Genomic DNA, 112,414 nt, shown 5'->3' on the forward strand with positions numbered 1-112,414 from the left:
CGTGCGCACCCGCCTGATGGGCGGCAACCTCGTCATCACGGTCGAGGATACCGGCGTGGGCATGGAGGAGGACCAGGTCGAGCGGCTCGGCGAGCGCTACTACCAGGCCCGCGGCGAGGGCGTCCGCGGCGCGAAGGGCACGGGGCTCGGCCTCGCGCTGAGCTCTGCCTTAGCAAAGGCCCATGGCGGAAGGCTCGACATCCTGTCCCAACCGGGGCGCGGTACGACCGCGTCGCTGACCATCCCGGCGGTCGCCAAGAAGAAGCCACGGCGCTACGAGCCGATCCCCTATCAGGACCAGCGCAGCGCATGAGCCTGCGCCTGCGCTCCGACGTGCAGGTCTCCGCCATGCAGCGCAGCGCCTCCGCGGCGGGGCTGTTCTTCGCCGTGCTCGACAAGGGGCACGAGGAGGGGGGGCTCATCTATGTGCAGTGGCGCGACGGCCGGGAGCTGAGCCTTTTCACAGAGAGGGAGGTGGAGGGCTCGCGGGTCTGGACCTGCGTTCTGGGTAAGGCCGAGGAGATGGCGGTTAGGGAGCGGCTGGCTTCGGAGCGGTCCTTCGATCCCGATCTATGGGTGGTGGAGGTGGAGGGGCCGTTGGCTGACGCCGAGCGGGTGCTCCAGCCCCTTGCGGAGTAAGCTTCGAACCTATCGCCTCCCTCTCCCGCCTGCGGGAGAGGGACCGAGGGTGAGGGGGTTCCGAGCGCAGGTTTCAGAACGAGCGCAGCGGGACGGCTCCGCCGAAGCCCTCACCCGAAATCATGTGGATTTCGACCTCTCCCGTGAATGGGAGAGGCAACCGTTGAGCACGCGCATCAACCGCTCGAAACCTACCGCCCGTCATCCGAAGGACCCACCACCCGGCCCGAGACCTGGGGCGTGCGGTAGGTTCTGACGCCCGAGTTCTGGGGCGGGGCTGCGTACTCGCCTGTGCCTGCCACCCGGCCCGAGACGCCCTCTTGCTGGGACAGGATGCTGCCGATGCCGTCGTAGCGGTAAGGATCGGCATAGGCCTGGGCGCCGTAGACGCGGTCCTGGAGGTCCAGCCTCAGCCCGCGATAGACAGCGCCCGCTTCGGCGAGGTTGTAGTCGTAGGGGTAGCTGTCTTGAGCCTTGAGAGGGATCGGCTCGTAGCCGCCTTCGCGGTGGGCCTCGTCCATGAAGGCCTGCCAGATGCGCACCGGATAGGTGGCGCCTGAGACCTCGTCCATCTCGCGGTTGTCGTCATTGCCCACCCAGACGCCTGCGGTGAGGTGGGCGGAGTAGCCCACGAACCAGGCGTCGCGCCAGCCGTTGGTGGTGCCGGTCTTGCCGGCGATCTCGTGGCCCTCGATCCTCGCGCCCCTGGCCGTACCCAGCTCGCTGACCGAGTGGAGGAGGTCCGTCATGGCCTGCGCCGAGCCCTCGCTCATCACCCGGACGGGGAGCTGCAGGTCGCGGGCATAGACGAGCCTGCCGCCGCGGGTCCTGACCTCACTGATGGTGTGGGGCTCCGTGGCGAAGCCCTGATGGGCGAAGGGGAGATAAGCCGCGGTCAGCCTGTCCAGCGGCACCTCGAACACGCCGAGGGCGAGGGAGGGGTGGGGGGCCATGTCGTTGGCGAGGCCCACGCGGCGGGCGGTGTCGATGACGTTCTCGCGCCCCACCGCCTCGGTGACCTGCACGGTGACGGTGTTGGAGCTGAGGGCCAGCGCCCGGCGCATCCTGACGGGGCCGAGGAAGCGCTCCTTGTAGTTGGACGGCTCCCAGCCATCGACCTGCAGGCGCCGGTCGATGAAGAGGGTGTCGGGGTCGAAACCCTGCTCGATGGCGGCTAGGTAGATGAAGGGCTTGAAAGCCGAGCCCGGCTGCCGCTTCGCCTGGGTCGCGCGGTTGAACTGGCTGTCCCTGTAGCTGCGCCCGCCGATCATGGCCGCGATGCCGCCTTCGGTGTCGTAGGCGACGAGGGCTGCCTCCTCGGCGCCCCGGCGAGCGGCGTCCTCGGTTTCTAGGGAGGTGGCCACGGCGCGCTCGGCGGCCCTCTGCGCGGAGGGCACGAGGGTGCTTCTCACCACTACATCGCCCTGGAGGTCGGGCAGGCGGCGGCTGAGCTCGGCGGCGACGTGGTCGAGGAAGTGCCCGTCCGCCTCCTTGCGGTCGCGGAAGGCGAGCTCGGGCGGGAACATCAGCGCCATGCGCGCGGTGAGCTGGTCGATCTTGCCCGCCTCGAGCAGGTTGCCGACGACCTCGTGGCTGCGTTCCAGCGCGCCCTCATAGTTGGAGTGGGGGGCGAGCTGGGACGGCGCCTTGGGGAGGCCTGCGAGGATCGAGGCCTCGGCCAGGGTCAGCTCGGACGGGTCCTTGGAGAAGTAGGCGTTCGACGCCGCGGACAGACCATAGGTGTTGGCGCCGAGATAGATGCGGTTGAGGTAGAGCTCCAAGATCTCCGCCTTGGTCATGCGCGCTTCGAGCCAGAGGGCTAGGTGCAGCTCCTCGAACTTGCGCTGGAAGGTCTGTTCGCCGTTGAGGAAGAGGTTCTTGACGAGCTGCTGGGTGATCGTGCTGCCGCCCTGCACCACATGGCCTGACTGGTAGTTGCGGAGGCTCGCCCGGAACATGGCGGCGGGGTCGAAGCCGGGATGCTCGAAGAAGCGCCGGTCCTCGGTGGCGAGGAAGCTGTCCACGACGAAGCTCGGCAGCTCGTCGATGCGGACGGGCTCGCCGAGCTCGCTGCCGCGGGTGCCGAGGAGGCTGCCGTCGGCGGCGAGAATGGTGATGCTCGGCTTCCGGCCCGCGGAGGCGAGGTCCATGCCTGGATGGGGGAAGAACTTCTGCGCCACCTGGGCGTTGATCGCCAGCGCGGGGATGGCGAGGGTCAGGACGGTGGAGAGGGCGAAGGCGCTCTGCCTGAGCACGAAGCGCCCAGGCCCGCTGCCGAACACGGCTCCGCCCGCCCGCTTCAGCTTGCCGCCGAAAGCGAGGGTCGCAGCAGCCATGCTGCTAGGGAGCTTCTTGATGGTGCCCAGTGCCGGTTTCTCCGCCTCTTCTTGTTCTTCCTAGCCCAGCTACGGGCCGAAGAGTTGAAATGTTGCGCTGCGTCGGGGTTTGTGACCCGGAGTTCACGTGAAGGTGCTGCCTCGACACGCTCGACGTGTGTTTGAGACGGCTACATCTCCCCGCGCGCGATCCAGGCGGTGTCGCTGGCTTCCTCGAACCAAGGCGCGAAGCCGCCCACATAGACGGCGTTGTCCTTCTCGAAGGGGCTGAGTTCGAAGTCGCGGACCCTGGCCAGCGGCCTCGCATAGGGGTCGTGGCCGGGGATCTTGATCTCTTCCAGGCGGTAGGAGGCGCGGCCCTCGACGACCGTGCGGACGAGATACCAGGCGTCCTTGCCGAAGCCCGTGGGCCAGTAGGGGAAGTTCGGGCGGGCCACCAGGTAGTCGGGGTCGTAATAGACTTCGAGGCCGATCCACTCCTCGGTATCGCGGCCCTTGCGGCGGATCAGCTTGGCATCGAGCGCCCTCACATAGTGCGGCTCACGGCCGAGCTGGGTGCGGACAAGGTTGCCAAGATCCTGCTCGACCACCGGAGCCTCGTCGCCTGGACTGAAGCGGAAGGCGCGGTTGAGGGTGGTGAAGGCGAGGGTGGTCTTGGTGCGCGCCGTGTCGCAGCGGAAGGCGCCGATCTCGTAGTTCTTGTGCCAGAAGATATCGAGGCTCTCGAGATAGGGTCTGGTCGCGACCAGCTCTTCCAAGTCCATCAGCACCTCCCACGAAGCCTCCTCGCCGTCGCGGCGGCGGAGGATCTGCCGGTCGGTGGCGGCGAAAAGGTGCTCACCGCAGGCGGCGAAGCCGACGACCTTCTGCTGGCCCCTGGCCTGATGCTCGGGCTCGGCGTCGAAGCGGATGCCGCCAACCTTGGACGGGTCGAAGACGCCGCGGGTGATGCCGAGGGGGGCGGGGCCTGCCGCGGCGAAGACGAGGTCGAGGCCGGTCTTGGGATCGCGCCAGCCTGCAATGGCCTGAACGCTGGCCTTCTCGGCCCCCGGCGCCTCCCCGATCTCCTGCTTGGTCCAGTTGCCCGAGGGGGTGCGGATGAAGACGCTGGCCGACGCTGCACGCTGCCCCTCGCGGCGGTGGCCCGCGCCAGCGAAGAGGTAGGAGAGGGGCTCGATGGGTCGGCCCTCATGGTCCCGTTCGAAGCTGACGGGGAGGAGCGAGGTCACCTCGCCGTAGCCGCGGGGCATCTGGTGTTCGAGCTGCCAAGCCTCTTCGCGGGCGTCGAGGCGAAGGATCTGACCGCGCGGGGTCGCCTCCGCGCCGTCCGAATGGGCGTTGCCGGCGAAGAGCTTGCCCTCATGGGTGACGAGGCCGGTGATCTCCGCGCCGGTCATGCGGCGACCGGCGACGTCCTCCTCACCTGCCTCGAAGGCGAAGATCCAGGGGATGTCGGGGATCACTTCCTTACGCTTGTCGGAGGAGGCGACGACGATGTTCGACTCCCGCCGGATAAAGTTGATGACCGCGTCGGTTGTGGGATCGCCCGCCGTGCCGAAATAGCGGAACAGGCTCTCCTCCGTCCGTCCGATCGCCTCGAACAGGATCGCCACGCCCCCCGCCTTGCGTAGCTGGGCTGTGAAGGGCTTGGCCTGGCGGTAGGCGTTCTTCTCCCCCGAGGCATAGGCCACCATGAAGGGCGGCAGGGGCTTAGCCCGGTTCGTGAGGTAAGCTGGCGAGGCAAGCGGCCAGGCGGCGCTGTTGCCGGTGAAGACCTGACGCAAGGTGCGCCCTTCGGTAGTGGTGAGGTCGGTGGCGGCGATCTCGCCGGGCACGTCATAGACCTTTCCGGCCAGGGAGATGATGCCTCCAAGGTCGGAGGGCTTCGCGCCGTGCTTCTCCAGGAAGGCCGGGTCGGTACCGACGAGGCTGACGAGGTGCCCCCCCGCCCCGTGGCCGACGAGGTAGATCTGGCGCGGGTCGATGCGGAAGCGGTCGGCGTTCTTGGCCAGCCAGACGGCGGCGCCGGCGACGTCGTCGGCCTGCTCCCGCGGCGTGACCTCTGGGTGGAGACGGTAGTTGAGGGCGGCAACGGCGAAGCCCTCCTGTAGGAAGTACTTCACCTTGGTCGAGGCGGTGCGCTTGTCGCCCGCCTGCCAAGAGCCGCCATGGACGAGGAGGATGGCGGGTTTGAGCTGGTTGAGGGGCCTCGCGCTGACGTCGATGAGCTGGCGCGGGTGGCCGCCGTAAGGCTTGTCCCGCTCCATGATCTCGGCGGGCAGCGGCTCTTCGGCAAAGGCCGAAGCGAAGAGAAGGAGTACGGCGGCGGCGAGCCTCAACAGATGCGCCATGGACGGACCTCAAGCCTTGGTTCGAAGGGCATCGGCCCTTCCCTCGATCCCTTGTCGCTGCCAGACGTTAAGCTGTTGTTGAGGATAAGCCTGCCGGTGACCGAGAAGCCCTATTGGGAGCGCAAAACCCTCGCGGAGATGACCCGCGAGGAGTGGGAGGCGCTGTGCGACGGCTGCGGGCGCTGCTGCATCGTCACGCTGGAGGATGAGGACGAGCCGGACGTCCTGCAGGAGACCTCCATGCGCTGCCGCCTGTTCGACGCGGAGAAGCGGCGCTGCTCTTGCTATGCGAAGCGCACAGAGCTGGTCCCCGAATGCGTCGAGCTGAAGCCGTCGAACGTGGCCAGCCTCTCCTTCATGCCGAAGAGCTGCGCTTACCGGAGGCTCGCCGAGGGGAGGGGGCTCGCCCCCTGGCACCCTCTCATCAGCGGCGATCCGTCCACGGTGGAGAAAGCAGACATCGCCGTGCCGCGCGAGCTGACCGATGAGAGCGACGTGCGCGAGAAAGACTACTGGCGGTACGTGACCGGCGAGCGGAAATTGTAGCTCTCTCCCCTCTCCCGCTTGCGGGAGAGGGGCCGGGGGTGAGGGCTTCAAAGCACCATCCTGGGATCACAGACGCTCGCTGACGGCTTCGCCGATGCCCTCACCCGAAATCAGGGTGATTTCGACCTCTCTCGCGCGCGGGAGAGGTAGTAGCCCCGCCGTCACGCAGTGACTTATCCCCGCTCTTCCGCGGCGGGGTAGAACCTCTCCATGCAGAGCGACATCCCCACCCCTGAACAGGACCTTGCCAGAGGTCTCGAAAAGCTCGTCTGCGACCAGGCTGCGTTTCTGATGGAGATCGACTGGAGCGATCCCGCGGAGGTTGGCCTGGCGGAGAAACGTGGGCGGATCATTCAGGTGCACCGGGGGAATGTCGAGAAGACGATCGGTATGAATGACAAACACTCAGGACCCGGCGGAGACGACGCCCCCCTCTCTCCCGCCGAGCGGACGCAACTCGAGCGAGCACTGGAACGTCGACTCCGCCGCCATGCTGACGCGCTCGGCGATGCGGGACTACGTGAAAGACTTAAGCGACGCGGAGTTGCGCCGCCTGACCCACGACTGGGATTTCCTCTCCCGCCTGGACCAGAGGGCACCGAAGGGTGACTGGCGCACCTGGATCATCATGGGCGGACGCGGTGCGGGCAAGACCCGCGCAGGGGCCGAATGGATCCGTACCAGGATCAAGGAAGGCGCTGAGCGCATCGCCCTCGTCGCGGAAACCTATGCCGATGCGCGAGAGGTCATGCTCGACGGCCCCTCGGGGCTCCTCCATATCGGACGCGAGGACGAGCGCCCCCGTTTCGAGCCGTCGAGGCGGCGCGTGACCTGGGGTTCCGGCGCGGTGGCGCAGCTCTTCTCTGCCGAAGACCCGGAAGGCCTGCGTGGGTATCAGTTCGATACGGCGTGGTCGGACGAGCTTGCCAAGTGGAGCCATGACGAGGAGACCTGGTCGAACCTGCAGTTCGGCCTGCGCCTCGGTGACGACCCGCGCCAGGTGGTGACGACGACGCCCCGGCCCGTGCCGCTCCTGCGTCAGCTTCTGGGCCGTCAGACCACGGTAACGACCAATGCGCCGAGTTCGGAGAACCGCGCCAACCTGGCGGACAGCTTCTTCGACGAGATCGCCGCCGTCTATGAGGGCACGGCGCTGGGGCGGCAGGAGCTTCTGGGTGAGCTGATCGAGGAAGTAGCCGGAGCGCTCTGGACGCGGGAGCTGATCGAGCGCTCGCGCAGCCCCTCGCCCGAGGATTTCAGCCGCATTGTCGTCGCGGTGGACCCGCCCGTGACCTCCGGTGCGGCAGCCGATGCCTGCGGCATCGTTGTGGCTGGTCTCGGTACGGATGGCGAGGCCTACATCCTCGACGACAGGACCGTTTCGGGGCTGAGCCCTTCGGGTTGGGCGGGCAAGGTCGCGGGCGCCTACCGCTACTACGGCGCGGACAGGGTGGTGGCGGAGGTGAACCAGGGCGGCGAGCTGGTGGCGGAGATGCTGCGTCTCGAAGACGCGTCCCTCCCTATCCGCCAGGTTCGCGCTACCAGGGGCAAGCTTCTCCGAGCCGAGCCCGTCGCAGCCCTCTACGAGCAGGGAAGGGTCCACCATACCCGGCCCTTGCCGGAACTCGAAGACCAGATGTGCGCCTATACGGGCAGCGTCTCTCAGAAGAGCCCCGACCGCCTTGACGCGCTGGTCTGGGCACTGACCGAACTCATGCTGACGAAACGCGCGAGCCCACGCCTGCGCACCTTTTGAAGGAGGCTTTATGCTGAAGAGAATGACCGCCAAACGGTCCGTACCGGAGGCGAAATCCACGAGCCTCGCTGCCCTGATCGCAGCCCATGGCGCGGGCGAGCCCGGCGTCTCCGCCAAGCCGCCCGGCTACACCACCAATGTGGTCGCCTATCGCTGTATCCGCATGATCGCGGAGGCCGCTAGCTCCGTCCCCTTACGGACGATGAGTGCGGGCGGCCCGGTGAGCGATGGCGCGCTCGCGAGGCTCCTAGCCCAGCCGAGCCCCGATCAATCGGGACGCGAGCTCTTAGAGGAAGTCTATGCCTACCTTCAGACCCACGGCAACGCCTATGTCGAGCGGCTGGACTACGGAGACGATCCGAGGGCGCTGTTTCTCCTTCATCCCGGCTCCATTGAGCAGGCTGAAGGCGGCTACCGCCACCGGATGAAGCGCGGCGAGCGGCTGTTCCGCCCCGATGCGGCGGGGCGTATGGCGCTGCTGCACCTTTCGCTGTGGCAGCCGGGGGAGGGGAAGAGCGGGCACGCGCCCCTCGCCACCGCCAGCGATGCCATCCGACTGCACAACGCGGCCTGCGCCTGGAATAAGCAGCTCCTCGACAACGCCGCGCGGCCCTCGGGGGCCCTGGTCCATCGCGGGCCGGAGGGTGCGCAGCACTTGACGCCGGAGCAGTTCGACCGCCTACGGAGCGAACTCGACGACAGCTTCACCGGCCTTCGCGGGGCAGGGCGCCCGCTACTTCTCGATGGCGGGCTGGATTGGAAGCCCATGGGGCTGACGCCTGCAGAGATGGACTTTCAGAACCTCAAGGACTCCGCTGCGCGGGACATCGCGCTGGCCTTCGGCGTGCCGCCCATGCTGCTCGGCATCAAGGGCGACAATACCTATGCGAACTACCGCGAGGCCAACCTCGCCTTCTGGCGCCAGACGGTGCTGCCGCTGGTGGCGAAGGTGGCCGGCGCCCTTTCTGGATGGCTCGATCCAGGCCGCAGCACTTGGGCGGAGCCGGATACCGGCGCCGTGGAGGCGCTGGCCCCTGAGCGATCGGCGCGCCTCGACCGTATCGCGAGCGCGGAGTTTCTGACCGACGCCGAGAAGCGCATCGCGCTTGGCTTCTCCGCCCAGCCGGAGGCGTACTGATGACCGCTACCCAGCGCTACGCGGCGGCGGCAGCGGCGGCTGTGACCATCCAGGTGATCGCCGGGCTCCTCTGGGCAGGGGCAGCCGCACAGCGGCTTCAGACGCTTGAAGCGCGCCTTGATCGCCTAAGCGCGTTAGAGGTCCAGGCCGCGCGGCTGGAGGAGCAGAGCACCAGCCTGCGCACCGCCCTCGCCCGCATCGAGGGCAAGCTCGACCGCGTGCTGACCGAAGAGGCCCAGCAGTGAGCGTAGCTGAGATCGAAGGCTATGCCGCCCGCTTCGGCGAGCCCGACCTCACCGGTGACCGCATCCAGCCCGGCGCTTTTTCGAGCAAACTTATCCCCGCCGATCAGGCGCCGGTTAGGATGCTCTACCAACATCAGAGCGAGGCACCCATTGGCCGGTGGACGGACATTCGAGAGGACAAGAGCGGGCTTTTCGTCCGGGGGGAGATTTTCCTCGGCACGAAGCTCGGCCGCGAGACCCACGCCCTCCTCCAAGGGGGCGCTCTCGACGGCCTCTCCATCGGCTTCAAGACCAAGCGCGCCAAGCCCGCGCCCGGCGGCAGGAGCCTTCTCTCCATCGACCTCTGGGAGATCAGTATCGTGACCTTCCCCATGTCGCCGCGGGCAAGGATCACCCGCGTCTCTAAGGCAGGCGAGCGCCTGCCCCGCAACCTTCTGGCCACAGCAAAGGATACGCCATGAGCCTTGAAACCAAGAACCTCACCCTTGACGAGAAGAGCGCCGCGCGCGATCTTCTGCATACCTTCGAGGTGTTCAAATCCGAAAATGACAGCCGTCTCGACGCGCTGGAGAAGCGCGGCTCGGTCGATCCTCTCCAGGACGAGAAACTGCGCCGCCTCGAAGCCTCGATGGCCGAGCAGAAGAACGCCATCGACCGCCTCGCCATCGGTGCGCTGCGCGGCGAGCGGAGCGACGCGCCCGAGCAGAAGCAGAGCTTCGAGCAGTATATGCGCGCCGGTATTCTGACCGCCCCCGAGGCCAAAGGTCTCTCGGGCTCGAACGATGCGGATGGCGGCTACACCGTGCCGACCACGATCGAGGCGACCATCGACCGAGCCCTCTCCGAGGTCTCTCCCCTCCGCAGCTTCTGCCAAATCAGGCAGATCTCCACCTCCAGCTACCGCTTGGCGGTGAACGAAGCTCAGTACGCTTCGGGCTGGGTCGGTGAGACCGATGCGCGGCCCGAGACGGCGACGCCCTCCATCGCCGCCATCGAGTTCAAGACCGGCGAGATCTACGCCATGCCCGCCGCCACCCCGCAGCTCCTCGAAGACAGCGCGGTGGACATCGAAGCCTGGATCGCTTCGGAAGTACGCGGCACCTTCGCCGCCGCCGAGACCGAAGCCTTCGTCTCGGGCGACGGCGTGAACAAGCCGCTCGGCTTCCTGCAGGCACCGAACGCTACCGAAGGCAGCCAGTCGGCCACCGAGATCGGCACGCTCTCAGGCGGCATCGACGGCGACAGCCTGATCGAGCTGGTCTATGCGCTTGGCTCGAAGTACCGCGAGCGTGGCCGCTTCGTCTTCAACCGCCGCACGGCGGAGGCGATCCGCAAGCTGAAGGGTTCGGACGGCAACTACCTCTGGACCCCCGGCATCGCCGCCGGTCAGCCTGCGACGCTTCTCGGCTATCCGGTGAGCGAGGTCGAGGCCATGCCGAATGCCGGGGCTGGCCGTATGGCCGTGGCCTTCGGCGACTTCCAGTCGGGCTACCTCATCGTCGACCGCCAGGGCGTGCAGGTGCTGCGCGATCCGTTCAGCGCCAAGCCCTACGTTCTTTTCTACACCACCAAGCGTGTGGGCGGGGGCGTTCAGGACCACGCCGCCATCAAGCTTCTGGCGACGTCCTAAGGTGCCGGCCGTGACGTTCGAGCTCATCACCCCGCCCGTCTTGGAGCCGTTTTCCCTCCAAGAGCTCAAGACGGCGCTGCGGATCGATCACGATGCGGACGATGCCCTGGTGATGCGGCTCGGCGTCACGGCCCGCCGCTTCGTCGAGAGGCGGCTCTCCGTCGCCATCGCCGAGCAGAGCTGGCGGCTGACGGCGGCAGGGGTGCCGAGCGCGCCCCTTCGCCTCGCGCCGGGGCCGGTCATGTCAGTCGATAGCGCGGTGGTCTTCTACGGCGACAGCGATACCGGCATGCCTGCGGATAGCATCGAGACCCACCGCGCCCAGCCATCGCTCATCTCCGTCACCGCGCCCTCGTCGGTAAACAGCGAGAGAGCCAACCGTACCGAGATCATCTTCCGTGCAGGACGGTCCGACATGACCCTCGTCCCGCCCGACCTCAAGGAAGCCGTCATGCTCCTTACCGCTCACTATTACGACCACCGCAGCACAGTGGAGCGGGGGCGCTACGTCGCCATGCCGCTCACCGTTCAGAGCATCCTCGAAGCTCACCGTGAGGTGCGGCTATGAGTAGCGAGCTGTCCGAGCGCATTGAGATCCTCCGCCCCCAGCGCGTCCCTGATGGCGGCGGCGGCTACGCCATCGACTATGTTGCAGAAGCCGAACTCTATGCCGGAGTGCAGCGCCGGGGCGCTGGACGCGAAAGGCTGGCGGGTAGCGTGCAGCGCCAGCGTGTCCGCTTCAAGCTGCGGACCGAAAGCGAGCTTCTCTACGAGCAGCGCCTTCGCCATCAAGGAACGGACTACCGCATCACGCGGATCAGCGATGAGGGCCGGAATGATGCCTTCGCTCTCGTCGATGCCGAAGAGGTGAGGGCTTGAACGTGGACGCAGCATGGGCGCTCCAAGAGGCGATCTACACCCGTCTGACGGCTGACCAGAGCCTTCGTGCGCTGCTCGGCGATCCGCCGCGCATCTTCGACCAGCCGCCCCCTGAGGCGACCTTCCCCATGCTGATCTTGGGGGCGGGCGAGCTGAAACCCTATGCGGGGATCGAAGGCGCGTTCGAGCATCTCTTCCGCTTCACCGCCTATTCGAGGTGGGGCGGCAGGCGCGAGTGCAAACTGATCGCCGGGGGCGTCAGGCTGTCGCTCCAGGATGCAGCGTTGACCCTCGACGGACACCGGCTGATCCAGTCGCGCCTCGTCTTCGAAGACCAGCTCAAGCTGCGCGAGCCGGACATCTATCAGGGGGTGATGCGCTACCGCTTCGTCACCGTGCCCGAAGCCCAGGTGGCGGCATGAGCCTGATCGCAGCAGATAAGGTTGTGCTGAGCGTGAGAGAAGAAGGTGGAGCTACGAGGCCGCTGGCCGGTCTTCGGCGCCACGCCCTCCACTTGACCCAGCCGACCACGGAGCATGGCGGGACGGGCCAATGGGCGAGGCGCTCCGCCAGCCAGAGCCACGCCAGCGCGGCGGTTCGGGCCGAGGGAGTCTTTGTCTCCAGCGAAGCCCAGGCGCTGGTCCGCACCGCCTTTCTAAGCGGCGATACGCCTGTCCTCGAGCTGTCCCAGCCGGGCGAGGGCGTCTGGGTGGCAGCCTTTCTTATCCGCCAACTGACCTTCTGGGGGGAGAGCGAAGGCGAGCTGAGTTTCAGTCTACGCCTCGCCTCCACCGGACCGGTACGCTTCACGCCTGTCTGAACAGGGAGCCCGACATGACCACTGAAAACGAGCCGAGCGACCTGACCAGCGCCGCCGAAGCGCAACTGGCGCCGGTCGCCGAGATCATCGAGACCACCTTTTCCTCCCTGGCCAGGAACCTCAGCGAAGAGCTGGCCAGGGCGTCGAGCGACGGCAGAGCCTCGATCGCCGAGCTCGCCGACGGCATCGTCGACGACCTGGCACGCATCGCCGCCGAGCGTCTGGTGCGCGAGCCGCTGCGGAACGTCTTCGGCACCGCCGGGGCAGAGGCCTCAGGTCGCCTGACCGAGACCCTCTTCAAGCGGAGCGTGCGCAATGGGTAGAGAGAGTTTCCGCGACGTCGCCTTTCCCGAGGAGATCGCCATCGGTGCCCGCGGCGGACCGAGCAGGCACACGGACATCGCCTCGCTCGCCTCCGGCGCCGAGGTGCGCCGTGCCCGGTGGACCGGCAGCAGGAGAAGCTGGCAGATCGCACTGCCGAGCCTCGAAGCGGCGGAAGCGGCGCGCCTCACGGCCTTCTTTGAGGCCTGCGGTGGGCGCAGGCTCAGCTTTCCCTTCCGCGACCCCTTCGACCATGCCACGGCTGAGGGCGGCGCAGACATCTCTGCGAACGATGTGTCGCTGGGTGTGGGTGATGGCAGCCGGACCGTCTTTCCACTGATCAAGACCTATGACGAGTATGAGAGGCCTATCGGCCTATGCGTCGAGGGCAGTCTTCGCATAGCCGTTGACGGGGGTGAGCTGAGCACCGGCTTCGCGCTGTCGACCGAACGGGACGCAGTCATCTTCGATACGCCGCCTACGGATGGTGTGGCGGTGACCGGAGGCTTTCTCTTCGACACACCGGCTCGTTTCGCCAGCGACGACCTCGTGCTGCAGCTTGGGGCGAGAGGCGCCAGCGTGCCTAGCCTGGAGCTTGTGGAGGTGCTGCTGTGAGGCGACTGACCGAGGTGACTGCGCAGCAGTTCGGCCGAGACGGAGCGGCGCTGGTCTACGCCGTGCTGATTCTTCGTAGCGATGGCAGAGCGCTGGGCCTCACCGACCACGACAGGGACCTAGCCTTCACGGGACAGACCTTCGCCGCCTCGCCGGGCATGAGCTTCGACGGGCTGGAGCAGAGCGCCGATCTCGCCCCCGACCATGCGGGCGTCAGGACCGCGCTCCACCCCGACGGCATCACAGCAGGGGACATCGACGCAGGCCGCTACGCTGAGGCGCAGGTGGAGCTCTGGCAGGTCGATGCCGACAATACCGACGCGCGGCTTCTGCTTCTGGCGGGTACCCTCGGTGAGATCGAGCGTGACGGGGCTGAGGTGAACCTCGAGCTTCGCGCGGCATCGGAGCGGCTGAACGCTCCCATAGGTCGCCTCTATCAGCGTAGTTGCAGCGTGCAGCTTGGCGACGACGCCTGCGGGGTCGATCTCAGCGCATTGGGCCGCTCCGTAGAGGGAACAGTCGAGCAGGAGAGCACACAGAGCATCGGGATTCTGTGCAGCACCGCGCGCGCGCCGCTCGATTTTGCTGGAGGCGTCCTCCGTATTCGCACCGGAGAGCTGGGCGGGCTCGAGCGTCCCATCCGCACCGCCCGCACTCAGACCGGCGGCTATGTCGTCAGCCTTTGGGAGGCGCTGCCACGCGCGCTCATTTCGGGTGACGAAGTCACCCTCGTCATGGGCTGCGACAAGACCTTCGCCGCCTGCCGCGACCTCTTCGCCAATGCCGAGCGGTTCAGGGGCTTTCCCCATATCCCGGGGCTCGCCGCCTTGGCAGTGCAGCGTTCCTCATGACCGCCGTTCAGCGCTGCGAGGAAGCGGCCCTTCTTCGTGCCCGGATCATTGCCGAGGCGATCTCCTGGATCGGCACCCCCTACCGCCATCAAGCCTCGCAGAAGGGGCACGGTACGGACTGCCTAGGCCTCGTGCGCGGGGTCTATCGCCATATCCATGGCCATGAGCCGGAAGTGCCTACGCCCTATGGCCGCCGGGGCGGGCGGGACGAGGTTCTCCTCGAAGCCGCCAAACGCCATCTCCGCCGCGTCGCCGAGCCGCAACCGGGCGACGTTCTTCTCTTCCGTATGCGCAGGACCCAGGCTGTGCGCCATTGCGGCATCCTCATCGCGCCGGACCGCTTCGTCCATGCCCATGACGGCCAGTCGGTGACCGGCGCACCGCTCATCGGCTTCTGGGCGTCCCGCGTAGCTGCCGCCTTCTCGTTTCCGGAGACCCCATGACCCAGTCCGTCACCGATTTCGCCCGCAGCGCAGGCAGCGCTGCGCTTCAAGAGCTGCCTGACATCGCAGCCGACTACGCCGCCGCTCAGGCTGGTACGCTCGCGACCAACCTCCTCTTCGGCCCGAAAAAGCGCCTACGCGAGGGCCGCACCCTGGACGAGATCCGCCTGATGCGAGCCAGCGAGGGCGGCGGCATTCCGAGGGTCTACGGACGAGCTCGGGTCGGCGGGCAGCTCATTTGGACCGCCCCCGTCGAGGAAGAGACCACCACCATCACCACCGTCACCGGCTCGAAGGGCCTTTCGCGCTCCTCGGAGAGTAGCGAGCGCCAGAGCCGCTACTTCCTCTCCTTTGCCGTCGCTCTATGTGAGGGCAGGGTCGCAAGGCTAGGCCGCGTCTGGGCGGACGGCAGGCTCATCTCCCTCGCCGACATCGACTACCGCCTCTATCACGGCACGGAAGAGCAGCAGCCCGACGATCTCATCACCCTGACCGAGGGAACGGCACCTGCCTATAAGGGCATCGCCTATATCGTGTTCGAGCGGCTGGACCTCGCGCCCTTCGGCAACCGGGTGCCGCAGCTCAATTTCGAGGTGGTCTGCCCGTTGGAGACGGATGACCCCGCCTCGATGGAGAATGCCATCCGTGCGGTGACGATCATCCCAGGCTCCGGCGAGGGCGCCCTGTCCCAGGAGCCCCTGTTCGATGAAACCGACGAGGGTTTTCCCAAGCCCCTCAACATGAATAACGGCCTCGGCGTCACCGATGCCGAGGCGAGCTTCGACGAGCTGCAGGACGTGTTGCCGAACCTCGAAGCGGCCTCGCTCGTGGTGAGTTGGTTCGGCGACGATCTGCGTGCGGGCCATGCCAGCGTCCTCCCCGGTATCGAGCTGGCCGAGCGCGTGACCGAGCCCAATACTTGGGGCGTGGCGGGTTTCACGCGCAAAACGGCGAGGCTCCTCAGCCAGGGCCAGGGCAGGCCCTCCTATGGCGGCACCCCCTCGGATAAGAGCGTCACCGACACGATCTTGACGCTGAAGGACAGGGGGCTGGAGGTGGCGTTCCACCCTTTCATTCTGATGGATGTTCCGAACGGCAACGGACTGCCTGACCCGTACGGCAGTACGGAGCAGGCCCCTTTCCCTTGGCGCGGGCGCATCACGGCGGACAGCCCCTCCGACGACGGAACGAGCGCGGCTGCTGCGCAGGTGCACCGCTTTTTCGACAGCTACCAAGTGATGATCAGGCACTACGCCCAGCTCTGCGCCGCGGCGGGGGGAGTGGATACTTTCCTCATCGGCTCCGAGCTGCGCGGGCTGACCACGGTGCGGGATCAGAATGGCGGTTTCCCGGCAGTGCACCGCCTCCGGCAACTGGCGGCGGAGGTGAAGGCGATCCTTCCGCAGACCGTGGTCACCTACGGCGCGGACTGGACGGAGTATGGCGGCTATGTTCCGCCGGGCTCGGACGACCTAGCCTATCCGCTCGACCCCCTCTGGGCCGATGTGAATATCGACGCCGTCGGCATTGACAACTACTTTCCGCTCACGGACTGGCGCGAGGGGGAGGGGCACCTGGATGAAGAGGTCGCCACCGGACCCTACGACCCAGACTACCTTGCCGAAGGTATCGAGCGGGGCGAAGGTTATGACTGGTTCTACGCCAGCACCGAGGACAGGCTGGCCCAGACCCGCAGCGTCATTACCGATGGTGCTTACGGCGAGCCGTGGGTGTTCCGCCAGAAGGACCTCTGGTCCTGGTGGTCGAACCAGCATGAGCCCCGCTCGGGCGGCATCAAGACAGCTCCCACCCAGTGGGTGCCGCAATCCAAGCCGATCCTCTTTACCGAGATCGGCTGCGCCGCCATCGACAAGGGGCCGAACCAGCCCAATGTCTTCGTCGATCCCAAATCATCGGAGAGCGCGCCGCCCTACCACTCCACCGGCATCCGCGACGACCGCGCCCAGCGCTCCTATCTCGAGGCGCAGCATGCCTTCTGGTCGGACCCGGACAAGAACCCGGTGAGCCCGCTCTATGGGGGCCCCATGGTCGATGCGGGGCGCATGTATGTCTACGCTTGGGATGCCCGTCCGTTCCCTGAGTTTCCTTCCCGCACCGATGTCTGGGCCGATGCCGAGAACTGGGTCACCGGCCACTGGCTCAACGGCAGGGCGGGGCGGGTGAGGCTATCCGCCCTTCTTGAGGAGCTGGCGCGAGAGGCTGGAGTGCACGCCGTGGACGCCTCGGCCTGTGATCAGCTCCTCAGCGGGTTCGTCCGTACCGGCACGGGGTCGGCGAGGGCGGCCATGGAGGAGCTGCTCGATCTCTACCAGCTCGACGCGGTGCAGCGAGGCGGGCTTCTGGTCATCCGCCCCCGGAACGGGCGCGTGGACCTCGCCCTGACTGAAGGCGAGCTGCTCCTCTCGGAGGGGCAGGCCGATCCGGTCGCCATCACTCACGCCCAGGACAGCGAGCTTCCCGCCGGTCTCTCGATCAGCTTCGCCGACGAGCTCTCCGGCTTCGAGACCAAGACCGTCGCCGCGAAGGACGACAGCCTCCCCGAAGGCAGAACCGCCAGGACCAGCACCTCGGTCATTTTCGACCAGAGCGAGGCTTCGGCGAGAGCATCAGCCATCCTGGCGGAAGCTCGCGCCATGCGAACCAGCCTCCGCTTCGGCCTGCCGCGGCTGGGCGAGGGGATCGAGCCCGGCACCGTCCTCAAGCTGGAGCTGCCTGACAGCGCCCTGACCTGCCGCATCATGCGGATCGACATCGGCGACGTCCGCGCCTTCTCTGGCGTCAGCACCGATGCCAGCGTGTTCAGCGGCGTGCCTAGCCGCTTCACCGCCGACCCCCCGCCGCTACCTACGACGCCGGGCGGGGTGCTGTTCGTGCCCCTGGACGTGCCGCTTCTGACGGATGACGAGAAACCGGCCCTGCACCTCGCAGCCTTCTCCGAGCCCTGGCCGGGCAGCGTGTCGGTCTACGACGCTTCGGAGGCGCTGGTCGCCAGTGTCGATCGTCAGTCCTTGATGGGGCGGCTCACTGCGCCGCTGGCTCCGGGGGTTGGGGGAAGGATCGACCGGAGCGCCGGCCTCCGGGTCAGGCTCTTCGGCGGCGGGCTTGAGAGCGTGACCAGGGACAGGCTGCTGTCCGGCGCCAACCTGGCGGCAGTAGAGACGGCCAGCGGTTTCGAGCTTCTTCAGTTCGAGAGGGCGGCGCTGAGCCCGGAGGGCGACTGGGTCCTGAGCGGTCTTCTGAGGGCACGCCGGGGCACGGACCTCGAAGCCGCTTCGGGAGCGGAGGAGGGCGCCCGGTTCATCCTGCTCGGCGATGCGTCTCCCATGGCCCTGCCCGAGGAGCGCTGGGGGACGCGCTTCGCCTACGAGGCAGGCCCCGCAGGAGCGCTGCCGGGCGGCTACCCGTTCAGGGCGGGAGGGGTGGAGGTCATCGCCACCGGCGCCAGACCGCTATCGCCGGTTCATCTCCGGGCGCAGGCCGAGCCGAACGGCACGCTCCTCACCTGGACCAGGCGCAGCAGGATAGGCGGCGACCGCTGGAACGGCGGCGAGATCGCGCTCGGTGAGGAAGCCGAAGCCTACCAGGTCGAAATTATCGCTACCGATGGCACCGTGCTGGAGACGACGGATGTCGGCGAGCCGCAATACCTCGTCACCACGCCTGGTGCCGCAGGGGCTCGTATTGCGCAGCTATCGGCGAGTTTCGGTTCAGGGAGAGCTGCGACCGTTGGTTTCTAGGCGCTGCCGCTGTCCCCTCCGCCCTTCGGGCACCTCCCCCACCCGTGGGGGAGGGAAGCAGAACCAGTGCCGGCTCTCTTGTTCGCTCCCCCTCTAGAGGGGGAGCTGCCGGCAGGCTGAGGGGGAGGGGCACAGCAGACCAAAGCGAAAATTCACGACCCTAGTCATCCCTGCCGCAAACCGCTCTAAGACCCTCACAACTTGAAAACGGAGCCGGAACACTCAACATCCGGCCTGTTTCCGAGCAGGCATGGAGAGCGGTTTGGCGAAAGACCCGTATACGGTTCTGGGTGTGGGCAGGCAGGCCTCCCACGACGAGATCAGGAGCGCCTACAGGAAGCTCGCCAAGCAGTACCATCCCGACCGCAACCAGGGCGACAAGAAGGCCGAAGACCGCTTCAAGGCCGTCACCGCCGCCTTCGAGATCATCGGCGACGAGGCCAAGCGCGCCCGCTTCGACCGTGGCGAGATCGACGCCGACGGCAATGAGCGCTCGGTCTTCGGCCAGGGCGGCCCCTTTGGCGGGGTGGACCCGGCCGAGGCTGCCGCCCGCTTCCGCCGCAGGGCGCGCCCGAACCAGCAGGGCGGCGGGTTCGAGGACTTCTCGGACATCTTCTCCGACTTCTTCGGGCGCGGCGAACCTGGCGGCAGGCAGGCGCCCCGCGCCCAGAAGGGCCGCGATGTCCGCACCCGCCTTGGGGTCAGCTTCCTCGATGCTGCCAAGGGCAGCCGCAAGCGGGTCACCCTTCCGGGCGGCGATACGGTGGACGTGACCATCCCCGAGGGCCTGCGCGACGGCCAGACCCTACGCCTCAAGGGCAAGGGTCATCCCGGCACCCATGGCGGACCCGACGGCGATCTCTTCGTCGAGGTAGACGTCACCCCCGACAAGCGATTCGAGGTCAAGGGCGACGATGTGACCGTGGAGGTGCCGCTTCCGCTCAAGGAGGCCGTCCTGGGCGGCAAGATCGAAGTGCCGACCATCGGCGGCAAGGCGACGATCAAGATCCCGCCCAACACCAGCTCGGGCCGGTCTTTCCGCCTTCGCGGCAAGGGTTTGAAGAAGAGCCAGGGCAGCACCTATGGCGATCTCTTCGCCAAGGTCCGCATCACATTGCCGAAAACAGCAGACACCGAACTTGAAGCGTTCATGAAACGTTGGTCTCCCCGTAATGAGGAGACCGAAACCGATGGGCTGGCCGCCGCCGAGTGACCTCACGGGCTTGCGAACCCGTAAGTTCCATCACCAGTTTAGGGTTCCTACCTGACCAGGGTATGCACCTTTATGCTGGAGATGACGCCTCTCATGAAACGATCCGCCCAAAAACTCCTCGTAGCTGCGGCTTCGATGGTCGCAATGAACGCTGCCTACCCAGCGCTCGCCCAGGAGAGCGTGGATATGGAAGCGTTCCAGGCCAAGAACGCTGATCTATATCAACGGCTTAGCTTTGCCGACCTTGTGGAGCGGGTGAGCCCCGCTGTGGTCTCGATCAGGACCGAGCGCGAGGTCTCCGGCCCCTCCCTCTCCGACGTTCCGCCTGAGCTGGAGCGGCTCCTGCCAGGCCTGCGCGACCGTTTCGGCGGCAGCCGCGAAGGCGAGACCCGCCGGGCCTTTGGCGAGGGTTCGGGCTTCTTCATCGACTCCAACGGCCACATCGTCACCAACAACCATGTGGTCGAGGACGCTGCTGCGATCACCGTGGTGCTCAATTCCGGCGAGGAGCTCGAGGCGGAGCTAGTGGGCACCGACCCGGAGACGGACCTCGCCGTCCTTAAGGTCGAACCCTCCGCCAAGCAGCGCTACGTCAACTTCGAGACCGAGACCGAGCTGCGCGTCGGCGACTACGTCCTGGCTGTCGGCAACCCGTTCGGCCTAGGCGGCACGGTGACTTCGGGCATTATCTCCGCGCTGGAGCGGGAGAGCGGCCCGTCGCTTCCCTATTCGAACTTCATCCAGATCGACGCCTCCATCAACAGGGGCAACTCCGGCGGGCCGACCTTCGACGTGCGCGGCAACGTCATTGGCGTGAACACGGCGATCATCTCGCCCACTGGGGTGAACGCGGGCATCGGCCTCGCCATCCCCGCCGATGTGGCCGATGAGGTCGTCAAGCAGATCATCGAGAACGGCAGCGTCTCGCGCGGCTTCCTCGGCGTCTCCATCCGCGATGCCGAGCCGCAGATCCTTGAAGCCGTCGGGCTCGAAGGCCGCCAGGGCGCCCTGATCGCCAATGTCAATGAAGGCTCACCGGCCGAGAAAGCAGGCCTTCAGGCAGGCGACGTGGTCATCGAGCTCGAAGGCGAGCCCATCATCGGCCGCGACGACCTCACCCGCAAAGTCGGTAGCTACCAGCCTGGCAAGCGGGTCAAGGTGAAAGCCTTCCGCGACGGCCGCGAGCGGACCTTCACGGTCAAGCTCGAGCGCCGCGATCTGACGCAGATGGCGGAAGTAACGTCCGGCGGCGGCGCGCCGAACAATGAAAGAATGGAAGAGACCGAGCGCCTCGGCGTCAGCTTCCGCAGCCTTGACGACAACACCCGCCGCCGTTTGGGCGTGGACGAGGATGTCGATGGGGTGGTGGTCTTCGACGTCGAGCGCGACAGCGAAGCCTTCGCCGCCGGGATCGTGCCGGGCATGATCGTCATGGAGGCGGACAACAAGAAAGTCTCCAGCCCGCGCGACATCGAACAGGCTGTCGAGGCGGCCAAGAAACGCGACCGGGGGGCCATCCTCCTCCGTGTCCAGACGAGGCAGGGGCTCGATTTCAGGGCTTTGCCCATCAACTCTTAGAGCTCAAAAACGGAACGAGGTGAACTATGCGGATACTGGTGATCGAGGACGACGCGGATGCAGCGACCTTCATGGTCAAGGGCCTGCGTCAGGCGGGCCACGCCGTCGACCACGCCCTTGACGGGCAGGTCGGCAAGGACATGGCCACCTCCGGCGGCTACGACGCCTATGTGATCGACCGGATGCTTCCGCAGAAGGACGGCCTCAGCCTGCTCGAAGAGCGCCGCACCGAGGGTGATCAGACCCCGGCGCTCTTCCTCTCCGCCCTCGGCGAGGTGGACGACCGGGTAGCAGGGCTTCAGTCAGGCGGCGACGACTACCTCGTCAAACCCTATGAGCTTCAGGAGCTGATCGCGCGGGTCGAGGCGCTCGGGCGCCGTAGAGGCCCCACCAATATCCAGACCACCTTCTCGGTTGCCGACCTCGAGATGGACATCCTGGCACGGACGGTCCGCCGGGGCGGCCAGAAGATCGACCTTCAGCCTCGTGAGTTCCGGCTGCTCGAGTACCTCCTGCGTCATGCCGGCCAGGTCGTCACCCGGACCATGCTGCTGGAGAACGTCTGGGAGTACCATTTCGACCCCCAGACCAACGTCATCGACGTGCATATCAGCCGCCTTCGCGCCAAGATCGACAAGGGCTTCGATAGGCAGCTCCTCAAGACCGTGCGCGGGGCGGGCTACACCCTGACCGACGAGCACTGAGGCCGCGTGCACGGGTTCTACACCGTCCTGGTCACGGCTGAAGGCAGACGATGTTAGGAAGGACGACGAAGGACATGCCGGCATATTCGAGGAGTTCGAGCCGGTCTGCGCCAGCAGACAGCATGGTCCGGGGGACCATGCTGAGGCGAAGAACGGACGCGGCAGCGGCGGTCTTCAGCCGTGACCCCTTCGGGGTTCGGCCAAAACGGCTCATGGCTTCGTTGCGAAGCCAGACAAGGGGATGGCCCTTCCTGCGGCTCCGCGCCTTGCCAGCAGCCGTTTTGGGCACGAACCAGGACGGTGTAGAACCCGTCCATACGGCCTAGCATGTCGTTCGGGGGCGGGGGCCAAGCCAGGGTCTTGAGCCCTGACCCGATGCTGGACGACGAAGAACCGGCGCTGGCGAAGCTTCGCAAGCGCTCGTTCTTCCGCGTCCTGCGGACCAGTGCGTTTCGCTACATCATCTTCGCAGCGGCCCTGTTCTTCGTCAGCGTGACGATCCTCGGCTTCGTGGTCTATGAGAGCACCATCGGCCGCGCCTACGACCTCGTCGAGCAGGAGCTGACCGAGGAGCTCGACCGCCTTGAACGGGTCAGCGAGAACAACGGTGCGCCGGATTGGGGGGCGCTCAACCCGGTGGTGCTGGAGCTCGAAAGCAACAAGCTTCCCGCCAACTCTACCTACATGATCTGGCTCGACGACGGGACTTTCGCGGGCCGTTATTTCGGCAATCTGGAGGGAATTCCAGTCCCCTTCCTGTCCGCTGACGGATCGTTCGAGTTCTTCTGGGCACCGGAGAAGCCCGATTTCGCCCAAGAACAACCTCGCAAGCGCCGCTATCTGGGCCTCACCCGTGTCCTCACCTATGAGAGGGGCACCAACCGTCCGCCCGTTCGCGCGACGCTTCTTCTGGCGCGGGACATCGACGCGCTCTACCAGCTCCGGCAGACCCGCCACGACATCGTCGTCCGTGTGCTGGGCGTCACGCTTCTCCTCGCGCTCATTCTCGGCGGCCTCTTGGGCACCGCCCTCGTTAGGCGGCTCGACGCTATCAACCGCTCGGTGACGGCCATCACCGAGGGCGACCTGACCCGGCGCCTGCCCGTCACAGGCTCGGGCGACGAGTTCGATGTCCTGGCACGGAACATCAACCTGATGCTCGACCGGATCGAGCAGCTTATGACCGGTATGCGCCAGGTCTCCGACAACATCGCCCACGACCTCCGCTCACCTCTCACCCGCATCAAGGCGCGCCTGGACTCCGTCCTGCGAGAGGAGGAGGGCGGCACGCCGGAGGAGCAGACCGGGGTTCTTTCCAAGACCCGCGACGAGGTCGAGCAGCTCCTGAAGACCTTCAACGCGCTCCTTTCCATCACCCGCATCGAGGCAGGCACGAACGTCATGCAGGGTACGGTGGATGTCGCCGCCGTGGCCGAGGAGATGCTGGAGCTCTACGTTCCTGCAGGCGAGGATGAGGGCGTCATCATCTCCAGCGAGATCGAGGAGGGGCCGCCCGTTCCCGGCAGCCGCGAGCTCGTCAGTCAGGCCATCGCCAACCTTCTCGACAACGCGCTGAAATACGCACGCCACCCGGCAGGCAAGGACATCCAGCCGCGCATCCTCCTCACCGTCACCCCCCGCCCCCAGGGCGGCACGCTTCTGACCATCATGGATAACGGACCCGGCGTTGCCGAGATGGACCGTGAGCGGATCACCCAGCGTTTCGTCCGTCTGGAGCGCTCCCGCTCGACCCAGGGCAACGGGCTCGGCCTCTCGCTCGTATCGGCCATCGTGCGGCGCCACGGGGGTAAGATGGTCATCGGCAGGGGCCTCCCCCACGAGGAGCGCAGCCGCAGCCTGCACATGCCCGGCGCCTACGGGTTAGGCATCAGGATTGCCTTGCCGGGCGAGAAGAAGGACTGGGCGGGGAAGACGGGAACCGGCACGGGCAAGCCGTTGATGATGGCCCGGAAGGACTGAACTGACGAGAGCATCAATGGCGTGGGTGCCCGCTCTCTGACATGCCCGAACAGGACGACTTCTACTCAGCGGCGAGCACAGCAGGGTCGAGGGCTTCCTCCCCCTGCTGCGCTTTCGTCAGCACATGGACCTTGCCTTTGAGCATGTCGGGAAGCTGCACATAGACACCGCGGCGGCGAGGCATGGTGAAGGCGGCGACGGTGCCGCGACCCTCCTCGCTGGCCATGGCCAAGATACCGTCCTGCGCCTCGACCAGGGATTTAGAGAGGGCCAGCCCGAGGCCGGTGCCCCTTTTGTCGCTCTCGTGGGAGCTGGTGAAGTTGACGAAGGGCGTGCCCAGACGTTTGAGGTTCTCGTCCTTCATGCCAGCGCCCGTATCGGCGATCAGGATCGACACGCTGTCGAGATCGGCGACGGCAGTGACCGTGATGCGGCCGCCGGCTTCGGTGAACTTCCCGGCGTTGGAGAGAAGGTTCAGAAGCACCTGCTTCACCGCACGCGCATCGCCGTAGATCGTAGGCAGATGATCGACCGCGGCGTGAAGGGCCACGCCGCTCTGCCTCGTTTGGTTCTCGATGACGCGCAGGGACTCCTCCAGCACTTTCTCCAGATCGAACTGGTTGAGGCGCAGCTCCATCTTACCGGCCTCGACCTTGCTGAGGTCGAGGATGTCGTCGATCAGCGCGAGGAGGTGTCTGCCGCTATCATGGATATCGGCGACATACTCCTGGTACTTCTCATGACCTAGCGAGCCGTAGAGTTCGGACTGCATGAGGGCGGAGAAGCCGTTGATAGCGTTCAGCGGTGTGCGGAGCTCGTGGCTGATATTGGCGAGGAACTCGGTCTTGGCCCGGTTCGCATCCTCGGCCCGCTGTTTGGCAAGGATGTACTGATCGTTGAGGTCGGAGAGGTCGCGGCGGGACTGCTCCAGGATATCCACGGTCATCTGAAGCTCGCGCTCCTTGCGGGCGCGTGCCTCGCTTTCGGCCCTAGCATCGGTGACATCGTGCCCGATACAGACCCAACCATCACCGATCGTCCGGTGACGGATGATGCGGAGGAAGCGGTCGTCCGGGAACGCTGCCTCCACCTCTGCCCGCGCGGAGAGGGGGGGAGCGAAGTACTCGCGGAGGTACTTCTGGTCGATCCCGCAAACGGCGGCGAGGTCGTCGACCCCCATCCCCGCGCGCAGATCCTCCGAGGAGACATCGAAAATGATGCGGAACTGGTCGTTCCAGGCCACCAGCTTGCCGAAAGGGTCCCAGTGAAGGAAGGCCTGGGGCAGGGCTTCCAGCGTCTCGTGCAGGCGCTGGATAAGCTGGAGCGACTTGGTATCGTCCGCCCGCGTCTCACCGACGGCGATCACCACCCCGGTGAGCTGCGGGCTGGTCTGGGAGACCTTGAAGTAGACCGGGCGCTTGGATTTCGCCGCGTCGATGAAGGTGAGGTGCACCTCGCTCATGCCGCCGCCGCCGGTGAAGAACTTGCGGGCGCGCTCCTGATCGAGGGGGTCGATCATCGCTTCGATCTCACCGAGCGCCACGCGGACATCCTTGGCGGCAAAGCCGAGAGCTGACCTCAGGCACGAAGGAATGCATACGGACTGCTCGTTGGCGGACCAGGTGCCCATGCCTGCGCGCTCGGCATGGGTGTTCTCCCGTCTCAGCCGCTCACGCTCGCCGTCGGTCGCCTTGAGCTGGTCGGCAAAGAGCTGAAGCCTAGTAAAGGCGAGATAACCCCCCGCCACCACCAGGAGCGAGGTCAGGATGTAGGGCAGCACCGCCGAAACGGGGAGGCTGGTCCGCGCCGCCGTGATGACGACGGCATCGTTGGGAAGGGTGCGGATGGCGATACGGTGCCCTGCCGACGCGGCGCCTTCGAGCCACATCCGGTCGAACTCGAGAGGAGAGCCGCCGCTCAGAACTGGCAGGCCCGGCCCCCGGTAGAGGAAGGCGGCGCCGCCCGCGGGCGCGAAGCTTTTCAGGACCGCTTCTGCCTCGGTGACTTTCGCATCACCGGGCTGAAGGTCCTCCGTGCCCAGATCGAGCATCATCTCGCTGAGGCGGTAGGCGGAGCTTCTCGCCGCCTCGCCCGCTGCCGTGCGGTAGTATCCGATCTGAGAGGCCATGCCGAAGATCATGACGGCGATGGCCGCCACGAGGACGAGGACGAAAGAGAGCGCCAAGCGGGACTGGGGCTTGGACCGCCCGCCCATGCGCCGCACGCGCCGCTGCTGCTTCAATCTGCCCAAGGTCGATCCGCCCGATCAATCGTGACGGTATGGTTAAGCACATTTGAATCCGCCGTCACCTGTTTTTGCGTAACGAAACTCATCGTTGGAAGGCGTAGAGTCCGGGTGCGTCGATCATCCCGGTCAGCGCGTCCAGAGCTTTCCGATTCTCTTCAAGGAGTTGCGGGTCGAGAAGGTCACTCTCGCTCAGCCGGTCACGATAGTGTTCCCGTACCCATTTTTCCAAGGCATCGATCTTTTCTTCGTCCAGAAGGAAGCCATTGTGCAATGCAGCAAGCTCCTCCCCGGTTGCTGCGACCCTCAGGCGAAGGCAGGCGGGGCCGCCGCCGTTCCGCATGGACTGGCGCAGATCCATGAAGATCGTCTCCTGGATCGGGCCGTTGCCGGCAACCGCTGCCTCGCACCAGGCCTTGGTTCTCGGGTTCTCCTCCGCCTCTACCGGAAGGAGCAGCTTCATCGTGCCGTCCGGTGCGGTGAGGAGCTGGCTGTTGAAGAGGTAGGAGGTGATGGCGTCCTGTAGCGTGACCTCCGAGGCGGGCACTTCGATGAAGACCGGTTCGAAGCCCAGAGGCTCGGCCTTGCGGCGCATCTCCTCGAAGGCCTCGTCCTTGTCCTCATAGGCCAGCTCGTGGAACAGGAGCGCGGGACCGTTGGCGACACCCACCACGTCGTTGTGGAAGGCGCCCGCGTCGATGGCCTTGGCCGACTGCTTAAAAAAGACCGAACGCTCCGCGCTGACGCCGTGCTGGTTGGCAACGGCGCGGCTGGCCTCCAGTGCCTGTCGGGCCGGGAACTTGGTGGCCTGGTTCTTGTCGAAGGCTTCGCGGCCATAGGTGTAGAGGTGCAGGCCGGGCGCGCCGTGCTCCTTGCACAAACGGCCATGATTGGCCGCGCCCTCGTCCCCCATCTCGCCGCCACCGGGGATGGCTTCGTGGACGGCGAAGCGGTCGCCGTCGAAGATGGTGCTCAAAAAGCGGTAGGTCTGCTCGTGCTCAATGGAGCGGTGAAACATGGCGCGCAGGTTCGCGGGCGTCAGGTGCAGCCTGCCGTCGCCGCTATCCACGGAAGGCGTGACGGTGGCGGCGTTGGCCGTCCACATGGCGGAGGCCGAGGAGACGTTGCGCAGGAGGAGGGGGGCGTCCTTTGCGGCCTTCGCGACGACCTCCGCGTCGGTCCCAGTGAAGCCGAAGCGGCGCAAGGTCTCCGTATGGGGACGGTCATGGGGCGGCAGGAAGCCCTGTTTGAACCCCATGCGCAGCATGGTGCGCATCTTGGCTAGGCCCTGCAGCGCCGCCTCACGCGGGTTGGAGGAGGTCTCGCTGCTCTTCATCGAGGCGACATTGCCGAGCGACAGGCCGCCATAATTGTGGGTCGGGCCGACCAGGCCGTCGAAATTGATCTCGTGGGCGGTCACTTTTTCACCCCCGGCACGGCCTGGTCGTCCTTGAGCGGACCTTCGGCGATCATGCTGGCCATAGGCCAGGCGACGAAGTCGGCGGCATAGGCGCCGGCGGGGCGGTGGTTGCCGGACAGCCCCGGCCCGCCAAAGGGCATGGCGCCTGAAGCGCCGGTGGTCTGGCGGTTCCAGTTAACGATGCCCGCCTCGATCTCCACCGCGAAGCGCTGCCAAAGGGACGCGTCGTCGGAGAGGAGAGCGGCGGCGAGGCCGAACTTGGTATCGTTGGCGCGCTCGATCGCCTCGTCGAAGCTTGCTACACGGATCACCTTGAGAAGAGGTGCGAAGACCTCCTCGTCCGGGTCGCTCTTCATCTTCGTCACGTCCAGAAGGCCAGGCCGTACATAGGCCGGGCCGGGGCCGTCATCGGTCATCAGGACGAGCGGCTCGGCGCCGTCGGCCATGAGCTGGTCCTGGGCGGCAAGAGCCTTCTGCACCGCCCCTTCATTGATGAGCGGCCCCATGAAGGGCTGGTCCTCGGCCAGAGGGTCACCGACGGTCAGCCTGCCGATCAGTGCGGCGACGGCGGCGACGATCCGGTCGCCTCCCTCGCCCTCCTGCACGATCAGGCGGCGGGCGCAGGTGCAGCGCTGACCGGAGGTGATGTAGGCCGAGCGCACGATGATCTGAGCCGCGTCCTCGGCGTCTTTCACGTCCCATACGATCAGCGGGTTGTTGCCCCCTAGCTCCAGCGCCAGCATAACATCGGGGCGCCCCGCGAGCTGCTTGTGGATCGCCCGGCCCGCTTCGACACCGCCGGTGAAGAGGACGCCTGCGATGCGTTCGTCCGCGATCAGCGCTTCGGCTGGCTCGCGGCCGCCATGAACAAGGTTGAGGCAGCCCTCCGGCAGCCCCGCCTCCTGCCACCACTCGGCCATGAGCTGGCCCACCGCAGGGGTCTGTTCAGAGGGTTTGAAGACCACCGTATTGCCCGCCAGCAGCGAGGGGATGATCTGGCCGTTAGGCAGATGGCCTGGAAAGTTGAACGGGCCGATCACCACCATGACCCCGTGGGGTTTGTGGGTAATGCGGAGGGTCAGGGCGCCCTGATCCTTCTCCTTGGTCGGTGTACGTTCTTCGTAGCTCTGCAGCGCCAGGGCGGCCTTGCCCCCTATGGCGCCCGCTTCGGTCGTGGCGTCCCAAAGCGCCTTGCCGGTCTCACGGGCGATGAGGCGCGCCATCTCGTCACGGCGGTCCTTGGCGATGCCAGCGAAGCGCTCGATTACCTCGCGGCGCTCTTCAAAGCTCTTGCGCTTCCAGGAGGCGAAGGCCTCATGCGCCGCAGCGACGGCGGCAACGGCCTGCGCCTCCGAAGCCGCCTTACCCTCGGCCACGGTCTCGCCGTTCGCGGGCGAGGTGGAGGTCAGCGCCTCGGCCTCGCCCACCTGCCAGGTGCCGCCGATCAGGTTTCTCAGCTCGCTCATCAGCGTCGTCCTTTCTTGAGGGGGGAGATCATGACCTTCTCGCCTGAGATGACGCCGAGGCTCTGCGCCTCGGCTGCAGTGACGAAAAGGCTGCCGTCGGAGGGTTTGCGGCGGAGGATGGTGGCGCGGAAACGCTCCGCCTCCGGCACGGCAACGAGGCCCGGCTCTTCCTGACCTTCGGGTAGGTCCGCAAGGATGCGCACCGTCACCATCTCGGCCTCACGCACGGTACGTATACGGCCCAGCTCGGCCTCGAGGCTCGGTCCGGCGTCGAAAATGTCGACACAGCGGGCGTAGTGGAAGCCCTCCTTCATCAGCATGTTCATCGCCGCCGCCGAAAGATGGTGGGGCTGGCCGAGCACCTCTCTAGCATCGTCAGGTAGAAGCTCCGTATAGATAGGAAACTTCGGCATGAGGTCGGCGATGAAGCGGAAGTCGTGGGCGGAGCGTGTGTCCGCTTCCTCGAAGCTCATATGGAAGAACTTGGAGGCGACGGCGTTCCAGAACGGGCTCTCGCCGTCTTCCGTGAACTTGCCCCTGATCTCGGCCATGATCTGGTTCGAGATGCGGTCCTCCACCGTCTTCATGAAGAGGAACCGGCTGAGGGAGAGGAGCCGCCCCGCGCCCGTGCCGCGGACCTTGTCCGAGGTGAGCAGCGTGCCGATCTCCGTATAGCCGTGGTAGTCGTTACACAGATAGAGAAGCTCCGAGGACGCCGAGATGCCGAGCTCCGGCGCGGCGGCCGCGACATTGCTGATACGGTAGGAATAGAAGGGTCGGTCCTCGCCCAGCGCCGGGAAAATCGAAGACATGCCCTCGATGCCGCCTTCATGCTCCAGCACGAAGAAGAAGACGTCCTTGGGTCCGGCGCGCTCTTTCGAGGCGATGGCGCCCATGGACTGGGCCACGCGCTCGGCGATGGCCTCGCGGCTGTTCGGCACGGTGGTCATGCCGGTGCCGGCCTTCTTGGCGAGCTCGAAGAGGCCGTCGATATCGGCTTCGGTTGCGGGTCTGACGACAGGGGACATGGGATCAGACCTTCAGACGCTCAGGCCACGGCGCTTTACCCGAGGCCAGCAGCAGCATGATGAGGAGGGAGAGTTTCGCGCGGGGCTCGAAGCTGTCGGGGAGGGCGTATTCCTGGTCCGAATGGATCTTGCCGCCGACCACGCCGAGGGTGTCCACATTGGGCAGGCCCGCATCGGCGAGGTTGTTGCCGTCGCAGCAGCCCCCCGTCGGCGCCCAGTCGATGCCGATGCCGAGGTCGGCGCCCGCGCTCCTGACCAGGTTGAAGAGCGCCTCGGTGCCGCCTTTCATCTCCTTGACCGGGCGGTGGATGCCGCCGTGAAGCTCCGCCTCGATGCCCTCGCCGATCTTTGCCTCTAGGTGCACACGGCGGATCTCTTCATCGACCCACCGCAAGTCCTCGGTGCGCCGGGCACGGACATTGATGCGCACGATGCAGGTGTCGGGCACCACATTGGTGGCGATGCCCCCCTCGATTACCCCCATATTGATGGTGGCGCCGTCCCTCACGCCGTTGAGCTCATCGACGGCCAGCATCAGACGGGCGGCACCGAGGATGGCATTCCTACCCTTGTCGAACTCGCGGCCCGCATGGGCGGCAAGGCCCCGCACGGTGAAGGTGTAGTGGCCCGAGCCTGCCCTCGCGCCTGCCAGCGTGCCGTCCGGCAGGGCAGGCTCGTAGACGAGGCCGATATCGGCCTTCCTTGCCTGGCTCGCCAGGAGGTCGGCGGAGGCATGGCTGCCGGTCTCCTCATCGGCGTTAAGGATCACGTCGATACCGACGCTCTCGCCATAGTCCGAGCGCAGGAACGCCCGCGCCGCCTCCAGCATGACGCAGATGCCGCCCTTCATGTCAGCGACGCCTGGTCCGTGCAGGCTGCCATCGCCCCGTGTCACCGGCTTCTGGAAGTGCGACGAGGCAGGGAACACCGTGTCCAGGTGCCCGGTCATCAGAATACGGCGGTTGGCGCCGGGATTCGCGCTCATCAGCAGCGATTCGGCCCGCTCGACGGGCGTCTCGTCACCCTTCGAATTGACGAGGGTCACGGGGGAGGGGGGCACGCGCTCAGTCTTGAAGCCAGCCTCGGTGAAGGCCACCTCTGCTTCGCCTACCATGCGGCGCACCCCTTCGGTGTTGGAGGTGCCCGAGTTGATGGCGGACCAGGCAAGGGTCCGCTCGGTCATCGCGCCCTGCCGCCCGTCGAGGGAGGAGAGCGCGCTTTGAAATTCTGTTGGAAGCATGGGAGCCTCTAACGCCGAGGCTCCCATGGGTCAAAATATGTTGGCGGTTAGGCTACTCAACCCTCTGCGTTCAGCTCCATAAGGACCTTGTCGGCACAACGCTCGGCGAGTCCATCTAAACGTTCGCGCAAAACGATCCCACCATCGGCAACAAGGTCGCCAAGCTTGTCCCCCTCGGAGGGTTTATCAGCCGAGAACATCAGACCGCATTTGACGACGTCGATCGGTTTTCCAGTAGACCCATCCATCACATAGACATTCATGATGGTCGATACCCGGAAACGTGTCCAATTGAACGGCCAGTAGCTGTATCCCCACCCTCGAAGCTGAGCATCGAGATAGATGGTGTTGTGCACTTCGGGGAGTTTCCGAGGCTTGCGAGACTGCGAGTAGTCCAGATTCTCATCGGCGGGCACCGCGCCGTACTTCGCGGCTAGCGGTTCCTGCAGCAGATCTTCGACCAGAGCCCCCGCATGGATAATGCCGTTCTCCCGCGTTTCGGCGTCACGAGAAGCTGAAATGTTACTGCCGATCGATCCGCCCTGAAAGGCAACGGCCGCCGGGGTCCTCTCGTCGAACATGGGTGCGCGTTCCCGTACGAGGACGAGTTGCTTCTGGCCGGAAGCTGGTGCCGCAACCTCCGTCCGGCCGGTGTCTGCCGCGGACGTGACGTCCATGCTTTCATCGGGAATTGTTTCACAGGAAGTGACGGCCAGCGCTGCCACGCTGGCTAGGATAAGATGACGTTTCATGATGCCCCAAGATACTACTCTGCCTACAGGGCGTAACAACGCATGAAGATCAAACGCCTGTCAACGGCGTCTAAAGAAAGCTCTCCGCAGGAGCATATTCAAGGCTCAGATCCCTGGCCACCGCCTCATAGGTGATCTTGCCCTCCATCACGTTGAGGCCGTTGAGGAGGTGCGGGTTCCGGCGCATGGCCTCGACCGCGCCGTGATTGGCGATGCTGAGGGTGTGGGGCAGGGTCACGTTGTTCAGGGCGAAGGTCGACGTCCTTGGCACCGCGCCCGGCATGTTGGCGACGCAGTAGTGGACGATGCCGTCGACCTCGTAGATCGGCTCGTCATGGGTGGTGGGGCGGGAGGTCTCGAAGCAGCCGCCCTGGTCGATGGCGATGTCGACGAGCACCGCGCCCTTCTTCATGTCCTTGAGCATGTCATGGGTGACGAGCTTGGGCGCTGCCGCCCCCGGCACCAGCACCGCGCCGATGACGAGGTCGGCGCGGCTGACGGCCTCGTGCACGGCGGTCGGGTTCGAGAACACCGTCTGCACCTGGTTTTTGAACAGGGCGTCGAGCTCCTCGAGGCGGGGCAGATTGACGTCGAAGAGCTCCACATCGGCGTGAGCGCCTACCGCCATCTGCGCCGCGTTGAAGCCCGAGACGCCGCCGCCGAGAATGACGACATTGGCCGCCGAAACCCCCGGCACGCCGCCAAGAAGCACGCCGCGTCCGCCTTGTGAGGCTTCGAGCGCCCAGGCGCCGACTTGCACCGACATGCGGCCCGCCACTTCCGACATGGGCCGCAGGAGGGGGAGGCCGCCCAGATCACCGGTCACGGTCTCGTAGGCGATGGCGGTGCAGCCGGAGCGCATCAGCGCCTCGGCTTGAGGCTTGTCGGCGGCGAGGTGGAGATAGGTGAAGAGGGTCTGGCCCTTCGCCAGGCGCTCGCATTCGGGGAGCTGCGGCTCCTTCACCTTGACCACCAGGTCGGCTTCGAAGGCCTCCTCGGCGCTCTGCACGATGGCGGCACCGGCCGCTTCGTAGTCGGCGTCGGTCAGGTCGATGCCGATCCCCGCATTCGTCTCCACCACGACCTCGTGACCCAAGCGAACCGCCTCGCGCACGCTGGAAGGCACCATGCCGACGCGGAACTCGCGCTTCTTGATCTCCTTCGGGACACCGATCTTCATGGCGCTTCTCCTGGGCCGTCCTGTGAGTTGGGGGCGCTGGAACCTTGCCGCGCCGATGGGCTCGGCTCTCTGCGAAGGCGGCTTTCTTGTAAAGCGCAAATGACGGGAGGGGAGCCCGAAGTTTGTAACGCTCCTCGCGACTGAGCGAAAAAAGTTTCGGAGCCGCGGAACGGTTTGAAGTCTTACGGGTTTGTGAATCACGCGGCCGGGAAGTCGCAGAGTCCGATCAGGCAGGCGCGAAGGGAACACCTCGATGCAGAGCGACCAGCAGACCCGCGATTTCGTCAGGGACACCATTCGCAAGGCCATGTCGGCCCCCATTCTCACCATCGAGCGGGAGCGGGAGCTGACCAAGGCCTGGTGCGAGGACGGCGACGAGGAGGCCCTGGCTGAGCTGACCCACTGTCACATGCGCATGGCCGTCTCCACCGCCATCAAGTTCCGCGGCTACGGCCTCCCGCTCGCCGATCTCATCCAGGAGGGGGCCATCGGGCTCCTTGAAGCGGCCAAGCGGTTCGATTGCGAGCGTGAGGTTCGTTTCTGCACCTATGCGGGCTGGTGGATCAGGGCCTCGATGCAGGACTATGTCCTGCGCAACTGGTCGATCGTGCGGATCGGCTCCAAATCGGCGCACAAGACCATCTTCTTCAACCTTTCTCGCATTCGCGCGATGATTGAGGAGGTCGACAGCGCCGGCCCCATCGCCCGCGAGAAGGTGGCCAAGAAGTTCAACGTCACCGGCGACGACATCGAGTTCATGACGGCCAGGCTCGGCCGCCGCGACATGTCCCTCAATGCGACACTCAACGAGGACGGCGACACCGAGCGTCAGGAAATGATTCCCGACGACCGCGACCTTCCCGACCAGACCGCCGAGGCCGAGATCGACTTAGAGAAAAGGCGCTCCTGGCTCGGCAACGCCATGCAGGACCTGACGTCCAGGGAGCGGACGATCATCGACCAGCGCTTCTTCGGCGATGACAAGGTCACGCTCTCGCAGCTCGGTGTCGACCTCGGACTGTCGAAAGAGCGGGTTCGTCAGATCGAGAAGCAGGCCATTGGCAAGCTTCGTGCATCGCTCAGCAGGTCACAGCCGACCGTGGACGTCCTGTCCTTGCGGTAGGTCGGTGGTGCAGTTTAGCCACACCGCGCGTGCAGAATGCGAAGTTGCTGCCGTTAACCCTTGGATAACGGAACCTTCCCTCGCAGTTCATGTTCTGCGCATCATTCATACCGGTCGTCACTCAGGGCCGGATCCTTGGAGGGGAAGAGTATGAGTTACCGTATCGCATTGCTGGTTGCAGCCGGCACCATGGCTCTGGGCACTGCAAGCGCCCAGGATGCCAAAGAAGGTTTCTACGCCACTGCAGGCGCAAGCTACGCCTTTGATGCAGGCGAAAACGATTTTCAGAGCGAGACCCGTTCGGGCGGCTTCGATGCCCAGGAGTTCGACACCGAGCTCGACCTGAGCAACGGTTTCGGTGCCTATGGCGCACTCGGCAAGTATTTCAGCCGCGGCTTCCGGGCCGAAGTCGAGCTGTCCTGGCGCATCCAGGACGTCGAGGAGCTGCCCGGTGACGGTGCCGCCTTCGCCGGTTTCCCGACGGGCGCCAACGGCCAGAACATCGGCGGCGGCGCATCCCTCGGCGACAACCGTGACCTCGGCGAAGTCGCCGTCGGCGCGCTGATGCTGAACGGCTACAAGGACTTCAACCTCGACGTTGCAGGCCGCTTCCAGCCCTATATCGGCGCCGGTATCGGTATCGCCCGCGTTCGCGCCGACTTCGACAATGTCGACGACCAGCCGGTCGTGTTCGACAGTGACGATCTCGAGGACCTGCCGATCGGCTTCCAGATCTCCACGCGCAACGACGACTACGTCCCCGCCGTGCAGGGTCTTGCAGGCTTCAACATCGGCATGACCGACAGCCTCTCGCTGAACGTCGGCTACCGCTACCTGCGCACTGCCGAGTACGACTTCGAATCCTTCGTCAACGCCGAAGTCGTCGACGTCGAAGGCCGCTACAACGTGCACGAAGCCACCGTCGGCCTGCGTTGGGACTTCGGCGCCAGCGCCGCTCCGGTCCAGACCGTGGCGCCGCAGCCGCAGCCCCAGACCAAGACCTGCCTCGACGGCACTGTGGTTCCAATGAACCAGCCCTGCCCCGATGTGGACGAGGGCCTGACGCCTGCCGACCTCGCCACCGTGGTCTATTTCGAGTTCGACCGTTCGGATCTCAGCCCGGCTGCCCGTCAGCTCCTGCAGCGCCGTGCCGGTGAAGCTTCCGACCTCGACATCATCGAAGTGCTCGTCTCGGGCAACACCGACACCTCGGGTTCGGCTTCCTACAACGAGCAGCTCTCGGCCCGCCGCGCCCGCGTCGTCCGCGACGCCCTGGTCTCCTACGGCATCGACGCCAGCAAGATCCAGATCCGCGCTCTTGGCGAAACCAACCTCGCCAAGCCGACCCAGGACGGCGTCAAAGAGCCCCTGAACCGCCGCACGGAAGTCGAGTTCGACTTCTAAGCAGCGCTTCAGCAGCACCTTCCGAGGAAGGGCCGGCCCCGCGCCGGCCCTTTTTCGTATCTACCGCCGGGTGGTGCGGCCATAGGCGAAGAGCTCCCGCCCGTGCTCGGTCAGCCATCGGTCAAGCTCGGCATAGTCGGGGTCGAGGCGTTCGCAGACCTGCCAGAAGCGAGCAGAGTGATTCGCCTCGATCCGGTGGGCTGCTTCGTGGGCCGCCACGTAGCGCAGCACTTCCCTGGGGGCGAAGGCGAGCCGCCAGTTGATCGACGTCTGGCCCTGCGGCCCGCAGCTTCCCCACCGCCCCTTCATGCCCCTGATCGTCAGCCTGCCGGGCGCCACGCCGAGCTGGGACCAGAACGCTGTCAGGTCCTCAAGGACCGCCTGCTTCACGGCGTGCCTGATGGCGCGCTCGAAGCTCGGTCCGGGGTCCTGAGCCGCTCGCAGGGGCGCGCGCACTTCACCGCCGAGAACCTCCGCCAGCCCCCGCCCACCGACGACGAACCGTCGCTCCTGTCCGAGGACCGGATAGGACGCCCCCGCCTCAAAGGGCTTGGGGAAGGGCGCCCTGGCGAGCTCCGCCTCGACGAAATCGGCCTTGGTCTGCGCCCATAAGAGCGCGCGGCGGGCGCTGCCCCTTGTGGGAATCGTCAGCTTTATGGTCTCCCCCGAAACCCTTAGGATGAAGCGCCGCGCCTGCCGGTGGCGGCGGATCACCGCGCGCACTTTCCTGCCGCATCGCAGCGTGATGGCGGGCTCTTCGCCGGCGAGAGGACGGAGTAAGGATGACGAAACCAACCGAGCACCCTCCCAAGATCGCCGGCAAGCTGACACCGATGATGGCGCAGTACGCCCGCATCAAGTCCGAAGCGGGCGACGCCCTCCTTTTCTACCGGATGGGCGATTTCTACGAGCTGTTTTTTTCCGACGCGGAGAAAGCCGCCGAGGCGCTCTCGATCACCCTGACCAAGCGCGGCCACCACGAGGGCGAGGCGATCCCCATGTGCGGCGTACCGGTCCACGCCCGCGACGGCTATCTCGAGAAGCTCGTCAGGGGAGGCTTCACCGTCGCCATCGCGGAGCAGACCGAGGACCCCGCCGAAGCCAAGAAGCGCGGGGCCAAGTCCGTGGTGGAGCGGCAGATCGTCCGTATCGTGACCCCCGGCACGGTGACGGAGGAGAACCTTCTCGACCCTAAAAGCCCAGCGCGCCTGGCGGCCCTCTCGGTCGTGGACGGCAAGGCGTTTATCGCTGCCGCCGACCTCTCCACCGGCGAGGTCCTGGTCGAGGAGGGACCCGAAGGGCGTTTGGGAGACATGCTGCCGCCGCTTCAGATTAGGGAGCTGATCGCCGCCGAAGGGGAGAGGCTGCTCCAAGGTGCGTTCGCTGCCACCGAAGCCGATCCGCGTAGCTTCTCGGTAGAGGCGGCGAAGGGGCGGATCGAGGCCTTCTGGGGGGTGAACGAGCCCTCCGGCCTCGGGCTGACCGAAGGCGGAGCGCTGAGGGCCATCGGCGGGCTTCTCTCCTATATCGAGCTCACCCACGCAGGGGAGAGCATTCCCCTCCGCATGCCCCGTATCGGCGGTCAGTCCGACAAATTGGCGATCGACGAGGCCACTAGGCGTTCGCTGGAGCTGACCGAGACGGGGGAGGGTAGCTACAAGGGCTCGCTCCTTCACACGATCGACCGTACCCGGACGGCGGCGGGCGGCAGGATGCTGAGAGGCTGGCTCGCCGCGCCGCTGACCGACCGGCGCGCTATCGAAGAGCGCCATGACGGCGTGGCCTACCTTCTCAGCGACCACACTTTGCGAGACGAATTGATCTCTCTCTTGAAAGGAAGCCCCGACCTCGAGCGCGCCCTCGCCAGGCTGCGTCTGGAGCGGGGCGGGCCTTCCGATCTGGGCTTGGTGCAGCGCGCCGTCGCGACCGGCGAAGCGCTGCAGGCGAGGCTGCGCCTCGAGCACACCGTGCCGGACCTTCTCGCCGGACTGAATGTCGGCGACCGGCTCCAGGGCCTCGCCGCCACCCTCCTCAGCGCCCTGACCGATGAGTTGCCTCTACGGGTCAGCGACGGAGGGTTTCTCCGCGCAGGCTTCGACGCCGCTCTCGACGAAGCCGTCAGCCTCCAGAAGAACGCAAGGCAGCACCTGGCCGCGGAGGAGGCGCGGCTGCGCGAGGCAACGGGTATCAAATCCCTCCGTGTCAAGCACGACAAGACCCTCGGCTACTGTGTCGAGGTGGGCAAGGCGCACGCGGACAGGCTCGCCTCGCAAGAGGGCTTCACCCAGAGGCGCACCATGACCACCGCCGCGCGGTTCGTGACCGACGATCTGACGGCGCTGTCCCAGCGCATCGCCGATGCCGAAGGGGAAGCAGCCGCAAGAGAAGCCGCTGTCTTCCGTGAGCTGAAGGAGGCTGTCACCGATGCCGCCGAGGAGCTGCTCGATCTCGCAGGTCACATCGCCCGCACGGATACGCTGACATCGCTAGCCGAGCTGGCCGCGGAGGAGGACTTCGCGCGTCCGGCGCTGACGGACGGCACCGAGTTTGCGGTCGAGGGCGGGAGGCACCCCGTCGTCGAGGCGGCCCTGCGGCGCGAGGGTAAGGCTTTCGTACCGAACGGTTGCTCCCTTTTCGACGGCGAGGACGCCGAGCTGCAGCTCGTCACCGGGCCGAACATGGCCGGCAAGTCCACCTATTTGAGGCAGAACGCGATCCTCGTCGTTCTGGCGCAGGCGGGCAGTTTCGTTCCAGCCTCGTCGTTCCGTCTGGGGATCGTCGACCGTCTCTTCAGCCGTGTGGGGGCGTCGGACGATCTGGCGCGCGGGCGCTCGACCTTCATGGTGGAGATGGTGGAGACCGCCGCCATCCTGCACCAGGCCACCTGCCGCTCGCTCGTGATCCTCGACGAGGTGGGCCGCGGCACAGCGACCTTCGACGGGCTCTCGATCGCCTGGGCGGCGCTCGAACATCTCCACACGGAGAGCCGGTGCCGCGGCCTCTTCGCCACCCATTATCACGAGCTCACCCGGCTGGCCGAGGAGCTGCCGAGGCTCCACCCCGTCGCGATGGCGGTGCGGGAGTGGCGCGGCAAGGTGGTCTTCCTGCACGAGGTGAAGCCGGGCGCCGCCGACCGCAGCTACGGCGTGGCGGTGGCGCGTCTCGCAGGCCTTCCCGAAAGCGTGGTCAAGCGGGCGGGACAGCTTCTCAAATTGCTGGAGGACCAGTCACCCGCGGGGGGATTGGTAGCGGACCTGCCTCTCTTCGGCGCCGTACCCCATCAGCCTGAAAGCGAGAGGGATGAGGTGAGGGCCATGCTGGACGGCCTCGACCCCGACGACATGTCCCCCCGCGAAGCCCACGAGGCGCTTTGCCGTCTCAAGGACCTCTCTCAGTCCTGAAGGCCGAGCGTCGTGGTCGTACGATCGAGAATATCGTCCGCCATATCGGCGAGGCGTAAGGAGAAGCTGCCGACGCGCTCATAGCTGTAGAGCGCCTTAAGAAGATCGGCATCCCGGCAGGCTTCCGAGAGGGGAACGGTAAGGACGATGTCCCGGTAGAGGCCGGTTTCGGCGGAATCGTCGGTGAGAGAGGACGCGTAGGCGATGATCGGATGCGCCTCGATGGGGTTGCGGAAGGGAATGTCTTCGAGGAAGGCCGCACCGTCGTCGATCCGCTCGATAATGCGGCGCAGCTCCTGCAGGGCCTGACGTTCGACCTCGCCCTGCTGACGCTTGAGGCTGTCGTCTTCGGTCAGGGCACGGATGGCCGAGGTCTGCGGGTAGAAGCCTGGCGTTCCGCGAAGCAGTTGAAGACCGGCCTCGACCTCCGCCAGGACCTCCGGTCCAGATGCGCACTGCCTGAGGAGGTCGGCGGAACGCTGGACGGTATCCACACGCTCCTCATAGGTAGCCCGGTAGTCCTGGACGATCAGGCGGTTCGCGGCGATCTCCTCCGCGAGCTGATCAAGGGCGGCCTCGTGACGCTGCTCGTCGGCGCGAGCCGCGTTCCAGTTGCCAAGCTGAATACCCAGAAACACACCGACCACGACGATGACGAGGTCGATCCCAACAGCGAGCCAGTTCTGGCCCGCTACATGAGCCGCCACCGATCGCAGGCGCACCGCCTAAGCCTTCTTGCCCAGAAGGACGTCGCGCAGCGCACCGTGCAGATGGTGGTTGCTGGCGAGGATGCTCTTGTCGAGATGAGGCCGTCCCTCGTCGGTCTCGATGGTCGAGACCTGGCCGCCCGCCTCGCGCGCCACCACGATCCCCGCGGCGCAGTCCCAAGTGTTGAGCCCGCGCTCCCAGTAGCCGTCGAGGCGCCCGGAAGCCGTCATGCAGAGGTCGTAGGCGGCGGAGCCGAAGCGTCTGACCCCGGCGGTCTCCTTCAGCACCCGTTCGGTCTCGATCAGCGCCTGCTCCCGCCCCGGCATGCCCTTGAAGGGCAGCCCGCAGCCGACCAGCGCTTCGGAGAGGTCCTGACGCCCGGAAACCCGCAGGCGGCGGTCGTTGAGATAGGCGCCGAAGCCCTTCTCGGCGTAGTACATCTCATCGAGGATCGGCGCGTAGACGACGCCCGCAAAGGGCTCACGGTCCCGCTCCAGGGCTATGGAGATGGCGAACTGGGGCATGCCGTGCAGAAAGTTCGTGGTCCCGTCGAGGGGGTCGACGATCCAGCGGTTGGAGTTGTCCGCGCCTTCGACCTCCCCGCTTTCCTCCAGCACCATGCCGTATTTCGGACGGCCCTTGGACAGGGCGGCCCTGATCGCCTCCTCGGCGGCAAGGTCGGCCTTGGAGACGAAGTCGGCCGCCCCCTTCTTACGCACCTGGAGCGCTTCGACCTCGTAGAAGTCACGGCGGAGCACCTTGGCTGCGTCCTTGGCGGCACCGATCATGACGTTGAGAAGAGGGGAGAGGTGAGGCACGGCGCGGGCTCCGGTGAAGAGGGGAAGGGGCTGGCCCTTCAAGCGGACAAAGGCGCCCTTGCCAAGCGCTCTCATGGGACGCTCTCGGAGGTCACGGCTTCGTAACGATGTGAAACAGAACGCTGGTAGTCCGTGAAACCTCCTGCGGCTACAGGCGGAAACGAGAACGACACCCTTTGCCGGAGGCCGAGCCCATGGACGCCAGCGCGATCCCCCCCATCCGTAGCGATGAACTTCAAGATGCCGTCGCCAAGGTGGTCGCCGTCGGGCCGCCCTTCGCGGTGCAGCCGATGACCATCCGGGGCGTCGAGTACCCCGCGGTGTTCTCGATCTCGCAAGTGTCGCTTCGCGAGGTGCTGGCGCTGAAGACCGCCGAGAACGCCGGGAAGGAGCTGATCGTCTACAATGACGAGCGCTACACCACAGGCGAGGTCTGGGCGCGCTCCATGCGCTTCGCCCACTGGCTCAACGCCCAAGGCATCGGCCAGGGACACCGGGTCGCCATCGCCATGCGCAACTACCCCGAATGGTGCATGGCCTATCTCGGCATCATCGCCTCGGGCGCCACGGTGGTCCCCCTCAACGCCTGGTGGCAGGCCGACGAGCTTCGCTACGGCCTGACCAAATCCGAGGCCAAATACGTGGTTGCCGATGCCAAGCGCGCCGAGATCATCCTTCCCTGTAAGGACGAGCTGGGGCTGACCTTCATCGCGGGCCGCGAGGAGATCACCGGTCAGGACCACAGGCTCAAGGACATCATCGCCGATGAGAGCCTACCCACCGACATGCCGCAGGAGCCGATCGACCCCGACAGCGACTATTGCCTCCTCTTCACCTCCGGCTCCACGGGCAATCCCAAGGGTGCGCTTCTCACCCATCGGGGCGTGGTCAACGCGGTCCTGTCCTGGTCCTTCATGCTGGAGGCGATGAAGATCCTCCGCCCCGAGATCGACCTGTCGCCGGAGAACCCCGGCGCGCTCCTCAGCCTGCCCCTCTTCCACGTGACGGGGCTGCACTCGATCTTCCTCCTGGGCTATCTGTCCGGGCGCAAGCTAGTCTTCACCTACCGCTGGGAGCCGGAAGAGGCGGCGAGGCTTCACCGCGAGGAGAAGCTGACCCACTTCCTCGGTGTGCCGACCATGGCCTACGACCTCGTCAAAGCTTCCCAGCCTGGTGACCTCGACACGCTGGTGGATATCGGCACCGGCGGGGCCAAGCGCCCGGAGGCGCAGACGGCCTTTCAGCGTGAGCGCTTCCCCGAGATCAGCGCTTCGTCGGGCTACGGACTGACCGAGACCAATGCGCTCGGCAGCCATATCGCGCTCGGCGACTACGCCACCAAACCCTCCTCCACGGGCCGGGCCTTGCCGCCGGTCACGCAGATCGAAGCCTTCTCGGAAGAGGGCAAGCAGCTTCCGCGCGGCGAGGTCGGCGAGATCTGCATCAAGAGCCCAGCCAATATGCGCGGCTATTTGGGTAATGAGGAGGCCACCCGGAACGCCTTCTTCGAGGGCGGGTGGTTCCGCACCGGGGATGTGGGCCGGGTCGACGAGGAGGGCTTCATCTTCATCATGGACCGCCTCAAGGACATGATCATCCGCGGCGGCGAGAACGTCTCCTGCCTGGAGGTCGAGAACGCCCTCCACGAGGTGAAGGGGGTGGACGAGGTCGCCGTCTTCGCCGTGCCGCATGAGAATCTCGGTGAAGTCGTCGGGGCTGCCGTCTACGGATCATCGGACCTCGACCTCGAGGCGCTGCAGAACCACGCCAAGGACCGGCTGGCGCCCTTCAAGGTCCCGACCCGCATCTGGCGCTCGCCCACCAACCTGCCCCGCGGCGCCACCGGCAAGATCGACAAGAAGGTGATCCGCCAAGTGACGTCCGAGAACGAGCCCCACTTCCAGCGCGGCGACGACTGACCGGCGGCTTTTTGGGTAGTAGGTTGGTCTGAGTATCTAAGCTGCGACCCGGCGCCGCCTCTACCTCTCCCTCCGGGAGAGGTCGAAGGCTGCATAAACAGGCTTCGGGTGAGGCCTTTCTTTGCACTCAGCTCAGCCCACCTCTCGCCCTCACTCGACATCGAAGATGTTGATCTCTCCCAAGGGGAGCGATGAGCTAGCGATGCTGGTGAAAGAGGACTGCGTGTACCACCGTCTGAAACTCACCCACTAGCCGCTCTTGAACGGCGTTCCCGAACCCTTACCTGCCCGTAAGGTCAGGGAGAACCGGTCATGTCGCAAGCTCTCGCGGACGGGCTGTCCACATCCGCTCTCTATGCGGGTTTCATCCTCGTGCTGGGCCTTCTCTTCGGGCTGACCCAGCGGCAGAGCTTCAAGCTGCCGTGGCTTCTGGCGGCGGCGGCCTTCTTTTTTGTCTCGGACATGGTCTTGTCGCGCTTCTACGGTCTGGTTCCGAACCCTGAATGGGCGAGCTGGAACTGGACCGGGAAGGGGCTCTCCCTCGCACTCGCCCTAGCCGTGACGGCGCTGCCGGTGATCGGCTTCCGCCGCGCGGGGATCACCTTCAAGCAGGACAAGGGGTCGTTATGGGCCTGGGGCGTATTCGCCGTCCTAGCCGTTACGCTTGGCTATGTCGCCCTCGTCGACGGCTATGTCGAGCCGGACTTCGAGACCCGCCTTTTTCAGTGGACCATGCCCGGCCTCGACGAGGAGCTGGTCTATCGCGGCGTGCTGCTCCTGATGCTGAACGAAGCCCTGCGCGGGCGGATGCAGATCCTCGGCGCCCCCATGGGCTGGGCGGCGGTGATTACCTCGCTCCTCTTCGGTCTGATCCACACCGTCTCGTTCGATAACGGAGCACTGGAGTACGGCCTCCCGGTCAGCCAGACCATCGGCGCCTTCATCCTCGTTTGGATGCGGGAGAAGACAGGCAGCGTGGTGCTGCCGGTCCTTGCGCATAACTACGTCAACGGCATCTTCCTGATGATCTAGCTCCGGACCCAAGCTCACAATCCTGTTGACGCCGGGACGCATCTATGTGACAAGTGTCGCGCAGGTGCGGCGGAGATTTTAGTGCAGTCCGATCCTTCCGAAACGGAGCTACGGCTTCTGAAAGTGTTGTGGCCGGAGGGCCGCCTCAGCGCGCGTGAGATCCACGACGCTGCCGCAGTCGATACCGGCTGGTCCTTCTCGACCACACGCAAGACGCTGGAGCGGATGGAGGCCAAGGGTCTCATTGCCGCCGAGCCGCTTCACGGCATAAAGACTTTCGTCCCCCTACGTAGCAAGCTCGATGTGGTGGGAGGCTTGGTCACCCGGTTCGCCCGCAACGTGCTCGATCTCGACGGCCCGCTGCCCGCCGCCGCCTTCACCGGCAGCCGCCTCCTTGATGAGGGGGAGGCGGAGGAGCTCGAACAGCTACTTCGTGATCTGAGCGAAGGCGAGGGGGACGCCTAGCCATGCTTACTCTTCCTGCCCTGACCGTCTGGCTGGTCCTTCCGCTTCTGTTCACTTTCGCCATCGAGGCAGCGAGAGGGCGGATGAGCGGTGCTCCGCTATCGGATCGTTCGGAGAAGGCGCTGCTTCTTCTCTATCTTCTTCCCATCCCCCTCGGCGCTGCGCTATGGCACCTCGCGCCGGCGCTGCCCGAGTTCGGCGGTCTGGCCCTACCGGTGGAGCCCAGGCTCGATGATCCGGGGTCGGCGGACCACGAGCACGGTGCTGGCTCACCCTATCCTTCGTGGCCGCAACTGATCACCGTAGGGGTGCTCTCGGTCGTGGCTCTTGGGGCCTGCCTTGGTCTTGCTAGGTTCGTCCTCCGCATCGCTCATCTCACGAAGATCGAGCGCACAGCCGTGCCTGTCCAAGGCGTAGCCGATGCCTACGAGGCGCCCTCTCTGTCCGTGCCGCTGCTCGGACCGAGCGGGCGTATCCTCCTGCCCGCCGGGTTCTCGCAGATGTTCGCCAGCGAAGAGCTGTCCATGGTGCTGCAACACGAACGAGCGCACCGGCGGCGCGGTGACCACCGCCTCTATCTGCTGCTGGGGCTCTTGGATGCGCTGTGCTGGTGCCATCCGGCGGTCCGCCTGCAGACCATCCGCTGCCGCCTTGCCGCGGAGATGGCGTGCGACCGCGAAGCCTGCGGCAGTCGAAACGGAGAGCGCCGCCGCTACGCAGCCCTCGTCCTCAAGATCCTCAACGCCGCCGGAAGCGCACGGCCATGCGCCCCGGCGGTCTTTTCACCTCGAACCCAAGGAGAGTTCCATATGAGGCTGACCCACATCATGCGCCCCCAACGGCCGCGCCGCAAGGGAGGGTTGATCGCGATCGCGGCGACGCTCACTGCGGTCTCTACCGCCGGGCAGTTCGCCCTGGCGGAAGGCAGCAGCGCAAGTTTCTCGGTCGCCCCGGTCGCCGAGGGTAGGGTGACCAGCACCTACGGCATTCGTGCCGATCCGTGGACGAAGGAACAAACCCGCCACCACGGCCTCGACATTGCCGCCCCCCTGGGCACCCCTGTTCGCGCACCGGCGGCGGGCCAGGTGACGCGAGCACGGGAGATGGGCGCTTACGGTAACGTCCTGGAAGTCACCCATGAGGGCGGCATCGTTACCCGCTATGCGCAGCTCGATGGCTTCGAGGCAAATGTCGGCGACCGGGTAAGGGCAGGGCAGACCATTGCAAGGCTCGGCAGCTCGGGCCGCTCCACCGGCCCCCACCTCCACCTCGAAGTGTTCGTGGACGGAGAAAGGGTCGATCCTGCGACGGTGGTGAAACTGCCTGGTCGCTGAGCATCTATCTGAAGCCTGGAGCGCCATCCGGTAGCTCCAGGCATAGCGCCGAGAAGCCCTTTAACGAGCCGATAGCTCATCGTTGCCGGTAGGCAGCGGCGACTTGTGTGAGTCCGATCCAAGGCTCGACTACGTTCGGTCCAGTTTGGCCGGGTCGAGTTCAAAGATACCTCATGCCACGTCGAGCGTGTCCATGCACAGCGCAAGACAGAGTTTCACGAGGACTTAGCTGCCGACAATCGTCCGTCCTGCGTCACTTCACGGTAGAAGCAGGTCTCTCGCCCAGTATGGCAGGCGGCACCTTTCTGCTCGACTTCATAGATGAGCGTATCCTGATCACAGTCGGTCAGCACACGGCGCACCTTCTGCGTATGACCTGAGGTCGCACCCTTGTGCCAGAGCTCGCCGCGGGAGCGCGACCAGTAGTGGGCTTCGCCAGTGGAGAGGGTCAGGTCGATAGCCTCGCGGTTCGCCCACGCGACCATCAGCACCCGGCCCGTGCCCACTTCTTGAGTGACCACCGGCAGTAGCCCGGCCTCGTTGAAGCGAGGGGTGAAGGTCGATGTCTCTTCGATAGTAGCGTTGCGTCGACCAGTGCTCGTCATAGCATCTTATAGAGGTACTACGTCAAACTTGGACGAAGTCCGTGAGTTTGACGATCTTTGTATCGAGAAGAACAAAACTGCTTGTTCTCCTCGCGTACACAGAACTTAGTTAGGGCTCAGAGTTTCGGACTGCTGCCTTGTGGCACGTTGATTGCCGAAATCGACCGAATCCTGCGCTTTGCGTGCGATCTCGTCCCACTCACTCTGCTTACGACATGTCTTCTCGCGGCGAATACGCGTTCCGGTTACCCGATCTCCCTTACAAACGACGGGGTCTTTGGCTTCTACGACATCGCTTGTTCCGGGAACCGGTGCGGTGGCTTCGGCAGTTTGCGTTCCGCTTGCGACGGGACCCGCTGTCTCCGTAGCCGCGCAAGCGAGAAGAAAGGATAGGGCACCGAGTGCCATGAGTTTACTGAGCATAGAAATTCTCCTGCCTACCGGTTAACTCTCTACGAGTTAAGCTAACGACGATCAAGCACCTACCACAATTGTCGTGCTAAAACCGGCGTTCGTCGCAAACCGGCTCAGTTTTGTCTGCGGGACTACTTATCGCTTGAAAACGCTTCTTCGTTCACCTGACCGCCCTGCTTGTAGAGCGTGCCGCCTTTCATCACGAGGTCCACGTTCTGCAGCACGTTCATGTGTTTGAGGACGTCGCCGCGCACGGCGATGATGTCGGCCTTCTTGCCTGCCGAGACCGTGCCGAGCTCGTCCTCGACGCCCATGAGGACGGCCGGCCAGTAGACGGCGGCGCGTATTACGTCCATGGGCGGCAGCTCCATGATCCGTACCATGACGTCCATCTCGTTCCAGGTGGACTGGCAGTGAAACTTCATGGGGATGCCGCTATCGGTGCCGACCATGAAGACCACACCTGCCTCGCGAAGCTGGCTGATCTTGTTCTTGAGGGTGGGTTTGCGCAGCGGCGTCAGGCGGGTGTAGCCGAGCTGGCCCGGCTGTTCGATCGAGGCTTGAATGTCCTCGATGGTATCATCCTCGAGGCCGCGTTTCCAGCAGGGGTCGTCAAGCTTCTCGGGGTTCGCCACCGTGCCGTCGAAGTTCCAGAGGCCCTCCACAGTGGGTGTCCAGAACAACGGTCCGCCTGCGACCCTACCCGTGGCCGTGCGCTCTTTCAGCGCTTCAATGATATCGTCCGGGTAGCCCGGCGCTGTGGTCAGCCCAGTATGCTCGAAATTGTCGACGCCGATCTCGAGGCCGACCCTGATCTCGTCCGGGCGGTGGGAGTGCGCGACCACGATCATGCCTCTCGCATGAGCCTGGTCCACGATGGCCTCGGCTACCTCCCGGTCCATCTTGTCCTGGTCGACCAGCTTGACGATCACCATCCCGGCTTCGTCGAGGCGCCTCACTTTGCGCTTGGCATCGGCCACATCGGTGACGGCCCAACGGTAGCCTTTCTGCCAGTCCTCGACTTCCGCCTGGAGGAAGGGGCCGGACATGAAGAGCCGAGGCCCGGCGCGCTCGCCGTTCTCGATGGCGTTAAGCAGCGAGCGCGAGGCCTCGAGCGGTGCACCGAGATCGCGGGCCGAGGTGACGCCCGCCAGAAGAAGCTGCTCGGCGGAGGCAGGCATGATCTCGCCCGCGAAGCGGTCCTCGTACTCGCGCTGCCAGTGAGGGTAGTCCGCATGCCCCGTCAGCATCAGGTGGGCGTGGCTCTCCCAGAGGCCGGGCATCACGTCCATGCCTTCGGTAGAGATGACCTCGTAGCCCTCGGGCACCTCGAGACTGTCGGTACGTCCCACACGGACGATGGTGTCGCCCTCGATCAGGATGACGCTGTCGGGGATCGGCGCATGGCCGAAGCCGTCGATCAACCGTCCGCCGACGAGGGCTTTCTTGTCCTGCGCCAAGGCAGGGGCGAGGAGAAGCAGCGCGAAAAGGAGGGGCAGCAGGCGCATTGGGGTCTCCAGCGGAACTAGCGCCAAGAGAGCACCGGGTATCCCCTACGCCAAGTCCCGTAGCTGCTGAAAGGGCAAGGAGCAAAACGACATGGCAGGGGGTAGCATTAAGCTGCCGCGGCCTTTCGAACCGCCAGAACGGTGACCCTCAGGGCGTAGATGTCGTAGAGGAAATGGGCGAGGGCCACGGCTAGAAGGCTGCCGCTGAGGGCGTAGGCGGTGCCCAGATAGACGCCGATCAGCGCGCTGATCAGCATGTAGCCGAGCCTAGGTCCGTGGACGACGCCGAAGATCAGGGACGTGCCTACGATCCCGAAGACCGTGCCGATCTGCCCAGTGAGCCAGGTCTGGAGCACGCCGCGGAACAGAAGCTCCTCACCGAAGCCTGCGCCGAAGCTGATGAGGATGATGGGCAGCCATCCAAAATCGACGCCCTTCTGGGTGAAGTCCGCAATCTGCTGATCCCTGAACCGCTGCAGGAAGGGCAGGGGCGCCGCCATGATGACGACCAGAAGCAGGATGAGCGGCACGGTGAGGAGAACGCCGAGCACCAGACCCTCGACCGACGGGGTGAGCTGACCGAGGAGACCGGCGTCCATCGCGTCGCCCAGAATAAAGGCGAACACCGCCATGCTTCCCGATGACAGCAGCCCCGCCAGGACGAACTCGCGCGGCCCCATGACACGAGGCTTGGCCGCTTCGGCAGCCTTCGCGTCTTTCAGCACGAAAGGCAGCAGAAAACCGAGAAGAAAGCCGCTGGCGAAAAGGATGAGGATGAGGGGTAGGTCGCTGAGCGAGGGGAGGGAAAGCCCCGCCTCACGCTCGGCCAGCGCGTTGCCGATCACCGCGCCGATGGCTGCGAGTAGCCCGATGACCAGACCTGTCCGCGCGTTGCGAAAAAGGCTCTGTTTCGCGCTCATCCCATAGACCACCTCTTACAAAAGCGTCTGTATTTTAAAAAAACGCAGGCTGCCCCCTCCGCCCTTCGGGCACCTCCCCCACCAGTGGGGGAGGAAAGCAGAACCAGCGATAGCTCTCTATCTCGCTCCCCCTCTAGAGGGGGAGCTGCCGGCAGGCGGAGGGGGAGGGGCCACCAGCGCCTACCGTCTCCGTCTGTTTGCCTATCGCTCCAAGCCCTACTTCCCGCAGAGGCGCAAGAAGCGCTCCTCCATATTCGGGTCGTTCTTGAAGGCGCCGGTGAAGCGGGTGGTCACCGTGTCGACGCCGTGCTTGTGCACGCCGCGGGTGGACATGCACTGGTGCTCCGCTTCGATCATCACGGCGACGCCTTGAGGCTTCAGCACCTTCTGAAGGGTGTCGGCGATCTGCGCCGTCATCTTCTCCTGCACCTGCATCCGCTTGCCGTAGATATCGACGAGGCGGGCCAGCTTGGAGATGCCGATGACCCGCTTGTCCGGCAGATAGGCGATGTGGGCACGGCCGATGATCGGCGCCATGTGGTGCTCGCAGGTGCTCTCCACGCGAATGTCCTTGAGGAGCACGAGGTCGTCATAGCCCTCCACCTCCTCGAAGACGCGGGCCAGCACGGCTTCCGGATCGATGCGGTAGCCGCCGAACCACTCTTCGTAGGCCTTGGCCACGCGTTTCGGGGTGTCGAGCAGCCCCTCGCGGGTCGGATCGTCTCCTGCCCAGCGGATCAGCGTCCGCACGGCCTCCTCCGCCTCATGGCGGGAGGGGCGGCTGGAGACGTGGGTGTTCTCGTCGTGGCTGGGGGCCACGGCTTCGTCGTAGGCAATGACGCTCATGGAAGGTCTGTCCTATCGTTCGGGGGCCACGAAGGGCACCGAGTTAGGCCGCACTTTTCCCTCACTCCCGGAGTGGGCGGCACCGATTTAACATGAGTATTCTGGTCAGGATTGCAAATGCCCCGCCCGCGGCGTTGCGTCCCGGTCACGGGAGCGGCAGAGGGAGCCGATGAGCACCAAGGTCCAAATCACCGAGACGTTTAGGGGGGAGAAAGTCCCTTTCGAGCCAGCCGATCCTAGCTCCGTGACGGTCTATTGCTGCGGCCCCACCGTCTACTCGGCGCCGCATATCGGCAATGCGCGGGCGGGGGTGGTGGCCGACCAGATGGTGCGGCTGCTGCGCGAGGTCTATGGGGCGGAAGCAGTCACCTATGCCCGCAACCTCACCGATATCGACGACAAGATCATCAAGGCGGCGAACGAGCGCGGCGTTGGCATCGAGGTGATCACGGCGGAGGCAACCAAGGCCTATCTCGCCGACCTCGACGCGCTGGGCTGCACCAGGCCCGACCTCATGCCCCGCGCCACAGAGCATATCGCCGAGATGCAGGCAATGGTCTCGCGGCTCCTGGCGTCGGGCCATGCCTATGAGGCGGAGGGGCACGTCCTCTTCGCGACGGACAGGTTCGAGGACTATGGCGGCCTCTCGCGCCTGGACCGGGACGCCATCATCGCCGGTGCCCGCGTTGAGGTCGCGCCGTATAAGCGCGACGCCGCCGACTTCGTCCTGTGGAAGCCCGCCAAGGAGGGCGAGCCCGGCTGGGATGCCGCCCCTGGCTGGCAGACCAAGGGCAAGGGCCGCCCAGGCTGGCACCTCGAATGCTCGGCCATGATCGAGGCGCAGCTCGGCGGGCCGATCGACCTCCACCTAGGCGGCCTCGACCTGCGCTTCCCCCACCACGAGAACGAGATCGCCCAGTCCTGCTGCGCCTCGGACATGGGCGGTGTGCCCTTGGCCCGGCACTGGATGCATAACGGCATGCTGCGCATGGGGGAGGACAAGATGTCCAAGTCCCTCGGCAACATCGTCACCCCAGGCGAGCTTCTGGCGGACTGGCACGGCGAGGTGATCCGCATGGCGCTTCTCTCAGCCCAGTACCGCCAGCCGCTGGAGTGGTCGGAGGAGCTCTTGGCTTCGTCCAAGGCGCAGCTCGACAAGTTCTACCGCGCGGCGGGCGATGTGGAGCCCGGAGAGGTGCCCGAAGGTGTTCTTGCGGCACTGAAGGACGACCTCAATACACCGCAGGCCTTCGCCGCGCTGCACGAGCTTCGCGAGGCGGCGCAGGGCGGCAGCGCTGAAGCCAAGGCGGCCTTGCTGGCGGGGGGGCAGCTCCTCGGCCTTCTACGCGAGACCGAGGAGGCATGGTTCAAGGGCGGCGCCTCGGACGACGACGCCCGCATCGACGCGCTCCTCTCCGAACGGGCCGAGGCAAGGAAGGCAAAGGACTTCGCTCGCGCCGATGCCATCCGCGACCAGCTCAACTCCGAAGGCATCATCTTCGAGGACGGACCCGAGGGGACGACCTGGCGGCGGGGTTGAGTTGGGGACGGCTGCGCCTTTGGCTCTCACAAGCGCAAGTGGCCCCCTCCGCCCTTCGGGCACCTCCCCCACCAGTGGGGGAGGGAAGCAGCACCAGCGTTCGCTCTCTACTTCGCTCCCCCTCCCGAGGGGGAGCTGCCGGCAGGCTGAGGGGGAGGGGGCAAGAGACGAAGCTTAGTGCTTCGCCCCCCTCAGCGGTCCGGTACTGAACCCGCTTCCCGAGCGGAAGCTGCTGCGGGTGCGTTTGGGCAGGGGGTGGAGCATCCCCGGCATGGGGGAGGGGGGCAGGGTGACGGGCACGCTGGTCGGGGTGTGGTCCATGACAGTTCTTCACCGCCGGATCCGTGAACCGGCTCAGAGCTTCGGACGAAGGGTCCGGGCGCCACGGTGCGTCATCCCGAAATGTGCGCTTTTCCACCCCGCCTTGCAAAGGGAAAAGCGCGTTTCCTGCGCGACCTTTCGCCGACCACTGTCCCGCCTCACCGTGCTTGGATGTAACATCCTCCTCCACCGTGCGAAGAGGGGGGCAGGGCTGCTGCTGCGCGAAGGGCGAGGCCGATCATGTTCAGCCGTCAGGCTCTCTTCACCCTCCTGGCGCTCGTCGCCTTCGCCGCGAACTCGGTGCTGGCAAGGCTCGCTTTGGCGGACGGTTCCATCGACCCGCTGGGCTTCACCGCGCTGCGTATCGCGGCGGGCGGGCTGGTCCTCCTACCTTTTCTGCGCCGGGGCAGCGGCCCGTTGTTTCCGCGCTCGCCGGAGAAGCTGCGCGGTGCGGCGGCGCTGCTGATCTATGCAGGCGGGTTCTCCCTCGCCTATCTCAGCCTCACCGCGGCCACCGGCGCGCTGATCCTGTTCGGGGCGGTGCAGGCGACCATGTTCGGCGCAGCCCTCATGAGGGGTGAGCGGCCGGGCCTCTTCGGCTGGCTCGGCCTGATGGTCGCCGGGGCGGGGCTGGTCTGGCTCCTGGCGCCGGGGGTGTCGGCGCCAGACCCGTTGGGCGCGGCGCTGATGACCGTCAGCGGCCTCGCCTGGGGCGGCTACACGCTACTGGGCAAGGGTGCGACCGACCCCGCCGGGACCACCGCCCGCAACTTCGCGCTGGCCAGCCTTCCGGCGCTCGTGGTTCTCGCGGTCAAGGCCAGCACGTCAGGCTTTGGCGAGTGGACGGGCGAGGGCATCGCCCTCGCGCTGCTCTCGGGAGCGCTTGCGTCCGGCGCAGGCTACCTCGTCTGGTACGCCGCGCTCAGAAGCCTCGGCACGGTCCAGGCCTCGGTCGCGCAGCTTTCCGTGCCGGTGCTCGCGGCCCTTGGCGGCGCCGCGCTGATCGCCGAGCCGATCACCCTGAAACTGACGCTGTCCTCGGCCCTAGTCCTCGGCGGTATCGGGCTGACCCTCGTCAGGGGCGAGCGGAGAGCTTCCGTTCGCGCTTGAGGCGGACTATCTGACCAGAATGGACGATCTCTACACAGGCCGCCTGCTCGAAGCCGCCGGGAACCTGCCCGCCGCCTCGCGCCTCGATGCACCCTCGGGCACGGGCAGACGCAGTTCCAAGGTCTGCGGGTCCGAGGTGGAGGTGGACCTTCTCGTCGAGAACGGCGTGGTCGTGGACCATGCGCTGAGGGTGAAGGCCTGCGCTTTGGGCCAGGCATCCACGTCGCTTCTCTCCGAAACCTTGAACGGCTCGAGCGCCGATGAGCTGCGCGCGCTCCAGCCCGTCATGGAGGCCATGCTGCGCCAGGACGGCCCCCCGCCAGGGGGACGGTTCGCGCCTCTCGCCGCGCTGCAGCCGATCGAGGCCTATCCGGCCCGGCATGCTTCGACGCTATTGATTTTCGGCGCGGTGGTGGACGCCTTGGACGAGGCAGAGGCGAAGAGTGCAGCGTAAGATGTCCCCTCTCTCGGCATCGAAGATGCCGGTCTCTCCCCAGGGAGAGACGGAAACCTCTCCTTCGGGAGAGGTCCAAACTGCGAGGCAGTTTGGGGAGAGGGGCTTAGCAACCACCGCCGCCCGCACGGCCATCCTCGCCTACCGCTACAGCTTCAGCCCCTTCCTCCACCTCTGCGGCGTCCGCTGCCGCCACGAGCCCACCTGCTCGGCCTACGCGCTGGAGGCCTACGCTAAGCATCCGCCGGTCAGAGCCACCGCCTTGACGGCAAAACGGGTGCTGAACTGCAGACCTGGGGGCACGTGGGGCTACGACCCAGTACCTGAGCCTGCAGCCGCACGTTGAGCTGCGCTGCCCCCTGGCATAGCTCATCGAGGAGCTTCGAGGAGAACGGACATGCATATCGACCTATCCTGCGCCTGCGGCCAGGTGACAGGACGCATCGAGAACGCCGATCCCGAGAAGGCGAGCCTCGCCACCTGCTACTGCACCGACTGCCAGGCGTTCTCCGAAGCGCTGGGCAAGGCGGACACGGCACTCAACGACAAGGGCGGCACCACCATCTACCAGACCCTGCCCTCCAGGCTGAAGCTCCTCAGCGGCCGTGACCAGCTCAAGATCATGCGGGTGACCGAGAAGCAGGCCTATCGCTGGTATGCAGGCTGCTGCGATACTCCTCTGGTCTTCACGGCCCCTACCCCGTCCGTGCCGATCCTCGGCGTCAACGTGCGCAACTTCCGCGAAGGAGCCGAAGCGGCCTACCCCCCTTTCGCCGGAGCGCTGTTCAAACAGGAGGCCTGGGGCGAGGTGGATGAGAAGAAGGCGAGCTTTCCAAAACTCGCCTTCGCCGCCCTGGCCCGCGCTTTCGGTGCCAAGCTGCGCGGCGAGAAGGGACCGCACCCTCTCTTCGGCCCGAACGGTGAGCACCCCGAGCCCAAACTCCTGACGCAGGAGGAGCGGGAGGCAGTCGACCGGCGGCTCGAAGCCAGGAAGACGCAAGCCGCGGCTTGACGTCAGGGAAAGCCCCGGCGCACACAGTGCCCTCCAACGACAACGAAGTTCGGTCCCATGCCCACCATCACCTTGCCCGACGGCGCCGAGCGCCAGTTCGCAGAGCCCGTTTCCGGCGCGGAGCTCGCCGCCGACATCTCCAAGTCGCTGGCCAAGAAGGCCGTGGCCTGGAAGGTGGATGGCGAGCTTTACGACCTCGACCACAAGACCGAAGAGGACGCCGCCGCCGCGATCGTCACCCGCGACGACCCCGAGGGCCTGGACCTCATCCGCCACGACGCGGCGCACCTTCTCGCCCAGGCAGTGCAGGCGCTCTACCCCGACACCCAAGTCACCATCGGCCCGGTGATCGAGGACGGCTTCTATTACGACTTCGCCCGCGAAGAACCTTTCTCCACGGAGGATTTCGAGCGCATCGAGCGTAAGATGCAGGAGCTCGTCGATGCGGACCTTCCGACGCGGAAAGAGGTCTGGCCCCGCGCGGAAGCCATCGCCCGCTTCGAGGCGCTGGGCGAGCACTATAAAGCCGAGCTAATCAAGGACCTGCCCGAGGACGAGGAGATTAAGGTCTACCACCACGGCGAATGGTACGATCTCTGCCGCGGGCCGCACCTTCCGTCTACGAAGCATATCGGCAAGGCGTTCAAGCTGATGAAGCTGGCCGGTGCCTATTGGCGCGGCGATCACCGCAACGCTGTGCTTCAGCGGGTCTACGGCACGGCCTGGACGAACGAGAAAGAACTGAAGCAGTACCTCCACCGTCTGGAGGAGGCCGAGAAGCGCGACCACCGCAAGCTGGGGCGCGAGATGGACCTCTTCCACCTCCAAGAAGAGGCGCACGGCTCTGTTTTCTGGCACCCGAACGGCTATACCATGTGGCTGGAGCTCGAGGCCTATATCCGCCGTAAGCTGAGCAAATACGGCTATGTGGAGGTCAAGACCCCGCAGCTCATCGATGCGAAGCTGTGGGAGAAGTCGGGTCACTGGGGCAAGTACTCCCAGAACATGTTCGTGGTCCCCGACGATGTTCCGGACACGGTCAGCGACGGCGCGGTCTTCGATCCCGAAGCCAAACTGATGGCCATCAAGCCCATGAACTGCCCCGCCCACGTTCAGGTCTTCAACCAGGGCATCAAGTCCTACCGAGACCTGCCCCTGCGCATGGCCGAGTTCGGCTGCTGCCACCGTAACGAGCCTCACGGGGCGCTCCACGGTATCATGCGGGTGCGTCAGTTCACCCAGGACGACGCGCATATCTTCTGCCGCTGGGACCAGATCGCCGAGGAGACGAAGAAGTTCTGCGCCCTCGCATCCTCCGTCTACGAAGACTTAGGCTTCGAAGACGTCCGCATCGCGCTGGCGACCCGCCCCGAAATGCGTATCGGCACGGATGAAGAGTGGGACCGCATGGAGAAGGTCCTGGCCGACGCCCTGACCGAAGCGGGCCTCGAATACGAAGTGCTGGCAGGCGAGGGCGCCTTCTACGCGCCCAAGCTGGAATACCACCTCCGTGACGCCATCGGCCGGTCCTGGCAGTGCGGCACGCTGCAGCTCGACCCGCTTCTGCCCGAGCGTCTGGGTGCGTCCTATGTGGACGAGGACGGCTCGAAGAAGCGCCCCGTCATGCTGCATCGGGCGATCCTCGGCTCCATGGAGCGCTTCCTCGGCATCCTGATCGAGAACCATGCGGGCCGGATGCCGCTCTGGCTCGCGCCGACCCAGGCTGTGGTGACGACGATCACGTCGGATGCCGACGGCTACGCTCAGGAGGTGGCCGACACCCTCGAAGCAGCGGGCCTCCGGGTGAAGGCGGATCTGCGCAACGAGAAGATCAACTACAAGGTCCGTGAGCACTCCAACGCCAAAGTTCCGGCGATCCTCGTCTGCGGCGCCCGCGAGGCGGAGGAGCGTACCGTCTCCGTCCGCCGCCTCGGTTCGAAGGAGACCCGTACGGTGAGCCTCGACGACATCAAGGCGAGCCTTCTGGAAGAAGCGACGGCGCCCGACCTGCGCTGATGGCTGTCGCGAAGAAGGGTGCGGCGCTCATCGCGGCGGCATTGCTGCCGCTGGTTCTCGTCCTGTCGTTTCGGAACATGTGGGCGGTCTATCTGATCGCCGTCCTGCCCTGGCTGGTGGTGCATTTCAGGTCGGGCGGAGCGAGGCTGATCGAGCTGGTGACGCGCACCGCGCCGGGCCGTTTGCTGACGATCTGCCTGCTGCTGGCCACCGCTTCGCTGGCTTGGACGAGCGGGAAAGGCGGCGATGAAGCGATCGTCGAGCTCTACGTTCTGGTCTTCGTCGCGGGGATCACTCTGTCCGCAGCATCCATGCCGAGGGAGGCCAGCGGGCAGGGGGACGTCCCCAGGCTGCTCTCCATCGGTACGCTGATCGGCCTTCTCCTCCTGGCCTTCGAGGGAGCGACGGGGAGCCTGATCCGTCAGAGCCTGCCGCCGGAGCAGGAGCCGGTGCGCGACATGTCGGATACGGGCCACGGCTTTGCCCTGGCGCTGATCCTCCTCCCGCCCGCCATGCTGTGGCTTTCCGGTCGGACCCGCCTGCCATGGCCGTTCTGGGCGACGGCTCTGATAGCGGGAGCCGGGGGGGTGCTCTCGATCATGGTCGTCAACGCGCTTGCCTTCGCGGCGGGTCTTATCACCATGCTGTGCGCCGCCGGAAGGAGACGCTGGCCGCTCGGCATGGCTGCCGCGCTCGGCGTGTTCGCGGTCCTGACGCCGCTTTTCTACCTCATGTTCTCGCCTCCGCCTGAGGTGATCGTCAGTCTCCCGATCCTCGACAGCGCAGCCCACCGGCTGCTGATCGGCAGGACCCTGATGGACCTATGGCAGGAGGGCAATATGCTGTTCGGTGAGGGGGTGCGATCCGTCTACGCCCTGACCGAGAGCGCCGCGACCGTGACCCTGGCGAGCGGCATGGAGGTGAAGACCGTCTCCTCCCACGCGCACAACATCTTCGTTCAGTTCCTCTACGAGTTCGGCCTGGTGGGCTACCTCCTCTTCGTTGCGGGCGGCGCCTTCGTGTTCCGTGCGATCTGGAAGGCGAAGCTCAGCAGCCGGACGGAGACGGCCATTGCCGGCCTCCTTGCCATCACCCTCGTCTACGCGCTCAGCCATATGGACCTTTACAGCATACATGTCTGGTGCGGCATCGCCTTCAGCACCATGAGCATCATGCTTCAAGCGAGGTCCCTGCCGTGATCTCGGTCATCATCGTCAGCTACATGACCGGTGGGGTCCTGTTCTCCTCCATCGAGACCGCGCTCGGCCAGGACGGGGTGGGGGATGTGCTTCTCGTGGATAACGGGAACCCCGCAATGGATGAGGAGAGGCTCGACGCCCTCGCCTCCGCCGAAGAACGTCTCACCGTCCTGCGTGGGCAGGGCAATGTCGGCTTCGCCGCGGCCTGCAATCTGGGTGCGGCCCATGCGAGGGGCCGGTACTGCCTGTTTCTCAACCCCGACGCCCTTCTGCCTGAAGGCGCCGCCGTCAAACTCGCCGAAGCCGGCGAAGGTTCGGGGGCGGAGCATTGGGTGACGGGGCCGGTTCTTCTGAACCCTGACGGCACCGAGCAGCAGGGCTCACGCCGTCAGATCCTCACGCCGTGGAACGCCTTCGTCGAGGCCACGAAGCTCTGGAAACTCGCCCCGCAGCACCCGGCCTTCCGCCGCTTCAACGATCACGAGGCGCCGCCCCTCCAGAGGAGCACGGTGGTGCCGTGCCTGTCGGGCGCCTGTTTTCTGGTTCCTCGCGGAACCTGGGACGAGCTCGGCGGCATGGACCAGCGCTTCTTCCTCCATGTGGAGGATATCGATTTCTTCTTGAGGCTGAACAAGCTTGGAGGGCTGGCCATCGCCGTGCCTGAGGTCGGGGTGGTGCACCACAAGAGCTCGAGCCAAGTGGACCCGCTCTTCGTGGAGAAACGCAAGAAGCAGTCGATGAACCTCTACTTCGACACCCACTTCAAGGGCGTCTACCCGAAGGGGTTTTTGAGCCTGCTGCGCGGTCTCCTCTGGACCAGCTTCAGCTTCCGCAAGCTGAAGCTTCTTCTAAAGCGAGGCTAGACCGACGCGAAGCTTCAGCTTGGGTCCACCCAACCCCGTGGTTTGGAAGCTCCTTCTTGGAAACGTTCATAGGCTTCATAGCCACACTTCACTTTTCCAAAGTTGATTTGCTTTGGTGCAGGTTCTGGACATCGATAGACATGAATCCGCTCGATAGGCGCATCGATTTCGGGAGCCTCTCGTATCTTACCCTGCCTATTCGCTTTAGACGGTAGCCCATTCCAAGTCTTACGAACGATAACTACATCATGTAGTACGGGGTAAGACAATCTGTTGATGTAGGGGGGCGTATCAGCAGCATGAGTTGGCACCCTTACGTCCTGTGGTTCTCTTAGTCTATAGATAGCACCACTATCAACATAGTTAAACCTACTACCATGACTGTAGTTGAAGTAGATACCTCCGCCCAGAACATATCGGTTGTTATGAGAAGAGAAGTAAAGATCTAAAGCATAGTCATCGTATCTTGAAAAACGGTGGTTTTGAAGTTCTTCCGCCGTGAGGTCTCGGACTTTGTAAATTTCGAGCACGATATCAGCTCGTGGAATCGATAAGAAACTGGAGCCGAACTTGATCGTGCCGCCGAAACTGTTGTCCCATTCGCCCTGTAAGTTGAGCGAGGGTATCCAAGTTTCGGTAGTGGTAGGGTCATCGCTTTCGACGTTAGCCGTGGTCGAGCAAGAGGCAGTAAAAAGAGCTGCAACAAGTACAGTTGTCAGTATACTTGCATTAAATCTATGATATTGCACGAAGAGTGGAATGAGCTTGCTCACTTCGGACCATTTAGTTGTTTTAGAGCGATAAGCCTCAGCCCTTCTTGGCCAGCTCTTCCTTCAGCCGCTCGATCTCGGCCCGCAGGGCTTCGACCTCGCCTTCCTTCGCCGCCGCGCCGCCGCCGTGCTGGGGCGGTTTGAGACCGAACATGGCCATGCCCTGCTCGAACAGCGCCATGTTCTGCCGCGCCGCGTTCTCGAAGATCTGCATCCCGCCCGCCGGGGTCGCGAAGGCTTCGGAGAGCGACTGGCGCATGCTCTCCTGGTTCTTGCGGAACGCCTCCATGGAGGCCTCGAGATAGCTCGGCACGAAGCTCTGCAGGTTGTCGCCGTAGAGGCCGATGAGCTGACGCAGGAAGCGGACGGGGAGGAGGTTCTGCCCCTTGGTCTCCTGCTCGAAGATGATCTGGGCGAGCACCGCGCGGGTCAGGTCGTCGCCGGACTTGGCGTCCACCACCACGAACTCCTCCCCGGCGCGGACCATGCCCGCGAGGGTCTCCAAGGTGACGTAGGTGGAGGTCTTGGTGTTGTAGAGCCGCCGGTTCGCGTACTTCTTGATGACGATGCTCTCGGTCTCCTGCGCGTCGGGCTTGCCTTCTGCCGGGCTAGGTTGTTCGAGAGCCATATCGTGCGCCTTCCTGGTCCGTTCCCTTAGGCAGTAACCTAGTGGGCGGGCCAGGGAAAGCCCGCTAGCCCATCTCAGTTGCTGCACCCGCGTTGTGCCACTGCAGAATAAAGGAGAAGTTCATGAGCCAGGATGTTGTGATTGCGAGCGCCAAGAGGACGGCCATCGGCAGCTTCGGCGGCACGCTCACGCCGGTCAGCGCCCCCGAGCTCGGCCGCGCTGCCATCGAGGCCGCCATGGAGCAGGCCGGTGTGCAGGGCGAGAACGTCGACGAGGTCATCATGGGCAACGTGCTGACGGCTGGCCTCGGCCAGAACCCGGCGCGCCAGGCCTCGATGAACGCAGGCATTCCTCAGGAGCGCCCGGCCATGACCATCAACCAGGTCTGCGGCTCCGGCCTTCGCGCGGCGATGCTCGGTGCCCAGGTGATCAGGAACGGCGACGGCAAGGTCGTCGTGGTCGGTGGCCAGGAGAACATGTCCGCCTCGCCCCACGCCCAAACCCTGCGCGAGGGCCAGAAGATGGGCCCCGTCACCATGGTCGACACCATGATCGTCGACGGCCTCTGGGACGCCTTCAACAACTACCATATGGGCCAGACCGCCGAGAACCTGGCGGAGAAGTACCAGATCTCCCGCGACGACCAGGACGCCTTTGCCGCTGGCTCCCAGCAGAAAGCCGCCGCTGCCCAGGAAGCCGGGCGCTTCGACGACGAGATCACGGCGGTGACCATTAAGAACCGCAAGGGCGACATCACCTTCGACAAGGACGAGTATATCCGCGGCGGCACCACGGCGGAGAAGCTTGGCGGTCTGCGTCCCGCCTTCGCCAAAGAGGGCTCGGTGACGGCAGGCAACGCCTCGGGCCTCAATGACGGCGCGGCCGCGCTGGTCCTGATGAGCATGGACGAGGCAGAAGCCAGGGGCGTCACCCCGCTCGCCCGCATCAAGAGCTTCGCCCATTGCGGCGTCGACCCCTCCATCATGGGTATCGGCCCGGCGCCCGCCTCGCGGCTCGCGCTCGAGAAAGCGGGCTGGCAGCTTGCCGATCTCGACCTGATCGAGGCCAACGAGGCTTTCGCCGCCCAGGCCCTCTCGGTCGGCAAGGAGCTCGGCTGGGACGCCGAGAAGGTCAACGTCAATGGCGGCGCCATCGCCCTTGGCCACCCCATCGGCGCCTCCGGCGCCCGCATCCTCACCACGCTCCTCTACGAGCTGAAGCGCCGCGAGCAGGACAAGGGCCTCGCCACCCTGTGCATCGGCGGCGGCATGGGCGTCGCCATGTGCGTCGAGCGCGTGCACTAATTTAGTTGGCGCTACCGCTCGCTCGCGCTCGCTACTTGAGCGCCGGCTCGACTTCGCTTTCGCTTCGCTCGCGTTCTCAGCGGGTTAGGGTGGTTGCTTGGTTCCTCCCCCTTCCTGGAGGAGCTGTCCTACGGGTTGGTCCTTGTTGCAACGCTCTTTCTCTAGCGCTCACTCTTCCTTCTAACGCTCACCACGGCGAAGACCGTGGTGCCCATCTCCTGCGGGTGCTTTCTCGTTCGGCCTTCAGGTGATGGGTCCCACGGTCTTCGCTGCGCTGCGCCGTGGGAAGCTTGCTGTAGGGGAACCGTCCAGTGCCAAACCCTACCCTCCGTTCGTAGCGAGGCCGGTGCGAAACGGCCCTCGAGCACGAAGCCTTGCCACCGAAGGTCAGCGCTCTGGGTCGGCGCCACCCGCCGCACCTGAAACCGGGCGGCGGGGGCTTTCCCTCCCCCATGGTTTGCGCTAGCCGCGCCGGAAATCTTTCGGGCGCGCCGTGCGTGCTGCGCCCATTCCCAATCCGAAGGGTCGCCGATGGGCTTTGCCGACATCTCCTTCATCGTGTTCGCCGTCTTCACCGTGGTGAGCGGTCTGGGCGTGATCCTCGCCAAGAACCCCGTGCACTCGGTGCTGATGCTGATCCTCGCCTTCATCTCGACGGCCGGGCTGTTCGTGCTGATGGGTGCCGAGTACCTCGCCTTCCTCCTGGTCGTCGTCTATGTCGGCGCGGTCGCGGTCCTGTTCCTGTTCGTCGTGATGATGCTCGACGTCGATTTCGCCGAGCTGCGCGCCGACTACATGCGCTACGCGCCGCTGGGCGGTCTCGTGGCGGTGGCGCTGGTGGTGCAGATCGGCCTGATGGTCGCCAACTGGCAGATCCCCGACGAGGCGCTGGCCGCGAGGCAGGCCCCGACGGAGGTGATCCGCACAGTCACCGACGCGGAGGTCGGCAATGCCGAGCAGCTCGGCATGGTGCTCTACACCCGCTACGTGCACTTCTTCCAGATCGCCGGGCTGATCCTCCTGGTCGCCATGATCGGCGCCATCACCCTGACCTTCCGCGAGCGGCGGGGCATCAAGGTGCAGGATGTGGGCAAGCAGGTCGGGCGCCGCCGCGAGGATGCGGTCGAGGTGGTCTCCGTGCCCACCGGACGGGGGATCTGAACCGATGGAGAACGAACTCGTCGCAGGCCCGAGCCTCGGTGCCTATCTCACGGTCGCAGGCATTCTCTTCGCCATCGGCGTCGCGGGCATCTTCCTCAACCGCAAGAACGTCATCATCATCCTGATGTCGATCGAGCTCATGCTCCTCGCCGTGAACATCAACTTCGTGGCCTTCTCGATGTTCCTTCAGGACCTTGTCGGCCAGGTCTTCGCCTTCATGGTCCTGACCGTGGCCGCCGCGGAAGCCGCCATCGGCCTTGCCATCCTCGTCACCTTCTTCAGGAACCGCGGCGACATCGCCGTGACCTCCGCCAACACGATGAGGAACTAGGCCCGTGCTACAACAACTCATCGTTCTCCTGCCGCTTTTCGGTGCCATGGCGGCCATGTCAGTAGGCCGCCTGGCCAGTGCCCGCGCCGCCGAAATCTTGACCACCAGCCTCGTCGGCCTCGCAGCACTTTTCGCCTGGATTACCTTCTTCCAGGTGGGCTTCGGCGACGGCGAAAGGACGTACATCCTCTTCGAGTGGATCCGCTCGGGCAGCCTCCAGGCCAACTGGGCCGTGCGTGTCGATACGCTGTCGGCGGTGATGATGATCGTCATCACGACCGTCTCGGCGCTCGTCCACTGCTACTCCATCGGCTATATGGAGGAGGACCCGTCCAGGCCCCGCTTCTTCGCCTACCTGTCGCTCTTCACCTTCGCCATGCTGGCGCTGGTGACTGCGGACAACCTCATCCAGCTCTTCTTCGGCTGGGAGGGCGTGGGCCTCGCGAGCTACCTCCTCATCGGCTTCTGGCACCACAAGAAGTCGGCCAACGACGCGGCCATCAAGGCCTTTGTGGTCAACAGGGTAGGGGATGTGGGCCTCGGCCTCGGCATCATGGCCTGCTTCTTCGTCTTCGGCTCCGTCGAGTTCGACCCGATCCTCGACATCGTGCGCAATGACGGCCTGGTGCAGCCCTTCTTCAGCCAGACCGCCGTGCCTCTGTCGGAGCTGAAGATCCAGTTCCTCGACCGCACCTACCCGGCCATCGAGATCGTGGGCGTGCTCCTCTTCATCGGCGCCATGGGCAAGTCGGCGCAGTTCCTGCTGCACACCTGGCTGCCCGACGCGATGGAGGGTCCGACGCCGGTCTCCGCCCTGATCCACGCGGCCACCATGGTCACGGCGGGGGTCTTCCTCGTCTGCCGCATGTCGGACCTTTACGCTGCCGCGCCGGTGGCCTCGGCGATCATCACGGTGATCGGCCTGATCACGGCGCTGTTCGCGGCGACGGTGGGCCTCGTGCAGACCGACATCAAACGGGTCATCGCCTATTCGACGGCCAGCCAGCTCGGCTACATGTTCTTCGCGGCAGGCGTAGGCGGCTACGGCGCGGCGATGTTCCACCTCACCACCCACGCCGCCTTCAAAGCGCTTCTGTTCCTCGGCGCGGGCGCGGTAATCCATTTCAGCCACCATGAGCAGGACATGCGCAACATGGGCGGGCTCGCGCGGCAGATGCCGGCGACCTTCTTCGCCATGATGCTCGGCACGCTGGCGATCACCGGGGTGGGCATCCCGTTCCTCTACCCCGATATTCTACCCGTGCCCTTCGGCTTTGCGGGCTTCGTCTCGAAGGACGTGATCCTGGAGACCGCTTATGGCGGCATCGAGGGCGGGGCGGCCTTTGCGGGCGCGGCCTTTGTCGGCGGTCTGATCGCGGCGATCCTCACCGGCTTCTACTCCTGGCGGCTCATCTTCCTCACCTTCGGCGGTGAGTGGCGGGCACCAGCCGAGGTGCGCAAGCATCCCCACGACGTACCCGGCGTGATGCTGTGGCCGCTGGCACCCCTGGCCATCGGCGCGGTGGTCGCGGGCATGGCGTTCTACAAGCCCTTTGTCGGCTACGGCGCGGAGAAGTTCTGGGGCGGCTCGATCCACCTCGCCTCCGAGGACCATGGCGGGGATAGCCATGCCGGTGACGATCACGGGACGGACGACCACGGCGCTGCCACCTATGAGGAGACCGGCATCGCCGCCTATGCCGATGCGGACGAGGCACCTGCCGAGGAAGCCTACGGCGACGAAGCCTATGCCTCAGACGACGCCCATGGCGGCGAGCACCACTTCCCCGCCTGGGTGCTGGTGGCGCCGTTGGCCGCGGGCACGATCGGCCTCGTCCTGGCCTGGTTCCAGTATGGCCGGGGCAAGCGCGATCCCCTACGGCCCGGTCTCATCCGTCCCGGCGGCATCGTCTACGAGTTCCTCAAGAACCGCTGGTATATCGATCGGCTCTACCAGATCCTGTTCCAGGAGCCCGCACGGCTCGTGGGCCGGTTCCTGTGGAAGCGCGGCGATGAGAGCACCATCGACGGCGGCGGCCCCAACGGCCTCGCCCGCCTGATGAGCGCCAGCGCCAAGAGAACCGTCGGTGTGCAGACCGGCTTCGTCTTCCACTACGCCTTCGTGATGCTCCTCGGCGTCGTCATCCTACTCCTGGTCGTCTCCTGATGCCTGAAAGCACCAGCGCCATCCCCTGGCTCTCCTTCCTCACCTTCCTGCCGCTGATCGGGGCGGGGGCGATCGCCATCCGCCGCGCCATCGCGCCGAACACGGACGAGGCGTCCCTCGCCGATGCCGCGCGGCGCGTCGCGCTTCTCACCACCGGCGTGGTCTTCGCGGCGACCCTCTTCATCTATTACGGCGTTTTCGATCAGACCCAGGAGGGCTTCCAACTCGTCGAGCAGATGAGCTGGATCGGCGACGGCATCACCTACAAGCTCGGCGTGGACGGCATCTCGATCCTGTTCGTCTTTCTGACGGCCTTCATCATGCCAGTCTGCATCCTGGCGAGCTGGACCTCGATCAAGGCCCGCGTCAGCGACTACATGATCGCCTTCCTGATCCTCGAGACAACGATCATGGGCGTCTTCACCTCGCTCGACCTCGTCCTCTTCTACGTCTTCTTCGAGGCCTCGCTGATCCCGATGTTCCTGATCATCGGCATCTGGGGCAGCCCCGGCACGCGAGAGCTCTTCGGGCGGACGGTGTCGAACCGCGTCTATGCCGCGTTCAAGTTCTTCCTCTACACGCTGCTCGGCTCGCTCCTGATGCTGATCGCCATCGTCTATATCTGGCTGACGGTGGGCACGACGGATGTGCCGACGCTGCTGCAGACGGATTTCGGCGTGGAGGCGCAGCGCTGGCTGTGGCTCGCCTTCTTCGTCAGCTTCGCGGTCAAGATGCCCATGTGGCCGGTGCACACCTGGCTGCCCGACGCGCACGTTCAGGCGCCGACGGGGGGCTCCATCGTGCTGGCGGCGATCCTCCTCAAGATGGGCGGCTACGGCTTCATCCGCTTCAGCCTGCCCATGTTCCCCGATGCCAGCGTCGCCTTCTCGGGGCTCGTCTTCGCGCTGAGCGTCATCGCCATCGTCTATACCTCCCTCGTGGCCTTCGCCCAGGAGGACATGAAGAAGCTCATCGCCTACTCCTCGGTGGCGCATATGGGCTTCGTCACCATGGGCCTCTTCACCGGCACCCAGCAGGGCATCGACGGCGCCATGTTCCAGATGCTGAGCCACGGCTTCATCTCCGGCGCGCTCTTCCTCTGTGTGGGCATCCTCTATGAGCGGCGGCACACCCGCTCGATCGCGGCCTTTGGGGGCCTCGCCAAGTCGATGAAGGTCTTCGCCTTCTTCTTCCTGTTCTTCTCCATGGCCAATGTCGGCCTGCCGGGGCTGTCGGGCTTCATCGGCGAGATCCTGACCATGATCGGCGCCTTCCAGATCAACACCTGGGTCGCAGCGCTCGCCGCTCTCGGCATGATCCTGTCGGCGGCTTACGGTCTGCGGCTCTACAGGGAGGTCGTATTCGATCAGCCCACGGGCGAGGCGACCATGCCGGACCTCAGCCGCCGTGAGCTCGGCCTTCTCGCCGTGCTTGGCTTCATGACCCTTTACCTGGGCGTCCGCCCGACCCCCACCCTCGACGTCTTCGCCGTGCCCACCAGAAGCATCAGCGCGGAAGTCCTGGCCGCTGCCGAGCGCCGCAACGCCGAGCGGGCAACCGAGGTCGAGGTGGCCGAGAACGAGGTGCCGGAATGATCCAGCCTTTCGCCGACGTTCAGCTCCTCCTGCCGGAGCTTCTTCTCTCCATCGTCGCCATGGTGCTCCTGATCGTAGGCGCCCTGATCAAGCGCGACATCACCCGCGAGCTGAGCTTCGTAGCCGCGCTGTCGCTCTTGGGTGCGGCGCTCTTGGTGCGCAGCCCGGAGGAAGGCTTCGTCATCTTCGGCGGCGCCTTCGCCACGGACGAGTTCGCCCGCTTCGGCCGCATCGCCATCTTCGTGACGGCGGGCCTGGCCCTCCTTCTCTCCAATGGATTCTTCCGTCGCGAGAAGCTCCTGCGACCTGAATATGTCGTCCTGGTGCTGCTCAGCTCCATCGGCATGGGGCTGATGGTTTCCGCGACGGACCTCATCGCCGTCTACCTAGGCGTCGAGCTGCAGTCCCTCTGCGTCTACATCATGGCGACGCTGAACCGCGACTCGAAGCGGTCCACCGAGGCGGGTCTCAAATACTTCGTGCTCGGTGCGCTGAGCTCGGGCTTCCTCCTCTACGGCGCCTCGCTGATCTACGGTTTCACGGGCTCGACCCAGTTCGCCGATATCGCCGCCTCTAGCATCGTCACGGACAGCCCCGTAGGCCTCACCTTCGGGCTGATCTTCTTCGTATCGGCTTTGGCGTTCAAGGTCTCGGCCGCGCCGTTCCATATGTGGACGCCTGACGTCTATGAAGGCTCGCCGACACCGGTGACTGCCTTCATGGCAGCGGCACCGAAGCTTGCAGGTATGTTCCTCTTCGGCCGCTTCCTGGTCCAGGCCTTCCCCGGCCTCATCGACCAGTGGCAACCGGTGATCTGGATCATCTCCGCCGCCTCGATGATCGTCGGTGCGCTGAGTGCCCTCGTTCAGACCAACATCAAGCGGCTGATGGCCTACTCCTCCATCGGCCATATGGGCTACGCGCTGATCGGCCTTGCCGCGGGCACCGAGACCGGCATCTCCTCGATGGCGAGCTACATGCTCATCTACATGCTGATGACCCTCGGCACCTTCGCCTGCATCCTGATGATGCGCCGTCCCGAGGGGATGGCCGAGAACATCACCGACCTCTCCGGCCTGTCCCAGACGAGACCGGCGCTCGCCATCGCGTTCAGCATCCTCTTCATCTCGCTGGCGGGCATACCCCCCTTCATCGGCTTCTTCGCCAAGTTCTTCGTCTTCACGGCGGCGGTGGATGCGGGGCTGATCATCCTCGCGGTGGTGGCAGTGGTGACCTCCGTGATCGCCACCTTCTACTACCTCTCCGTGATCAGAACGATCTGGTTCGCCGAGCCCACCCCTGAGTTCGTCACCGACCAGGACGCATCCGTGAGGATGACTGCCTCCGGTTCCGCCATCCTGGTGACCTTGGGCACGATCTTCCTCGTCGGCCCGATCGCGGGCGCCGCCGCTGTGGCAGCGCGCGCGCTCTTCCCAGCCGTCGTCGGCGGGTGAGGCATCTCCGCCTCGCCTCCTGCGGCTCCACCAATGACGAGGCGAAGCGGCGGCTGGGCGAAGGCCTTGTGCCGCCCTTCCTCGTCAGCACCGCCGAGCAGACCGCCGGAAGGGGTAGGGAGGGGCGTAGCTGGAGCCACCCCAAGGGCAACTTCGCCGGGTCCTTCGCCCTGACGCCTCCGCAGCTTCTCAAAGACGAACCGGGCCTCGCCTCGCTTCTGAGCGGGCTGTCGGTGATCGAGGCGCTGCAGCACTTCGGCGCGAGCGAAGCGGACCTTCAGGTCAAATGGCCGAACGACGTGCTTCTGGCTGAGCGCAAGGTGGCAGGCATCCTGGCCGAGATGGTTTCAAAGAGCGAGGAGATAGCTTTCGTTATCGGCATCGGCGTGAACTTGGTGCAGCCGCCTCGCGAAGCACGCTTTCCGGCGGCGGCGGTGTTCTCGAAGGATAGCGCACCGGATGAAGCCGCCTTTGGTGACATGCTGGCAGAGAAGCTCTTGCAGTCGATGGCGTTCGCCCAGGAGAACGGCTCCGCCGCCCTCCGCAGCCGGTTCAAGGCCAGGGCCTGGCGGATCGGGCAGAGTATCGCCATCGGTTCGGGCCAGGGCGCGGCCTCCGGGCTTTTCGAAGACATCGATCCCCATGGCCGCATTCTCCTGCGCCTAGCCGACGGCTCCTTCCGCACGATCTCGGCAGGAGACGTGTCCCACGGGTGACCGGGGGTTCCGTTTCGTGCAAAGGCGCACCCATGCTGCTTGCCATCGACGTCGGAAACACGAACACGGTCTTCGCCCTGGTCCATGAGGGTGAGACGCTGGAACGCTGGCGCGCCTCCACCGTGGCCGAGCGCACCGCCGACGAGTACGCCGTCTGGCTCCTGCAGCTCCTGCGCCTGGCGGGAAGGGGCGAGCTTTCGGCGATCAAGAAGTGCATCATCTCCACCGTGGTGCCGCAGTCGCTCTTCCATCTGAGGAACCTCTCCCGCCGCTATTTCGAGGTGGAGCCCATGGTGGTCAGCGCCAACATCCCCGGCATCGAGGTGCGCATCGACCGGCCTTCGGAGGCCGGGGCGGACCGCCTGGTGGGCGCGGTGGCGGGCTTCGTCCAGTATGGCGGGCCGCTGATCATCATCGACTCAGGGACAGCCACCACCTTCGACATTGTGGGAGAGGACGGCGGCTTCGAGGGGGGCATCATCGCTCCCGGCATCAATCTCAGCATGAAGGCCCTGCACGAAGCGGCTGCCCAGCTCCCCCGCATCGCCATCGCCAGGCCCGAGCGGACCATCGGCCGCACCACGGTCGAGGCGCTGCAGTCCGGCATCTTCTGGGGCTATGTAGGCCTGATCGAGGGCATGATCGACAGGATCACCGCCGAGTACGGCAAACCCATGACCGTGGTGGCAACCGGCGGCGTCTCCTCGCTGTTCGAGGGGGCAACGGATAAGATTCAGCATTTCGACCAGGACCTGACCATTACCGGCCTGGTCGAGATCGCACGTAGAATGGAAGCGTCCTGATGAGCGACGAACTCGTATTCCTGCCGCTCGGCGGCTCCGGCGAGATCGGCATGAACCTCAACCTCTACGGCTTCGGCCCGGCGGGGGAGAGGCAGTGGATCATGATCGACTGCGGCGTCACCTTCGCAGGCGACGACTATCCCGGCATCGACCTGATCACCCCCGACATCGACTACCTGCTGGACGATCTCGACAGCGGCTCGGAGTTTCTGGGGCTGATTCTCACCCATGGTCACGAGGACCATATCGGCGCGGTGGCGCATCTCTGGCCGAGCTTCGAGGGGCCGATCTACGCGACCCCCTTCACGGCGGAGCTCGTGCGGCGAAAGTTCGTAGACGTTGGGATCGACGACGCGCCGATCGAGATCACCGACCTGAAGGCGCGGTTCCGGCTCGGGCCGTTCGACCTCGAATACATCACCCTGACCCACTCGATCCCCGAGCCCAACGCCGTGGTCATTAGAACGCCGCTCGGGCTCATTCTGCACACGGGGGATTTCAAGATCGACCCCAGCCCCGTTCTGGGGGAGGAGACCGACTACGACGCCCTCAAGGCCCTCGGCGAGGAGGGCGTCTTGGCGATGATGTGCGACAGCACCAACGTCTTCTCCGAAGGACGCTCCGGCTCGGAGAGCGCGGTGGCGGACACGCTGGCGCAGGTCATCGCGGAGCAGAAGGGGAGGGTGGCGGTCACCACCTTCGCCTCCAATGTCAGCCGGGTGGTCTCGATCTGCCGCGCCGCGGTGAAGGCCGATCGCTCCGTATGCCTCCTCGGCCGCTCCATGCTGCGGATGGTGGATGTGGCGCGCATGGTGGACCTCCTGCCGAAAGGCGTCAGCTTCGTGGAGCCGAACGAGGCTGGCTATCTGCCCAACGACAAGGTGCTCTATCTCTGCACCGGCAGCCAGGGCGAAGAGAGGGCGGCGCTGGCCCGCATCGCCCGCGACGACCATCCGGACATCGTCCTCTCCGAAGGCGACACGGTGATCTTCAGTTCCAAGGTGATCCCCGGCAACGAGCGGCCCATCTACGACATGATGAACCAGCTCACCGAGCAGGGCATCGAGGTCATCGCCGAGAGCGACGCCTTCATCCATGTCTCGGGTCATCCGTGCCGTGACGAGCTGCGCGACATGTACGCGATGGTGAAGCCGAGGATCGCGGTGCCGGTCCATGGCGAGCCGCGGCACCTCGCCGAGCACGGCAAGCTGGCGCTTGAGCTAGGCTGCGACCAGGCTATCGTGCCGAAGAATGGCGACCTCGTCCGTCTCGCGCCGGGGCATGCCGAGAAGATCGACGAGGTGCCCGCGGGCCGCCTCTATCTCGACGGCAACATCCTTTTGCCCGAGGGCGATACGGCGCTCCGCGAGCGGCGGCGGCTGGCCCAGGAGGGCGTGATCGTGGTCTCGCTCGCCATCGGTGACGACGGCAAGGTCCGCGACCGCGCGCCAGTCTTCATGAAGGGCGTGCCGAAGGAGGACGAGGAGGGCGATGACCTTCTCGCCATCATCGAGGAGGCGGTGGATGAGGGCCTCGACGCGCTGCCGCGCCCGAAGCGCCAGTCCGACCGCGAGGTGGAGCTGCAGGTCCGCCGGGCGATCCGCGCGCAGCTCAGCCCCCGCTGGGGCAAGCGCTCCGACATCGTCGTCCTGACACTGAGGGTCTGAGAAGATGGGCTGGGGCGGCAGCATCGTCTCCTTCGTCATCATCTGGTGGCTGTGCCTTTTCACGGTGCTCCCGATCAGGCAGCGCAACGTCTGGGAGGAGCCGGACAAGCACGCGGCAGGCTCCGACAGGGGGGCGCCGATCGACCCGGCGATCTGGTACAAGGTGAAGCTCACCACCATGATCGCCGTGCCGGTTTTCGCGCTGGTCTTCCTTGGAGTGACCTTCGGACCACGGATCATAGAAGGGTAGTGCTGCAACGTCCCGTTGCAATCAAGGGGTAGATGTTGTATGGTCGAGCCATCCCAACAACACGAACTGGAGGCTGCCCCACGCGTGCCTGAAACGAATACGTCCGAACACGATCTATCCGAGCTGACGACTCCGGAAGTCGAAGCTATCCTTGATGCCGAAGATGCCGCCCTCGATGAACGGGGCTCGCTGACTTCGGACTTTGTCTATCAGGTTCGAGAACGGATAGGGGAGGACGATGCCGACGGCGTACTCGATCTAGTCGAGGACCTCAAACCGGCGGACGTGGCCGACCTGATCGAGCAGCTCGGCGAGGAGGACACCAAATCCTTCATCAGGCTGGTGGGGGCGGAGCTGCCTGCCGGCGCTCTGGCCGAGCTCGAGGACGGTGCGCGGGACACGGTCATCGACGCGCTGACCACGGAGCAGCTCGCCGAGGCCGTTACCGAGCTCGACACGGACGAAGCGGCCTTCGTCCTCGAGGACATGACCCAGGAGGACCGCGACGAGGTCCTGGCCGAGATGCCCATCGCCGACCGCCTCGCGGTCCGGGCGGCGCTCGAATATGGCGAGGAGACTGCCGGGCGGATCATGCAGCGCGACGTCTTCGCTGCGCCCGGCTACTGGAATGTGGGTCAGATCATCGACCGGCTGCGCTCGGCCGAGCGCCTGCCGGAGACGTTTTATGACGTCTACGTCGTGGATCCTACCTACAAGATCATCGGCCTCGTGCCCCTCAGCCGCTTCGTCAAGGCCAAGCGCGACACCAAGATCGAGAACTTGATCGAGGACGAGCCCGTCATCATCGACGCTGGCATGGATCAGGAGGAGGTCGCCTACCTCTTCGAGAAGTACAACCTCATCTCCGCCCCCGTGATCGACGAGGGGCGGCGGCTCGTCGGCATGATCACCGTCGATGACGTGGTGGAGATCGTCCACTCCGAGGCCGATGAGGACATGCTGGCCCTGGCCGGGATCAACGACGACAACTCGATCAACGTGCCGATCAGGAAGGTGGCGCGCTCGCGCTTCGTCTGGCTGCTGGTCAATCTGGGTACGGCCATTCTGGCCAGCGTCGTCATCGGCATCTTCGACGGCACGATCGAGCAGATGGTGGCGCTGGCCATCCTCATGCCCATCGTCGCCTCCATGGGCGGCAACGCCGGCACCCAGACCATGACCGTGGCCGTGCGCAACCTCTCCACGCGGACCCTCACGGCGGCAACCGCGGTGCGGGCGGTCTACAAGGAGACCGCCGTTTCGGCCCTCAACGGCGTGGCGTTTGCGGTGTTGATGGGGGCGGCGGCGGCGCTCTGGTACCTCCTTCTGGCGGGACAGTCCGCAGCGGATGCATGGGCGCTCGGCGGCGTCTTGGCGGCGGCCATGATCATCAACATGCTGTGTGCAGGCCTCGCGGGCATCTTGATCCCGCTGGCGCTGGACAGGGCGGGGCAGGACCCGGCGGTCAGCTCGGCGGTTTTTGTCACCACGGTGACCGATATCGTCGGCTTCTCCGCCTTCCTTGGGCTCGCCGCGGTGTTCCTGGTCGGCTGACCTTAGGACAATTTCGCGTAGCGGGCACGGAACGGAGGTGGTCCCGAGCCCGTTTGTCCTAAAAACCCGCCTCGGTAACGGCGGCGTAGGAAGGACTAGTCATGCGTATTCTTCTTGGCTTGGCGGGGCTCTCCGCCCTGGCGCTCGGCGCCTGCACCACCACCGGTAACGTCGAACGCAACGCCGTCGGCGGCGCTGCCCTCGGCGCGGCAGCAGGCGCGGTGATCGGCAACAATGTCGGCGACGGCGATGCGGACCGCGGCGCGGCCATCGGCGCTGCCGTCGGCGGCACCGCAGGCGCGATCCGCGGCCGCCAACAGGACGTGCAGTCCGGCGAGGGCACTCGACTCAAGACCGGCCCGGACGGCCGCCAGCTCTACTTCGACGAGCGGGCACAGCGCTACTACTACTACGACGAGACTCGCGACCGGACCTACTGGCAGAACGGCGCGGTGCGCGGCTAAATAACAGGACACGGAACATGGAGGCGTCTCAAGACGTTACGCCTCCATGACCACTGCTACGATCCTCGAATGGTGCGCGACAGGCACCGGCATTGCCGCCGCCATCATCGTCTCGCTCAATCTGGGCGCGAGGATGACGGGGTGGGGCTTCGTCATCTTCACCGTCTCGTCGGTATGCTGGATCGCAGCGGCGCTGATGCAGGAAGAGATGGCGCTGACGGTGCAGAACGGCGTGCTGTTCGTGATCAACCTGATCGGCGTCTACCGCTACCTCATCAATAAGGGGAGGGGCGAGAAGAGCGGCCAAGCGGCTGGCTCGGCGGGCGGTACGCGGACGGGGTCGCTGCAGCCTGCGGAGTAGCTATGATCCCTGGCTACAGCAGTCTCCCTCGGGAGAGACCGACATCTTCGATGTCGAGAGAGGGGTATAGTCTGGACGGGTTCGCAACCTAGCGAAGCCCCTCTCCCCAAATCAGTGGCTATAGGCCTCTCCCGAAGGAGAGGCTCACCGGAAAGCCTCAAACAAACCCGGCCTTTTTCAGGATCTGGTGCGCCTTGATCACCTCCTGAAGCTGCTCCTCGGCGGAGCGGTCGCCTTCGTTGCTGTCCGGGTGGAAGCGCTTCACCAGCTCCGCGTAGCGCTTGCGCACGTCCCCTGAGGAGGCGTTGGCCTTGAGGTTCAGGGTGCGGAACGCCTGGAGCTGCAAACGGGTGAGGCGGCGGCCTTCCCTATACACATCGTTCTGGTTCGAGCTGCCGGTGTCGATGCGCGTCTCGCCGCCGATGGCGTCGTCGATCTCGTGCATGCCGTGAAGGCCAGCCTTCGCTGCCGCCGAGGCGCGCCCGTTCTTCGACATCTTCCAGGTGGGCCGGTCGCCATAGCGGGCGGCATCGCGCATCTGCGCGGCCTGGGCGTCCGTCTTGCCCTCGAAGAAGTTCCAGTTCTTGTTGTGCTCGCGCGCGTGCTGAACGCAGAGCCACAGGAACTCGTTCATCGCCTCGGGCGATTTCGGCGCGCGTGTCTCCGCGGGCTTGTCGCAATCGTCGTGATCACAGGTGCGGGCCTCGGTCTTGGCCCAGGATTTCTTGGAAGTTTTCGAGCCCTTGGTCGGCTTCACGCGGATGTCGAAGCCGTGCCGGGGTTTGTAGCTGAAACGGTCGGTCGCCATAGGTGTGATTATGGTGCTTCTGGCCGTGTCGAACCAGCCTTGACTTATGCCCGTTATGAGAGCGGAGTGCTGCGTTTTGCTTTTCCGCGGCCCCGCGATGCGGACTGACGAAAACCGTCATAGGAGGATTGCCCATGGGACAGGTTGCTGAGACGATAGAGGCCAAGCTGAAGGCCGCTTTCGAGCCGATTACCCTTGAGATTATCGACGAGAGCCACCTGCATAGAGGGCATGCGGGGGCGCCCGAGGGCGGCGAGAGCCATTTCCGCGCCAAGATCGTCAGCGAGCTGTTCGAGGGGCTCTCCCGCCTCGACCGGCAGCGCCGCGTCAATGAGACGCTGCGCGAGGAGCTGGCCGGTCCGGTGCACGCCTTCTCGGCTCAGACGCTGACCCCAGGCGAGGCCTGAGGCACGGGTCTTCTGCTGCGCGAGACGATGACCGCGAAGGGGATCATCGACAGAAGGATGCAGATACCGCCAAGGAGGAGAGGGGCGCCGGGGAAGACCACGCCCTCCCCATCCGTATAGGTTGTAAAGATGCGGGTCATGACGAGGGGGCTCGTCATCATGGTCAGCGACATGACGCTGCCGATGGCGCCCTGAAGCTCCCCCTGGCTGTCGGCAGGCACGGCGGAGGACATGATGCCCTGCATGGCCGGCATCATCAGCCCGCCGAGCGCGCCGACGGCGATCCACACATAGATCCACATTCCCGTCGGCGCGAAGAAGGCGTAGCCCATGAAGCTGATGGTCATTGAGGTGGCGCCGATCAGCACCGCCGAGGGCTCGCCGATCTTAGGGATCAGGGTGCGGGTCAGCCCCCCTTGGACCAGGGCCGCCGTGACCCCGACAAAAGCTAGCGCGAAGCCGATATCGAGGCCCGACCAGCCGTATTTCTGTACGGCGAAATAGCTGAAGACGGCAGGCAGTGAGTTGTGGGCGAACTGCATGAGGAAATAGGCACCGAGCACCACCATGACGATCCGCACGCGGGTCACCGACCACAGGCTGCCGAAGGGATTGGCCCTGGCCAGAGAGAAGGGGCGGGGGGTCTTGTTGGTCTCGGGGAAGAAGAAGAGGCCGAAGAGGAAGTTCACCGCGCCGAGCGCCGCTGCCGCATAGAAGGGCGCCCGCACGTCGATGGTGGCGAAGAGGCCGCCCACCAGCGGCCCGACGATGAAGCCGAGGCCGAACGCTGCGCCGATCAGGCCGAAATTACCGGAGCGCTTCTCCGGCGGCGAGATGTCGGCGATCACCGCGTTGGCGGTGGAGTAGGTGGCCGCGGTCGCGCCTGAGAGAAACCTCGCCAGCACCAGCCAGGCATAGGTCGGCGCCAGTGCCATCAGGAGGAAGTCGAGCGCGTAGAACGCTAGCGAGGTGAGCAGCACCGGCCTGCGCCCGAACCGGTCCGACAGCCCGCCCATCACCGGCGACATGAAGAACTGCGCCAACGCGTAGACGAAGTAGAGCACCCCGCCATAGCTCGCGGCCCCGCTCACATCCTCCCCCGTCACCTCCATCAGGAGCTGCGGCAGGATCGGCATGATGATGCCGAAGCCGATCATCGACAGAAGCACCGTCACGAACATGAAGGTGAGGGCTGTCCTAGGGGAGGGAGCTGCGTTCTCTGCCATCAGCCGGTCGTGAGCGCGGGGGAGGGAACGGTCAAGAGAAAGGCATGGGGGCTGTGCCGCACCACCTCTCCCGCCCTGCGGGAGAGGTCGAAATCTTCGATTTCGGGTGAGGGCCTCGGCGAAGCCGTTCTGGAACGCTCTTCATAGAGACCTGCGCTCAGAACCCCCTCACCCTCGGTCCCTCTCCCGCGGGCGGGAGAGGGAGGCGATAGGACCCGCCCTACCGCTTCTTCTTAGGCCGCCGCGCGAAGGCCTTCGGCGCGTCCGCCGCTGGCTCCTTCTTCTTCGAAGCGGGCCGCTTTCCGGCGAGTTTGGCTTTCTCTGCCGCGGGAGCCTTCTTCGGCGCCGCCTCCTTGCGCTTCTTGTTCCGGGCACGGCGGGCCTCGCCCTTTGCCTTCTCATGGCGGGAAGGGCGCTTCTCCTCTTCCTTGGGCTTCTCCTTCTTCGAAGGCAGTGCCGGCTTGCTCAGCATGTCGAAGCGCAAGCCTCCTTGGAGCGGCGTCACCTCCACCAGGCGCACCTTGACCGGCATGCCGAGGGAGAACGTGCCGCCGCTTTCCTGGCCGACGACACGGCTCCTCTTCTCGTCATGCTCGAAATACTCCCATCCGAGCGTCCGCATGGGGACGAAGCCGTCCGCCCCCGTCTCGTCCAGGGTGACGAAGAGCCCGACACGGGTGACGCCGGAGATGCGCCCGGTGAAGGTCGCGCCCACCTGCTCCTCCAGAAATGCGGCCAGCATCCGCGCCTGGGTGTCGCGCTCGGCTTGGACGGCGGCGCGCTCGGTCTTCGAGATATCCTCGGCGATGCCGTCGAGCCGCTCCTCATCCTCCTCACGCTCCGCGCCCTCGCCGAGACCCAGCGCCCGCACCAATCCTCGGTGCACGGTCAAATCGGCATAGCGGCGAATGGGGGAGGTGAAGTGGGCGTAGCGTTTGAGGCTCAGCCCGAAATGGCCGACATTCTCGGTGTCGTAGACCGCCTGGCTTTGAGAGCGCAGGATGGAGAGGGCGATGATGTCGATCTCGTCCCGCTGCCGCGCCATCTTGAGGACGCCGTTGAGGTTCTTGGACCTGATGTCGTCCGCCTTCGGAAGGCTGTAGCCGAGCCCGGTCAGGTACTCGCGCAGCGCCGCTAGACGTTCCGGATCCGGCGGCTCATGCACGCGGTAGATGGCGGTGCGGCGGTGCTCTTCCAGGGTCTCGGCGGCGCAGACATTGGCCAGCACCATGAACTCTTCGATGAGGCGGTGGGCGTCCATGCGCTCCTTGCGCTCGACGCCTTCGACGGTGCCGTCCTCGCCCATGATGATGCGCCGCTCGGCCATGTCGAGGTCGAGGGGCTGGCGCCGCTCTCTCGCCGCGATCAGGGCGCGGTAGGCTTCGAACAGCACTCCCACCACCGGCAGGCCCTCCGCCTCCCCGTCCTCGATGGCCTGGGCGCGCTCATAGGCGAGGTTCTGGTGGTTCTTGATCTTCGCACGGAAGAAGCGGTGCTTGCGTTTGCCCCCCTTCGCGCCGATCTCGATCTCGCAAGCCAAAGCGAGCCGCTCCTGCCCCTCTTTCAGGGAACACAGATCGTTGGAGAGCCGCTCGGGCAGCATCGGCACCACCCGATCGGGCAGGTAGACGGAGTTGCCGCGCTTCTCGGCCTCGCGGTCGATGGCGCTCCCCGGACGGACGAAGTAGCTGACATCGGCGATGGCCACGGTCAGCCTGAAACCGCCGTCCTCGAGCCTCTCCGCATGAACCGCATCGTCATGGTCCCGCGCCGTGGCCGGGTCGATGGTGACGAGGGGTAGGCCAGTGAGGTCCACATGATGCTTGGAGGGCTGAAAGCCGATCGCCTCCGCCTCACGCATGACATCGCTCGGAAACTCCAACGGGATGTCGTGCTCGGCCAAGGCAATGAGGGACAGGTTGCGCTCTTCGGTCACCGAGCCGACCACCTCCGTCACCCTCCCGCGCTTCGGCCCGTAGCCGCGCTGGTTCACGGGTTCCGCGAAGACGAGGTCGCCTTCCTTCGCACCGAGCGTATCCTTCGGCCCGATCTCGTAGCTCGTCTTGGTCCTGCGGCTGACCGGATCGACGAAACCGCCGCTGCGCTTCGAGGCGGTGAAGGTGCCGAGGATCCGCCCCTCCGGTTTGGGCAGCACCTTGATGACGCTAGCCCGCAAGCTTTCGCCGTCCTGGTGGATGCGGCCGAGGAACCTGTCCCCAACCCCGATCGGCGGCCTGGCCTTGGCCGCTTCCTTGGACGGCAGCAGCACCTCGGCTTCAATCTCCTCCTGCGCCAGAGAGCAGACGAGGTCGCCCTCGCCGTCCATGCGCTGGGCGGTCATGACGGTGACCGGCGGAAGCTGGCCTGGGCGGCGCGCCCGCTTGCCTTCGAGGCGCAGCTTGCCCTCATCCTCGAGCCTGCGCAGCGCCCGGCGCAGCTCGGCACGGTCCGCGCCTTTGATGCCGAAGGCCTTGGCGATGTCCCGCTGCGCGGGGCTGTCGCCGCTGCTCTTCGTCTCGCTCTCGATGAAGTCGATCAGTTCCTGGTCGCTGGGAATAGGCATCTGCCCCCATGGCACGAGCCGCGCCGTCTCCCAAAAAGAAACCGCGCCGAGCAGTAAGGTTAGGCGTTTGTTAAGCCGCGATGGGCGATTCTTACCCTGGAACTAACCAACTCCACCGGAGCCCCGCCATGCCGATGCCGATTCGTAAGAAGCGCGTTCTGTCCGTCTCCAGCCTCGCTCTCGTGACCGCTGCTGCTGCCGCCATCCTCTATGACGCGGCGAAGGCCCAGACCGTGCCCGTGCGCTACGGCACCGATCCGGGCTACGCGTCGGAGGCGCCGCAGCAGCTCAGCTTCGCCGGCGAGGATGCCCCCGAGCCCGTCGGCGAGATCGAGCACGAGGTCCGGCCCGGCGAGACAGTCTACGCCCTAGGCCGCATCTACGACGTGAAGCCGGGCGCCATCATCGAGAAGAACGGCCTGCGCGCCCCTTACGGCCTGACCATCGGGCAGATCGTGATGATCCCCGCCCAGCCCCAGGAAGTGCTCCAGCCCCGCCGCCAAGTGGTCTCGGCGCCGAGGCGCACGAGGGCGGTGCAGAACCCCGCAGCCCTGCCCCAGCAAGCACCTGTCTCCTTCGACAACACCCATCTCGTCCAGCAGGGCGACACGCTCTACAACATCTCCAAGCGCTACGGCATCACCGTGGCCGAGCTGGCGCGCCTCAACGGCATCGCCCAGCCCTACACGATCAGCCTGAACCAGCGGCTCGTCGTGCCGGGCCGTCAGGCGCCCCAGCGCGTGCAGCAGCCGGTCGTCGCGTCAGCGCCCCGTCCGGTGGACCGCGAGGCCCTCTCCGCCAAGATGGTGCGCGAGACCATGCGCTCCGAGCCTGCGCCTAGCCTTGGCACGGGCTCGCCCTTCGCCTGGCCCGTGCGCGGTCCAGTGCTCCAGGATTTCGGTGACGAGCAGAGCGGCGGCACCCGCTCCGACGGCATCAACATCGCCGCCCCCATCGGCGCGCCGGTCCGCGCCTCCGCCGACGGCGAGGTGGTCTACAGAGGCGACGAGCTCGACGGCTATGGCAACCTTCTCCTGGTCAAGCACGAGGACGGCTGGGTCTCCGCCTACGCCCACACCGACGCCATCCTGGTCCGCAAGGGCGACTATGTCCGCCAGGGCCAGGTCATCGCCAAGGTGGGCCGCTCGGGCAATGTCGACCGCCCGCAGCTCCACTTCCAGCTCAGGAAGAACCTCCAGCCCCAGGACCCCATCGTCGCCATGCAGGGCCAACTAGACGGCGCACAGATGACGGCGGCGAGCCTGGAGCGGTAGAGACTGGCCGCTACGCTCTTCGTGCGCCGCTCCAGTGGGGCGGGCGTATCGTAGAAATCTTCCCTTCCATCGGTCACCACACCCGGCTAAAGCAGGTCGTTCCCCCTACGTTCCGTCTTAGTCTGGAGCCACCATGGCCGCCCCCTCCTACAGCGCCAAGGACATCGAGGTCCTCGAAGGGCTAGAGCCCGTCCGAAAACGCCCCGGCATGTATATCGGCGGCACCGATGAGCGGGCGCTGCACCACCTCTTCGCCGAGGTGCTCGACAACTCGATGGACGAGGCGGTGGCCGGGCACGCGACCCGGATCGAGGTGCATCTCAGCGAGGACGGCAGCTTGACGGTCACGGACAACGGTCGCGGCATTCCGGTGGACAAGCATCCCAAGTTCAAGACCAAGTCCGCGCTCGAGGTGATCCTCACCACGCTCCACGCAGGGGGCAAGTTCTCGAACAAGGCCTATGCGACGTCCGGCGGGCTCCACGGTGTGGGCATCTCCGTGGTCAATGCGCTGACCGACGAGCTCACCGTCGAGGTGGCGCGGGACCAGACCCTCTACCGGCAGACCTATTCCAAGGGCCTGCCTACATCGAAGCTGAAGAAAGTCGGCGCGGTGACCGGGCGGCGGGGGACCTCGGTCACTTTCCATCCGGACCCGGAGATCTTCGGTCCCGACCTTGCGTTCAAACCGGCGCGCATCTTCCGCATGACCAAGTCGAAGGCCTATCTCTTCGGCGGGGTGGAGATGCGCTGGTCCTGCGACAAGGCGCTCCTGAAAGAGAACGATCAGACCCCTGAGAAAGCCACGCTCAAGTTTCCCGGCGGCCTCTCCGACTACCTCACCTCCATCGTCGGCGAGCGGCCCACGGTGACGGCATCGCTCTTCTCCGGCAACGTACGGAAAGAGGGCGGGCACGGCACGGTGGAGTGGGCCATCGCCTGGGGCGGGGCTGGCTTTCAGAGCCCGGCCGGTCAGATGGCGGACGGTTTCACCTCCTCCTACTGCAACACCATCCCCACCCCCGAAGGCGGCACCCATGAGCAGGGGCTGCGCCAGGCGGTGACCCGCGGCCTGCGGGCTTACGGCGAGATGGCGAACAACAAGAAGGCAGCGCAGATCACCGCCGAGGACGTCTTCGGCACGGCCGCCGCGGTGCTCTCCGTCTTCGTCTCGAACCCCGAGTTCCAGGGCCAGACCAAGGACAAACTCGCCACCGCCGCCGCCACCAAGCTCACGGACGCGGCGATCCGTCCGGCCTTCGACCACTGGCTCGCCGACCATCCCAAGGAGGCCGACAAGCTCCTCGGCCACGTTATCGACCAGGCGGAGCAGCGCCAGCGGCGGCGGCGCGAGAAGGAGGTGCAGCGCGCCTCGGCCATGAAGAAGCTGCGCCTGCCGGGCAAGCTCTCCGACTGCACGGCCAAGGACAGGACGGGCACGGAGATCTTCCTCGTCGAGGGCGACAGCGCCGGCGGCTCGGCTAAGCAGGCGCGCAGCCGCGAGACCCAGGCCGTGATGCCGCTCAAGGGCAAGATCCTCAACGTCGCCTCCTCCACCCGCGACAAGATCATGGCCAACCAGGAGGTGATGGACATCGCTCTCGCGCTGGGGGTGGGGTTGGGCCGGAACTTCGACCTCGAGGACCTCCGCTACGACAAGGTCATCATCATGACCGATGCCGACGTGGACGGAGCGCATATTGCGGCGCTCCTCATGACGCTGTTTTTCACCGAGATGCCGGAACTCGTCCGTGCAGGGAACCTCTATCTCGCCCAGCCGCCGCTCTACCGCCTCAGCCATGGCGGCAAGACAGTCTATGCGTTGGACGAAGCCCAGCGCGACGCCCTGCGCGAGAAGGAGTTCGCCAAGAACGCCCGCGTGGAAGTCGGCCGCTTCAAGGGCCTCGGTGAGATGAACGCGCGTGACCTCAAAGAGACCACCATGGACCCGGCTACGCGCCAGCTCGCGCGGGTGAAGCTGCCCGAGGAGTACGAAGACGCTACCGACCTCTTCGGCAGGCTGATGGGCAAGAAGGCCGAGCCTCGCTTTGCATTTATTCAGGAGAACGCGGCGTTCGCGCAGGAGGCGCTGGATGTGTGAGAGAGGCAAGGGAAACGCTTGACCAGCATTGACTACATGTGTAGTCGAAATTCATGTCTATGCCGCCTCTTTGGTCTCTGGCCGCCCGCACAGGTCTTCTTGCTTTCGCGACGCTTGCAACCTGCGCTGCTGCTCCACCACAAGAAGAGTACGATCGTCAGGAACTTAGAGAGACCATTGAGGCGCGTCTGGCGGCGAATGGTGTTCCCGGCGCTTATGTAGCGGTCGTCCAAAACGGAAGGACAAGCTTCGAAGTCTCATACGGGACCGAAACCATTGATGGCGGGAAGGCTTTTGACAAAAACAGTTCCGCTCGCCTTGCATCGGCGACGAAGGTACTTTCTGGGCTCACCTTCCTCTCGATGGTGGAGGAAGGTGAATTAAATCTCGAAGCGACCCTTGGCGAGCTCGATCCTTCGGTACCCGACCGGTTCAAACCGCTTCCCGTCTGGCGCATCCTCAACCACACGTCGGGTCTGCCGATGATCGTAACCGAGGCAGAGTTTCAGGATTTGGACGTAGAAGGTATGCTGGCCTTCGAACCCGAAGACATCCTGCGGCTGATCGGTGACCGATCGCTTGATTTCGAACCCGGTGAAGGTTGGCACTATCAGCAGTCCGGCTACGGCCTTCTTGCCGGTGCGCTTCAGAAGGCGACCGGCAAGACTTTCCTGGAGCTGATGGAGGAGCATGTCCTAACTCCCGCTGGAATGAGTAGCACTGTCTTCAACGAGCCCGACACGATCGCTCGTGCGTACTCGGGAGAAAACGGAGCGCTTCGACCCCATCCAGGCATCTTTGTTCGGCCCCTCCTTCCTGCGGGCGGAATGGACACGACTGGCGCGGACTTGATAGCTCTGGTTCAAGCGCTCGGTCGCGGCATGATCGTTAAAAAGGACACGATCTCCAGGGAGCTTCTTCAACCGCAGCGGCTTCAGCGGCTTGGTCGCGATGCGGAAGGCGAAGGGTACGGACTAGCGACGATCATCTCTAGAAACGGCGATGTATGGACCATGGGGCACAGCGGCGGCGGAGGCCTTGCCAATATTCGCTACTCACCGGGGGAAGATACGGCTATCATCGTTCTGACCAACCGTTCAGGAGGGACGAACTCAGGATGGGAGATCGCAGAACTGCTGAGCACCGAGCTGTTCGGGGAACCTCACGTCGCCGTAGACGAATAAGCACGGTAGGTCGATCAGCGGCAACGAGGGGCTTCCAAGCGGGTCCGTCGCCCATCTGGACCAATATGACGGCTGCTGCGGCGGTATGATAAGCAGTATTCCTATCATCTACGCCATAGGCGACGTCCACGGACAGCTTGATACTCTTCGTGCGCTGGCGGATCAGATCGCGGCGCACCACCGGTTCCGCCATCCTGACACCCCCGGCCTCATCATCCAGCTTGGCGACATGATCGACCGGGGGCCTCGTAGTGCCGAGGTGCTGCGCTTCTGTAAGGACGGCTTCCCGCTGCCCTCGCTCACCCTCAAGGGCAACCATGAGGCGCTGATGCTTCGCGCCTTGGACGAGGGCACGGGCGGTGAGGCGTGGCAGGTCTGGCTCGGCAATGGCGGTGAGGAGACCTGTGCCTCCTTCGGCGTCGACCCCGTCGGCGGCAAGCCGTCGGATCTCGAGAAGGCCATCGGGGGAGAGCTTCTCACCTGGCTACGAGACCTGCCGCTCACCCATAAGGCGGGGCCTTACCTCTTCGTCCATGCAGGCATCCGCCCCGGCGTGCCGCTGCCCGAGCAGTCCGACCACGATCTTCTTTGGATCAGGGAGCGCTTTCTGGGGAGCGATGCCGACCACGGGATGACGGTGGTCCATGGCCATACGCCTACGGACGAGCCGGTGCAACGGGCCAACCGTATCGGCGTCGATACCGGAGCAGGCTGGGGGCGGAAGCTGACGGCGGTGAAGCTGGCTTCGGATGAGGTGCCGGAGTTTTTCGCGGTGCCGGTCGTAGGGCGGTTTGCATAGCCAACCGCCGCGGCGGAAAGCTTCGCGTTCCGCTCTACGACCCCGCCGAGTAACCCCAACCTCTTCGTGATCGAACGTTAACCCTGAAACCGGCGTTTGCAGCCGCGAAAAGGATGAGTGTCATGTCGCGTATCGCTCTTGGGGTCCTGATGGTCCTGTTCACGGTCGTCTTCGTCTTGCCTGCGGTGAACGCTGCGGCTTGATGCCCGACGCCATGGGGTGACGCGAGCGGCGTTTCCGCCCTACATCCCGGACCATGGACCAACGCGAGACCCCGAACGAGCGCTTCAAGCGGATGCTGACCCAGACCACGCGGGCGCTCTCTGCCGAGCCCGACGTGGAAGTGCGCTTCGGCGGCGACCAGCCGGAGACGGGGCCTGGCGAGGCGCGGCTGCCCTTGCCGCCGAGGCGCCTGGACAAGCGCAAGGTGGCGGTCAGCCGGGGCCATGCCGATGCGGCGGCGCTGAAGCTCGCTCACCATGACGGCGCGCTGCACCGGAAGCTGCAGCCGGAGAACCCCGAGGGCCGAGCCCTGTTCCAGGCGCTAGAGGACATGCGCTGCGAGGCCATCGGCTCGAACGCCCTCGACGGTGTCGGCGACAACCTCGCCGCTGCTCTCGACCGGCGGCTGGAGGAGAAGGGCTACCGCCGCATGGAGGACCGCCAGGACGTGCCCGTCCAGGACATCGTGCAGCTTCTCGCCCGCGAGCGCATGACCGGGCGCCCTGTGCCGAAGAGCGCGAAGAAGCTGGTCGAGCTCTGGCGCGACGAGATCGAGGCGAGCTGCGGCGAGGCCCTTGATGCCCTCTCCCAGCGCGGCAGCCATGACAGCCAGGAGGCGTTCTCCACCTTGGCCCGCGACCTCATCGACGCCCTCGATCTCGGCGACAAGCAAGGCGACGAGGACAGCCGCGAGGATCAGGAAGAGAGCCCCCCCGAGGATCAGGAGCAGCCCGAGGCCCACGAAGATCAAGGGGAAGATGACGATCAGGGTCAAGGTGAGAGCGACGAGCCCGAAGACCAGACCCCCGACTTCGGGGAAGCCAATGACGGCGATGCCGAGCTCGGCAACGATCCCGAAACCCTGGACGAGGGGGACCCCCGCGACGATGCAGGCGATGAGGCCCCGATCCTGCGCCGCGACACGCTGGGGGATAGCGGCGAGAACTACGTCGCCTACACCACCGAGTTCGACCAGGTGGCCCACGCCCACGAACTTTGTCCGCCTGAGGAGCTTTCGCGGCTGCGCGGGCAGCTCGATGGGCAGCTAGAGGGCCTGCAGGCCATCGTCTCGCGGCTCGCCAACCGGCTGCAGCGCAGGCTTCTCGCCCAGCAGAACCGGAGCTGGCAGTTCGACCTCGACGAGGGCATTCTCGACGCAGCGCGGCTTTCGCGCCTGGTGGTGGACCCCTTCCAGCCCCTCTCTTTCAAGCAGGAGATGGAGCAGGAGTTCCGCGACACCACCGTGACCCTGCTGCTCGATAACTCCGGCTCGATGCGGGGTAGGCCGATCACCGTGGCGGCGATCTCGGCGGATATCCTGGCAAGGACCCTCGAGCGCTGCGGCGTGAAGGTGGAGGTCCTCGGCTTCACCACCCTGGCCTGGAAGGGCGGCAAGTCGCGCGAGAAATGGGTCGAGGACGGACGGCCAAAGCATCCCGGCCGCCTCAACGACCTGCGCCACATCATCTACAAGCCCGCCTCGGTGCCGTGGCGGAGGAGCCGCGACAGCCTCGGCCTGATGCTGAAGGAGGGGCTCCTCAAGGAGAATATCGACGGCGAGGCGCTGCTTTGGGCGCATGAGCGGCTTCTGGCCCGGCCCGAGCAGCGCCGTATCCTGATGGTCATCTCCGACGGTGCGCCAGTGGACGATACGACGTCCTCGACCAATGGCGGCAGCTATCTCGAGCGGCACCTTCGCGAGGTGATCGCCATGATCGAGCAGCGCTCGCCCATCGAGCTTCTGGCCATCGGCATCGGCCATGACGTGACGCGCTTCTACCGAAGGGCGATCACCATCTCCGATGTAGAGCAGCTAGGCGGCGCGATGACCGAGCAGCTAGCGGCGCTCTTCGATGACGAGCCGCGTCAGGCACCCAAGCGCCGGGTCCGCGTGCCTGCATGATCCTCGCCCTCGCTGCGTCCATGATCCTGCAGCAAAGCGTGGCTCTTCAGGCCCGCCCCTTCCCAGGGCTCTCGGAGGAGGGCCGCGAGGTCGGCTGCATGCGGATGGATGCAGGCTTCACGCTTACCTCCAACGAGGAGCTTGGCGGCTACTCCTCCATGCTGTTGGGCGAGGGGGAGGGACGCCTTACCCTGCTGAGCGATGCGGGACATATCGTGGAGGCGGATGTTTCGTTCGGTGAGAGCGGGGTGGTCAGTGGGCTGACGCAAACCGTGCGCTACCCTATCGCTTTCCCTCCTGCACTCGGTCGAGGCCGCGATACCGAAGCCCTCGTCGCGCTCGGCTCGGGCAAGTTCCTCGTCAGCCGGGAGCGTAGCGGCGATCTGGTAGAGATGGAGCGGGGACCTCAAGGCTACCGGGTCACCAGGCAGATGCTGGATCTCAAGCCGGACTTCCCGAGGCTCGGGAATAACGGCTTCGAAGCCGTTGCGCCGTACCGGGACGGCTTTCTACTCGTACCGGAGAAGGTGACCGACGGAGAGGCGCCGGTTCTCCACTGGGAAGGTGAAACGCTCGAAGAAGTAGCCCGTCTCAAGATGACCGACGGTTTCGCGGTGACCGAGATCGTCGCCGATCAAACCCGAGACACGCTGTTCGTCCTGCAGCGATCCTTCAGTAGGCGGACGGGTCCTCGGGCGAGGGTTTCGGTGGTCCGCCTAGGCGATCTAGGCGGCGACGCGCTTCTAGAGACTTGGCTTCTCGGCCAGCTCAGCTTTCTCGACGGCGCCGATAATATGGAGGCGATGGCTCTGCGCGAGGCACCGGACGGAACGCTCCGCCTGCTGCTTGCCTCGGACGACAACTTCAACCCGGTGCAGCGGACCGTGCTGATGGACCTTGACCTCGCCGGCTGCGACCTAACGGCCGCCGAGCCCCGTGCGCGGGGGGACGATGAAGCGCAGTCCCGCATAGACTAGGGTGAAGGCCGCCGCGCCCGCGAGGGCGAGGAAGAGGCTGACCGCCAGCCACCACAGCCAGGGCTGCGAGGTGCCCACATAGGCGGCGGGGAAGTAGATCAGCGCCTGAACCCCAAGACCGATCAGCCCGCCGAAAAAGGGCGCACGCCACCAGTTTCCGCCCCTGGTGACATCGAAGACGGCGACCCCCGCTCCATGCCCGGCCATCCAGGACAGAACCACGGAGGTGATGAACCGCGTCTCGGGATAGTCCTCCGCGGCCAACTCGGGCGCCAGGTCGAGGACCAGCATGGCGGCGAAAGCGAGGGTCAGGAGCCAGCTCACCAGCACCGTCTGGCCGATCCGCCTGCTGCCCCAGCGGCGGGTGGCGAGGAGCGCAACGAAGAGCGCCGCGCCCAGAATACCCTCGCCGCGGCTCAGAAACCGTGACGGGGCCACCGCCTCGAGCGGCACCAGACCGTCGAGCATCCGCAAGGGCAGGTCCAAGGTGACGAGGCCGAGAACGAGGAGCGGCGAGAAGAAGAGGGAGAGGCCAAGCAGCGCCACCACGCGGCGCAGGGTCTGACCGAGAACGCGCACCACACGGCTGCGCCCGGTCAGCGCGTAGTCGTAGTAGCGCTCGACGACGAGCGGCTCACCACGGTCACCGCGAATGTCCTGGGGCAAACGCTCCTCCATAAGAGTGCAAGGAGGTAGGGTCTATCGCGCGGCGGCGTTAAAGGGAATTGTCGGTTGCCGGACATCGTAGGGCGGCCCGCATAGCGTGCCGCCTTCCGGCGTCGGCTTCTGTAACCGGCGGCACGCTGTGCGAGCCGCCCTACGGGCCTAAGCCGCCGCTTCGATGTCGCGCTTGATCTTGCGGGCGCGGTCCGAGAGCTTCTCGTCGCGAGCCTTCATCAGGAACGCGTCGAGGCCGCCGATGTGGTCGACCGAGCGCAGGGCGTGGGCCGTGATGCGGAACTTGAAGCTGCGGCCCAGACGGTCGCTGAGAAGGGTGACGTTGCACAGGTTCGGCAGGAACCGGCGCTTGGTCTTGTTTTGGGCGTGGGAAACGTTGTTACCCACCATCGGCGCCTTGCCGGTAAGCTCGCAAACGCGGGACATGAGAGGACCTCGGTCAGAAGGAAATCGAAGCGCGGCGCGTAACGTCTAGTCGTCCGAGCGTCAAGCGTTACAAAGCCGATGGAACTCCTTCACGCCTCTTTTTCGTTTTCACGGCCAGGGTTAGAAGTGAAATCGCGTTAGTCAGGGGCCTTCCGATGGTACGCTTCGCTTCTCTTGCGGCAGGGATGTCGCTGGTACTTTCCTGCCCCTCATCGGCGCAGGAGTATGAGGGCACGATCCCGGACTACGGCACCGAGGACTGGAAAGCCCTGTTCGCGGTCGATCCGAGCGCCGATCCCCTGGGCCGGACCCCGTTCGAGATCGGCCAGGGCATGGTCTACAACACCACCCTCAAGGGCGAGCTTGCAGGCCTCAATATCGGCCGCATCTTCCTCACGGTCACGGTCACCGATACCGGCTATGCGGTCGACTACAAGATGGAGCAGCGCGGCGTCGCCCGCTGGTTCTCCGACGGCGAGGCGGAGGCGAAGGCTTCGGGCCTCTTCGCCGAGACGGGCGGGATCAAGGCGAGCTACTACTACAACCACGACTATGACGGCGAGGACGACCAGCAGCGCACTGAGCTGCTGCGCAGGCCCGGCGAGGAGCGCTACCGCCTGTGGTCGCTGCCCGAGTACAACCTCCAGCGCCCGGTTTCGCCGCAGCAGGCGAAGGAGGCGGTGGACCCGCTAGGTGCCCTCGTGGCGCTGGCCTTCACCCCTGCCGGCCAGGGAGAAGACCCCTGCAGCCGCCGCGTGCCGGTGCTCGACGGCCGCCGCCGCTTCGACCTCGTCATGGAGCCCGACGGCATGGTCGAGGTGAAGAAGAACGGCCCAGGCCGCTACAAGGGCGAGGCCTTCCGCTGCAAGCTGATGCAGCGGAAAGTGGCTGGCTACAAAGAGAAGAACCGCGGCGATATCGAGGGCGACATCTGGGTGTACCTCGCCGAAGTGCCCGAGGAGATGCGAACCGAGCGGCTGGCCTACGTCCCGGTCAAGATCGTCGCCCGCTCAGGCCTCATCGGCGCCTCCCTCCAGGCGAAGAGGCCGACACTGACGAGTGCGGACGGAACGAGCGTGGAGCTCTAACGCAGCCGCCGGTGCACGCCGGTCCGGCGCATGGGCTCGCCGTAGTGGTGCTTCTTCACCGGGGGCTCCTCGTCCTCCTGGTCCGTTTCATCGTCCGTGTCGGCGATGGGTTTGGCGATGTCCTTGGGCAGCACCTTTTCCGCCTTGCGAAAGAAGCGGTTGAGCCAGCGGAAGCGCTTGCGCGCGGCCTTGAGGAGCTTGGCCGCGAGGGGGTTCGAGGCGACCAGGATGATCGTCGCGACGAACAGGAGAAGCGCCCCGAGGGGGATGGGGGAGATCAGCAGCGGGATGCCGATGAGGAACAGCGCACCGCCCACCACGGTGCCGATGATACGCCAGAGGACCATGCCCGGCTCCCTTACCCTTATCCTAAGCTAGGGCGCCGAAGAGCCGTTGAGAAGGGCGGCGTTTTGCCTTTGTCAGCCAGCGAGCACCGGCACGGCCCCTCGCGGCAGGATCGCCTCAGCGCTGACGTCGCAGACAACGGCGCGCATGACGACCCCGGCGCGGGCCGCCTCGTCGAGCCCTTCGGCATAGGCGGGATCGAGGTCACGCGCCGCCATCACCGCCTTCGCATCGCCGCGTTGCACGACGAAGAGAAGCGTCGCCCGATGCCCCTCCGCCACCATCCGCGAGAGCTCGCGCAGGTGCTTCAGCCCGCGCGCCGTGACGCAGTCGGGAAACTCCGCCGTGCCGTCCGAGCGGCGCATGAGATGGCAGTTCTTGATCTCTATATAATGGTCCGCACCATTTGGAGAGATGTGATCCGGCTCGCCCGGCTGGAGGAGGTCGATGCGGGAGCGTTCCTCGCCATAGCGGACCTCGCGCAGCAGCTCGCCCTTCGGATCGACACCCTCCACCAGCCCCGCTCGGATCGCCTCCACGGCCAGTCTGTTGGGGTGGTTGGTGTTGACCCCTGTCGCGATCGGTCCGCCGCCCGATGCCTCGCACTCCACCACTTCCAAGGTCAGCGGCAGCTTGCGCGCCTTGTTCGGTGAGCGGCTGACCCAGCAGCGAGCGCCCTCGGGCGCCACCCCCATCATCGCGCCGGGGTTGGGGCAGTGCACGGTCGTCTCCTCACCGCCTGGCAGAGCGATGTCGGCGAGGAAGCGCTTGTAGCGACGCAGGAGGACGGCTTCGGTGAGGGGAGGGTCGAAGATCATGGCGGTCCCTAGCGCGGGTCGCGAGGGGCGCAACCCACCCCCGTCATCCTGGAAGCGCGTGGCGCTATACGGGACCTATGGACGGGGGAAGCGACGCACGGCCCGTAGGGCGGCTCGCGGCAGCGTGCCGCCTTCCTCCCCCCGCAGGCGGAGGTGCCCGAAGGGCGGAGGGGGACGTTCAAGAAGCGCCTTCGCTAGTTGCAGCTCCCCTCCGACCCCTACGGGGCCACCTCCCCTGAAGGGGAGGAAGTCTTCAAGGATAACGGCGGAGGAAAGGCACGGCCCGTAGGGCGGAACGCGAAGCTTCCCCCATCAAAGTAACCCACCCCCGTCATCCCGGAACCCGAAGGGTATCCGGGACCCATGGCCTATGGGTAGTCACGTGAACAACGCCAACGAGGTTTACACACCCCAGTCCATGGGTCCCGGATCAGCTTCGCTGTCCGGGATGACGGAGGGAGCAAGGTCCAGCCCGAAGGGCGGAGGGGGCTACGACACTTTTGACTTATCCCCGCCCCTTCGTATTCCCGTATAGTCCCCTCGCTCCTCCCCGCATGGTGGAGCTGACCGGTAGCTTGTTCAGGCGGGGAGGCGGTGCTCTGCATGGTGCCCCCGTATGGCTTGCGGGGAGGAAGGAGCGGTCCCGGCAAGGTGGGACGCCTTTCGCCAGCACCAAGCAGCGAGAGCTTGAAGCGCTGATCGGCCTGCGGCGGACCCAGAGCCCCGCCCCCCGACCGGCCTCTCGTAACAGTGCCGGGAGCGGATGGTGCAGCGTTGCACCCTACCTATGCAACTGAAGCGACGATGACCCATCCGCTCCAGCCTCCACCACCATGCAGCCGCCGCCAAGCCCTGGCGAGCGGGTTTCGGTGCTGCTCCCTACCGCCGTCATCCCGGAAAGCGCGTGAGCGCTTATCCGGGACCCATGGACCAAACCGAACAAGCAGAAGCGGAACACCGGCCGACCACCCGCCGCGGATGTGAAGCACGACAAAGGTCAACTCGCTTGAGGCTCTCCATCAACCGCCGCTAGACCCCCCGACATGAAGAAGAACCCCCAGACCGCCGCCTGCCTGCTCATCGGTGACGAGCTTCTCTCCGGCCGCACCCGCGACGCCAACGCCAACACCCTGGCCAAAGCCCTCTACGCCAAGGGCATCGAGCTGATCGAGGTGCGGATCGTGCCCGACGAGCACAAGACCATCGGCAACGCGCTGATCGACCTCAAGGTGAAGGCGGACATCGTCATCACCTCGGGCGGGATCGGTCCGACCCATGACGATATCACCGCCGATGCCGTCAGCGCGGCCTTGGGCCGCAAGACGGTGGAGCACGACGGCGCCATGAAGATCCTCAAGGCGCACTACGCGGCGAAGGACGAGGAGGTCACCGACGCCCGCCGCCGCATGGCGCGGATGCCGAAGGATGCCGAGCTCATCGCCAACAGCGTCTCTGGCGCGCCGGGCTTCAGGGTAGAGAACGTCTACGTTCTTGCCGGGGTGCCCGCCATCTTCGACGCCATGCTGGAGGAGGTGCTGGCCGCCGTCCCCGACGGCGAGCCGGAGACCGTTTATCATGTGACAGGTGAGGCGAAGGAGAGCGATCTGGCCGACGGTCTCCGCGATCTCGAAACGGCGCTCAAAGGATTAAAGATCGGTTCGTATCCGGGGCCGACGGGGAAGGGCGGTCCGCTGACCATCGTCTGCAGATCGCGGAGCGCCTCGGTTTGCGAGCAGGCGGCCCTGGCTGTGAAAGCCCTTTTCACCGCGCAGGGGAAAGAAGCCGAGATTGGTCAGGGAGATAGACCGGCCTAGCTCATGGGAAGCGGCGCTTTGCCGTGTTAACGCAACCTTTCACCCGTGATGCTGTCCTCTTATCCATGACCAAAGCCCAAAGCTTCAAACCCAGCCTCGATCACATCCTGATCTGTGAGGACGACCCCGTGCAGGGCAAGCTGCTCGAGGAGCTTCTGAGGGCGAAGGGCTATGGCTGCGTCGGCCCGTGCATGACCGCCAGCGACGCCGTCAGCGCCGCCAGGGACGCCCCGGTGCGGGCGGCGCTTCTGGACGTGGCGCTCGATGGAGGCTCATCGAAGGAGGCGGCGAGCATTCTCAAGGAGCGCGGCATCCCCTTCGCCTTCATCACCGCCTACGGCCCCGGCACCGCCTCGACCATGGCCGCCTATTCCGACGAGCTGATCGTGCCGAAACCCGTCTCGCCCGACGTGCTCGGCGACATCATCGACACGCTCATCCCGGCAGGGAGCGCAGAGTAGACCCTTGCAGAAAGAGGGCGGACCCTCTCATAACGGCCTCACCCTTGCGGGCGTGGTGGAATGGTAGACACAGCGGACTTAAAATCCGCAGCCTATGGCGTGGGGGTTCGAGTCCCCCCGCCCGCACCATTCGTAGCTGGTCCGGGGACCTTTTTCGGCCGCCACGCTTCGAAGTGCTCGAATTGATCAGCCGCGGCAGCTTGAGGCGCAAGAAGCGCCAATCGCGCTTTCTACCGCTACTCGTACAAACCAACCGCTTCCATCAGCAGCTCGGCCTGCGCTTCCCAGGCTTCCGTGCCGGGGGCGATGAGTTCGACATGACCTCCGGGGACTTCGATGTAGCGGGCAGGACCGCCTCCCTCGATCACCCTATCCGTGTACCCTCTACCCAGAAGGGGCGGAGCGATTCGATCATTCGCGGCGTGGACGCTGATCTGCTCGGGACCTGCGGGTTGGAAGAGGACGGGTGACGTGTCCGCCAAAGGGTTGGGGCGTTCGGGGGTGGGCCTGCCGGTAACCTTGTCCATCACATCGGCGAGGCAGGTGGTGAGGGTGACGGGCTTCGACGCTTCCAGGTCGGCCAGACCGCCCGAGACCAGGGCGGTTCTCATCGCGGAAGCGGTGTCGGAGCCGAGCGGGTTCTCGCCGTCGAGGTTATGCCGCGCGGAAAGCCACGCTACGAGATGTCCTCCTGCGGAGTGGCCGAAGCCTGCGACCCGCGAAGGGTCGATGCCTAGGGTTTCCGCTTCCTCGAAGAGGTGAGCTTCCGCCGCCGCCACATCCTCATAGGTGCCGAGGTAGCCTCCGCCTTCCTCGTCTACGCCGCGATACTCGATATTGAACACGGCCAGTCCGCGCCGCCTGAGATCGTCGGCGGCATAGTTCATCAGGGTACGATCGGCAATGGCCTTCTGCCAGCAGCCTCCATGGATCATCAGAACGGCCGGATGCGGACCTTCCCCCTCGGGGAGCCATAGATCGGCGATGCCCGCTTCGTGGTCCGCATAGCGCACCGTGCGGTCCGGCCGGGGCAGGGGGCGGCTCGTCAGCTCCTCCCAGCCCATCAGTTCGGTGCCGGGTGCTGGCGCAGAGCTCGGTTCGCTATCGCCGCAGGCGGCGAGGAGAAGGGCGGCGGCGAGAAGGAGGGTTCGGATCAGCATGGGGTTTCCTAGGGCAAAGCCCGGCTCGCTGTCAGCACTGGAGATAGCGAGCCGCTGCGCTAGGGTCCGGACCTACAAACTGTCACGGGTTTGGCGCCCTGTCGTCGTCGCTGAACCTTGAGGTAGCCAGCTACCCCTGCGGTCCAGCTCCTATCCAGAACGCTAAACCGCCTCGAGCAAAACCGTGACAGTTTGTAGGTCCGGGCCCTAGAAGGCAGCCATGAGAAGCCTGATCACCAGCCTCGACCTCGCCCGCCACTACGATGCGGAGGACCCGCTCGGAGGCAGGCGCGCCCTGTTCGAGATACCGGAAGGCGTCACCTATCTCGTCGGCCACTCCCTCGGTCCGCTGACGCGCAGCGCCGCCGCGCGGGCCGACCGGGCGCTTCGCCAGGAGTGGGGCGAGGGGATGGTGCGGTCCTGGAACAGCGCGGGCTGGATCGACCTTGCCGGTGAGGTGGGCGACGCGATCGCTCCCCTGATCGGCGCGGCGCCGGGGGAGGTGGTGGTCTGTGACAGCGTGTCGGTGAACCTCTTCAAACTTGCCGGGGCGGCGCTGCCCCTGGCGAGGAAGCGGCTCGTGATGGTGGATGATCACGAGTTTCCCACCGACCAGTACATCGCCGAGGGATTGGCGGAGCTTGCCGGTGGCGAGGTCCGGCGTCTGCCAGCGGGCGAGGAGGGCTATGGCGAGGGCGGGGTGCTGATCCGCTCGGTGGTGAGCTACCGCAGCGGCGAGATCGTCGATGTGGCCGCAGCCGAGCGGCGCGCGCGGGAGGCCGGTACGGTCATCGTGTGGGACCTCAGCCACGCCGCCGGAGCGGTGCCGCTCAACCTTTCCGCAGACGGAGCGAGGCTGGCGGCGGGCTGCACCTATAAGTACCTCAATGGCGGGCCGGGGGCTCCCGCTTATGTCTATGCTGCCGAAGCCTTTGCCGAGAAGCTGTCGAGCCCTCTGCCAGGCTGGCTGGGGCATGCCGCGCCCTTCGCCTTCGACAGCGGATACACGCCGGCGGCGGGCGTGCAGCGCTTCGTAGCCGGGACGCCGCCGATCCTGTCGTTGAGCGCCTTGGCCGGAGCGCTTGAGGCCTTTGAAGGCGTGTCTCCAAGTGCCCTACACGGGAAAGCGGGTGTGCTCGGCGACATCGTTCTGCAGCGTGCGGAGGGGATGGGGTTAGCGGCATCCTCGCCGAAGGATCGCAGCAAGAGGGGTGGGCATGTCAGCTTGAGCCACGAGCACGGCTACGCCGTGGTGCAGGCCCTCGCGGAAGAGGGGGTTCTCTCGGACTTCCGAACGCCGGACACCATCCGGTTTGGACTCTCGCCCCTGTTCCTCTCCGCCGAAGAGGTCTGGGGTGTGATGGACCGGCTCGAAGATATTCTCCGTACGAAGCGCTATGAAGAAGCGCGCTTCCAGGTTCGCTCGAAGGTCACCTGAACGGGTCGGCGGCCAAGGCTCCGAGCCCCTTGTCGGACTGCCCTTCGACACCGTATTGGCCCTCGGTTTCTTCGCGGCGGAAGGAGCCGAACAGGCGGTCGAACAAGGTCGTCAGTGTGCCGTAATTGCTGTCAGTGGCCTCCCGCCTCGGCACATGGTGGACCCGGTGGTGGCGGGGCGTGACCACTGCCCGGCGCATGGTCTCATCGACAGCCTTGGGAAGCTGGAGGTTGGCGTGGTGGAAGCCTGCCGAGATGATGACCAGCGCATCGAACAGCAGGATGGCCTCGACGCTGATATCCAGCGCCAGAACGAAGAACCCGCGCACCGCCGCCGAAAGAGCCACCTCGCCGGGGTGGAAGCGCAGCGCCGAGGTGACGTCCAGGAACTCGTCATAGTGATGGACACGGTGGAACCGCCAGAGGACGGGCAGCTCGTGATTGGCGCGGTGCCACCAGTAGATGAAGAACTCGAGCGCGATCAGGTCGGGCAGGAAGCGCAGCCAGAACGGGGTCTCTTCCCGCCAGGCCGGGCCGAACTCCGCAGCCGCCAGGGAGACGGGCGTCACGATGGCCATGGTGGTCAGCACGCCGAGCATGCCGAGCGCGACGTTCTTGATCAGCCGGGGGCGGGACGGACGCCGGTGCGCAGGGCTCAGCCGCTCCCAGAAGAGCCAGACCGCCAGGGCGATCCCCACGCCGATGGTCAGCCCCGTTTCCACCCTTCGGTTATGCGTCGGGCATGGAGGCGATGAACGCCTCCGCTTCGGCGATGGCCTTGTCCATCTCGCGGATCAGCGCGTCGACCCGGCTCTCAATGGTGGCGAGTTCCGCGTCGAGACCAGCGATGGCGCGGGCGTTGAGGTTGTGTTTCAGGAACAGGACCTGATCGCCGAAGATCGTCAGCACCGGGTCCATCCGGTCGGCGGCGATGTTCATGGCTGTCAGAACCTGCTCGTAGCGGCGCTCGGTCTCGCGCAGTTGGGCCTCGGAGCGGCGGCGCAGATCGGGGGAGGAGTAGGCGTTCAGCTCCTCGCGCCACTCGCGGAAGAGGGCGCTGCCGACATTCTCGATGCCGTCGATGCGGGAGCGGACGAGCTTGGCCTCGCCTTCCAGCCGGTCGTACTGGCTCGACAGGCGGTCATAGGTCTTGGCGAGCTCGCCGCCATCGAAGCTGACGAGGGCTCGGTACTGCTCCAGGGCGTCCTTGAACTCCTCCTGGGCACCGGACTGGGCATCACGGGCGCTGTCCACCCGGCGCACCAGAAGCTCCCGCTTCTCGATGCCAATGTTCTCGAGGGCGTTGTAGTAGGTGCTGGCACAGCCGGACAGGACGAAGCTGCCGAGCAGGAAGGCGAGGGCGGTCGAGCTGCGGGTGATCATTCGGGTTATATGGAGACAATCGTACTCTTTCCCAAACGAAAAAGATGTGACCGACCTTCTGCTTCTGGCGTCGCCGCATCTCGCTGGTTAGAAAAGAGGCGCGAGATACTGGAGTGCCCCATGGTCCGATACGTCGTCGCTGCGCTTGTCCTGGTTCTCGCACAGGGCTGTGGGAGCGAACCGGAACCCACCTTGGACGGACCTGCCGTCGGCATGGTTCGGTTGAGCTTCGTCGACCCCGACCGGCCATCCTGGTCTAGTGACGGCCCGCGTCCGGTAACGACCACCCTGTGGTATCCCGCCAATGCATCGTCTGAGATGAGCCTAGTCGAAATTCCCAGCGACAGGCCGATTTTCGTGGGCGGCTTCGCGGCCAGGAACGCCGCCATCGCCGAGGAACGCGCCTATCCCCTGGTCCTTCTGTCCCATGGGACAGGCGGCAGCGGGCTTCAGATGATGTGGCTCGGGCGTGCCTTGGCCGAACAGGGGTACATCGCCGCCGCGGTCGATCACCATGGCAACACGGCCGCGGAGGAACGCTATGACCCGCGCGGCTTCCGCATGCCCTGGCACAGGGCGCAGGACCTTTCCGTGGTCATCGACCGGCTCCTCGAAGACGAGCAGTGGGGTTCCAGTATTGATCAGGAGAACGTCGCCGCTGCCGGGTTCTCGCTCGGCGGCTACACCGTTACGGCCTTGGCCGGGGGGCTGACGGATCTTGACCGTCTCGCCTCATTCTGTGCCGGGCCGGAGCGCGACGCGACCTGTGAACCGCAATCGGAATATCCTGACGCCGAAGAGGACTTCGTGGCTCTGCTGGAGCATGATCCGGCATTGGACGAAGCGATCAGACAGTCGCAGCGCGACTTTTCCGATCCCCGCATCACCCGCTTCGCGCTACTTGGTCCGGCGCTTCTTCAAGCCTTCACCGACGACAGTCTCCGGGCGATCGAAGCGTCCGTGCTGGTGATCGGCGGCGGTGACGACGACATCGCTCCGGTCGCGACCAATGCAAAACGGCTCGCGGACCTTGCGCCGGAAGCAACCTTGCATGTTGCCGAGGGCGCTAACCACTATGCCTTTCTCGACCCGTGCACGGCGCGCGGCAGGCGCTTTGTCCCTGCCTGTGCGGACGGCGGCGCATCGCGGCAAAGCGTTCACGAAGAGACGATCGCCCTATTGCTCGATTTCCTGTCGGAGGAATGAGCGTAGCGCTTGTTTTGCTTCCCTCACCACGAGTGGGGAGGCTGCCGCGTCGGCGAAGGGTATGATCGCCCAAAAATTGGCCATCGCAGCCTTCGGCGGAGAACCGATTTTCAGTTCTCCGCAAGGTGCTCCTCGATAGGGCGGAAGACTACTCCTCGTCCTTGACCTCGGTGGCAGGCACTTCGTCCGCGGCCACTTCCTCGCCGTCTTCGTCCTCGTCCTGCTGGGACTTGAGGCCGGACGGTGAGGCGATGGTGGCGACGGTGAAGTCGCGGTCGGTGATGGTGGCCTCGACGCCCTTAGGCATGGAGGTGCCGGAGATCTTGATGGCGTCGCCGATCTCGAACGAGGCGAGGTCGAACTCAAGGGCCTCGGGGATCTCGGTGGCAGGGGCCACGACCTCGACCTCGTGGCGCACCACGTTGAGGACACCGCCGGCTTTCAGGCCGGGGCAGGTCTCTTCGTTGAGGAAGCGCACGGGTACGTTGACGGTGACGCGGGTCGAGCTGTCCACGCGCATCAGGTCGACATGCATCGGAAGGTCCTTGACCGGGTCGACTTGGATGTCGCGGCCGATGACCTGGTGCTTCTTGCCCTCTAGGTCGACGATGCCGAGCACGTCGATGAGGTTGCCCGTGGTGTAGGCCTTGAGCACCTGGTTGTAGCGCATCTTGATGTTCATCGGCTCTTTCTTGCCGCCATAGATGACAGCAGGGACCCAGCCGTCGCGGCGGACGGCGCGGCTGCCGCCGGTGCCGGAGCGCTTGCGCGGTTCACAATCGAAAACGGTCGCGTCGGAAGACATAAGCCCTATCCTTTCTGTTCGTCCCGCAGACCGGACCTCCGGCCCCCGGAAGAAGAGCTGCGGCGGCAAGAGCTGATGCGGCCGAGCCCGGTTTTCCCAAGTGCGGCGCGGCTAGGGGAAAGAGCGGGAGATGGCAAGGGGAAAGCGGCTAGAGGAGGCGGCTGCCGGCGTCCGCCGCGACGAAGAGGGCGACGAGAAGGATCATGGCCGCGAACATCCTTCTGCCGAGCTGCTGATGGTTCTCCAGGCGCCTTGCGACAAGAATGCCTGCCGCCCCTCCCAGTGCGCCCCCTGCCAGCAGCAGACCGATGAGCGGTAGGCTGACTAGTCCGGAGAGGGCGTAGTTGGCGGAGGTGGTGGCGCCGAACGCGGCCACTGAGACAAGCGACGCTGCGGCGGCATGGGACAGGGTGAAGCCTGCCGCGTAGATCAGGCCGGGGACGATCAGGAACCCGCCGCCAATGCCGAAGAAGCCGGATGCCGCGCCGACAAGGCTCCCCGTGGGGGCCAGGCGGCGCAGCCTTGGGCCGTCGAGACGCGCTTCGGGGTCACCCTCGCTTGCAGGCCTTCGGAACATGGCCAGCCCCACCGCCGCCATCGCTAGAGCGAAGCCGAAAAGGAGAACGTCGTCGCCGGTCAGCTTAGCAAGGCTCGACCCCAGTGCGGCGCCGAAGACGCCTGACGCAGCGAAGACCAGCGCGCAGGGCCATTTGACCCTTCCGCCCCGCCAGTGGCCGAGAAGGCTGAAGAGAGCGATGGCTGCCACCCCCGCCGCCGAGGTTCCGAGGGCGAGGTGGGTGTCCTTCACGCCGACCACGTAGAGGAGAAGCGGCGCGGCCAGCACCGAGCCTCCGCCGCCGAACGTGCTGAGCATCACGCCGATCAGCGCGCCGCTCATCAGCGTCAGGAGGATGGTCTGCGGGTCCAGCGCCATCGCTTACGCAACGGCGCTGCGGTTCCAGGGCATGACGCCGAGGAGCTTGGCCATGCCGCACCAGCCGCTGGCGCCTGCAAAGGTGAGCCCGGCACCGACAAAGGCGGCGACGCCGTAGAAGCCTGGATGGGTCAGGGTGCCGAGCACGACGCCAAGAAGCACCAGAAGCCCCGCCGTGATCTGGACCTGACGCATGATCTCCAGGGGCGCCTTGCGGTCCTTCTCCGTGGGCAGACCGGCGGACTTCCAGCCCTCGATCCCGCCTTCGAGAACGTAGCCGCGACCCTTGGAGGCGTCCGAGAGATCGGCGCAGTGGACTTCGGTGCGGTTGCCGCTGCGGCACATGAAGATCGGCGTCTTCTCTTCGGTGACCGAGCCTGTCTTCAAAGCGGCTAAGGGGCGGGAGGCTGCGCCGCGCACATGCTCGCGGGCGAACTCGTCGGCGCCGCGTACGTCGATAAGCATAGCCTCACCCGCGGCGAGCTTCGCTCTTGCTTCGGAGGGAGAGAGGGAGGGCAGGATGGTCATGACAGCATCTCCGGGCAGTAGATCGCAGCTAGGGTTTCGATGATGGCGAGGACGGCAGGGTCGCCGATCCGGTAGTGCATGGTCTGCCCCTCCCGGCGCGCCTCAACGAGGCCTTCGCGGCGCAGGACGGCGAGGTGCTGGGACAGGGCGGACTGGGACAGGGAGAAGGCTTTGCCGAGCTCCGACACCGGCATCTCGCCGCTGCCCAGACGGCAGAGGATCATGAGCCGGTGCGGGTTTCCCATGGTGCGAAGCAGGCTGGCGGCCTGACCGGCGCGCGCCTCGAAATCATCGGGGTTGAGCTTCAGAAGAGCATCCATGGCCCTAGTATATGCACGCTTGCTAATTTAGCAAGTTTTCATATATAGGACCAACGTTGAGATATTCTGCATAAGCGGAGCGGTGCGATGACGAGCCCCAAGGTCCAAGCCTTTTTCGATGAGGTCAGCCATACGATCAGCTATCTGGTCAGCGACCCCGAGACGAAGGTGGCAGCGGCTATCGACCCCGTGCTGGACTTCGACCTCGCCTCCGCCAGCATGTCGCAGAAGAGCGCAGAGCTGATCCTCTCTGCGGTAAAGGAAGAGGACCTGAAGCTGGCCTGGGTGCTGGAGACCCACGCCCATGCGGACCACCTGACGGCGGCGAAGTTTCTTGCCGAGCGCACCGGCGCGAAGATCGCCATCGGCGCCGGGATCACCGAGGTGCAGACCGCTTTCGCTCCCGTCTTCGGGGTGGCATCGGAGGAGGCGGCGGCCACGGTGTTCGACAGGCTTTTGAAGGACGGCGAACGCCTGGCGATCGGTGGTCTCGAAGCGAAAGTCATCCATACGCCGGGGCACACCCCGGCCTGCGTCAGCTTCCTGATCGGCGACGCGCTCTTTGTCGGCGATACGATCTTCATGCCCGACTTCGGTACGGCGCGCTCGGACTTCCCCGGCGGCGATGCGCGCACCCTCTACCGCTCCATCCAGCGGCTTCTCTCCCTACCGGGGGAGACGCGGGTGTTCGTCGGTCACGACTACCTTCCCGAGGGGAGGAAGGAGTTCGCTTGGGAGACCAGCGTGGCCGAGCAGCGCGCCTCGAACGTCCATGTCCGCGAAGGCACCACCGAGGAGGCGTTCGTCGCCATGCGCGAAGCGCGGGACGCGACGCTGACCCCGCCCAAGCTGATCCTGCCGTCGCTGCAGGTGAACATCAGGGGCGGGTCCCTACCCCAGCCCGAAGAGGACGGGCAGGTCTATCTCAAACTGCCCGTGAACGGCCTGAGGAACAGCTAGACTTTCTCGCTCACCCTGATCGCCGCCCTGCATCCCGCTTCGATGACCCGGCGCAGTAGGCCGTAGCCGAAGGCCTCCTCGGCGCCCTCGGCGATGGCGGTATCGTGGTGGCCCAGCTCGTCCTCGCGGAACTCGGCGAAGGTGGCGCGTAGCTCGTCCTCGCCGGCGCCTTCGAGCTCGTCCACTTGGTCCTGATAATGACCCTCGATGACGCTCTCCACGGCAGTGGTGCAGGCCATGGCGGCTTTCTCGCCCATCAGCGCCGTGCCCGCGCCGAGGGCGAAGCCTGCTGCGTTCCACAGGGGTGCGAAGAGTGTGGGCCTGGCGCCGCGCTCGGTCAGGAGGCGGTCGAAGGCTTCCAGGTGCTTCTTCTCGCCGTCCTCCATCTCGGTGAGCAGCTCGGTCACGCGGCGCTTGTGAGGCAGGCGCTCGAAGACCGCTCGCTGGCCGCGATAGATCTGAACCGCGCCGTACTCGCCCGCATGGTCGACGCGCAGCATCGCCTCGGTCCTGGGCTTGGCCTGGAGGGGGAGGGCGGGGAGTTTGCTCGTCATGTCGGCCCCTTTGGGTCAGTCGGCAGTCAGCACGCCGCCGACCCTGTCGTCGCGGAGCTCTCTGGCGGCTCTCGCACAGGACATGCCCGCGAGAAGCGTCAGCGCGAGGGAGATCAGCGCGTTGTAGCCTGCCATGGAGACCCCCAGCAACCGCCATGCCGCCTCGTTACAGGGCGGGCCATCGCTGCTCGGCCCATCGAGGTTCTCGAACAAGGCGCCGTCGCGCAGGAGGTCCAGGTCCACGTTCTCCGGAGAGGCGGCGCAGGTGTCGGGGCCTGGCCAGAACTTCCACTCCACCCCTGCGTGGTAGCTCGCGAGGATGGCGCTGAAGGCGTAGATGAGAACCAGCGCGCCGAGGGCGGCGGCGCTGACGCGGAACTCGTTCTTCCGCCACAAAATGAAGGGGACCGCGATCAGGCTGAGGGCCAGCGCGGCCCAGTGGGCCTCGCGCTGGTCGAGGCAGAGAAGGCAGGGCGCCATGCCGCCCACATGCTCGAACAGATGGGCGCCCGCGAGAAGCGCACCGCTCCCCACCGCGCAGATCACCAGCGCGTTCTGCGGCTCAGCCAGGCTATCGAGACGGGTTACCATACGATTTGATGCCTAAAACGCCTTCGCCGCCACACGCTAGGCCTGCGATCCGCACAGCGCCGGTGTGTCGCAGGGGCGGAGGTGGTGGGTTAGGATGACAGTCGGGTTAGGAGGAAGTCCTTGGCGGCGCTGATGGCTTCGGCTCCGAAGAAGACGAGGAGGAAGACCCAGACGAGGCCGATCGCCAGGCCCAAGAGCACCAGAAGGCCGTCCCGCTCCAGAAGGCCGACGGCTGCGATGCCGACGCCGATGCCGGGGGTCGTGTTGGTGAGCGGGAAGGGGAGAAGGATCGACCCGGCAGGGATCAGCATCAGCGCGCCGACGATCCTGGCGCCGACCCCGTCGGTGAGGGCGGTCAGGCGAGGCGCCGTCAGCTTCTCCAGAATACCGAGGGTGCTGTGGGCGCGGCGCACCACGGTCTTAAGGCCGCCGACCGCCACCTTCCGGCGACCGAGGGTATCGGGAAGCCAGGGATGCTCCCGCCCCATGGCGAGCTGCGCGGCGAGGGCCAGCATGGGCAGCGCAACGATCTGGGGGATACCGTAGAGGAAGGGCACGGCGCAGGGCAGGGCGAGAATGAGGATGCCGAGGCCGAAGGCGCGCTCGTCCAAGGCGTCGATCAGCTCGGCCAGAGTGATGGATTTCTCCCTGGCGCTCGCGGCCTCGTCCGGCGCGAAGCGCTCGAGGAAGTCGCCGAGAAGGACGGTGACGCTGGGGGCGGTATCGGACGTGGAACTCATACGGGCGGACCCTCCCTGACAATCACCAACGCGGCGTTAGCGGTGCTGATGGGATGGGGAAAGGTACTGATTGGTGAGGGGTGGGTCTGGTTGAGGGGGTAGAGTGGAAGCAGAGGTGCTAGCGGACAGTCCCCCTCCGCCCTTCGGGCACCTCCCCCTGGGAGGGGGAGGGAGAGCGCCTAACTGCAACCCCTTCGAAGCTCGACGGCGGAACGGGAAGGCACTCGACCGGGTGCCCGGCGCCCCTGCGCCACTGCCGTGGCCTTCTGCGCTTACATTTGGTCCCCCGGACCAAATGTTTTGCCTGACGGCAAACCAGCTACGAAGCCCCATCGGAGGCGCTACGCGCCGGGAGATTAAAGGAAATCCATTCTCGACCAAACCAACGGTCATGCTGGATAGCTGCTGCCGCAGCATTCTCGACCTGAAAAAGGTCCCCCGGACCTTTTTCTTTCGCTGCGCGAAACCTGTCGAGAATGGTACGGGTGGTCGGGCTCGAACCGACACTCTGTCTCCAGAACCGGATTTTGAATCCGGCGCGTCTACCAATTCCGCCACACCCGCGTGGGAAGCGGCGACCATAAAGGCGCCGCCCTCTTTGTCCAGCGCCTCCGGCGAACCTTCTCCCCCCTCGGCCCATTCCCTAGATCAAGAGGAAACGCCGAACCAAGGAGCAGGCATGGCCGATCAAGAGAACCCCAGCGCCCCCCAACTCGACAAGGCCGCGCTCAGGCGCATCATTGAGGCGACGGTCTCGGCGGCGGGGGAGCCCGACCCGTCGGTGCTGCCGCATATGATTCGCCAGCGTCTTGAGGGGCAGGCGACCGGCGATCTCGATGTGGACGCCTATATCGAAGAGGTCATGCGCGACATAAAGCGTTCGGGCTAAACCGCCCGAACGCCGCAAGGCTTTCTCAATCGTATCCGCCTCGGTGCTTGAGGCGCTGCCGGTCTGGCGGCACAATCGCGCCGTGGGACAACGACAGGGCCTTTTCCGTCTACTACTGATCGCGGCTGCCCTCGGTTTCGGCCCGGCGGCCGCGCAGAACGGCGTGGACACGCTGCGCTGGAGCGGCGGCAAGACCCTCTCCGAAGACAGCCGCTTCTCGGAGGTCAGGGCGTTTCGCGAGCGCGGGCGCTACGTCTCCGAGCCGGTGATCGAGGGGGAGGCGCTGCCTGAACTGCTTGTCCGCCTAGGCCTTCCGGCCAGCGAAGCGGAAGCGGCCAGCGCCGCCTTCTTCGCCGAGGCGGGTATCGAAGCGCTGCCCGAGGGCAGCTCGGTCAGGCTGCGCTTTTTGGAGAGCCAGGCCACTTTGTTCCAGCGGGCTTCGGGCCGCTACCCCCGCGCGCTGAAGGCGATGGAGGTCCTCGTCGGTGATGACCGCCTCGTGCAGGTCGTGCGCTCGGCGGAGGGCTTCGAGACCCGCACCGACCCCGTGGAGCTCGAGACCCGCTTCGTCGCCGCCGCCGGTGAGATCGACCGCTCGCTGTTCTCGGCGTCCGCGGCGGCGGGCGTGCCGCGGGACGTGATGATCCGCTTCGCCGACGTGTTCGCCTTCGATGTCGACTTCGCCCGCGAGATCTTCCGCGGCGACCGCTTCGAGATCGTCTACGAGGTGCAGATGAACGCCGCCGGCGAGGAGGTCGGCATCGGCGAGATCGTCTTCGCGGGCCTCACCTGGAAGGGCGGCGCGCGGACCAAGGGGTACTACCGGCACCTAGCCGAGGGTGCCGACGAAGCCTCCTACTACGACGCTGCGGGCCGCGACCCGCGCACCCTTCTCATGAAGACCCCGATCAACGGCGCGCGCGTGACCTCGCGCTTCGGCAGGCGCAGGCACCCCGTGCTCGGCTACGACAAGGGTCACAAGGGCGTCGATTTCGGTGCTCCGCGCGGCACGCCGATCCTGGCGGCGGGCGACGGCACGGTGAAGCTGGCGGGCCCGCGCGGCACCTTCGGCAACTATATCCGGCTAGAGCATGCGGGCGGCTACGAGACCGCCTATGCCCACCTCCAAGGTTTCGCGAAGGGCATCGTATCCGGCAAGCGCGTGCGCCAGGGCGAGGTGATCGGCTATGTCGGCACCACCGGGCGCTCCACCGGGCCGCACCTTCACTACGAGGTGCTGGCGGGCGGGGTCCATCAGAACCCGGAGACCATCAAGGTGGCCGTCGGCGAGACCCTGACGGCCGAGGCGCTGGAGCTCTTCGCCGCGCGCAAGAGCGAGCTGAACAGCCTGCGCACCACACCCTTCGCGATCGTCGAGGCGACACTTCCTTAAGGCGAAGAGCTCTGGCATAGCTCGCCTCTTCCGAAGCCCCTCGCAAGGCGGAGACCATCTATGCCCAACTCGTCCGACGTCCAGTTCGCCTCGCTGCTGGCCTCCCGCCTCTGCCACGACCTCATCAACCCGGCAGGCGCGCTGAACACCGGGCTGGATGTGCTGTCGACGGAGAAGGACGGCGAGATGCGCCAGCACGCCGAGGCGCTGGTCAGCGATTCGACGGCCAGGCTCCTCGCCATCATCGACTATGCGCGCACGGCCTACGGCGCCTCGGGGGGCTCCGAAGGAGAGCTGAGCACCGAAGAGATCGGGCGCCTGGCGCAGGCGCTCTACAAGCATTTGAAGCCAGAGCTTCAGTGGCAGATCGGAACGCCCGCGCTGCCGAAGCTCGAGGGAAGGGCGCTGATGAACCTTCTTCTTGTCTGTGAGCGGATGGTGCCGAGGAACGGCTCCACGGTTTTGGTGGAGGGAAACTCGGGAAGCCTCACCATCACCGCCTCCGGCCCCCGCGCGCGGATGCCTGAGGATCTGGCGGCTGCGTTTGCGGGCGAGGACCAGGCAATGGAGCCCAAGGTGATGCCGGCGATCCTGGCGCAGAAGCTGGCGGTTGATGCGGGCCGAAGCATCACGACCGAAGTGGGTGAGGAAGTTGTGGTGATACGGCTGGGTTAGGGCGCGGCCCACCTCTTCCGCCCGCGGGAGAGGTCGAAATCTATCTGATTTCGGGTGAGGGGATCGGCGAAGCCGTGGTGATCCAGATGACGATCAGCGTCGCGCTCCGAAGTCCCCCTCACCCTCGGTCCCTCTCCCCGGAGGGGAGAGGGAGGCGGTACAATTGCCCTCGCTATATTAAGCGACCAAAAAGCCTGTTCCTGCTAAGGCCTCCATCGGAAGCGGGTGAGCGATCATGGGCAAAGCGTGGGTTCTGGAAGATTCCGAACGGGTGACCGAGGTCATCATCGAGCTGCTGGCATCTTTCGGCATCGACGCGGCGCCCGCCCCGAGCCTCGTGAAGCTGTCTTCGGCGATTAAAAGAGGCGACATCCTCTTCCTCGATTGGGACCTGCCCGGAATGGGCGCCCTCGACGCGCTTACCGCTTTGGCCACCATTCCGAGTACGGAGCGGCCCCACATCGTGCTGATGGCCGCCGAGAACGAACCCTCGAAATTTGTCCTCGCCAAAGCGGCGGGCGCCAGTTTCTACATGCTCAAACCGTTCGACCGGACGGACATGGCAGATGTGCTGAAGCGCTGCGGCGTCGAGGTGGAAGAAGCCGCCTAGACCGCGGCCAGCAGCATCCGCAAAGCCTGCCGCTGGGTCAGTATACGCACAAAATCCCTGCCGCCCTGGGGGAAGACTCGGCGCTCGACCCTGACCCCTTCCGGCGTCGCCAGGCCGAACCAGACGAGGCCGACAGGCTTGTCGGCACTGCCGCCCCCCGGCCCCGCAATGCCGGTGACCGAGACGGCGAGATCGGCGCCCGAGCGGGCCTTCGCGCCCTCGGCCATCAGCGCCGCGACCTCGCCGCTGACCGCGCCATGCTTCACGAGGATGTCTTCGGGTACGCCCAGCGCCCTGGTCTTGGCTTCGTTGGCATAGGTGACGAAGCCCTCGCCGAACACGGATGACGATCCGCTGACGGAGGTAATGGCGGCAGCAATGAGCCCGCCCGTGCAGCTCTCCGCGGTGCTGACCATCAGCACCTCCTCCGTACACTGGCGGACCAGCTCCTCTGCCAGACGAAGCGCCGTATTATCCATGGCTCGGCAGCTTGATGGTAGCGATGGCCTGGGCCGCGATGCCCTCGCGCCTGCCGGTGAAGCCAAGGGCCTCCGTAGTGGTCGCCTTGACGGAGACGCGGGAGAGGTCCGTGCCCATGATCTCGGCGAGCACGCCGCGCATGGTCTCGCGATGGGGACCGACCTTGGGGGCCTCGCAGATGATGGTGACGTCGCAGTGGACGATCCGCCCGCAGCGCTTCTTCACGAGGTCCGCCGCGTGGCGGAGGAAAACGTCGGAAGGAGCCCCGCGCCACTGCTCATCCGAGGGCGGAAAGTGCTGGCCGATATCCCCCTCGCAGAGCGCTCCGTAGATGGCGTCGGTTAGCGCGTGCATCCCCACATCGGCATCGGAGTGGCCCTTCAGCTTGTGCGTATGCGGAACCATGACGCCGCAGAGGGTGACGTGGTCCCCCTCCTCGAAGGCGTGCACGTCGAAGCCGGAGCCGGTGCGGGTTTCCATGGGAGCTCCCAGAAGCTTTTCGGCGAGGGCGAAGTCCTCGGGCCGGGTGATCTTGAGGTTGGTGGTCTCGTCCTCGACCAGGGCGACGCCGTGCCCAGCGGCTTCGGCCAGCGAGGCGTCGTCAGTCATGTCGTCCCTGTCCGCAAAGCGCTCATGCAGCTCACGGATCAGCTCGAAGCGAAACGCCTGCGGCGTCTGCGCCCGCCACAGGCCGGCTCGCGGCACGGTCTCCTCAGCGAGCCCCTTCGCGCCCTCGCGCTTCAGCGTGTCGGACAGGGGCAGGGCCGCGAGGGCCGCGCCGTTCTTCCGCGCCTCCGCGACGCATCGTGAGATTGTTGCGGCACTGACGAAGGGCCTGGCAGCATCGTGGATCAGGACTATCTCCGGTTCAGAAGAGGCAAGCGCCTGCAAACCTAGACGCACCGACACCTGCCGCTCCGCGCCGCCCGGAACGGGGGGCAGGGCTTTAGTGATTCCCGTCGCCGACCGGGCATAGAGCTCGTCCGCGCCCTCGCCGATGACCACCTGGATGCGGTCCACTTCCGCGTGCTCCTCGAACGCCCGCAGCGTCCGCCGCAGCACGGGTTCACCGCCGAGAAGCTGGTACTGCTTGGGCAGCTCGCCCCCGGCCCGAAGGCCTTTTCCGGCGGCAACGATGAGGACGGCGACAGACATGGGCGCGCTTCTGACAAAGGCCCCCCGGCCCCACAAGGGCATAAGACTCCACGAGCGGTGCAAACTGGGCTAGGTTAACCCCGAGTTACCAAGGGAAGCCTCTGTCATGGGTACGGCGGGCAACATTCTGCGCGGCCTGGTGCTGGCGGTGCTGATCGGCATCGCGGCGCTGCTGGTGGGGGCAGGGGTGGCGCTGTTCGGCTGCGCCTCGGGGTGCGGCTTTGCCGAACCCGGTGCGAGCTTCGTACGCTCGGAACTCGGCCTTTTTGGCGGGGTGGAGATGGCTTTCGTGCTCGGCGGCTTCCTTCTTCTGGGGCTTCTCATCACCCTCGTCCCGCGCGATCCGGTGGCGGTCTTCGCTGCGCTCTTCGCCATCGGCCTGGCGGCGGTCAGCTTCTTCTACTTCCTTCCGGCGGGTGAGCCGGCCGAGCCGACGGAGGTCGTCGTGACTGACCCGGTCCTGCCGCCGAGGCCCGAGGATACCGGCCTCATCGCCGACCCGGTCCTGCCCGAACGCTGCCGCGACGGGCAGTTCCTTGAAGGCGGCGTCTGCACCTCCTGCACGGTGGAGCGGGTGGTCACCGCCGAGCCCAAGCTGCGCTTCCGCAGCGTCGATACGGGTGCGAACTGGGTCTATGCCGAACGCCGCCTGGTCGAGGCGGGGAGCGGCGAGGAAAGCGTGAACAGCTATATCGAGCGCCTCGCCGAGCGCAGCAGCTTCTGCAGCGCCGAGGCGCTGCTCGTCTACGGCTCGGCATCCTCCGACGGCATGCGGCCGCTCAACGAAGAACGCGCGCGGGCGAGGGCGGCGAACCTCGCCGAAGCGGTGCGCCGGGCCTGCACCGGGCGCTCCAGCGGCCTCACCATCTACGCCCTCAGCCTCGGCCAGTCCGAGGCGCCCTCGGACGTGCCTGAGGACCGGCCCGTCAGCATCTCGGTCATCGAGAACCTCAGCGGCGAGGAGCTCTCCAGCGAGCTGGTCCTAGAAGAGCTGGAGCACGCCGTCGCCGAGGGTCAGAACCCGGCCGCGATCCTCTCGCGCCGTGACCGCTTCCCCCAGCCATGGACCGGGCCTCGCGGCACGCGCGATGCCTTCGACGCGGTCCCGAGGCCCGAGCGGCGCGTGCGCACATTGGTCCCTGGCGCTCCGCCCTCTTGCAGAACATCCGACGGGGGTCTTGACGACGGCACCTCGCTGAGGCAGGTGCCCGGCTCGCGCAGGTGAGCTGCGCTGCGTCGAAGAAAGCAGGCACCCCTTAAGCCCTGCCGAGACGGCTGAATGCCTTCCGGGCGCGTGCTGCGTATATCGCAGGCCATGCGCCGTTCTCCGCCGCAGCGATGGACCGCCTGCCCTTAGCGGAGAACACCATGCCCCTCACTAGGGATCAGAAAAAGGATCAGGTCGGCTGGTTCGAGGGTGTCCTCAACGACAACGAAGTCGTTGTGGTCATGAAGAACAGCGGCCTGACCGTGGCGGAGGTCACCGACCTGCGCAACCAGATGCGCGAGGCGGGCGGCGGCGTGAAAGTCGTCAAGAACCGCCTCGCCAAGATCGCCATCGGCGATCGTCCGGGCTCCGAGGTCAAGGACCTCTTCAAAGGCCCCACCGTCGTCGCCTATTCCGAAGACCCCGTCACGGCGCCGAAGGTGATCGTGAAATGGGCCAAGGACCACGACGCCCTCGAGATCCTCGGCGGTCTCATGGGCGAGACGTCCATGGATGCGGGCGGCATCGAGAGCCTGTCCAAGATGCCCTCCCGCGAGGAGATCATCGGCCAGATCGCAGCCACCCTCACCGCGCCCGGCGCCAACATCTCTTCCGCAGCCGGCGCACCGGCGGCGAACATCGCAGGCATCCTCAAGACGCTTGCCGAAAAAGAAGACGCTTAACCACTACCTCTTCCGTTCACTGAACAACTACGAAAGACCAAGACCATGGCAGACATCAAAGCCCTCGCCGAACAAATCGTCGGCCTCACCCTCCTTGAAGCCAAAGAGCTCCAGGACCTCCTCAAAGACGAGTACGGCATCGAGCCCGCTGCTGGCGGCGCCGTCATGATGGCCGGCCCCGGCGGCGGCGACGGCGGTGCAGCCGCTGAAGAGAAGACCGAGTTCGACGTGATCCTTGCCTCCGCAGGCGACAAGAAGATCAACGTCATCAAGGAAGTCCGCGGCATCACCGGCCTCGGCCTCAAGGAAGCCAAAGAGCTCGTCGAAGGCGCACCGAAGCCCGTCAAGGAAGGCGCTTCTAAGGAAGAAGCCGAAGAGCTCAAAGCCAAGCTCGAAGCCGCCGGCGCCACCGTCGAGCTCAAATAGGTCACTGCGTGACGGTGGCGCGGGTCTTCCGATCCGGGCAGCCGCTACGAGACTGAACAGCCCCGCGGCAGCGATGCCGCGGGGTTTTCTTATGGTTTATGGCCGCCTGACACAGCCTGCGACCGAACGAACAACCGCTTTTTTAGCCAGCAAAAACAACAATGAACAGCAGGAGATATGGCGGGAGAGAGAGCGGAGCCGACTTCGGCTGCGCTGCATGAACAAGCATAGAGACCGCACTGAACCGCCGCGATGTTGTCTACCATAGGAAATGGGTGGCGAAGCCTCTGCTACTGCTGGTTGCCGAAACGCACGCCTGCGAATGTCATGTGCGCACCTTTCCTATCGGTAGGAGTCAGGCGTGGAGCTTTGTCGTAGGAAGGGCTGTGCGGTGTTGCGTGCCGTGCTTCGTGCGGCTCTTGGGAAAGTTCCCTCTTCCCGTAAAAATGGCCTTGTCAAGGCGTTGCAATTGCCTTAATGCGCGCCTTCCTGGGGTCGGCGGCCTTCCCAGGACTGGCTGTGCACGTGCGATCGGACTTCGTCTGTAACTTTTGATTTGTTGAGCGTTTCACCCCCGCTGGTCCCTTCCGGGCGCGGGGTTTTGGCGTTCCCACCACTGAATTTGCTGCGTCCCGCCGGATGCAGCCGGGCGCTCCGTCGCGGGCGCTGTTGAACCTGGATACGCAGCCCGTGGCTGCCGTGTCCCTAGAAAAAGCCTCCTCGGAGGCTGCGTAAGGGCGGTTTATGGCTCAGAGCTTTGTCGAGAAAAAACGTATTCGCAAGGGCTTCGGTAAGATCGGTGACGCCGTCACCATGCCGAACCTGATCCAGGTTCAGCGCGAGAGCTACGAAGCCTTTCTGCAGCGCTACGTCGCCCCGGACGACCGCAAGCGCGACGGTCTTGAGGCCGTGTTCAAGTCGGTCTTCCCGATCTCCGACTTCACCGAGACTGCCTACCTGCAATACGTCTCGTACGAGTTCGAAGAGCCCAAATTCGACACCGACGAGTGCATGCAGCGCGATATGACCTACTCCGCGCCGCTCAAAGTCCGCCTGCAGCTCGCCGTGTTCGAGGTGGACGAGGACACCGGCGCCAAGTCCGTCAAGGACATCAAGGAGCAGGAAGTCTATATGGGCGAACTGCCGCTCATGACGGACAACGGCACGTTCATCATCAACGGCACCGAGCGGGTCATCGTTTCCCAGATGCGCCGCTCGCCCGGCGTCTTCTTCGACCACGACAAGGGCAAGACACACAGCTCCGGCAAGCTGCTCTTCGCCGCGCGGATCATTCCCTATCGCGGCTCGTGGCTGGACTTCGAGTTCGACCCGAAGGACATCGTCAATGTCCGCATCGACCGCCGCCGGAAGCTGCCGGCGACGACGCTGCTCTACGCGCTGGGCCTCGACCAGGAAGACATTCTCGAGATCTTCTACGGCCGCGTGAGCCACACCGCGCAAGGCCACGGCTTCACCATGCCGATCGACCGCGAGCGTCTCATGGGCACCAAGCCCGAGCGCGACTTGGTGGATGCCGAGACCGGCGAAGTCGCCATCCAGGCCGGCAAGAAGATCACCGCTCGCACCATGAACAAGCTTGAAGAGGACGGCGTCAAAGCCTTCTTCCTCACCCGCGAGCAGATGATCGGTCGCTATTTCGCGCGCGACCTCGTCAACCGCGAGACAGGCGAGCTCTATGCCGAGGCTGGTGACGAGATCTCGGAAGAGAACCTCGAAACCCTCGAAGAGGTCGGCATCAAGGAGTTCGAGACGCTGGATATCGACCACGTCAATATCGGCGGCTACATGCGCA

Annotated in this window: 109 protein-coding genes and 2 tRNA genes (2 of these 111 running past the window's edge); 71 read left to right on the plus strand and 40 right to left on the minus strand. The window is 65.6% G+C overall.

The genetic code is table 11. The annotated features are described in order from the left end of the window. Together NOG11_RS02405 and NOG11_RS02410 are read left to right on the plus strand one after the other, a co-directional pair. Positions 1-313 carry the 3' end of a sensor histidine kinase gene (locus tag NOG11_RS02405; protein ID WP_256618032.1) on the plus strand. Its footprint begins 701 nt before the window's first position, so the window shows 313 of its 1,014 coding nt (coding positions 702-1,014); its start codon lies off the left edge, out of view; its stop codon occupies positions 311-313. Then, positions 310-639: a DUF1491 family protein gene (locus NOG11_RS02410; protein ID WP_256618033.1), complete on the plus strand. Its 330-nt coding sequence runs from the start codon at positions 310-312 to the stop codon at positions 637-639. Before NOG11_RS02405 ends, NOG11_RS02410 begins: the two co-directional genes overlap by 4 nt. 191 nt (positions 640-830) lie before the next feature. On the opposite strand, the gene NOG11_RS02415 is transcribed toward NOG11_RS02410, so the two are convergent. Together NOG11_RS02415 and NOG11_RS02420 are read right to left on the minus strand one after the other, a co-directional pair. Beyond that, a complete protein-coding gene (locus NOG11_RS02415; RefSeq protein WP_256618034.1) occupies positions 831-2,975 on the minus strand; it encodes a transglycosylase domain-containing protein in 2,145 nt (714 codons plus the stop codon). Between the two features lie 170 nt (positions 2,976-3,145). Next, a complete protein-coding gene (locus tag NOG11_RS02420; RefSeq protein WP_256618035.1) occupies positions 3,146-5,326 on the minus strand; it encodes an alpha/beta hydrolase in 2,181 nt (726 codons plus the stop codon). Between the two features lie 96 nt (positions 5,327-5,422). On the opposite strand from NOG11_RS02420, the gene NOG11_RS02425 reads away from it, so the two are divergent. From NOG11_RS02425 to NOG11_RS02510, 18 genes are all read left to right on the plus strand, one after another. Continuing rightward, entirely contained in the window at positions 5,423-5,872 is a 450-nt protein-coding gene (locus NOG11_RS02425) for a YcgN family cysteine cluster protein (protein ID WP_256618036.1), read from the plus strand. Positions 5,873-6,266: 394 nt separating this feature from the next. Then, on the plus strand, positions 6,267-7,628 hold the full coding sequence (locus NOG11_RS02430; protein ID WP_256618037.1) for a DNA-packaging protein: 1,362 nt from the start codon (positions 6,267-6,269) through the stop codon (positions 7,626-7,628). A 10-nt stretch (positions 7,629-7,638) separates the two neighbouring features. Then, on the plus strand, positions 7,639-8,766 hold the full coding sequence (locus NOG11_RS02435) for a phage portal protein (RefSeq protein WP_256618038.1): 1,128 nt from the start codon (positions 7,639-7,641) through the stop codon (positions 8,764-8,766). Next, the gene (locus tag NOG11_RS02440) at positions 8,766-9,011 is read left to right on the plus strand and encodes a hypothetical protein (protein ID WP_256618039.1); all 246 of its coding nucleotides are present in this window, start codon (positions 8,766-8,768) and stop codon (positions 9,009-9,011) included. The genes NOG11_RS02435 and NOG11_RS02440 overlap by 1 nt, the downstream gene beginning before the upstream one ends. Beyond that, positions 9,008-9,472, plus strand: a complete 465-nt coding sequence (locus NOG11_RS02445) for an HK97 family phage prohead protease (protein ID WP_256618040.1) — start codon at positions 9,008-9,010, stop codon at positions 9,470-9,472. The genes NOG11_RS02440 and NOG11_RS02445 overlap by 4 nt, the downstream gene beginning before the upstream one ends. Then, complete coding sequence (locus tag NOG11_RS02450; protein WP_256618041.1) at positions 9,469-10,641, plus strand: phage major capsid protein; 1,173 nt, start codon at positions 9,469-9,471, stop codon at positions 10,639-10,641. Before NOG11_RS02445 ends, NOG11_RS02450 begins: the two co-directional genes overlap by 4 nt. 10 nt (positions 10,642-10,651) lie before the next feature. Continuing rightward, positions 10,652-11,209, plus strand: coding sequence for a head-tail connector protein (locus NOG11_RS02455; protein WP_256618042.1), 558 nt, complete (start codon positions 10,652-10,654; stop codon positions 11,207-11,209). Further along, positions 11,206-11,520, plus strand: a complete 315-nt coding sequence (locus NOG11_RS02460; RefSeq protein ID WP_256618043.1) for a phage head completion protein — start codon at positions 11,206-11,208, stop codon at positions 11,518-11,520. Before NOG11_RS02455 ends, NOG11_RS02460 begins: the two co-directional genes overlap by 4 nt. Before the next feature lie 2 nt (positions 11,521-11,522). Next, on the plus strand, positions 11,523-11,942 hold the full coding sequence (locus NOG11_RS02465) for a DUF3168 domain-containing protein (RefSeq protein ID WP_256618044.1): 420 nt from the start codon (positions 11,523-11,525) through the stop codon (positions 11,940-11,942). Then, positions 11,939-12,340 carry a phage tail tube protein gene (locus NOG11_RS02470; protein WP_256618045.1) on the plus strand — a complete coding sequence of 134 codons (402 nt, stop codon included), beginning with the start codon at positions 11,939-11,941 and terminating at the stop codon, positions 12,338-12,340. The genes NOG11_RS02465 and NOG11_RS02470 overlap by 4 nt, the downstream gene beginning before the upstream one ends. 14 nt (positions 12,341-12,354) lie before the next feature. Beyond that, entirely contained in the window at positions 12,355-12,663 is a 309-nt protein-coding gene (locus NOG11_RS02475; RefSeq protein WP_256618046.1) for a phage tail tape measure C-terminal domain-containing protein, read from the plus strand. Next, positions 12,656-13,276, plus strand: coding sequence for a DUF2460 domain-containing protein (locus tag NOG11_RS02480; RefSeq protein ID WP_256618047.1), 621 nt, complete (start codon positions 12,656-12,658; stop codon positions 13,274-13,276). Before NOG11_RS02475 ends, NOG11_RS02480 begins: the two co-directional genes overlap by 8 nt. Further along, positions 13,273-14,127: a phage/gene transfer agent baseplate hub protein gene (locus tag NOG11_RS02485; RefSeq protein ID WP_256618048.1), complete on the plus strand. Its 855-nt coding sequence runs from the start codon at positions 13,273-13,275 to the stop codon at positions 14,125-14,127. Before NOG11_RS02480 ends, NOG11_RS02485 begins: the two co-directional genes overlap by 4 nt. Then, positions 14,124-14,570, plus strand: coding sequence for an NlpC/P60 family protein (locus NOG11_RS02490; protein ID WP_256618049.1), 447 nt, complete (start codon positions 14,124-14,126; stop codon positions 14,568-14,570). Before NOG11_RS02485 ends, NOG11_RS02490 begins: the two co-directional genes overlap by 4 nt. Beyond that, positions 14,567-18,328: a baseplate multidomain protein megatron gene (locus tag NOG11_RS02495; protein WP_256618050.1), complete on the plus strand. Its 3,762-nt coding sequence runs from the start codon at positions 14,567-14,569 to the stop codon at positions 18,326-18,328. The genes NOG11_RS02490 and NOG11_RS02495 overlap by 4 nt, the downstream gene beginning before the upstream one ends. A gap of 262 nt (positions 18,329-18,590) precedes the next feature. Then, on the plus strand, positions 18,591-19,541 hold the full coding sequence (locus NOG11_RS02500; RefSeq protein WP_256618051.1) for a DnaJ C-terminal domain-containing protein: 951 nt from the start codon (positions 18,591-18,593) through the stop codon (positions 19,539-19,541). A 144-nt stretch (positions 19,542-19,685) separates the two neighbouring features. Further along, positions 19,686-21,119 (plus strand): Do family serine endopeptidase, encoded by a 1,434-nt coding sequence (locus NOG11_RS02505; RefSeq protein WP_256618052.1) that lies wholly within the window; start codon positions 19,686-19,688, stop codon positions 21,117-21,119. Positions 21,120-21,145: 26 nt separating this feature from the next. Further along, positions 21,146-21,823 (plus strand): response regulator transcription factor, encoded by a 678-nt coding sequence (locus NOG11_RS02510; protein WP_256618053.1) that lies wholly within the window; start codon positions 21,146-21,148, stop codon positions 21,821-21,823. A 31-nt stretch (positions 21,824-21,854) separates the two neighbouring features. Here NOG11_RS02510 and NOG11_RS02515 read toward each other — a convergent pair whose 3' ends face one another. Continuing rightward, on the minus strand, positions 21,855-22,037 hold the full coding sequence (locus NOG11_RS02515) for a hypothetical protein (RefSeq protein WP_256618054.1): 183 nt from the start codon (positions 22,035-22,037) through the stop codon (positions 21,855-21,857). 113 nt (positions 22,038-22,150) lie between these two features. Between NOG11_RS02515 and NOG11_RS02520 the strand changes: the two genes are divergently transcribed. Continuing rightward, complete coding sequence (locus NOG11_RS02520; RefSeq protein ID WP_256618055.1) at positions 22,151-23,803, plus strand: sensor histidine kinase; 1,653 nt, start codon at positions 22,151-22,153, stop codon at positions 23,801-23,803. A gap of 61 nt (positions 23,804-23,864) precedes the next feature. On the opposite strand, the gene NOG11_RS02525 is transcribed toward NOG11_RS02520, so the two are convergent. The 7 genes from NOG11_RS02525 to ald form a co-directional block, all read right to left on the minus strand. Next, positions 23,865-26,045, minus strand: coding sequence for a sensor histidine kinase (locus NOG11_RS02525; RefSeq protein WP_256618056.1), 2,181 nt, complete (start codon positions 26,043-26,045; stop codon positions 23,865-23,867). Between the two features lie 88 nt (positions 26,046-26,133). Then, a complete protein-coding gene (astB, locus tag NOG11_RS02530; protein ID WP_256618057.1) occupies positions 26,134-27,468 on the minus strand; it encodes an N-succinylarginine dihydrolase in 1,335 nt (444 codons plus the stop codon). After that, positions 27,465-28,934, minus strand: coding sequence for a succinylglutamate-semialdehyde dehydrogenase (gene astD / locus NOG11_RS02535; RefSeq protein ID WP_256618058.1), 1,470 nt, complete (start codon positions 28,932-28,934; stop codon positions 27,465-27,467). Before astD ends, astB begins: the two co-directional genes overlap by 4 nt. Beyond that, positions 28,934-29,962: an arginine N-succinyltransferase gene (locus NOG11_RS02540; RefSeq protein ID WP_256618059.1), complete on the minus strand. Its 1,029-nt coding sequence runs from the start codon at positions 29,960-29,962 to the stop codon at positions 28,934-28,936. Before NOG11_RS02540 ends, astD begins: the two co-directional genes overlap by 1 nt. A 4-nt stretch (positions 29,963-29,966) precedes the next feature. Next, positions 29,967-31,202 carry a hydrolase gene (locus NOG11_RS02545; RefSeq protein WP_256618060.1) on the minus strand — a complete coding sequence of 412 codons (1,236 nt, stop codon included), beginning with the start codon at positions 31,200-31,202 and terminating at the stop codon, positions 29,967-29,969. A 56-nt stretch (positions 31,203-31,258) separates the two neighbouring features. Further along, the gene (locus NOG11_RS02550) at positions 31,259-31,954 is read right to left on the minus strand and encodes a hypothetical protein (RefSeq protein ID WP_256618061.1); all 696 of its coding nucleotides are present in this window, start codon (positions 31,952-31,954) and stop codon (positions 31,259-31,261) included. A gap of 70 nt (positions 31,955-32,024) precedes the next feature. Then, on the minus strand, positions 32,025-33,134 hold the full coding sequence (gene ald / locus NOG11_RS02555) for an alanine dehydrogenase (RefSeq protein WP_256618062.1): 1,110 nt from the start codon (positions 33,132-33,134) through the stop codon (positions 32,025-32,027). Positions 33,135-33,387: 253 nt separating this feature from the next. Between ald and NOG11_RS02560 the strand changes: the two genes are divergently transcribed. Together NOG11_RS02560 and NOG11_RS02565 are read left to right on the plus strand one after the other, a co-directional pair. Beyond that, positions 33,388-34,257, plus strand: coding sequence for an RNA polymerase factor sigma-32 (locus NOG11_RS02560; RefSeq protein ID WP_256618063.1), 870 nt, complete (start codon positions 33,388-33,390; stop codon positions 34,255-34,257). Between the two features lie 150 nt (positions 34,258-34,407). Next, a complete protein-coding gene (locus NOG11_RS02565; RefSeq protein WP_256618064.1) occupies positions 34,408-35,661 on the plus strand; it encodes an OmpA family protein in 1,254 nt (417 codons plus the stop codon). A 60-nt stretch (positions 35,662-35,721) separates the two neighbouring features. Here NOG11_RS02565 and NOG11_RS02570 read toward each other — a convergent pair whose 3' ends face one another. After that, complete coding sequence (locus tag NOG11_RS02570; protein ID WP_256618065.1) at positions 35,722-36,375, minus strand: M48 family metallopeptidase; 654 nt, start codon at positions 36,373-36,375, stop codon at positions 35,722-35,724. 68 nt (positions 36,376-36,443) lie between these two features. Between NOG11_RS02570 and mutS the strand changes: the two genes are divergently transcribed. Next, on the plus strand, positions 36,444-39,062 hold the full coding sequence (gene mutS / locus NOG11_RS02575; RefSeq protein WP_256618066.1) for a DNA mismatch repair protein MutS: 2,619 nt from the start codon (positions 36,444-36,446) through the stop codon (positions 39,060-39,062). On the opposite strand, the gene NOG11_RS02580 is transcribed toward mutS, so the two are convergent. Together NOG11_RS02580 and NOG11_RS02585 are read right to left on the minus strand one after the other, a co-directional pair. Further along, positions 39,053-39,784, minus strand: a complete 732-nt coding sequence (locus tag NOG11_RS02580; protein ID WP_256618067.1) for a hypothetical protein — start codon at positions 39,782-39,784, stop codon at positions 39,053-39,055. The two genes, mutS and NOG11_RS02580, sit on opposite strands and share 10 nt — an antisense overlap. A gap of 3 nt (positions 39,785-39,787) precedes the next feature. Continuing rightward, positions 39,788-40,663, minus strand: a complete 876-nt coding sequence (locus NOG11_RS02585) for an inositol monophosphatase family protein (protein WP_256618068.1) — start codon at positions 40,661-40,663, stop codon at positions 39,788-39,790. Positions 40,664-40,782: 119 nt separating this feature from the next. On the opposite strand from NOG11_RS02585, the gene NOG11_RS02590 reads away from it, so the two are divergent. The 4 genes from NOG11_RS02590 to NOG11_RS02605 all read left to right on the plus strand — a co-directional run bounded on the left by NOG11_RS02590 (position 40,783) and on the right by NOG11_RS02605 (position 45,338). Further along, positions 40,783-42,507 (plus strand): class I adenylate-forming enzyme family protein, encoded by a 1,725-nt coding sequence (locus tag NOG11_RS02590; protein WP_256618069.1) that lies wholly within the window; start codon positions 40,783-40,785, stop codon positions 42,505-42,507. 312 nt (positions 42,508-42,819) lie between these two features. Beyond that, positions 42,820-43,539: a CPBP family intramembrane glutamic endopeptidase, BDIM_20840 family gene (locus tag NOG11_RS02595; protein ID WP_256618070.1), complete on the plus strand. Its 720-nt coding sequence runs from the start codon at positions 42,820-42,822 to the stop codon at positions 43,537-43,539. 81 nt (positions 43,540-43,620) lie between these two features. Then, the gene (locus tag NOG11_RS02600) at positions 43,621-44,004 is read left to right on the plus strand and encodes a BlaI/MecI/CopY family transcriptional regulator (RefSeq protein WP_256618071.1); all 384 of its coding nucleotides are present in this window, start codon (positions 43,621-43,623) and stop codon (positions 44,002-44,004) included. Between the two features lie 2 nt (positions 44,005-44,006). Beyond that, positions 44,007-45,338, plus strand: a complete 1,332-nt coding sequence (locus NOG11_RS02605) for a M23/M56 family metallopeptidase (RefSeq protein WP_256618072.1) — start codon at positions 44,007-44,009, stop codon at positions 45,336-45,338. A gap of 215 nt (positions 45,339-45,553) precedes the next feature. On the opposite strand, the gene hisI is transcribed toward NOG11_RS02605, so the two are convergent. From hisI to folE, 4 genes are all read right to left on the minus strand, one after another. Further along, entirely contained in the window at positions 45,554-45,943 is a 390-nt protein-coding gene (gene hisI, locus NOG11_RS02610; protein ID WP_256618073.1) for a phosphoribosyl-AMP cyclohydrolase, read from the minus strand. A gap of 545 nt (positions 45,944-46,488) precedes the next feature. Continuing rightward, positions 46,489-47,865: an amidohydrolase family protein gene (locus NOG11_RS02615; RefSeq protein WP_256618074.1), complete on the minus strand. Its 1,377-nt coding sequence runs from the start codon at positions 47,863-47,865 to the stop codon at positions 46,489-46,491. A gap of 107 nt (positions 47,866-47,972) precedes the next feature. Continuing rightward, positions 47,973-48,785: a CPBP family intramembrane glutamic endopeptidase gene (locus NOG11_RS02620; RefSeq protein WP_256618075.1), complete on the minus strand. Its 813-nt coding sequence runs from the start codon at positions 48,783-48,785 to the stop codon at positions 47,973-47,975. Positions 48,786-49,001: 216 nt separating this feature from the next. Beyond that, entirely contained in the window at positions 49,002-49,631 is a 630-nt protein-coding gene (gene folE / locus NOG11_RS02625) for a GTP cyclohydrolase I FolE (protein WP_256618076.1), read from the minus strand. Positions 49,632-49,800: 169 nt separating this feature from the next. Here folE and cysS point away from each other — a divergent pair, with 169 nt between their 5' ends. Beyond that, on the plus strand, positions 49,801-51,171 hold the full coding sequence (gene cysS, locus NOG11_RS02630) for a cysteine--tRNA ligase (protein ID WP_256618077.1): 1,371 nt from the start codon (positions 49,801-49,803) through the stop codon (positions 51,169-51,171). A 174-nt stretch (positions 51,172-51,345) separates the two neighbouring features. On the opposite strand, the gene NOG11_RS02635 is transcribed toward cysS, so the two are convergent. Further along, the gene (locus tag NOG11_RS02635) at positions 51,346-51,492 is read right to left on the minus strand and encodes a hypothetical protein (protein ID WP_256618078.1); all 147 of its coding nucleotides are present in this window, start codon (positions 51,490-51,492) and stop codon (positions 51,346-51,348) included. A 240-nt stretch (positions 51,493-51,732) separates the two neighbouring features. Here NOG11_RS02635 and NOG11_RS02640 point away from each other — a divergent pair, with 240 nt between their 5' ends. The 7 genes from NOG11_RS02640 to NOG11_RS02670 are packed head-to-tail and all read left to right on the plus strand — an operon-like array spanning position 51,733 to position 58,146. Then, positions 51,733-52,602: a DMT family transporter gene (locus tag NOG11_RS02640; RefSeq protein ID WP_256618079.1), complete on the plus strand. Its 870-nt coding sequence runs from the start codon at positions 51,733-51,735 to the stop codon at positions 52,600-52,602. A 19-nt stretch (positions 52,603-52,621) separates the two neighbouring features. Next, positions 52,622-53,056, plus strand: coding sequence for an iron-sulfur cluster assembly scaffold protein (locus NOG11_RS02645; RefSeq protein WP_256618080.1), 435 nt, complete (start codon positions 52,622-52,624; stop codon positions 53,054-53,056). A 1-nt stretch (position 53,057) separates the two neighbouring features. Then, complete coding sequence (gene yidD, locus NOG11_RS02650) at positions 53,058-53,402, plus strand: membrane protein insertion efficiency factor YidD (RefSeq protein WP_256618081.1); 345 nt, start codon at positions 53,058-53,060, stop codon at positions 53,400-53,402. Between the two features lie 51 nt (positions 53,403-53,453). Then, positions 53,454-54,068 (plus strand): DUF6151 family protein, encoded by a 615-nt coding sequence (locus NOG11_RS02655; RefSeq protein ID WP_256618082.1) that lies wholly within the window; start codon positions 53,454-53,456, stop codon positions 54,066-54,068. 57 nt (positions 54,069-54,125) lie between these two features. Further along, complete coding sequence (thrS, locus tag NOG11_RS02660; RefSeq protein WP_256618083.1) at positions 54,126-56,084, plus strand: threonine--tRNA ligase; 1,959 nt, start codon at positions 54,126-54,128, stop codon at positions 56,082-56,084. Further along, positions 56,084-57,283: an O-antigen ligase family protein gene (locus tag NOG11_RS02665; RefSeq protein WP_256618084.1), complete on the plus strand. Its 1,200-nt coding sequence runs from the start codon at positions 56,084-56,086 to the stop codon at positions 57,281-57,283. Before thrS ends, NOG11_RS02665 begins: the two co-directional genes overlap by 1 nt. Next, on the plus strand, positions 57,280-58,146 hold the full coding sequence (locus tag NOG11_RS02670; RefSeq protein WP_256618085.1) for a glycosyltransferase: 867 nt from the start codon (positions 57,280-57,282) through the stop codon (positions 58,144-58,146). The genes NOG11_RS02665 and NOG11_RS02670 overlap by 4 nt, the downstream gene beginning before the upstream one ends. Positions 58,147-58,160: 14 nt before the next feature. Here NOG11_RS02670 and NOG11_RS02675 read toward each other — a convergent pair whose 3' ends face one another. Both NOG11_RS02675 and phaR read right to left on the minus strand, forming a co-directional pair. Further along, positions 58,161-58,919 carry a hypothetical protein gene (locus NOG11_RS02675; protein WP_256618086.1) on the minus strand — a complete coding sequence of 253 codons (759 nt, stop codon included), beginning with the start codon at positions 58,917-58,919 and terminating at the stop codon, positions 58,161-58,163. Positions 58,920-58,953: 34 nt separating this feature from the next. Continuing rightward, complete coding sequence (phaR, locus tag NOG11_RS02680; RefSeq protein ID WP_256618087.1) at positions 58,954-59,544, minus strand: polyhydroxyalkanoate synthesis repressor PhaR; 591 nt, start codon at positions 59,542-59,544, stop codon at positions 58,954-58,956. A gap of 122 nt (positions 59,545-59,666) precedes the next feature. Between phaR and NOG11_RS02685 the strand changes: the two genes are divergently transcribed. From NOG11_RS02685 to NOG11_RS02745, 13 genes are all read left to right on the plus strand, one after another. Further along, positions 59,667-60,848, plus strand: coding sequence for an acetyl-CoA C-acetyltransferase (locus NOG11_RS02685; protein ID WP_256618088.1), 1,182 nt, complete (start codon positions 59,667-59,669; stop codon positions 60,846-60,848). 531 nt (positions 60,849-61,379) lie between these two features. Continuing rightward, positions 61,380-62,009: an NADH-quinone oxidoreductase subunit J gene (locus NOG11_RS02690; RefSeq protein WP_256618089.1), complete on the plus strand. Its 630-nt coding sequence runs from the start codon at positions 61,380-61,382 to the stop codon at positions 62,007-62,009. Positions 62,010-62,013: 4 nt separating this feature from the next. Further along, positions 62,014-62,340 carry an NADH-quinone oxidoreductase subunit NuoK gene (gene nuoK, locus NOG11_RS02695; RefSeq protein WP_256618090.1) on the plus strand — a complete coding sequence of 109 codons (327 nt, stop codon included), beginning with the start codon at positions 62,014-62,016 and terminating at the stop codon, positions 62,338-62,340. A 4-nt stretch (positions 62,341-62,344) separates the two neighbouring features. Further along, positions 62,345-64,507 (plus strand): NADH-quinone oxidoreductase subunit L, encoded by a 2,163-nt coding sequence (nuoL, locus tag NOG11_RS02700; RefSeq protein ID WP_256618091.1) that lies wholly within the window; start codon positions 62,345-62,347, stop codon positions 64,505-64,507. Beyond that, positions 64,507-66,102, plus strand: a complete 1,596-nt coding sequence (locus NOG11_RS02705; protein ID WP_256618092.1) for an NADH-quinone oxidoreductase subunit M — start codon at positions 64,507-64,509, stop codon at positions 66,100-66,102. Before nuoL ends, NOG11_RS02705 begins: the two co-directional genes overlap by 1 nt. Then, positions 66,099-67,556, plus strand: coding sequence for an NADH-quinone oxidoreductase subunit NuoN (gene nuoN, locus NOG11_RS02710; RefSeq protein WP_256618093.1), 1,458 nt, complete (start codon positions 66,099-66,101; stop codon positions 67,554-67,556). Before NOG11_RS02705 ends, nuoN begins: the two co-directional genes overlap by 4 nt. Beyond that, on the plus strand, positions 67,553-68,272 hold the full coding sequence (locus tag NOG11_RS02715; protein ID WP_256618094.1) for a biotin--[acetyl-CoA-carboxylase] ligase: 720 nt from the start codon (positions 67,553-67,555) through the stop codon (positions 68,270-68,272). Before nuoN ends, NOG11_RS02715 begins: the two co-directional genes overlap by 4 nt. 32 nt (positions 68,273-68,304) lie before the next feature. After that, on the plus strand, positions 68,305-69,075 hold the full coding sequence (locus NOG11_RS02720; protein ID WP_256618095.1) for a type III pantothenate kinase: 771 nt from the start codon (positions 68,305-68,307) through the stop codon (positions 69,073-69,075). After that, positions 69,075-70,742, plus strand: a complete 1,668-nt coding sequence (locus NOG11_RS02725; RefSeq protein WP_256618096.1) for a ribonuclease J — start codon at positions 69,075-69,077, stop codon at positions 70,740-70,742. The genes NOG11_RS02720 and NOG11_RS02725 overlap by 1 nt, the downstream gene beginning before the upstream one ends. Before the next feature lie 4 nt (positions 70,743-70,746). Beyond that, positions 70,747-70,992 carry a DUF1467 family protein gene (locus NOG11_RS02730; RefSeq protein WP_256618097.1) on the plus strand — a complete coding sequence of 82 codons (246 nt, stop codon included), beginning with the start codon at positions 70,747-70,749 and terminating at the stop codon, positions 70,990-70,992. Positions 70,993-71,076: 84 nt separating this feature from the next. After that, positions 71,077-72,546 (plus strand): magnesium transporter, encoded by a 1,470-nt coding sequence (gene mgtE, locus NOG11_RS02735; protein WP_256618098.1) that lies wholly within the window; start codon positions 71,077-71,079, stop codon positions 72,544-72,546. A gap of 101 nt (positions 72,547-72,647) precedes the next feature. Continuing rightward, entirely contained in the window at positions 72,648-73,010 is a 363-nt protein-coding gene (locus NOG11_RS02740; RefSeq protein WP_256618099.1) for a YMGG-like glycine zipper-containing protein, read from the plus strand. 46 nt (positions 73,011-73,056) lie between these two features. Next, a complete protein-coding gene (locus NOG11_RS02745) occupies positions 73,057-73,371 on the plus strand; it encodes a hypothetical protein (RefSeq protein ID WP_256618100.1) in 315 nt (104 codons plus the stop codon). Between the two features lie 157 nt (positions 73,372-73,528). Here NOG11_RS02745 and NOG11_RS02750 read toward each other — a convergent pair whose 3' ends face one another. Continuing rightward, positions 73,529-74,179 carry a J domain-containing protein gene (locus tag NOG11_RS02750; protein WP_256618101.1) on the minus strand — a complete coding sequence of 217 codons (651 nt, stop codon included), beginning with the start codon at positions 74,177-74,179 and terminating at the stop codon, positions 73,529-73,531. 134 nt (positions 74,180-74,313) lie between these two features. On the opposite strand from NOG11_RS02750, the gene NOG11_RS02755 reads away from it, so the two are divergent. Then, positions 74,314-74,586: a BolA family protein gene (locus NOG11_RS02755; RefSeq protein WP_256618102.1), complete on the plus strand. Its 273-nt coding sequence runs from the start codon at positions 74,314-74,316 to the stop codon at positions 74,584-74,586. Here NOG11_RS02755 and NOG11_RS02760 read toward each other — a convergent pair. Beyond that, positions 74,559-75,812: a TCR/Tet family MFS transporter gene (locus NOG11_RS02760; protein ID WP_256618103.1), complete on the minus strand. Its 1,254-nt coding sequence runs from the start codon at positions 75,810-75,812 to the stop codon at positions 74,559-74,561. The genes NOG11_RS02755 and NOG11_RS02760 overlap by 28 nt on opposite strands. A 220-nt stretch (positions 75,813-76,032) precedes the next feature. Next, complete coding sequence (gene rnr / locus NOG11_RS02765) at positions 76,033-78,375, minus strand: ribonuclease R (RefSeq protein ID WP_256618104.1); 2,343 nt, start codon at positions 78,373-78,375, stop codon at positions 76,033-76,035. Positions 78,376-78,503: 128 nt separating this feature from the next. Between rnr and NOG11_RS02770 the strand changes: the two genes are divergently transcribed. The 6 genes from NOG11_RS02770 to NOG11_RS02795 all read left to right on the plus strand — a co-directional run bounded on the left by NOG11_RS02770 (position 78,504) and on the right by NOG11_RS02795 (position 86,835). Then, entirely contained in the window at positions 78,504-79,649 is a 1,146-nt protein-coding gene (locus NOG11_RS02770; protein ID WP_256618105.1) for a LysM peptidoglycan-binding domain-containing M23 family metallopeptidase, read from the plus strand. A gap of 133 nt (positions 79,650-79,782) precedes the next feature. Continuing rightward, positions 79,783-81,750: a DNA topoisomerase IV subunit B gene (gene parE, locus NOG11_RS02775; RefSeq protein ID WP_256618106.1), complete on the plus strand. Its 1,968-nt coding sequence runs from the start codon at positions 79,783-79,785 to the stop codon at positions 81,748-81,750. A gap of 59 nt (positions 81,751-81,809) precedes the next feature. Then, a complete protein-coding gene (locus tag NOG11_RS02780; protein WP_256618107.1) occupies positions 81,810-82,934 on the plus strand; it encodes a serine hydrolase domain-containing protein in 1,125 nt (374 codons plus the stop codon). Between the two features lie 85 nt (positions 82,935-83,019). After that, positions 83,020-83,733: a metallophosphoesterase family protein gene (locus tag NOG11_RS02785; RefSeq protein ID WP_256618108.1), complete on the plus strand. Its 714-nt coding sequence runs from the start codon at positions 83,020-83,022 to the stop codon at positions 83,731-83,733. A 256-nt stretch (positions 83,734-83,989) separates the two neighbouring features. Then, positions 83,990-85,858 carry a cobaltochelatase subunit CobT gene (gene cobT, locus NOG11_RS02790; RefSeq protein ID WP_256618109.1) on the plus strand — a complete coding sequence of 623 codons (1,869 nt, stop codon included), beginning with the start codon at positions 83,990-83,992 and terminating at the stop codon, positions 85,856-85,858. After that, positions 85,855-86,835 carry an esterase-like activity of phytase family protein gene (locus NOG11_RS02795; protein ID WP_256618110.1) on the plus strand — a complete coding sequence of 327 codons (981 nt, stop codon included), beginning with the start codon at positions 85,855-85,857 and terminating at the stop codon, positions 86,833-86,835. The genes cobT and NOG11_RS02795 overlap by 4 nt, the downstream gene beginning before the upstream one ends. Here the strand turns inward: NOG11_RS02795 and NOG11_RS02800 are convergent. Beyond that, complete coding sequence (locus NOG11_RS02800) at positions 86,776-87,501, minus strand: hypothetical protein (RefSeq protein WP_256618111.1); 726 nt, start codon at positions 87,499-87,501, stop codon at positions 86,776-86,778. The genes NOG11_RS02795 and NOG11_RS02800 overlap by 60 nt on opposite strands. A 159-nt stretch (positions 87,502-87,660) precedes the next feature. Further along, positions 87,661-87,939 carry a 50S ribosomal protein L28 gene (rpmB, locus tag NOG11_RS02805; protein WP_256618112.1) on the minus strand — a complete coding sequence of 93 codons (279 nt, stop codon included), beginning with the start codon at positions 87,937-87,939 and terminating at the stop codon, positions 87,661-87,663. A gap of 185 nt (positions 87,940-88,124) precedes the next feature. On the opposite strand from rpmB, the gene NOG11_RS02810 reads away from it, so the two are divergent. Then, the gene (locus tag NOG11_RS02810; RefSeq protein ID WP_256618113.1) at positions 88,125-89,027 is read left to right on the plus strand and encodes a DUF3108 domain-containing protein; all 903 of its coding nucleotides are present in this window, start codon (positions 88,125-88,127) and stop codon (positions 89,025-89,027) included. Here NOG11_RS02810 and NOG11_RS02815 read toward each other — a convergent pair. Both NOG11_RS02815 and sfsA read right to left on the minus strand, forming a co-directional pair. Further along, positions 89,024-89,374, minus strand: a complete 351-nt coding sequence (locus NOG11_RS02815; protein ID WP_256618114.1) for a hypothetical protein — start codon at positions 89,372-89,374, stop codon at positions 89,024-89,026. The genes NOG11_RS02810 and NOG11_RS02815 overlap by 4 nt on opposite strands. A gap of 72 nt (positions 89,375-89,446) precedes the next feature. Further along, the gene (gene sfsA, locus NOG11_RS02820) at positions 89,447-90,190 is read right to left on the minus strand and encodes a DNA/RNA nuclease SfsA (protein ID WP_256618115.1); all 744 of its coding nucleotides are present in this window, start codon (positions 90,188-90,190) and stop codon (positions 89,447-89,449) included. Between the two features lie 1,043 nt (positions 90,191-91,233). Between sfsA and NOG11_RS02825 the strand changes: the two genes are divergently transcribed. The 3 genes from NOG11_RS02825 to NOG11_RS02835 all read left to right on the plus strand — a co-directional run bounded on the left by NOG11_RS02825 (position 91,234) and on the right by NOG11_RS02835 (position 92,594). Beyond that, positions 91,234-92,004: a competence/damage-inducible protein A gene (locus tag NOG11_RS02825; protein ID WP_256618116.1), complete on the plus strand. Its 771-nt coding sequence runs from the start codon at positions 91,234-91,236 to the stop codon at positions 92,002-92,004. Between the two features lie 65 nt (positions 92,005-92,069). Beyond that, positions 92,070-92,465: a response regulator gene (locus NOG11_RS02830; RefSeq protein WP_256618117.1), complete on the plus strand. Its 396-nt coding sequence runs from the start codon at positions 92,070-92,072 to the stop codon at positions 92,463-92,465. Between the two features lie 46 nt (positions 92,466-92,511). Next, positions 92,512-92,594, plus strand: a tRNA-Leu gene (locus NOG11_RS02835). A gap of 107 nt (positions 92,595-92,701) precedes the next feature. Here NOG11_RS02835 and NOG11_RS02840 read toward each other — a convergent pair. Further along, positions 92,702-93,625, minus strand: coding sequence for an alpha/beta hydrolase (locus NOG11_RS02840; RefSeq protein ID WP_256618118.1), 924 nt, complete (start codon positions 93,623-93,625; stop codon positions 92,702-92,704). Between the two features lie 220 nt (positions 93,626-93,845). Between NOG11_RS02840 and NOG11_RS02845 the strand changes: the two genes are divergently transcribed. Continuing rightward, complete coding sequence (locus NOG11_RS02845) at positions 93,846-95,063, plus strand: aminotransferase class V-fold PLP-dependent enzyme (RefSeq protein WP_256618119.1); 1,218 nt, start codon at positions 93,846-93,848, stop codon at positions 95,061-95,063. Here the strand turns inward: NOG11_RS02845 and NOG11_RS02850 are convergent. Next, the gene (locus tag NOG11_RS02850) at positions 95,056-95,784 is read right to left on the minus strand and encodes a sterol desaturase family protein (RefSeq protein ID WP_256618120.1); all 729 of its coding nucleotides are present in this window, start codon (positions 95,782-95,784) and stop codon (positions 95,056-95,058) included. The two genes, NOG11_RS02845 and NOG11_RS02850, sit on opposite strands and share 8 nt — an antisense overlap. A 7-nt stretch (positions 95,785-95,791) precedes the next feature. Further along, entirely contained in the window at positions 95,792-96,445 is a 654-nt protein-coding gene (locus NOG11_RS02855; protein WP_256618121.1) for a DUF2959 domain-containing protein, read from the minus strand. A gap of 222 nt (positions 96,446-96,667) precedes the next feature. On the opposite strand from NOG11_RS02855, the gene NOG11_RS02860 reads away from it, so the two are divergent. Then, positions 96,668-97,651: an alpha/beta hydrolase family protein gene (locus NOG11_RS02860; protein ID WP_256618122.1), complete on the plus strand. Its 984-nt coding sequence runs from the start codon at positions 96,668-96,670 to the stop codon at positions 97,649-97,651. A gap of 148 nt (positions 97,652-97,799) precedes the next feature. Here NOG11_RS02860 and NOG11_RS02865 read toward each other — a convergent pair whose 3' ends face one another. From NOG11_RS02865 to NOG11_RS02880, 4 genes are all read right to left on the minus strand, one after another. Further along, positions 97,800-98,456, minus strand: a complete 657-nt coding sequence (locus tag NOG11_RS02865) for a 50S ribosomal protein L25/general stress protein Ctc (protein WP_256618123.1) — start codon at positions 98,454-98,456, stop codon at positions 97,800-97,802. A 148-nt stretch (positions 98,457-98,604) separates the two neighbouring features. Continuing rightward, complete coding sequence (locus NOG11_RS02870; protein WP_256618124.1) at positions 98,605-99,390, minus strand: sulfite exporter TauE/SafE family protein; 786 nt, start codon at positions 99,388-99,390, stop codon at positions 98,605-98,607. Positions 99,391-99,393: 3 nt separating this feature from the next. After that, on the minus strand, positions 99,394-99,918 hold the full coding sequence (locus tag NOG11_RS02875; RefSeq protein WP_256618125.1) for a rhodanese family protein: 525 nt from the start codon (positions 99,916-99,918) through the stop codon (positions 99,394-99,396). Then, complete coding sequence (locus tag NOG11_RS02880) at positions 99,915-100,238, minus strand: ArsR/SmtB family transcription factor (protein WP_256618126.1); 324 nt, start codon at positions 100,236-100,238, stop codon at positions 99,915-99,917. Before NOG11_RS02880 ends, NOG11_RS02875 begins: the two co-directional genes overlap by 4 nt. An 87-nt stretch (positions 100,239-100,325) precedes the next feature. Here NOG11_RS02880 and NOG11_RS02885 point away from each other — a divergent pair, with 87 nt between their 5' ends. After that, on the plus strand, positions 100,326-101,198 hold the full coding sequence (locus NOG11_RS02885; protein ID WP_256618127.1) for an MBL fold metallo-hydrolase: 873 nt from the start codon (positions 100,326-100,328) through the stop codon (positions 101,196-101,198). On the opposite strand, the gene NOG11_RS02890 is transcribed toward NOG11_RS02885, so the two are convergent. From NOG11_RS02890 to NOG11_RS02905, 4 genes are all read right to left on the minus strand, one after another. Next, positions 101,195-101,752: a demethoxyubiquinone hydroxylase family protein gene (locus NOG11_RS02890; protein WP_256618128.1), complete on the minus strand. Its 558-nt coding sequence runs from the start codon at positions 101,750-101,752 to the stop codon at positions 101,195-101,197. The two genes, NOG11_RS02885 and NOG11_RS02890, sit on opposite strands and share 4 nt — an antisense overlap. Positions 101,753-101,767: 15 nt before the next feature. After that, entirely contained in the window at positions 101,768-102,343 is a 576-nt protein-coding gene (locus tag NOG11_RS02895) for a disulfide bond formation protein B (RefSeq protein ID WP_256618129.1), read from the minus strand. 89 nt (positions 102,344-102,432) lie between these two features. After that, on the minus strand, positions 102,433-103,083 hold the full coding sequence (locus tag NOG11_RS02900) for an exopolysaccharide biosynthesis protein (RefSeq protein ID WP_256618130.1): 651 nt from the start codon (positions 103,081-103,083) through the stop codon (positions 102,433-102,435). A 477-nt stretch (positions 103,084-103,560) separates the two neighbouring features. Beyond that, a tRNA-Leu gene (locus tag NOG11_RS02905) sits at positions 103,561-103,647 on the minus strand. Between the two features lie 115 nt (positions 103,648-103,762). On the opposite strand from NOG11_RS02905, the gene NOG11_RS02910 reads away from it, so the two are divergent. The 4 genes from NOG11_RS02910 (at position 103,763) to NOG11_RS02925 (ending at position 106,650) form a co-directional block, all read left to right on the plus strand. Next, positions 103,763-103,972: a hypothetical protein gene (locus tag NOG11_RS02910; protein WP_256618131.1), complete on the plus strand. Its 210-nt coding sequence runs from the start codon at positions 103,763-103,765 to the stop codon at positions 103,970-103,972. Between the two features lie 82 nt (positions 103,973-104,054). Further along, entirely contained in the window at positions 104,055-105,365 is a 1,311-nt protein-coding gene (locus NOG11_RS15090) for a M23 family metallopeptidase (protein WP_256618132.1), read from the plus strand. A 60-nt stretch (positions 105,366-105,425) separates the two neighbouring features. Further along, the gene (locus NOG11_RS02920) at positions 105,426-106,040 is read left to right on the plus strand and encodes a histidine phosphotransferase family protein (protein WP_256618133.1); all 615 of its coding nucleotides are present in this window, start codon (positions 105,426-105,428) and stop codon (positions 106,038-106,040) included. 235 nt (positions 106,041-106,275) lie between these two features. Next, positions 106,276-106,650, plus strand: a complete 375-nt coding sequence (locus NOG11_RS02925; protein WP_256618134.1) for a response regulator — start codon at positions 106,276-106,278, stop codon at positions 106,648-106,650. Here the strand turns inward: NOG11_RS02925 and NOG11_RS02930 are convergent. Further along, the gene (locus NOG11_RS02930; protein WP_256618135.1) at positions 106,647-107,129 is read right to left on the minus strand and encodes a CinA family protein; all 483 of its coding nucleotides are present in this window, start codon (positions 107,127-107,129) and stop codon (positions 106,647-106,649) included. The genes NOG11_RS02925 and NOG11_RS02930 overlap by 4 nt on opposite strands. Further along, positions 107,122-108,285, minus strand: a complete 1,164-nt coding sequence (locus tag NOG11_RS02935; RefSeq protein WP_256618136.1) for a bifunctional 2-C-methyl-D-erythritol 4-phosphate cytidylyltransferase/2-C-methyl-D-erythritol 2,4-cyclodiphosphate synthase — start codon at positions 108,283-108,285, stop codon at positions 107,122-107,124. The genes NOG11_RS02930 and NOG11_RS02935 overlap by 8 nt, the downstream gene beginning before the upstream one ends. Before the next feature lie 106 nt (positions 108,286-108,391). Here NOG11_RS02935 and NOG11_RS02940 point away from each other — a divergent pair, with 106 nt between their 5' ends. The 4 genes from NOG11_RS02940 to rpoB form a co-directional block, all read left to right on the plus strand. Continuing rightward, positions 108,392-109,510: a hypothetical protein gene (locus tag NOG11_RS02940; RefSeq protein WP_256618137.1), complete on the plus strand. Its 1,119-nt coding sequence runs from the start codon at positions 108,392-108,394 to the stop codon at positions 109,508-109,510. 143 nt (positions 109,511-109,653) lie between these two features. After that, positions 109,654-110,175 carry a 50S ribosomal protein L10 gene (gene rplJ, locus NOG11_RS02945; protein WP_256618138.1) on the plus strand — a complete coding sequence of 174 codons (522 nt, stop codon included), beginning with the start codon at positions 109,654-109,656 and terminating at the stop codon, positions 110,173-110,175. Positions 110,176-110,220: 45 nt separating this feature from the next. Then, positions 110,221-110,601, plus strand: a complete 381-nt coding sequence (gene rplL, locus NOG11_RS02950; protein WP_256618139.1) for a 50S ribosomal protein L7/L12 — start codon at positions 110,221-110,223, stop codon at positions 110,599-110,601. Positions 110,602-111,345: 744 nt separating this feature from the next. Continuing rightward, positions 111,346-112,414: the beginning of a DNA-directed RNA polymerase subunit beta gene (rpoB, locus tag NOG11_RS02955; RefSeq protein WP_256618140.1), read on the plus strand. 3,017 nt of this gene lie beyond the right edge of the window; the window shows 1,069 of its 4,086 coding nt (coding positions 1-1,069); its start codon is at positions 111,346-111,348; the stop codon falls past the right edge of the window.

This window comes from Parvularcula maris (genome assembly GCF_024505085.1).
GTDB classification, from domain to species: Bacteria; Pseudomonadota; Alphaproteobacteria; order Caulobacterales; family Parvularculaceae; genus Parvularcula; species Parvularcula maris.

Bases quoted from the DNA above. Each gene is read 5' to 3' on its own strand.
- astD (WP_256618058.1), bottom strand. From the start codon at position 28,934: ATGAGCGAGCTGAGAAACCTGATCGGCGGCACCTGGCAGGTGGGCGAG.
- mutS (WP_256618066.1), top strand. From the start codon at position 36,444: ATGACGAAACCAACCGAGCACCCTCCCAAGATCGCCGGCAAGCTGACA.
- NOG11_RS02780 (WP_256618107.1), top strand. From the start codon at position 81,810: ATGCCGCCTCTTTGGTCTCTGGCCGCCCGCACAGGTCTTCTTGCTTTC.
- NOG11_RS02875 (WP_256618125.1), bottom strand. From the start codon at position 99,918: ATGACCATCCTGCCCTCCCTCTCTCCCTCCGAAGCAAGAGCGAAGCTC.
- NOG11_RS02785 (WP_256618108.1), top strand. From the start codon at position 83,020: ATGATAAGCAGTATTCCTATCATCTACGCCATAGGCGACGTCCACGGA.
- NOG11_RS02895 (WP_256618129.1), bottom strand. From the start codon at position 102,343: ATGGTAACCCGTCTCGATAGCCTGGCTGAGCCGCAGAACGCGCTGGTG.
- NOG11_RS02750 (WP_256618101.1), bottom strand. From the start codon at position 74,179: ATGGCGACCGACCGTTTCAGCTACAAACCCCGGCACGGCTTCGACATC.
- NOG11_RS02475 (WP_256618046.1), top strand. From the start codon at position 12,355: ATGACCACTGAAAACGAGCCGAGCGACCTGACCAGCGCCGCCGAAGCG.
- NOG11_RS02480 (WP_256618047.1), top strand. From the start codon at position 12,656: ATGGGTAGAGAGAGTTTCCGCGACGTCGCCTTTCCCGAGGAGATCGCC.
- NOG11_RS02595 (WP_256618070.1), top strand. From the start codon at position 42,820: ATGTCGCAAGCTCTCGCGGACGGGCTGTCCACATCCGCTCTCTATGCG.
- NOG11_RS02505 (WP_256618052.1), top strand. From the start codon at position 19,686: ATGAACGCTGCCTACCCAGCGCTCGCCCAGGAGAGCGTGGATATGGAA.
- NOG11_RS02490 (WP_256618049.1), top strand. From the start codon at position 14,124: ATGACCGCCGTTCAGCGCTGCGAGGAAGCGGCCCTTCTTCGTGCCCGG.
- NOG11_RS02550 (WP_256618061.1), bottom strand. From the start codon at position 31,954: ATGAAACGTCATCTTATCCTAGCCAGCGTGGCAGCGCTGGCCGTCACT.
- NOG11_RS02540 (WP_256618059.1), bottom strand. From the start codon at position 29,962: ATGTCCCCTGTCGTCAGACCCGCAACCGAAGCCGATATCGACGGCCTC.
- NOG11_RS02620 (WP_256618075.1), bottom strand. From the start codon at position 48,785: ATGAGCGCGAAACAGAGCCTTTTTCGCAACGCGCGGACAGGTCTGGTC.
- NOG11_RS02920 (WP_256618133.1), top strand. From the start codon at position 105,426: ATGCCCAACTCGTCCGACGTCCAGTTCGCCTCGCTGCTGGCCTCCCGC.
- nuoK (WP_256618090.1), top strand. From the start codon at position 62,014: ATGGAGAACGAACTCGTCGCAGGCCCGAGCCTCGGTGCCTATCTCACG.
- NOG11_RS02655 (WP_256618082.1), top strand. From the start codon at position 53,454: ATGCATATCGACCTATCCTGCGCCTGCGGCCAGGTGACAGGACGCATC.
- thrS (WP_256618083.1), top strand. From the start codon at position 54,126: ATGCCCACCATCACCTTGCCCGACGGCGCCGAGCGCCAGTTCGCAGAG.
- NOG11_RS02825 (WP_256618116.1), top strand. From the start codon at position 91,234: ATGAAGAAGAACCCCCAGACCGCCGCCTGCCTGCTCATCGGTGACGAG.
- NOG11_RS02590 (WP_256618069.1), top strand. From the start codon at position 40,783: ATGGACGCCAGCGCGATCCCCCCCATCCGTAGCGATGAACTTCAAGAT.
- cobT (WP_256618109.1), top strand. From the start codon at position 83,990: ATGGACCAACGCGAGACCCCGAACGAGCGCTTCAAGCGGATGCTGACC.
- NOG11_RS02815 (WP_256618114.1), bottom strand. From the start codon at position 89,374: ATGGTCCTCTGGCGTATCATCGGCACCGTGGTGGGCGGTGCGCTGTTC.
- ald (WP_256618062.1), bottom strand. From the start codon at position 33,134: ATGAAGATCGGTGTCCCGAAGGAGATCAAGAAGCGCGAGTTCCGCGTC.
- NOG11_RS02690 (WP_256618089.1), top strand. From the start codon at position 61,380: ATGGGCTTTGCCGACATCTCCTTCATCGTGTTCGCCGTCTTCACCGTG.
- NOG11_RS02910 (WP_256618131.1), top strand. From the start codon at position 103,763: ATGGCCGATCAAGAGAACCCCAGCGCCCCCCAACTCGACAAGGCCGCG.
- NOG11_RS02585 (WP_256618068.1), bottom strand. From the start codon at position 40,663: ATGAGAGCGCTTGGCAAGGGCGCCTTTGTCCGCTTGAAGGGCCAGCCC.
- NOG11_RS02770 (WP_256618105.1), top strand. From the start codon at position 78,504: ATGCCGATGCCGATTCGTAAGAAGCGCGTTCTGTCCGTCTCCAGCCTC.
- NOG11_RS02560 (WP_256618063.1), top strand. From the start codon at position 33,388: ATGCAGAGCGACCAGCAGACCCGCGATTTCGTCAGGGACACCATTCGC.
- NOG11_RS02615 (WP_256618074.1), bottom strand. From the start codon at position 47,865: ATGCGCCTGCTGCCCCTCCTTTTCGCGCTGCTTCTCCTCGCCCCTGCC.
- NOG11_RS02930 (WP_256618135.1), bottom strand. From the start codon at position 107,129: ATGGATAATACGGCGCTTCGTCTGGCAGAGGAGCTGGTCCGCCAGTGT.
- NOG11_RS02640 (WP_256618079.1), top strand. From the start codon at position 51,733: ATGTTCAGCCGTCAGGCTCTCTTCACCCTCCTGGCGCTCGTCGCCTTC.
- NOG11_RS02440 (WP_256618039.1), top strand. From the start codon at position 8,766: ATGACCGCTACCCAGCGCTACGCGGCGGCGGCAGCGGCGGCTGTGACC.
- cysS (WP_256618077.1), top strand. From the start codon at position 49,801: ATGAGCACCAAGGTCCAAATCACCGAGACGTTTAGGGGGGAGAAAGTC.
- NOG11_RS02845 (WP_256618119.1), top strand. From the start codon at position 93,846: ATGAGAAGCCTGATCACCAGCCTCGACCTCGCCCGCCACTACGATGCG.
- NOG11_RS02430 (WP_256618037.1), top strand. From the start codon at position 6,267: ATGACAAACACTCAGGACCCGGCGGAGACGACGCCCCCCTCTCTCCCG.
- NOG11_RS02880 (WP_256618126.1), bottom strand. From the start codon at position 100,238: ATGGATGCTCTTCTGAAGCTCAACCCCGATGATTTCGAGGCGCGCGCC.
- rplJ (WP_256618138.1), top strand. From the start codon at position 109,654: ATGCCCCTCACTAGGGATCAGAAAAAGGATCAGGTCGGCTGGTTCGAG.
- parE (WP_256618106.1), top strand. From the start codon at position 79,783: ATGGCCGCCCCCTCCTACAGCGCCAAGGACATCGAGGTCCTCGAAGGG.
- NOG11_RS02740 (WP_256618099.1), top strand. From the start codon at position 72,648: ATGCGTATTCTTCTTGGCTTGGCGGGGCTCTCCGCCCTGGCGCTCGGC.
- NOG11_RS02435 (WP_256618038.1), top strand. From the start codon at position 7,639: ATGCTGAAGAGAATGACCGCCAAACGGTCCGTACCGGAGGCGAAATCC.
- NOG11_RS02745 (WP_256618100.1), top strand. From the start codon at position 73,057: ATGACCACTGCTACGATCCTCGAATGGTGCGCGACAGGCACCGGCATT.
- NOG11_RS02520 (WP_256618055.1), top strand. From the start codon at position 22,151: ATGTCGTTCGGGGGCGGGGGCCAAGCCAGGGTCTTGAGCCCTGACCCG.
- NOG11_RS02705 (WP_256618092.1), top strand. From the start codon at position 64,507: ATGCCTGAAAGCACCAGCGCCATCCCCTGGCTCTCCTTCCTCACCTTC.
- NOG11_RS02545 (WP_256618060.1), bottom strand. From the start codon at position 31,202: ATGCTTCCAACAGAATTTCAAAGCGCGCTCTCCTCCCTCGACGGGCGG.
- NOG11_RS02685 (WP_256618088.1), top strand. From the start codon at position 59,667: ATGAGCCAGGATGTTGTGATTGCGAGCGCCAAGAGGACGGCCATCGGC.
- NOG11_RS02925 (WP_256618134.1), top strand. From the start codon at position 106,276: ATGGGCAAAGCGTGGGTTCTGGAAGATTCCGAACGGGTGACCGAGGTC.
- NOG11_RS02565 (WP_256618064.1), top strand. From the start codon at position 34,408: ATGAGTTACCGTATCGCATTGCTGGTTGCAGCCGGCACCATGGCTCTG.
- rplL (WP_256618139.1), top strand. From the start codon at position 110,221: ATGGCAGACATCAAAGCCCTCGCCGAACAAATCGTCGGCCTCACCCTC.
- NOG11_RS02420 (WP_256618035.1), bottom strand. From the start codon at position 5,326: ATGGCGCATCTGTTGAGGCTCGCCGCCGCCGTACTCCTTCTCTTCGCT.
- NOG11_RS02470 (WP_256618045.1), top strand. From the start codon at position 11,939: ATGAGCCTGATCGCAGCAGATAAGGTTGTGCTGAGCGTGAGAGAAGAA.
- NOG11_RS02865 (WP_256618123.1), bottom strand. From the start codon at position 98,456: ATGTCTTCCGACGCGACCGTTTTCGATTGTGAACCGCGCAAGCGCTCC.
- NOG11_RS02410 (WP_256618033.1), top strand. From the start codon at position 310: ATGAGCCTGCGCCTGCGCTCCGACGTGCAGGTCTCCGCCATGCAGCGC.
- folE (WP_256618076.1), bottom strand. From the start codon at position 49,631: ATGAGCGTCATTGCCTACGACGAAGCCGTGGCCCCCAGCCACGACGAG.
- NOG11_RS02940 (WP_256618137.1), top strand. From the start codon at position 108,392: ATGGGTACGGCGGGCAACATTCTGCGCGGCCTGGTGCTGGCGGTGCTG.
- rnr (WP_256618104.1), bottom strand. From the start codon at position 78,375: ATGCCTATTCCCAGCGACCAGGAACTGATCGACTTCATCGAGAGCGAG.
- nuoN (WP_256618093.1), top strand. From the start codon at position 66,099: ATGATCCAGCCTTTCGCCGACGTTCAGCTCCTCCTGCCGGAGCTTCTT.
- NOG11_RS02760 (WP_256618103.1), bottom strand. From the start codon at position 75,812: ATGGCAGAGAACGCAGCTCCCTCCCCTAGGACAGCCCTCACCTTCATG.
- NOG11_RS02645 (WP_256618080.1), top strand. From the start codon at position 52,622: ATGGACGATCTCTACACAGGCCGCCTGCTCGAAGCCGCCGGGAACCTG.
- NOG11_RS02755 (WP_256618102.1), top strand. From the start codon at position 74,314: ATGGGACAGGTTGCTGAGACGATAGAGGCCAAGCTGAAGGCCGCTTTC.
- NOG11_RS02730 (WP_256618097.1), top strand. From the start codon at position 70,747: ATGGGCTGGGGCGGCAGCATCGTCTCCTTCGTCATCATCTGGTGGCTG.
- rpmB (WP_256618112.1), bottom strand. From the start codon at position 87,939: ATGTCCCGCGTTTGCGAGCTTACCGGCAAGGCGCCGATGGTGGGTAAC.
- sfsA (WP_256618115.1), bottom strand. From the start codon at position 90,190: ATGATCTTCGACCCTCCCCTCACCGAAGCCGTCCTCCTGCGTCGCTAC.
- NOG11_RS02900 (WP_256618130.1), bottom strand. From the start codon at position 103,083: ATGAGTTCCACGTCCGATACCGCCCCCAGCGTCACCGTCCTTCTCGGC.
- hisI (WP_256618073.1), bottom strand. From the start codon at position 45,943: ATGACGAGCACTGGTCGACGCAACGCTACTATCGAAGAGACATCGACC.
- NOG11_RS02450 (WP_256618041.1), top strand. From the start codon at position 9,469: ATGAGCCTTGAAACCAAGAACCTCACCCTTGACGAGAAGAGCGCCGCG.
- NOG11_RS02870 (WP_256618124.1), bottom strand. From the start codon at position 99,390: ATGGCGCTGGACCCGCAGACCATCCTCCTGACGCTGATGAGCGGCGCG.
- NOG11_RS02510 (WP_256618053.1), top strand. From the start codon at position 21,146: ATGCGGATACTGGTGATCGAGGACGACGCGGATGCAGCGACCTTCATG.
- NOG11_RS02635 (WP_256618078.1), bottom strand. From the start codon at position 51,492: ATGGACCACACCCCGACCAGCGTGCCCGTCACCCTGCCCCCCTCCCCC.
- phaR (WP_256618087.1), bottom strand. From the start codon at position 59,544: ATGGCTCTCGAACAACCTAGCCCGGCAGAAGGCAAGCCCGACGCGCAG.
- NOG11_RS02840 (WP_256618118.1), bottom strand. From the start codon at position 93,625: ATGCTGATCCGAACCCTCCTTCTCGCCGCCGCCCTTCTCCTCGCCGCC.
- NOG11_RS02935 (WP_256618136.1), bottom strand. From the start codon at position 108,285: ATGTCTGTCGCCGTCCTCATCGTTGCCGCCGGAAAAGGCCTTCGGGCC.
- NOG11_RS02890 (WP_256618128.1), bottom strand. From the start codon at position 101,752: ATGACGAGCAAACTCCCCGCCCTCCCCCTCCAGGCCAAGCCCAGGACC.
- NOG11_RS02795 (WP_256618110.1), top strand. From the start codon at position 85,855: ATGATCCTCGCCCTCGCTGCGTCCATGATCCTGCAGCAAAGCGTGGCT.
- NOG11_RS02460 (WP_256618043.1), top strand. From the start codon at position 11,206: ATGAGTAGCGAGCTGTCCGAGCGCATTGAGATCCTCCGCCCCCAGCGC.
- NOG11_RS02665 (WP_256618084.1), top strand. From the start codon at position 56,084: ATGGCTGTCGCGAAGAAGGGTGCGGCGCTCATCGCGGCGGCATTGCTG.
- NOG11_RS02415 (WP_256618034.1), bottom strand. From the start codon at position 2,975: ATGGCTGCTGCGACCCTCGCTTTCGGCGGCAAGCTGAAGCGGGCGGGC.
- NOG11_RS02515 (WP_256618054.1), bottom strand. From the start codon at position 22,037: ATGAGCCGTTTTGGCCGAACCCCGAAGGGGTCACGGCTGAAGACCGCC.
- NOG11_RS02855 (WP_256618121.1), bottom strand. From the start codon at position 96,445: ATGATCACCCGCAGCTCGACCGCCCTCGCCTTCCTGCTCGGCAGCTTC.
- yidD (WP_256618081.1), top strand. From the start codon at position 53,058: ATGTCCCCTCTCTCGGCATCGAAGATGCCGGTCTCTCCCCAGGGAGAG.
- NOG11_RS02720 (WP_256618095.1), top strand. From the start codon at position 68,305: ATGCTGCTTGCCATCGACGTCGGAAACACGAACACGGTCTTCGCCCTG.
- NOG11_RS02885 (WP_256618127.1), top strand. From the start codon at position 100,326: ATGACGAGCCCCAAGGTCCAAGCCTTTTTCGATGAGGTCAGCCATACG.
- NOG11_RS02725 (WP_256618096.1), top strand. From the start codon at position 69,075: ATGAGCGACGAACTCGTATTCCTGCCGCTCGGCGGCTCCGGCGAGATC.
- NOG11_RS02830 (WP_256618117.1), top strand. From the start codon at position 92,070: ATGACCAAAGCCCAAAGCTTCAAACCCAGCCTCGATCACATCCTGATC.
- NOG11_RS02495 (WP_256618050.1), top strand. From the start codon at position 14,567: ATGACCCAGTCCGTCACCGATTTCGCCCGCAGCGCAGGCAGCGCTGCG.
- NOG11_RS02605 (WP_256618072.1), top strand. From the start codon at position 44,007: ATGCTTACTCTTCCTGCCCTGACCGTCTGGCTGGTCCTTCCGCTTCTG.
- NOG11_RS02810 (WP_256618113.1), top strand. From the start codon at position 88,125: ATGTCGCTGGTACTTTCCTGCCCCTCATCGGCGCAGGAGTATGAGGGC.